This window comes from Deinococcus marmoris DSM 12784, from assembly GCF_000701405.1.
GTDB lineage: Bacteria > Deinococcota > Deinococci > Deinococcales > Deinococcaceae > Deinococcus > Deinococcus marmoris.
The window spans coordinates 1-97,442 of record NZ_JNIV01000005.1 but is presented as its reverse complement, the minus strand read 5'-3'; the positions used below and the strand labels follow the sequence as shown (position 1 = coordinate 97,442).

The 97,442-nt window shown below is 66.4% G+C and carries 95 protein-coding genes and 1 pseudogene; 48 read left to right on the top strand and 48 right to left on the bottom strand.

What is annotated here, in order from left to right; all coding sequences use genetic code 11:
* From Q319_RS27790 to Q319_RS0101840, 4 genes and pseudogenes are all read left to right on the top strand, one after another.
* Nucleotides 1-369, top strand: a pseudogene (locus Q319_RS27790) (hypothetical protein); the annotation flags it as partial.
* A 188-nt stretch (nt 370-557) separates the two neighbouring features.
* Nucleotides 558-2,762 carry an Agd3-related carbohydrate-binding protein gene (locus Q319_RS0101850; protein ID WP_029480122.1) on the top strand — a complete coding sequence of 735 codons (2,205 nt, stop codon included), beginning with the start codon at nt 558-560 and terminating at the stop codon, nt 2,760-2,762.
* A 3-nt stretch (nt 2,763-2,765) separates the two neighbouring features.
* Entirely contained in the window at nt 2,766-3,503 is a 738-nt protein-coding gene (locus Q319_RS0101845) for an endo alpha-1,4 polygalactosaminidase (RefSeq protein WP_245618899.1), read from the top strand.
* Between the two features lie 56 nt (nt 3,504-3,559).
* The gene (locus tag Q319_RS0101840; RefSeq protein ID WP_245618897.1) at nt 3,560-4,432 is read left to right on the top strand and encodes an MJ1477/TM1410 family putative glycoside hydrolase; all 873 of its coding nucleotides are present in this window, start codon (nt 3,560-3,562) and stop codon (nt 4,430-4,432) included.
* 86 nt (nt 4,433-4,518) lie between these two features.
* Here the strand turns inward: Q319_RS0101840 and Q319_RS0101835 are convergent, their stop codons facing one another.
* From Q319_RS0101835 to Q319_RS0101820, 4 genes are all read right to left on the bottom strand, one after another.
* Complete coding sequence (locus Q319_RS0101835; protein ID WP_051655012.1) at nt 4,519-5,658, bottom strand: FtsW/RodA/SpoVE family cell cycle protein; 1,140 nt, start codon at nt 5,656-5,658, stop codon at nt 4,519-4,521.
* Complete coding sequence (gene murD, locus Q319_RS0101830) at nt 5,655-6,995, bottom strand: UDP-N-acetylmuramoyl-L-alanine--D-glutamate ligase (protein ID WP_029480118.1); 1,341 nt, start codon at nt 6,993-6,995, stop codon at nt 5,655-5,657. The genes Q319_RS0101835 and murD overlap by 4 nt, the downstream gene beginning before the upstream one ends.
* Nucleotides 6,996-7,128: 133 nt before the next feature.
* Nucleotides 7,129-7,335, bottom strand: a complete 207-nt coding sequence (locus Q319_RS27785) for a hypothetical protein (protein WP_029480116.1) — start codon at nt 7,333-7,335, stop codon at nt 7,129-7,131.
* A 34-nt stretch (nt 7,336-7,369) separates the two neighbouring features.
* Entirely contained in the window at nt 7,370-7,807 is a 438-nt protein-coding gene (locus Q319_RS0101820) for a M67 family metallopeptidase (protein ID WP_034413326.1), read from the bottom strand.
* A 155-nt stretch (nt 7,808-7,962) separates the two neighbouring features.
* Here Q319_RS0101820 and Q319_RS0101815 point away from each other — a divergent pair, with 155 nt between their 5' ends.
* The 13 genes from Q319_RS0101815 to Q319_RS0101755 all read left to right on the top strand — a co-directional run bounded on the left by Q319_RS0101815 (nt 7,963) and on the right by Q319_RS0101755 (nt 22,447).
* Nucleotides 7,963-11,220 carry an FtsK/SpoIIIE family DNA translocase gene (locus Q319_RS0101815; protein ID WP_029480114.1) on the top strand — a complete coding sequence of 1,086 codons (3,258 nt, stop codon included), beginning with the start codon at nt 7,963-7,965 and terminating at the stop codon, nt 11,218-11,220.
* A gap of 311 nt (nt 11,221-11,531) precedes the next feature.
* Nucleotides 11,532-12,584: a cysteine protease StiP domain-containing protein gene (locus tag Q319_RS0101810; protein WP_034413322.1), complete on the top strand. Its 1,053-nt coding sequence runs from the start codon at nt 11,532-11,534 to the stop codon at nt 12,582-12,584.
* Nucleotides 12,581-13,537, top strand: a complete 957-nt coding sequence (locus tag Q319_RS0101805) for an HpcH/HpaI aldolase/citrate lyase family protein (RefSeq protein ID WP_029480111.1) — start codon at nt 12,581-12,583, stop codon at nt 13,535-13,537. The genes Q319_RS0101810 and Q319_RS0101805 overlap by 4 nt, the downstream gene beginning before the upstream one ends.
* Nucleotides 13,538-13,750: 213 nt before the next feature.
* Nucleotides 13,751-14,206, top strand: a complete 456-nt coding sequence (locus Q319_RS0101800) for a tellurite resistance TerB family protein (protein ID WP_029480109.1) — start codon at nt 13,751-13,753, stop codon at nt 14,204-14,206.
* A 60-nt stretch (nt 14,207-14,266) separates the two neighbouring features.
* Nucleotides 14,267-14,842, top strand: coding sequence for a TerD family protein (locus Q319_RS0101795; RefSeq protein ID WP_029480108.1), 576 nt, complete (start codon nt 14,267-14,269; stop codon nt 14,840-14,842).
* Nucleotides 14,843-14,954: 112 nt separating this feature from the next.
* Nucleotides 14,955-16,160, top strand: coding sequence for a TerD family protein (locus Q319_RS0101790; protein ID WP_029480106.1), 1,206 nt, complete (start codon nt 14,955-14,957; stop codon nt 16,158-16,160).
* Nucleotides 16,161-17,402 carry a VWA domain-containing protein gene (locus tag Q319_RS0101785; RefSeq protein WP_029480104.1) on the top strand — a complete coding sequence of 414 codons (1,242 nt, stop codon included), beginning with the start codon at nt 16,161-16,163 and terminating at the stop codon, nt 17,400-17,402.
* Between the two features lie 134 nt (nt 17,403-17,536).
* Complete coding sequence (locus tag Q319_RS0101780; RefSeq protein WP_029480102.1) at nt 17,537-18,115, top strand: TerD family protein; 579 nt, start codon at nt 17,537-17,539, stop codon at nt 18,113-18,115.
* A gap of 280 nt (nt 18,116-18,395) precedes the next feature.
* Nucleotides 18,396-18,971, top strand: a complete 576-nt coding sequence (locus tag Q319_RS0101775) for a TerD family protein (RefSeq protein ID WP_029480100.1) — start codon at nt 18,396-18,398, stop codon at nt 18,969-18,971.
* A 134-nt stretch (nt 18,972-19,105) separates the two neighbouring features.
* Entirely contained in the window at nt 19,106-20,161 is a 1,056-nt protein-coding gene (locus Q319_RS0101770) for a DUF475 domain-containing protein (RefSeq protein WP_029480098.1), read from the top strand.
* A 265-nt stretch (nt 20,162-20,426) separates the two neighbouring features.
* Nucleotides 20,427-21,023 carry a sulfite oxidase-like oxidoreductase gene (locus tag Q319_RS0101765; protein ID WP_029480096.1) on the top strand — a complete coding sequence of 199 codons (597 nt, stop codon included), beginning with the start codon at nt 20,427-20,429 and terminating at the stop codon, nt 21,021-21,023.
* Complete coding sequence (locus tag Q319_RS0101760; protein WP_029480095.1) at nt 21,023-21,574, top strand: mismatch-specific DNA-glycosylase; 552 nt, start codon at nt 21,023-21,025, stop codon at nt 21,572-21,574. The genes Q319_RS0101765 and Q319_RS0101760 overlap by 1 nt, the downstream gene beginning before the upstream one ends.
* A 57-nt stretch (nt 21,575-21,631) precedes the next feature.
* Nucleotides 21,632-22,447 (top strand): hypothetical protein, encoded by an 816-nt coding sequence (locus Q319_RS0101755; RefSeq protein WP_029480093.1) that lies wholly within the window; start codon nt 21,632-21,634, stop codon nt 22,445-22,447.
* Nucleotides 22,448-22,465: 18 nt separating this feature from the next.
* On the opposite strand, the gene Q319_RS0101750 is transcribed toward Q319_RS0101755, so the two are convergent.
* Nucleotides 22,466-23,917: an alpha/beta hydrolase gene (locus Q319_RS0101750; RefSeq protein WP_029480091.1), complete on the bottom strand. Its 1,452-nt coding sequence runs from the start codon at nt 23,915-23,917 to the stop codon at nt 22,466-22,468.
* A 132-nt stretch (nt 23,918-24,049) separates the two neighbouring features.
* Between Q319_RS0101750 and argJ the strand changes: the two genes are divergently transcribed.
* The 4 genes from argJ (at nt 24,050) to Q319_RS0101730 (ending at nt 27,430) form a co-directional block, all read left to right on the top strand.
* Entirely contained in the window at nt 24,050-25,219 is a 1,170-nt protein-coding gene (gene argJ / locus Q319_RS0101745; protein ID WP_029480088.1) for a bifunctional glutamate N-acetyltransferase/amino-acid acetyltransferase ArgJ, read from the top strand.
* Between the two features lie 150 nt (nt 25,220-25,369).
* Nucleotides 25,370-26,155 carry a hypothetical protein gene (locus Q319_RS0101740; RefSeq protein ID WP_034413319.1) on the top strand — a complete coding sequence of 262 codons (786 nt, stop codon included), beginning with the start codon at nt 25,370-25,372 and terminating at the stop codon, nt 26,153-26,155.
* Between the two features lie 66 nt (nt 26,156-26,221).
* Nucleotides 26,222-27,016: a Cof-type HAD-IIB family hydrolase gene (locus Q319_RS0101735; RefSeq protein ID WP_029480085.1), complete on the top strand. Its 795-nt coding sequence runs from the start codon at nt 26,222-26,224 to the stop codon at nt 27,014-27,016.
* A gap of 18 nt (nt 27,017-27,034) precedes the next feature.
* Nucleotides 27,035-27,430, top strand: a complete 396-nt coding sequence (locus tag Q319_RS0101730; protein WP_029480084.1) for a DUF1622 domain-containing protein — start codon at nt 27,035-27,037, stop codon at nt 27,428-27,430.
* Nucleotides 27,431-27,518: 88 nt separating this feature from the next.
* Here Q319_RS0101730 and recQ read toward each other — a convergent pair whose 3' ends face one another.
* Nucleotides 27,519-29,771, bottom strand: a complete 2,253-nt coding sequence (recQ, locus tag Q319_RS0101725) for a DNA helicase RecQ (RefSeq protein WP_029480083.1) — start codon at nt 29,769-29,771, stop codon at nt 27,519-27,521.
* Nucleotides 29,772-29,877: 106 nt separating this feature from the next.
* On the opposite strand from recQ, the gene Q319_RS0101720 reads away from it, so the two are divergent.
* Entirely contained in the window at nt 29,878-30,573 is a 696-nt protein-coding gene (locus Q319_RS0101720; RefSeq protein WP_029480082.1) for an amino acid ABC transporter permease, read from the top strand.
* 108 nt (nt 30,574-30,681) lie between these two features.
* Here Q319_RS0101720 and Q319_RS28550 read toward each other — a convergent pair whose 3' ends face one another.
* On the bottom strand, nt 30,682-31,098 hold the full coding sequence (locus Q319_RS28550; protein ID WP_245618895.1) for a TipAS antibiotic-recognition domain-containing protein: 417 nt from the start codon (nt 31,096-31,098) through the stop codon (nt 30,682-30,684).
* A 69-nt stretch (nt 31,099-31,167) separates the two neighbouring features.
* Nucleotides 31,168-31,473 (bottom strand): MerR family transcriptional regulator, encoded by a 306-nt coding sequence (locus tag Q319_RS28545; protein WP_245618893.1) that lies wholly within the window; start codon nt 31,471-31,473, stop codon nt 31,168-31,170.
* 55 nt (nt 31,474-31,528) lie between these two features.
* Here Q319_RS28545 and Q319_RS0101710 point away from each other — a divergent pair, with 55 nt between their 5' ends.
* Nucleotides 31,529-32,434 carry an MDR/zinc-dependent alcohol dehydrogenase-like family protein gene (locus Q319_RS0101710; protein WP_245618891.1) on the top strand — a complete coding sequence of 302 codons (906 nt, stop codon included), beginning with the start codon at nt 31,529-31,531 and terminating at the stop codon, nt 32,432-32,434.
* 12 nt (nt 32,435-32,446) lie between these two features.
* Here Q319_RS0101710 and Q319_RS0101705 read toward each other — a convergent pair whose 3' ends face one another.
* From Q319_RS0101705 to Q319_RS0101675, 7 genes are all read right to left on the bottom strand, one after another.
* A complete protein-coding gene (locus Q319_RS0101705) occupies nt 32,447-33,895 on the bottom strand; it encodes an alpha-amylase family glycosyl hydrolase (RefSeq protein ID WP_029480080.1) in 1,449 nt (482 codons plus the stop codon).
* A 101-nt stretch (nt 33,896-33,996) separates the two neighbouring features.
* On the bottom strand, nt 33,997-35,517 hold the full coding sequence (locus tag Q319_RS0101700; RefSeq protein WP_051655011.1) for an aldehyde dehydrogenase (NADP(+)): 1,521 nt from the start codon (nt 35,515-35,517) through the stop codon (nt 33,997-33,999).
* Complete coding sequence (locus Q319_RS0101695; protein ID WP_029480078.1) at nt 35,514-36,431, bottom strand: dihydrodipicolinate synthase family protein; 918 nt, start codon at nt 36,429-36,431, stop codon at nt 35,514-35,516. Before Q319_RS0101695 ends, Q319_RS0101700 begins: the two co-directional genes overlap by 4 nt.
* Before the next feature lie 77 nt (nt 36,432-36,508).
* A complete protein-coding gene (locus Q319_RS0101690) occupies nt 36,509-37,786 on the bottom strand; it encodes an FAD-dependent oxidoreductase (protein WP_029480077.1) in 1,278 nt (425 codons plus the stop codon).
* Nucleotides 37,776-38,045: a (2Fe-2S)-binding protein gene (locus tag Q319_RS0101685; RefSeq protein WP_029480076.1), complete on the bottom strand. Its 270-nt coding sequence runs from the start codon at nt 38,043-38,045 to the stop codon at nt 37,776-37,778. The genes Q319_RS0101690 and Q319_RS0101685 overlap by 11 nt, the downstream gene beginning before the upstream one ends.
* Nucleotides 38,038-39,147: an NAD(P)/FAD-dependent oxidoreductase gene (locus Q319_RS0101680; protein ID WP_029480075.1), complete on the bottom strand. Its 1,110-nt coding sequence runs from the start codon at nt 39,145-39,147 to the stop codon at nt 38,038-38,040. Before Q319_RS0101680 ends, Q319_RS0101685 begins: the two co-directional genes overlap by 8 nt.
* Nucleotides 39,144-40,115, bottom strand: a complete 972-nt coding sequence (locus Q319_RS0101675; RefSeq protein WP_051655009.1) for a proline racemase family protein — start codon at nt 40,113-40,115, stop codon at nt 39,144-39,146. Before Q319_RS0101675 ends, Q319_RS0101680 begins: the two co-directional genes overlap by 4 nt.
* 79 nt (nt 40,116-40,194) lie before the next feature.
* Here Q319_RS0101675 and Q319_RS0101670 point away from each other — a divergent pair, with 79 nt between their 5' ends.
* Both Q319_RS0101670 and Q319_RS0101665 read left to right on the top strand, forming a co-directional pair.
* Entirely contained in the window at nt 40,195-40,971 is a 777-nt protein-coding gene (locus Q319_RS0101670; protein WP_162178609.1) for an AraC family transcriptional regulator, read from the top strand.
* Between the two features lie 37 nt (nt 40,972-41,008).
* Nucleotides 41,009-42,013 carry a nuclease-related domain-containing protein gene (locus Q319_RS0101665; RefSeq protein WP_029480070.1) on the top strand — a complete coding sequence of 335 codons (1,005 nt, stop codon included), beginning with the start codon at nt 41,009-41,011 and terminating at the stop codon, nt 42,011-42,013.
* On the opposite strand, the gene Q319_RS0101660 is transcribed toward Q319_RS0101665, so the two are convergent.
* The 3 genes from Q319_RS0101660 to Q319_RS0101650 form a co-directional block, all read right to left on the bottom strand.
* Nucleotides 42,014-42,661 carry a DedA family protein gene (locus Q319_RS0101660; protein ID WP_051655008.1) on the bottom strand — a complete coding sequence of 216 codons (648 nt, stop codon included), beginning with the start codon at nt 42,659-42,661 and terminating at the stop codon, nt 42,014-42,016.
* A gap of 134 nt (nt 42,662-42,795) precedes the next feature.
* Nucleotides 42,796-43,344, bottom strand: coding sequence for a type I phosphoribosyltransferase (locus Q319_RS0101655; RefSeq protein ID WP_029480068.1), 549 nt, complete (start codon nt 43,342-43,344; stop codon nt 42,796-42,798).
* Between the two features lie 31 nt (nt 43,345-43,375).
* Entirely contained in the window at nt 43,376-43,912 is a 537-nt protein-coding gene (locus Q319_RS0101650) for a phosphoribosyltransferase family protein (protein ID WP_029480066.1), read from the bottom strand.
* A gap of 259 nt (nt 43,913-44,171) precedes the next feature.
* Here Q319_RS0101650 and Q319_RS0101645 point away from each other — a divergent pair, with 259 nt between their 5' ends.
* Entirely contained in the window at nt 44,172-45,617 is a 1,446-nt protein-coding gene (locus tag Q319_RS0101645) for a sensor histidine kinase (RefSeq protein ID WP_051655007.1), read from the top strand.
* Nucleotides 45,618-45,746: 129 nt separating this feature from the next.
* Here Q319_RS0101645 and Q319_RS0101640 read toward each other — a convergent pair whose 3' ends face one another.
* Nucleotides 45,747-48,806: a CheR family methyltransferase gene (locus Q319_RS0101640; RefSeq protein ID WP_081845840.1), complete on the bottom strand. Its 3,060-nt coding sequence runs from the start codon at nt 48,804-48,806 to the stop codon at nt 45,747-45,749.
* 489 nt (nt 48,807-49,295) lie between these two features.
* On the opposite strand from Q319_RS0101640, the gene Q319_RS0101635 reads away from it, so the two are divergent.
* The 5 genes from Q319_RS0101635 (at nt 49,296) to sat (ending at nt 53,863) form a co-directional block, all read left to right on the top strand.
* On the top strand, nt 49,296-49,745 hold the full coding sequence (locus tag Q319_RS0101635; protein WP_029480061.1) for a DUF4395 domain-containing protein: 450 nt from the start codon (nt 49,296-49,298) through the stop codon (nt 49,743-49,745).
* 34 nt (nt 49,746-49,779) lie between these two features.
* A complete protein-coding gene (locus Q319_RS0101630; RefSeq protein ID WP_029480059.1) occupies nt 49,780-51,357 on the top strand; it encodes a nitrite/sulfite reductase in 1,578 nt (525 codons plus the stop codon).
* On the top strand, nt 51,354-51,908 hold the full coding sequence (cysC, locus tag Q319_RS0101625; RefSeq protein ID WP_029480057.1) for an adenylyl-sulfate kinase: 555 nt from the start codon (nt 51,354-51,356) through the stop codon (nt 51,906-51,908). Before Q319_RS0101630 ends, cysC begins: the two co-directional genes overlap by 4 nt.
* Nucleotides 51,909-51,937: 29 nt before the next feature.
* Nucleotides 51,938-52,624 carry a phosphoadenylyl-sulfate reductase gene (locus Q319_RS0101620; protein WP_245618889.1) on the top strand — a complete coding sequence of 229 codons (687 nt, stop codon included), beginning with the start codon at nt 51,938-51,940 and terminating at the stop codon, nt 52,622-52,624.
* Nucleotides 52,625-52,702: 78 nt separating this feature from the next.
* The gene (gene sat, locus Q319_RS0101615) at nt 52,703-53,863 is read left to right on the top strand and encodes a sulfate adenylyltransferase (protein ID WP_029480055.1); all 1,161 of its coding nucleotides are present in this window, start codon (nt 52,703-52,705) and stop codon (nt 53,861-53,863) included.
* A gap of 28 nt (nt 53,864-53,891) precedes the next feature.
* Here sat and Q319_RS0101610 read toward each other — a convergent pair whose 3' ends face one another.
* Entirely contained in the window at nt 53,892-55,028 is a 1,137-nt protein-coding gene (locus Q319_RS0101610) for an alpha/beta hydrolase family protein (protein ID WP_029480054.1), read from the bottom strand.
* 30 nt (nt 55,029-55,058) lie between these two features.
* On the opposite strand from Q319_RS0101610, the gene Q319_RS0101605 reads away from it, so the two are divergent.
* Nucleotides 55,059-55,712 (top strand): hypothetical protein, encoded by a 654-nt coding sequence (locus tag Q319_RS0101605; protein ID WP_245618887.1) that lies wholly within the window; start codon nt 55,059-55,061, stop codon nt 55,710-55,712.
* Between the two features lie 70 nt (nt 55,713-55,782).
* Here Q319_RS0101605 and Q319_RS0101600 read toward each other — a convergent pair whose 3' ends face one another.
* From Q319_RS0101600 to hspR, 3 genes are read right to left on the bottom strand one after another with little or no spacing between them, the layout of a single operon-like run.
* Nucleotides 55,783-56,622 carry a metallophosphoesterase gene (locus Q319_RS0101600; protein WP_029480052.1) on the bottom strand — a complete coding sequence of 280 codons (840 nt, stop codon included), beginning with the start codon at nt 56,620-56,622 and terminating at the stop codon, nt 55,783-55,785.
* On the bottom strand, nt 56,619-57,044 hold the full coding sequence (locus Q319_RS0101595) for an NUDIX domain-containing protein (RefSeq protein ID WP_245618885.1): 426 nt from the start codon (nt 57,042-57,044) through the stop codon (nt 56,619-56,621). The genes Q319_RS0101600 and Q319_RS0101595 overlap by 4 nt, the downstream gene beginning before the upstream one ends.
* Nucleotides 57,045-57,048: 4 nt before the next feature.
* Nucleotides 57,049-57,756 (bottom strand): heat shock protein transcriptional repressor HspR, fused homodimer type, encoded by a 708-nt coding sequence (gene hspR / locus Q319_RS0101590; RefSeq protein ID WP_029480050.1) that lies wholly within the window; start codon nt 57,754-57,756, stop codon nt 57,049-57,051.
* Nucleotides 57,757-58,070: 314 nt separating this feature from the next.
* Here hspR and Q319_RS0101585 point away from each other — a divergent pair, with 314 nt between their 5' ends.
* From Q319_RS0101585 to purN, 3 genes are all read left to right on the top strand, one after another.
* Nucleotides 58,071-59,180: a type II asparaginase gene (locus Q319_RS0101585; protein ID WP_029480049.1), complete on the top strand. Its 1,110-nt coding sequence runs from the start codon at nt 58,071-58,073 to the stop codon at nt 59,178-59,180.
* A gap of 155 nt (nt 59,181-59,335) precedes the next feature.
* Nucleotides 59,336-60,694: a dipeptidase gene (locus Q319_RS0101580; protein WP_029480048.1), complete on the top strand. Its 1,359-nt coding sequence runs from the start codon at nt 59,336-59,338 to the stop codon at nt 60,692-60,694.
* 25 nt (nt 60,695-60,719) lie between these two features.
* The gene (gene purN / locus Q319_RS0101575) at nt 60,720-61,322 is read left to right on the top strand and encodes a phosphoribosylglycinamide formyltransferase (RefSeq protein WP_029480047.1); all 603 of its coding nucleotides are present in this window, start codon (nt 60,720-60,722) and stop codon (nt 61,320-61,322) included.
* Between the two features lie 342 nt (nt 61,323-61,664).
* Here purN and Q319_RS0101570 read toward each other — a convergent pair whose 3' ends face one another.
* From Q319_RS0101570 to Q319_RS0101555, 4 genes are all read right to left on the bottom strand, one after another.
* Complete coding sequence (locus Q319_RS0101570; protein WP_029480046.1) at nt 61,665-63,236, bottom strand: DEAD/DEAH box helicase; 1,572 nt, start codon at nt 63,234-63,236, stop codon at nt 61,665-61,667.
* A 452-nt stretch (nt 63,237-63,688) separates the two neighbouring features.
* The gene (locus Q319_RS0101565) at nt 63,689-64,270 is read right to left on the bottom strand and encodes a Jag family protein (RefSeq protein ID WP_029480045.1); all 582 of its coding nucleotides are present in this window, start codon (nt 64,268-64,270) and stop codon (nt 63,689-63,691) included.
* Between the two features lie 55 nt (nt 64,271-64,325).
* Nucleotides 64,326-64,805, bottom strand: coding sequence for a low molecular weight protein-tyrosine-phosphatase (locus Q319_RS0101560; RefSeq protein ID WP_029480044.1), 480 nt, complete (start codon nt 64,803-64,805; stop codon nt 64,326-64,328).
* Nucleotides 64,806-64,843: 38 nt separating this feature from the next.
* Entirely contained in the window at nt 64,844-65,989 is a 1,146-nt protein-coding gene (locus Q319_RS0101555; protein WP_029480043.1) for a DUF418 domain-containing protein, read from the bottom strand.
* 266 nt (nt 65,990-66,255) lie between these two features.
* Here Q319_RS0101555 and Q319_RS0101545 point away from each other — a divergent pair, with 266 nt between their 5' ends.
* Entirely contained in the window at nt 66,256-67,284 is a 1,029-nt protein-coding gene (locus Q319_RS0101545) for a glycosyltransferase family 2 protein (RefSeq protein ID WP_051655006.1), read from the top strand.
* A 200-nt stretch (nt 67,285-67,484) separates the two neighbouring features.
* On the opposite strand, the gene Q319_RS24140 is transcribed toward Q319_RS0101545, so the two are convergent.
* From Q319_RS24140 to Q319_RS0101505, 8 genes are all read right to left on the bottom strand, one after another.
* Nucleotides 67,485-68,543 (bottom strand): M28 family metallopeptidase, encoded by a 1,059-nt coding sequence (locus Q319_RS24140; protein ID WP_245618883.1) that lies wholly within the window; start codon nt 68,541-68,543, stop codon nt 67,485-67,487.
* A gap of 120 nt (nt 68,544-68,663) precedes the next feature.
* On the bottom strand, nt 68,664-68,978 hold the full coding sequence (locus tag Q319_RS24135; protein WP_034413314.1) for a hypothetical protein: 315 nt from the start codon (nt 68,976-68,978) through the stop codon (nt 68,664-68,666).
* Nucleotides 68,979-69,051: 73 nt separating this feature from the next.
* Nucleotides 69,052-70,236 carry a cytochrome P450 gene (locus Q319_RS0101530; RefSeq protein WP_245618881.1) on the bottom strand — a complete coding sequence of 395 codons (1,185 nt, stop codon included), beginning with the start codon at nt 70,234-70,236 and terminating at the stop codon, nt 69,052-69,054.
* Nucleotides 70,224-71,669, bottom strand: a complete 1,446-nt coding sequence (locus tag Q319_RS0101525) for a phytoene desaturase family protein (RefSeq protein ID WP_029480040.1) — start codon at nt 71,667-71,669, stop codon at nt 70,224-70,226. Before Q319_RS0101525 ends, Q319_RS0101530 begins: the two co-directional genes overlap by 13 nt.
* A 128-nt stretch (nt 71,670-71,797) precedes the next feature.
* Complete coding sequence (locus Q319_RS0101520; protein WP_029480039.1) at nt 71,798-72,895, bottom strand: glycosyltransferase family 2 protein; 1,098 nt, start codon at nt 72,893-72,895, stop codon at nt 71,798-71,800.
* 26 nt (nt 72,896-72,921) lie between these two features.
* Entirely contained in the window at nt 72,922-73,578 is a 657-nt protein-coding gene (locus Q319_RS0101515; protein WP_029480038.1) for a lysophospholipid acyltransferase family protein, read from the bottom strand.
* A complete protein-coding gene (locus tag Q319_RS0101510; protein ID WP_029480037.1) occupies nt 73,571-74,497 on the bottom strand; it encodes a carotenoid biosynthesis protein in 927 nt (308 codons plus the stop codon). The genes Q319_RS0101515 and Q319_RS0101510 overlap by 8 nt, the downstream gene beginning before the upstream one ends.
* 169 nt (nt 74,498-74,666) lie before the next feature.
* Entirely contained in the window at nt 74,667-76,202 is a 1,536-nt protein-coding gene (locus tag Q319_RS0101505) for a phytoene desaturase family protein (protein WP_029480035.1), read from the bottom strand.
* A 178-nt stretch (nt 76,203-76,380) separates the two neighbouring features.
* On the opposite strand from Q319_RS0101505, the gene Q319_RS0101495 reads away from it, so the two are divergent.
* Nucleotides 76,381-76,608, top strand: coding sequence for a hypothetical protein (locus tag Q319_RS0101495; protein ID WP_029480033.1), 228 nt, complete (start codon nt 76,381-76,383; stop codon nt 76,606-76,608).
* Between the two features lie 138 nt (nt 76,609-76,746).
* Here Q319_RS0101495 and Q319_RS0101490 read toward each other — a convergent pair whose 3' ends face one another.
* A complete protein-coding gene (locus Q319_RS0101490) occupies nt 76,747-77,334 on the bottom strand; it encodes a GNAT family N-acetyltransferase (RefSeq protein WP_029480031.1) in 588 nt (195 codons plus the stop codon).
* Nucleotides 77,335-77,336: 2 nt separating this feature from the next.
* Entirely contained in the window at nt 77,337-77,852 is a 516-nt protein-coding gene (locus Q319_RS0101485; protein ID WP_081845836.1) for a ketosteroid isomerase-related protein, read from the bottom strand.
* Nucleotides 77,853-78,100: 248 nt separating this feature from the next.
* Between Q319_RS0101485 and Q319_RS0101480 the strand changes: the two genes are divergently transcribed.
* From Q319_RS0101480 to Q319_RS0101465, 4 genes are all read left to right on the top strand, one after another.
* Nucleotides 78,101-79,564: a hypothetical protein gene (locus Q319_RS0101480; protein ID WP_034413310.1), complete on the top strand. Its 1,464-nt coding sequence runs from the start codon at nt 78,101-78,103 to the stop codon at nt 79,562-79,564.
* Between the two features lie 64 nt (nt 79,565-79,628).
* Complete coding sequence (gene mutY / locus Q319_RS0101475; protein WP_245618879.1) at nt 79,629-80,699, top strand: A/G-specific adenine glycosylase; 1,071 nt, start codon at nt 79,629-79,631, stop codon at nt 80,697-80,699.
* A 43-nt stretch (nt 80,700-80,742) separates the two neighbouring features.
* Nucleotides 80,743-81,573, top strand: a complete 831-nt coding sequence (locus Q319_RS0101470; RefSeq protein ID WP_029480025.1) for an isoprenyl transferase — start codon at nt 80,743-80,745, stop codon at nt 81,571-81,573.
* A 63-nt stretch (nt 81,574-81,636) separates the two neighbouring features.
* The gene (locus Q319_RS0101465; protein ID WP_029480023.1) at nt 81,637-82,185 is read left to right on the top strand and encodes a hypothetical protein; all 549 of its coding nucleotides are present in this window, start codon (nt 81,637-81,639) and stop codon (nt 82,183-82,185) included.
* Nucleotides 82,186-82,198: 13 nt separating this feature from the next.
* Here Q319_RS0101465 and phoU read toward each other — a convergent pair whose 3' ends face one another.
* From phoU to Q319_RS0101450, 3 genes are all read right to left on the bottom strand, one after another.
* Nucleotides 82,199-82,843, bottom strand: coding sequence for a phosphate signaling complex protein PhoU (gene phoU / locus Q319_RS0101460; protein ID WP_029480022.1), 645 nt, complete (start codon nt 82,841-82,843; stop codon nt 82,199-82,201).
* Between the two features lie 118 nt (nt 82,844-82,961).
* The gene (locus tag Q319_RS0101455) at nt 82,962-83,915 is read right to left on the bottom strand and encodes a sensor histidine kinase (protein WP_029480021.1); all 954 of its coding nucleotides are present in this window, start codon (nt 83,913-83,915) and stop codon (nt 82,962-82,964) included.
* Nucleotides 83,912-84,601, bottom strand: a complete 690-nt coding sequence (locus tag Q319_RS0101450; protein WP_029480020.1) for a winged helix-turn-helix domain-containing protein — start codon at nt 84,599-84,601, stop codon at nt 83,912-83,914. Before Q319_RS0101450 ends, Q319_RS0101455 begins: the two co-directional genes overlap by 4 nt.
* A 221-nt stretch (nt 84,602-84,822) precedes the next feature.
* Here Q319_RS0101450 and metK point away from each other — a divergent pair, with 221 nt between their 5' ends.
* Nucleotides 84,823-86,058 (top strand): methionine adenosyltransferase, encoded by a 1,236-nt coding sequence (gene metK / locus Q319_RS0101445; protein ID WP_029480019.1) that lies wholly within the window; start codon nt 84,823-84,825, stop codon nt 86,056-86,058.
* Between the two features lie 93 nt (nt 86,059-86,151).
* Here metK and Q319_RS0101440 read toward each other — a convergent pair whose 3' ends face one another.
* Nucleotides 86,152-87,096 carry a pseudouridine-5'-phosphate glycosidase gene (locus Q319_RS0101440; RefSeq protein WP_029480017.1) on the bottom strand — a complete coding sequence of 315 codons (945 nt, stop codon included), beginning with the start codon at nt 87,094-87,096 and terminating at the stop codon, nt 86,152-86,154.
* Entirely contained in the window at nt 87,071-88,057 is a 987-nt protein-coding gene (locus Q319_RS0101435; protein WP_051655013.1) for a carbohydrate kinase family protein, read from the bottom strand. Before Q319_RS0101435 ends, Q319_RS0101440 begins: the two co-directional genes overlap by 26 nt.
* A 94-nt stretch (nt 88,058-88,151) precedes the next feature.
* Between Q319_RS0101435 and Q319_RS0101430 the strand changes: the two genes are divergently transcribed.
* The 4 genes from Q319_RS0101430 (at nt 88,152) to minE (ending at nt 90,097) form a co-directional block, all read left to right on the top strand.
* The gene (locus Q319_RS0101430) at nt 88,152-88,400 is read left to right on the top strand and encodes a hypothetical protein (RefSeq protein WP_029480015.1); all 249 of its coding nucleotides are present in this window, start codon (nt 88,152-88,154) and stop codon (nt 88,398-88,400) included.
* Entirely contained in the window at nt 88,397-88,843 is a 447-nt protein-coding gene (locus Q319_RS0101425; RefSeq protein ID WP_051655004.1) for a type II toxin-antitoxin system VapC family toxin, read from the top strand. The genes Q319_RS0101430 and Q319_RS0101425 overlap by 4 nt, the downstream gene beginning before the upstream one ends.
* A 200-nt stretch (nt 88,844-89,043) precedes the next feature.
* The gene (minD, locus tag Q319_RS0101420) at nt 89,044-89,844 is read left to right on the top strand and encodes a septum site-determining protein MinD (RefSeq protein ID WP_029478781.1); all 801 of its coding nucleotides are present in this window, start codon (nt 89,044-89,046) and stop codon (nt 89,842-89,844) included.
* A gap of 1 nt (nt 89,845) precedes the next feature.
* Nucleotides 89,846-90,097 (top strand): cell division topological specificity factor MinE, encoded by a 252-nt coding sequence (gene minE / locus Q319_RS0101415; RefSeq protein ID WP_029478782.1) that lies wholly within the window; start codon nt 89,846-89,848, stop codon nt 90,095-90,097.
* A gap of 91 nt (nt 90,098-90,188) precedes the next feature.
* Here minE and Q319_RS26800 read toward each other — a convergent pair whose 3' ends face one another.
* The 3 genes from Q319_RS26800 to Q319_RS0101400 are packed head-to-tail and all read right to left on the bottom strand — an operon-like array spanning nt 90,189 to nt 91,452.
* The gene (locus Q319_RS26800; protein WP_156039124.1) at nt 90,189-90,362 is read right to left on the bottom strand and encodes a hypothetical protein; all 174 of its coding nucleotides are present in this window, start codon (nt 90,360-90,362) and stop codon (nt 90,189-90,191) included.
* A gap of 34 nt (nt 90,363-90,396) precedes the next feature.
* Complete coding sequence (locus tag Q319_RS0101405) at nt 90,397-90,840, bottom strand: hypothetical protein (protein WP_029480011.1); 444 nt, start codon at nt 90,838-90,840, stop codon at nt 90,397-90,399.
* 21 nt (nt 90,841-90,861) lie between these two features.
* On the bottom strand, nt 90,862-91,452 hold the full coding sequence (locus Q319_RS0101400; RefSeq protein WP_029480009.1) for a YceI family protein: 591 nt from the start codon (nt 91,450-91,452) through the stop codon (nt 90,862-90,864).
* A gap of 137 nt (nt 91,453-91,589) precedes the next feature.
* On the opposite strand from Q319_RS0101400, the gene Q319_RS0101395 reads away from it, so the two are divergent.
* Nucleotides 91,590-92,669, top strand: coding sequence for an FtsW/RodA/SpoVE family cell cycle protein (locus Q319_RS0101395; protein ID WP_051655003.1), 1,080 nt, complete (start codon nt 91,590-91,592; stop codon nt 92,667-92,669).
* Nucleotides 92,670-92,718: 49 nt separating this feature from the next.
* Nucleotides 92,719-93,945 (top strand): MFS transporter, encoded by a 1,227-nt coding sequence (locus Q319_RS0101390; RefSeq protein ID WP_029480006.1) that lies wholly within the window; start codon nt 92,719-92,721, stop codon nt 93,943-93,945.
* An 84-nt stretch (nt 93,946-94,029) separates the two neighbouring features.
* Here Q319_RS0101390 and tal read toward each other — a convergent pair whose 3' ends face one another.
* The 3 genes from tal to Q319_RS0101375 form a co-directional block, all read right to left on the bottom strand.
* Complete coding sequence (tal, locus tag Q319_RS0101385) at nt 94,030-94,995, bottom strand: transaldolase (protein ID WP_029480004.1); 966 nt, start codon at nt 94,993-94,995, stop codon at nt 94,030-94,032.
* Nucleotides 94,996-95,157: 162 nt separating this feature from the next.
* Complete coding sequence (locus Q319_RS0101380; RefSeq protein WP_029480003.1) at nt 95,158-96,936, bottom strand: SLC13 family permease; 1,779 nt, start codon at nt 96,934-96,936, stop codon at nt 95,158-95,160.
* A 183-nt stretch (nt 96,937-97,119) separates the two neighbouring features.
* Nucleotides 97,120-97,442: IS5/IS1182 family transposase (locus Q319_RS0101375; protein ID WP_029480001.1), on the bottom strand; the 323-nt coding region annotated here is incomplete at its 5' end.

Sequence of the window (97,442 nt, the reverse complement as noted above, 5' to 3'; positions counted from 1 at the left end):
GCCTTCCCGCACTACATGCACCAGCCCAACCTGCGCCAGTACGCCGCTGGCAAGAGCCTGGCCAGCGACTGGGCACGCGCCGCGCTGGTCAAGTATAGCCAGTACAGCACCCTGCCCCTGAACACCTACAAATGGGATCAACTGGGCGACTACATGAAGAGCCGTACGCTGGAGGAAAAGGCCAAGGCGGCAGGCACCCTGCGCGGCGTGTGGAACCGCAAGACCGGCGCGGTAACCCTGAGCAACCTGTCGTCCGGCACGGTCCCGGTCACCCTGACCGGCGCGAACGCGGGCAGCCTGTACGGCGCTTACAAGACCCAGGTGGTCACCCTGAGCGGCAGCAAGGCGGTGCCAGTCACGCCCCAGTAATACGGAATCCGTGTGTCACTTCCTCTCAGTCCGTTCGGATTTCCAGATGTTTTCGGCACCCTTGCACCAGGGTCCGTATCAATCCACCTGAATCCGCCTGAATCTCTATCGCCTCCCCAGCATTCCCAAGTGGTCCGCCCAGTCCTTTACCCCTTCCTTACCATTCACCGTTCCCCACAGGAGTCTCCATGACGAAGTTGAAAACGCTGTTCCCGCCCGCTCTGCTGCTGTCCGCCGCCCTGATCCTGACCGGGTGCGGAGGCGGCAGCGCCCCCGGCCCCGGTGCCCAGCCCGACGCCGGAATCGTCGGTGAAAACGGCGTCAAGCTCAGCGAGATCGAGCGTTACGGTGAGACGGTCTCGGCCTCTGAAGACGGTGACCTGAACCCGCCCGGCGCGGTGGCCGGTGACATCAGGCGGTTGCTGCCGCAGGGCTTCAGCGCGCAGCGCCTCGGCCCAGCCCGCATTCCCGCCGCCCCCGCCGGACGCCCCAGCGCCCAGAGCGTCCGCGCCCAGGGTCTGCCCGGCAACGCCCAGACCGGCAAGGTGGCCCTGAAGATCCTGGTGCTGCACGCCGGGGCCGCCGACTTCGGACTGGCCCCCGCGAAGGCGCTGCTGTCCCAGCACGGCATTGCCTACGACACGCTGGACGCCATGACCACGGACCTGAACCTGGGTACCCTGATCGGCCCCGACGGCGTGGGCAAATATTCAGGCGTGGTCCTGGCCAGCAACTCGCTGACCACCGAGAGCAGCCCCGGCATCTTTACCAGCGCCCTGAACGACGGCGAATGGGCCACGCTCTTCGAGTACGAGGCGGCCTACAAGGTGCGCCAACTGGCACTGTTCGGTTTCCCCGGCATTGCGCCGGAAGATTACGGCGTGCGGGCCGTGCCAGGGGCGGAAACAGGGAACTCCGACGCCACGGTGACGGCGGGCGGCAAAGCCGTGTTCGGTGACCTGACCGCTCAAGCGGTGCCGGTGCGGTTCTCGTTTGCCTACCCCAGCCGTCTGGAAGCGGTGCCCAATGTGAAGACCACCCCGCTGCTGACCGACGCGAACGGCAACCTGCTGGCCGTGACCAGCACCGCCGCCGACGGGCGCGAACGGCTGCTGCTGACCATGGCCCAGAACGAGTACCTGACCCACACCCAGCTCCTGGGCTACGGCATGGTGCAGTGGCTGACCCAGGGCGTTTACCTGGGCGAGTACCGCCGTTACCTGGGCGTGGACATCGACGACTGGTTCGCCACCGGAGACCGCTACGACGCCCCCACCAAAACGGTGGTCCTCAACGGGTTCCGCATGAAGGCCAGCGACGCCCTGTCGGCGCGTGACCAGCAATCGGCCATCCGCAGGGATTTCCCGGCAGCAAAAAACTTCACCTACGCCATGGTGTACAACGGCCTGGGAGCCGACATCCTGGCCCCCCGGACCTGCTCGCCGTCCGCCAAGGTCAAGGACCCCCTGAGCGCCGTGAGCAAATGCCTGGGCCGGGATTTCGACTGGGTCAACCACACCCGCGATCACCCCCTGATGGATAACCTGTCGCTCAACGAGAGCTTCAATCAGGTCTTCCAGAACACGCTGATCGGGCTGTTCATGGGCCTGAAACTGAGCGAGAAGAGTCTGGTCACGGGCGAACTCAGCGGGCTGGGCTGGAAGGCCCTTGCCGAGGGCCAGCCCAAGGTGGATTACGGGCTGAGGGCCAGCAACGTCAATTTCCTGGACGCGGCCACCCTGTCGGGCGTCAAATACGTGGCCTCCAACCGCAGCGTCGCCAGTCACTGGGACGCGTCCTGCCCCACCTGCGGCGTCTTCCACCCCTTGAAGCCCAACATCCTGCTGATTCCGCGCTGGCCCAACAACGTCTTTTACTACTCCAGCACGCCGGATGAGGCGGCCACAAGTTACAACGCAGTGTATGCCCCCGGCGGCACCGCGCCGTACTGGCCCAAGGCCCTGAGCTACGCGGAATACCTGGACAAGGAAAGCGACATCGGGGTGCAACACGTGCTGTCGGGGGCCGCCTGGCCGCACTACATGCACCAGCCCAACCTCAACCAGTACGCCCCCGGCAAGAGCGTGTCCACCGACTGGGTGCGCGCCGTGCTGGACAAGTACACCGGGGCCAGCACGTTGCCGGTCAATACCCTGGCCTGGGACGATCTGGGGGCCTACGTGGACCGCCACACCCGTGAGCAGAAAGCCAAGGCGGCGGGCACCCTGGGCGCAGTCTGGGACCGCAAGACCAACAGCGTGGCGATCACCAGCCGCGCGGGCACCCTGCCCGTCAGCCTGACCGGCGCGACTTCCGGGGCCACTTACGGCGCGGTACGCATCCTGAACCGCACGGTCGGCGGCACGGTCAACGTCGCCGTGACCCCCAGGTAGGCGTTGCTCACGGCCATCTCCGCCCTCTCGCCCCACCTGCCCCTGAGCGTCTATTACGGCCTGCCCACGCCACAGGCTTTAAAGGCGCTGGGGGGCTTCGGCACGGCGGTGGTGCAGACCACGCTGTACAAGCCGGCCCAGCTCAAGGCCCTGCGCGCGGGCGGGACGCGGGTGCTGGGCTACCTGAGCGTGGGCGAGGACCACCCCGTCGGCGACTACCGCTGTACCCCTGGCTGTCAGACGTACCATCTGGAGGTCAATCCGCAGTGGGGCAGCGTGAAGGTGGACGCCCGCAACCCCGCGTGGTGGGCCGAGTTGCTGCGGCGCGCTGACCTGGAACTTCAAAACGCCGACGGCCTGATGCTCGACACCCTGGACAGCGCCGGGGCCGAGGCCACGCTGGCGCTGGTGCAGACGCTGCGGACCGCCTTTCCCAAAGCGACGCTGCTGGCCAACCGGGGCTTTGGCCTGCTGCCGGGTCTGGCGCGGCTGGTAGACGGGGTGCTGTTCGAGGGCTTTTCCACCACCCACACCCCGGCCTACGCCGTGCTGGACAAGGGGGGCCGGACCTACACCGCCCACTGGCTCAAGGAACTGCGCGCCCAGGGCCTGAGCGTCTGCGCGCTGGACTACGCGAATACACCCGCTCTGGCCCGCGCCGCACGCGAGCGGGCCGCGCAGTACAACGTGCAGACCTTCGTGACAGACCGCGCGCTGTCCCTACCTGGAGGTTTGCCCTGAACACCGTCCTACCTTCCCGCCCACCTTTCCAGTCCCGCGCCCTGCGGTGGCCGGCTTTGCTCTCTCCCCTGCTGCTGCTCGGCCTGGGCTGGGCGGCGGCAAGCGGCCCGTCGGCTGAAACGAGGTCAGATCAACTGCGCGCCGCGCGCACCTGGGCCATTCAACTGGGCGGTCTGGGCGGTACAGACGGGCCGCGTCTGAGGCCGCTGGCCGGCGTCCCCTTTGATCTGCTGGTCATCGAGCCGAACGACGACGACGGCCAGCCCTGGAGCCGCGCCGAGGTGGGGGCCGCCGCAAACGGAAAACTGCTCGTCGCCTACCTGAGCGTGGGGGCCGCCGAGGATTACCGCCGTTACTGGCAGCCCGGCTGGAAACCCGGCCAGCCGGAGTGGATTTTAAAGGCCGATCCCGACTGGCCTGGCAATTACGACGTGGCGTACTGGAACCCGGCGTGGCAGAAACTGGCGCTGGCCGGGCTGGACACGCTGATCGACCAGGGCTTTCACGGCGTCTATCTGGACCTGATCGACGCCTACATGCGCCGCCCGGAACGCCCCAGCGCCCGCGCCGAGATGGCAGCCTGGGTCTGCCAGATCGCCCGGCACGCCCGCGCCCGTGACCCCCAGTTCCTGATCATCCCGCAGAACGCCCCCGAACTGCTCTCAGACTCTGACTACGCTGCCTGCGTGGACGCCACCGCCCAGGAGGAAACCTTCGTCTACGCCACGGATAGGGTCACCGAAGCCGAGCGGCAGACCGAACTGCTGGCCAGCTTCAAAAACTGGCGCAAGCTGGGCAAGCCGGTGCTGACGCTGGATTACGCCTCGAACCCGGTCCTGGCCCGGCAGACCTACGCCCGCGCCCGCACCGCCGGACTGGTGCCGTATGTCAGCGTGCGGAATCTGGATGTGCTGACACCGGGCCGCTGACACCACGGCGTTAAAGCGTGCGAAAAGAACGAGGCAGCGTGGGAAAGTCCCAACACGCTGCCTGTCTGCTTTTTGAGATTCCAGTTTCAGTCGCCGCTCAGGCCCATGCCCCCACTTTCGGCGACCCTGGCCTCGGCGGGCCGGGCCTCGGTTTCGGGCAGGTTACGCCGGACCTCGCGCAGGGCAGAGTGGATGATGCCCAGCGCCACGCTCATGGTCAACATGCTGGAAAAGCCGAAGCTGACCAGTGGCAGCGGCACGCCCGTGACCGGAAAGAACCCGGCGGCGACGGCCAGATTCACCATCGCCTGCCCCACGATCATGAACATCGCCCCGGTCGCCAGGATGCTGGCCCCGTGGATCTCGGGCGTCATGGGCCGGATACGCGCGGCAAGTTGCGAGGTTTGCAGGGCCACCGACACGATCAGCCAGTAGCAGAACAGCAGCGTGATCACGCCCAGCAGCCCGGTGGAAAAGCCCACCGAGGCCACCACCATGTCGGTGTGGGCGGCAAAATACTCGTAGCGCCTGCCGTCCGGCCCCTGGCCCCACCAGCCGCCCCAGGTCAGGTCGCGGTGGGCAAAACCGATCTGATCCAGGCCGATGGCCCTTTCCTCATCGCGCGACTGGTGGCCCTGCCAGCGGGCCAGGATGTACGGGTGTTTTTCCAGATACACCGAGAAGACGGGCAGGGCCATCAGCGCCAGCGCGAACAGGAAGCCGGTGATGTTGCTGATCCGCACCCCGGCGGCGTACATGAGGATGATGCCCAGCGCGAACATCAGGACGCTGCTGCCCAGGTCCGGCTCGGCAAAGACCAGCGCGGTGGTCAGCAGGATCATGACCGTGGCGCTCAGCAGTTTGTTCTGCACGCCCCGGCGTGAGAAGAACGAGGCCAGCATCATGATCAGCCCCAACTTGGCCAGTTCGGACGGCTGAAAGCGGAAGGGGCCGCCGAAATCCAGCCATCTCTTGGTGGCGGTGCTTTCGGCGGTGCCCACCCCGATCACCAGCACCAGCGCCAGCAGCACCAGCGTAAAGGCCCAGAACAGCGGTCCCAGTTTCAGGAAGGTCCGGGGCCGCAGCCGCGCCACCGCAAAGGTGATGCCCAGCGCCAGCGCCGTTTTCCAGCCGTGTTCCACAACCAGGTCCGGGCGCGCGGTGGCGATTCCCAGCAGGCCCAGGGCCATCAGCAGCACCTGCGCGATGATCAGTTGAACGCTCACGCGCTTGCCTCCGGGTCCGCCGCATCTGCCGCGTCCGCCAGGGTCAGGGCCGCCCGCCGGAAACTGTCGCCGCGCATGGCGTAGTCCCGGAACTGATCGAAACTGGTGCCGATGGGGGCCAGCAGAACGGTGCCGCTGCCCGTAAGCGCCCCAAATCCGGCCTGGGCTGCCGCGCGCATGGTGGCGTCGCCATCATTCCCAGAAACGGCCACGAAGGGCAGCCCCAGTTCACGGGCCAGTTTCTCGCCGTCCTCACCGAACGCGATCACGGTTCTGACCCGGCCCTGCGCGGCTTCCCGCAGCGGCCCCAGCTCCGCGCCCTTGTCGCGCCCGCCCACCAGCCAGGCAATCGGCGGCCTGGCCCGCTCCAGCGCAGCCTGCACGGCGATGGTGCGGGTGGCGATGCTGTCGTCGATAAAGCGCACGCCGCCCACCTGCGCCACCGTCTCGAAACGGCCCCGCTGGGGCTGGGCCGCGCGCAGGGCGGCGGCCAGCACCTCGGCCTGAACCGGGCGGCCCAGTCGCAACAGCGTGGCCTCGGCAGCCAGCAGCGCGGCGGCGGCGTTGGCCGGGTGGATGGAGTCGGGCAAGTCGGCGGCGGGCAGGACTTCCTCGCCACTTCTCAGCACCAGCCGCGCCGGGGAAAAGGCGAGAACCTCAGCGCGCGTGCTGACCTCCAGCCCTTCGGGGACGATCAGCACGTCCCCTTCCTGTTGCCCCGCCGTGATGTTCAGTTTGGCGGCGTGGTAGGCCGCCACGGTGCGGTGACGGTCCAGATGATCGACGCCCAGATTGGTGATGACCGCCACGGGCAGGCGCAGCCCCGCCGCCCGTTCCAGTTGAAAGCTGGACAGTTCGGCCACTGCCACCGCTGCCGTGTCCACCACGTCCAGCAGCGGCGGATCGATGTTGCCGCCCTCACGCGCCCGTACCCCGCAGGCCCGCAGCAAAGAGGCGATCAGCACCGTGGTTCCGCCCTTGCCCGCCGTGCCAGTCACGCCCACGATGGGCAGCGCCGGGCGCAGACGGGCGGCCAGCAGCACCTCCCCGATGACCTCCGCGCCGCGCCCACGCAGGTTTTCCAGGTCCGGGTGATCGATGGGGACGCCGGGAGCGGCCACAACAGTCGCGTAAGTGCCGCCCACATCGCCGCGCCCGTAATGCAAGCTGTCCATCAACGCCAGATCCTCTGCCGAGGGCCGGGCGTCGTGCCACTGCGCCCGCGTTCCCTCTGCGGACAGAAACCGCGCCACGCCACGTCCGCTGCGCCCCAGACCATAAATCAGCAGACTTCCGTTATTGCCGCTGCCTGCCCCCACGTCCCGTTCCCCAGTCACGCCCCCAACATAGGGGAAAACAGGGTGAGGGGCGGGCTGTTCACGCGGCCTGCGGGGCACTGCGGATGTCCTCTGGATGTCCTGCGGACGTTCTGCGGATGTCTGGCCCCGCCCCTTTCAGGGCAAGCCGGAATCAGCCCCCGTCTCCGCCGCTCCCGCAATCTCCGCCGCCGGAAGTGTGACCAGCATCCGTGAGAAGAAACGGCAGACCGCCGCTGTCCAGGTTCGCACCCGTTCTGGTCACATCTGCCTGGCGCGTCGATCTGGACAGCGCCGCTGCCACGGCCACAACCAGGCACAGCACCAGGAAGATAAGCATGAGCGCCGTCAGACCGTTCATGGGCCTATTGTCGCTGCACATTGTCTGGTCCAGGTCAGGCGAACGAGTCCTCGCCGCCTTCCACAATCAGCCGTACTGGCGTTCCCTGCGGCAGACGGTAGGCGCGCAGCACGCGGTTTTCCAGGTCCGCGATCACGTAGGGCACCGGGTACGCGGCCAGACGCAGATCGGTGGAACTGGGCCACGCCGGGCCGCGCGGGTGGCTGTGGTACAGCGCCACCAGGGCCAGACCACCCCCGCGCATGGCCTTGAGGGCACGCAACAGATGGACCGGGTCTGCCAGATACTCGCTCTCCGGCTGCGGGGAGATGTTGGGCAGGGGGTACAGCGCCACGGCGCGGGCTTCCTCACCATCCAAATCCTCCGCCGTCCGGCCCGTGCCGCCCAGCGCGCCCACACACTCGCGCGGAAACTCGCGGGCGGCGTGCGCCCACAGCGCGTCGGCCAGCACGGCAGGCAGGATCAGGGACACGCCCCCAGTATGAAGCGCGGGAGCGGCGTGCCGCGCGGCACGGTTGCGGGGCCACCTGGGCACACGCCGCCGCCCCGTTCCTCCCAGGCCCAAATGCCGTACAGGACGACTCAATTTGTAAATACCGTGGCCCGCTTTGCGTTACACTGCCCGCTATGTCGAAGGCCCGCACCAAAAGTTCTCCCCCGGTCAGCCGTTTCGACGGCGAGGCGCTGGGTCTGGTGCTGTTCGCGGTGGGCATTTTTCTGGCGGTGACGTTGCTGCTGCCCGGCGAGGACGGACTGGGGGCGGGCGGCGTGGGCACACCCGGAACGGTTACGCCAGGAACGGGCGGCACGGCGGGCTTCATGGGCGGGGCACGTTCGCTGCTGCTGGGCACGCTGGGCTGGGGCGCGTACCTGCTTCCGATCATTCCCGTGGCCTACGGCGCGCTGGTCTTCCTGGGCCGCGACCTGCGGAACCTGACCCGCCGGGTGCTGGGCGGCCTGGTGGTGGTGGCCTCGCTGCTGGCACTGCACGAGGTCTTCCAGCCGGGGGCGGCGGGTCAGGGGGCAGCGGCGGTCATGCGCCCGCTGACCACCACCCTGAGTTACGCGGCGGCGCTGCTGCCCCTGGTCACGCTGACGCTGGGGCTGGAGCTGATGCTGCGCCTGACCCCGCTGAGCATGCTCAAGGCACTTTTCCGGCGGCTCAGCATGTGGCTGGGCGGTGCGTCGGCGGGGGTGCAGGGGGCCATCGAGGCGCGGCAGGACGGCATCGAGTCGGCCCGCGCACGCGGTGGGGTGCGCGCCGGGCTGATGGCCCACGGGCGCGAGCTGGACACCCTGCGCCGCCTGTACCCCGACGCCCATGAGATCAAAACCCAGCAGGCCGAACTCAAGGCCGCCGGGCGCGAGGTGCGCGGCCAGGACGAGGCGGGCCTCAAAGGACTGGAGCGCGACCTGAAGCACTGGCAGGAAAGCACCCGCATCTTTGTCGGCAACGGTGCCCGTGACCTGCGCGAGCTGGTGGCCCGTGAAGCCCCCGACGCCGGGGCCGACGCCGAGGCCCGCGCCGCCGAGATCCGCCAGGGCCGCCACGAGCTGAGCGTGGGGCTGCCCAGCACCCAGGCGTGCGACGCGCTGGAACGTCTGCGCCGCGCGATGGTCTCCGAGATCCAGCGCCTGTCCGGGCGCGCGGGCAGGCTGGAGCGGGAGCGGGTGGCCGCCGAGAAGGCCCTGGCCAAGCCCGACAGCGCCGCGCTGGCCCGCGAGTGGCCCGCCCACCGCGAACGGCAGGTGGCGTGGCAGGAGGTCAGCCGCGATTTCACCGAGTGGCGTGCGCGGGCCGACGTGTACCCCGGCTGGCCCGATCTGGCCACTGCCTTTGACCGCGCCCCAACCGAGGTGGCCGGCGAGCTGGCAGCGGCGCTGGCCGAAGACACCGACGGCACCCTGCGCGAGCAGGACCGCTGGAGACACCGGCTCTCGCAGGCCCAGGAAGACGCCCTGCGCCGCGCCGAGGCCATCACCGGCACGGCCACCCAGGAAGTCCTGGTGTCTGCCCCGGCGGTGCCGCCCACGCTGGACTTCGACTTCGTGAACGACGAGTTCTCGGAAGGGGAGCGCGCTGCCACTGAGCAAGCCCCTGCCAGACGGCAGCCCGCCGCCATCACGGCCACAGCGGACCCGGCGGGCTGGGGAGCGCCGCCCCTGGCTGCACCCCATATGTCCTCCAGTCCGTCCCACAGCCCGGAAACAGGCGGCGTCGATCCCTTCTCCGACTGGGATGACGACGATCTGCCGTTTGGGCCTGCGCCTAGTAAGACGAGCCGGACGCTGGACGCCGTGCCCAGCGGTAAAGGCGAACCGCTACTGGGCAAGGGCGGCGTGCGTGCGGGTGCGCCTAGATCGGGCACGCCGCCTTGGGAGCAAGATGCTGGCCCACCCCGGCAGGAAAAGCGTCCCACCAACCCTGTGGGCGCAATCGCGCTGGCCCTGCCCGACAGCAAATTACTCGATCCCATTCCGGCGGCGGCCCACAACACGGCGGCGCTGGAAGTCTCGGCACGGCAGCGGGCCGGACTGATCGACGAGACGCTGCGGCACTTCGGGTTGCAGGCCAAGGTGGTGGACTACGCGCGCGGCCCCACCGTCACGCGCTACGAGATCGAACCCGCACCGGGCGAGAAGATCAGCCGGATCGCCAGCCTGAGCAACGATCTGGCCCGCGCCCTGGCGGTGGGCGGCGTGCGCGTCGAAGCCCCGGTTCCCGGCAAGAGCGTGATCGGCCTGGAGGTTCCCAACGCCGAGCGCGAACCCGTGACCTTTCATCAGGCGGCCTCTTCTCCCGGTTTCCGCAACACCCGCGCCAGACTGCCGATCATCCTGGGCAAGAGCATCGACGGCGAACTGATGGTGGGCGACCTCGCCAAGATGCCGCACCTGCTGGTGGCGGGCAGCACGGGTTCGGGCAAATCGGTGTGTGTGAACACGCTGATCACCTCGCTGCTGTTCAAGTACCTGCCGGGCGATCTGCGCTTTCTGATGATCGATCCCAAGATGGTAGAGCTGACGCCTTACGACGGCATTCCGCATCTGGTCCGCAGCGTGGTCACCAATCCAGTGGACGCGGCGGGGGTGCTGCTGGGCGCGGTGGCCCACATGGAGCGCCGTTACAAGATGATGAGCGCGGTGGGCGCGAAGAATCTGGAGCAGTACAACGCCAAGATGCGCCAGACCGGCGAGACCGAGTTGCCCCATCTGGTGATCATCATCGACGAGCTGGCGGACCTGATGATCACCAGCCCAAAAGAAGTGGAAAGCGCGATCATGCGGCTGGCACAGATGGCTCGCGCCACCGGTATGCACCTGATCCTCGCGACGCAGCGTCCCAGCGTGGACATCCTGACCAGCCTGATTAAAGTGAACGTCCCGGCGCGCATCGCCTTTGCGGTCAGCAGCAGCCACGATTCGCGCACCATTCTGGACAGCATGGGCGCGGAACGCCTGACGGGGATGGGCGACATGCTGTTCTACCAGCCGGGGCAGGTCAAGCCCGTGCGCCTCCAGGGGCCGTATATCTCCGAGGCCGAATCCGCCCGTATCAGCGACGAGCTGCGCCGGATGGTCTTCGAGGACGATTTCGTGGAGGCGTACGGCGCAGACTTCGACAGTGAGATCATGTCCAGCGGCCCCGGTGACCGCAGCGGCATGGATTTCAGCGATCCGCTGCTGCGTCAGGCCGCCCAGATCTGCATCGAGGAGGGCCAGGGCAGCGTCTCCAGGTTGCAGCGCCGCCTGAGTGTGGGCCACGCCCGCGCCGGAAAGCTGATGGACCTGCTGGAAGCAATGGGCATCGTCAGCAAGCACCAGGGCAGCAAACCCCGCGACGTGCTGGCGACAGAAGCCGATCTACCCCAATACTTCGGTTGAGGGCACGCAGAATTGCCCGCGCTTGTCAGAAATGAACCTCAATGCTGCGCGGGATCTGATCCCTCGCCCAGACCTGTAGTCCAGAATGCGCTCTCTCGCGTAACATGTTTGGACCTTCTGTCTTCCCTCTCCCCTTTCCGGGCAGACCTCCCCTCTAGGTCTATGGTTCAGGTCCATACAGTTCAGGTCCATACAGTTCAGACCCACACAGTTCAGACCCACACAGTGCCCATCAGACCCACACAGCGCCAGCACGCACCTCCCCCAGGCACATCCCAGAGGCTGTCCATTTTTATGACCCGGACCTTTCCATGACCCAGACCACCACCCTTTTCCATACCTACGATCCCGCCGACGTGACGGTGCATCTGCGCCCGGCCATGCCACGGCTGGTGGGCGTGGCCGAGAAGGAGGCGCTGCTGCGGCAGGGCGTGTCCTACGGCACGCTGCTCACGCCCGAAACGCGCCCCAGCGCCGTGCAGATGACCGCCTACCACGCGGCACTGACCCGCAACGGTCCCCGCGTGGCGGAGCTGATCGCCAGTCTGACCGCGCATCTGCTGGCCCAGGTGCCGCAGCCGGTGCTGGTCTCGCTGGCCCGCGCGGGAACGCCCGTCGGCTGCGCCATGACCCGCTTTGCGCGGCGGCGGGGGCAAGAGCTGCCCCACCACACCCTCAGCATCATTCGGGGGGGCGGCATTGACCGGGAGGCGCTGCGGCGCGTGCAGGGGGCGCATCCGGGGGGCACACTGGTCTTCGTGGACGGCTGGACGGGCAAGGGCAGCATCCGGGAAACGCTGGTGGACAGCCTGCCTGCGGGCGTGCCGCCGCTGCTGGCCGTGCTGAGCGATCCGGCAGGCGTGGCCAGTTTCGCCGCCACCCACGACGATCTGCTGCTGCCCCACGCGGCGCTGAACGCCACCATCAGCGGGTTGCTGAGCCGGACCTTCGTGGACGCCGAAGCGCAGGTTGGGCAGAAGCTGCACGGCGTCCGCACCGAGGATCATCTGCGCCCCGACGATGTAACGGGCGGGTATCTGGCCGCGCTGGACGCCTTCGACACCGGGATTGACCTTCCCATGAGTCCCGGTCTCCGCCCGGTGCGCCCCTACGATGCAGTGCTGGCGCTGGCGGCGGGGCTGGATGTGCATGACCCGCACCTCGTCAAACCCGGCGTGGGCGAGGCCACCCGCGTCTTCCTGCGCCGTCAGCCTGCCGGGCTGCTGCTGCGCGACGCCAGACACCCCGACACCCGCCACCTGAACGAACTGGCGCGGGGGGCGGACATTCCGGTGACGGTTCACCCGGAGCTGCCCTATCTGGCGGCGGCGCTGATCGGTCCCCGCGCCGGGGAGGACGCATGACCACCCCGCTCTCGCCAGCGCCGCCGCTGAATCCCTGGCGGCTGAATCCCTGGGGACTGGGGGCCAGCCTGTACACCCCGGCCACCCGGCCCGATCTGCTGGCGCTGGGGTCCGGGCGTTACCCGTCCCTGACCAGCCTGATCTACTGCACCGAGGATTCCGTGCTGGAGGCCGATCTGCCCCTGGCACTGGCGAATCTGGCGCGCACGCTGCCGCTGCTGCCCCCACCCGGAACCGGGCCACTGCGCCTGATCCGCGCCCGCAACCCTCACGTTCTGGCCCGCCTGCTGACACTGGACCTGCGCGGCATCAGCGGGTTCGTGCTACCCAAAATTCACGCGGAGAATCTGGAGGCGTACCTGGGTGTACTGGCCGCCTCGGACTGGCCGCAGATGCCCGTGCTGCTCACGCTGGAAACCCCGGAAGCCCTCAGCGAGGCGCAGATGACCCGGCTGCGCGACCTGATTCTGGACGGCGGCCACGGTCCGCGTGTGGCCGCCCTGCGGATCGGCGGCAACGACCTGATGCACGCGCTGGGGGTGCGCCGCAAGCCGGGGCGCACGCTGTACGAGGGACCGCTGGAACGCGTGATCAGCATGCTCGTCGGCGTGTTCAAGCCGCACGGTTTCGCGCTGTCCAGCCCGGTTTACGAGGTCTTCGGCGACCTGTCCACGCTGGCCCGCGAACTGGAACAGGATCTGGAGTACGGGCTGTGCGGCAAGACCATCATCCACCCGGCGCAACTGGACACCGTGCTGGACGCCTACCGCGTGTCGGAGTCCGATCTGCTGGAAGCGCAGGCCATCCTCGCGCCAGACGCGCCCGCCGTCTTCCAGATGAACGGGCGGATGTGCGAACCGGCCACGCACACGCGCTGGGCCTCGGACATCACCTGCCGCGCCCGGCTCTACGGGGTGCTGGAAACGCAGCGGCACGAGGCCCTGCACTTCTGATCAGGCATTCTGATCAGGCACGGCCCAGCACCGGCTGTCCTCCCACCGCTACGCCGACAGTCCGCCGCTTTCATGAGAACAATTTCAAGGAGTCTAAACCCCAGTCCTGATAGTTTTAGGGGTAAGGTCCGCATTTCTGTGGCCTCACGTTCACGTCTTTCAGGTAGTTTTCAACAGGCAGTCCGTTCGGCAGACAGTCAGGAGGAACACGGTATGGGTTTTCTCGACAAGCTCAAGGCAATGGGCGCGCAGGCCAGCAAGGAAGCGCAGGACGGCTGGAGCCGTTTTAACAACGGCGCATTCGCCGACGCAACGATGGCCGCCTGTGCCCTGATCGGCGCGGCAGACGGCAAGATCGACCAGACCGAACGCAGCCGCACCGCGCAGTTCATCACCACCAGCGACAAGCTCAAGGCGTTCAACGTCGCGGACATGCGCGACAAATACGACCGCTACTGCGACAAGATCACCGCCGACTTCGACTTCGGTAAGATCGAGCTGATGCAGGCCATCGGCAAGGTGGCGGGCAAGCCCGAACAGGCCCGCGCCGTGGTGCAACTCGCGGTGGTCATCGCCAACGCAGACGGTGAATTCGACGAGAAGGAAATGGGCGTGGTGCGCGAGATTGCCCAGGCCCTCAAGCTGGACCCCGCCGAATTCAACGCCTGAGTGTTTAACGTATAAGGTCCCGATTCTTCGTCAAACTTTTCCCTTCCAGGAGGCACCAACATGGCAGTATCACTGAAAAAAGGCGGCAACGTTTCCCTGAGCAAAGAGGCCCCCGGCCTGAGCGCCATCACCATCGGTCTGGGCTGGGACCCCCGTGCCACCGACGGCAAGGAATTCGATCTGGACGCGAGTGCCTTTACCCTCAAGGCCGACGGCAAGGTCCGCGCCGACGGCGATTTCATCTTCTACAACAACAAGGTGTCTTCCGACGGCAGCGTGGTCCACAACGGCGATAACCGGACCGGCGAGGGCGCAGGCGACGACGAGACCCTTGACATCGACCTGAGCAAGGTGCCCGCCGAGGTGGACAAGGTGGCGATTGCCGTGACCATCGACGAGGCCGACGCCCGTGGCCAGAGCTTTGGTCAGGTGGGCGGCGCGTTTATCCGTGTGATGAACAAGGACGGCGGCGCGGAAATTGCCCGTTACGACCTGAGCGAGGACTACAGCACTGAAACCGCCGTGATCTTCGGCGAGATCTACCGCAACGGCGCAGACTGGAAATTCCGCGCAGTGGGTCAGGGATTCGCGGGCGGTCTGGCCCCGCTGGCCCGCAACTTCGGCGTCAACGTCTGAGCCACAGTTAGCCCAGATTACAGCTCGGACGCTCGGGGGGAGGTTGGGAACGTGGTTTCCAGCCTCCCTTTTCCTCACCCCACCAGCCCTCATCCCATCACACAGGGAGAACATGCAGACCTTCACAACCGGCCAGAAGACGCAACTGAGTACCCTGACCCCGCAAACGAACCTGACTTTAACGGTGCAGGTGACCGGACCCGCCTCCGAATACGATCTGATCCTGTTCGGGCTGGACGCGGCGGGCCAACTGAGCGATGACCGTTACATGATCTTTTTCAACCAGCCGCGCAGCCCGGAAGGTGCGGTGGAGATGAAAAGCGGGGCGCGGAATGAGAAGGTCTTTACGGTGGACCTGTCGCGCCTGCCTGCCAGCGTTCGCCGCCTGAGTCTGGCGTCCACGGTGGACAGCGGCGCATTCAACGCCATCGACCACGCCGAGGTCACCCTGAGCAGTTCCGGCACCCCGCTGATGAACTACCGCGTGACCGGGCGCGATTTTCAGCAGCAGAAGGCGGTCATGCTGCTGGACCTGTATTTCAAGGACGTGTGGCGGGTGGGCGCAGTGGGCCAGGGCTTCAACGGCGGTCTGGACGCACTGGTCAGGCATTTCGGCGGCACGGTGGCCGACACGCCCGCCGCACGTCCTCCTTCGCCCCCGCCACCCACCCCAACCCCCGCCGCCCCACGTCCCGCTCCCACGCCCGCAGCAATCTCAACACCGCCCGCGCCCACCATCAATCTGGGCAAGATTACGCTGGACAAGCAGGGCCAGAGCGCCAAGATTTCCCTGAGGAAAGACGGCCAGAAAGACCCGATCAGCGTCAACCTGAACTGGGACAAGGGCGGCGGCTTCCTGCGGGCCAGTGCGGACCTGGACCTGGGCTGCATGTTCGTGATGCAGGACGGGCAGAAGGGCGTGATTCAGGCGCTGGGCAACAGCTTTGGCAGTGACCGCTTTGAACCGTTCATCCTGCTGGACAAGGATGACCGCAGCGGCGCATCCAGCGACGGCGAGAATCTGGTCATCTCGCGCCCGGACCTGATCCATACGGTGGTCATCTTCGCCTTCATCTATCAGGGAACGTCCGACTTCACCAAGGTCAACGCCCGCCTGACCATGAAGGACCCACGCGGCAACGAGATCACCGTGCAACTGAGCAACCCCGACATGCGCCGGACGTTCTGCGCCATCGCCAGCATCGAGAACGTGGGCGGCGAGGTCAAGATCACCAAGGAAGAACGCTATTTCAAAGACCACCAGGAGGCCGATCAGCACTTCGGCTTCAGCTTCCGCTGGTCGGCGGGCAGCAAGTAGATGGGTGTTCTCCAGGCCGGGCAACGTGTGCCGCTCAGCACCCTGGGCGTGGGCCAGCGCCTGAGTGTGGACATTCACTGCACGCTGGACGGCGCGGACCTCACGGCCTTCGGCTTGCAGGACGGAAAGCTGGCAGATGACCGCTACATGGTCTTCTTCAACCAGCCGCGCAGCCCGGAAGGGGCGCTGGAACTGGCCCGACAGGGGGTGGACACCAGTTTCAATGTGGACCTCGCAGCGCTCCCCACGTCCATCACCGAGATTTACTTCACCGCCACGCACGACACCCAGCCGATTGGCGGGGCGGGGGCGCTGTCCGTCAAAGTTGGGGACGCGACGTTTGATGTCAAGCCCCATCTGAAGGCGGAAAAGGCCGTGATGCTGATTCGCCTTTATCGTCACGCGGACGGCTGGCGGCTGGCGACGGTGGCGCAGGGTTTCAACGGCGGTCTGGACGCCCTGGTGCGGCATTTCGGCGGGGAAGTTGCGGAGGCTGAGGCAGCTCCAGCGCCAGCCCCCACCGTCAATCTGCACAAGGAGCGCCAGCGCGTGCTGCTGGAAAAGGCCGAGCGCGAGCAGCCGCAACTGGTCAGCCTGATCAAGACCGCCAGCGTCAGCCTGGAAAAACGCGGGCTGGCCGACGCCCGTTACCGCGTGAAACTGGTGCTGGACATCAGCGGCAGTATGCAGAACGAATACCGCAGCGGCGCGGTGCAGGCGCTGGCCGAACGCGCCCTGGCCCTGGCCGCCCGCCTGGACGACGACGGCGAGGTGGAGGTCTACCTGTTTGGTATCCAGGCACACCGCAGCGGCACCCTGTCGCTGGACAACGTGGCCGGGTTCGTGGACCGTCTGAAGGTCAAGCTGGAAGGCGGCACCCATTACAGCCCGGTCATGAAAATGGTCCGCGAGGACGCCGAGAAAGAGGGCCGCGAGCTGCCCTGTCTGGTCCTGTTCATCACCGATGGCGGCACCAGCAACCCCGCCGTCGTGGTCCGCCAGATGACCGACGCCGCCGCCGAGCCAATTTTCTGGAAGTTCATGGGCATTGAAGAGGGCCGCGTCAACTTTGACTTTCTGGAAAAGCTGGACGATCTGCCGGGCCGCGTGGTGGACAACGCCGACTTCTTCCGCGTGCCCGCCCCTATTAAAATTGGGGATGCCGAACTGTTTGACCTGCTGCTCAATGAACTGGACGGCTGGCAGCGGGACGCGAAGGCGGCGGGAATCCTCCGCGTCTAACTGGCCAACGGTCAAACCGTCTCACCACAAAAATAAGAGACGAACGCCAGAGCTTTAAGCGGTTAGACAGTTAGACCTTTAGACGGTTTGACAATCTCTAACCCCCATTCCCCCTCACACAAGGAGCAAACCCAATGCCTATTTCCCTCAAGAAAGGACAGCAGATCAGCCTCACCAAGGAAGCCCCCGGCCTCAGCAGCGTTCGCATGGGCCTGGGCTGGGACGCCATCAAGAAAAAGGGGTTCTTCGGCTTCGGTGGCGGCTCGGCAGACGTGGATCTGGACGCCAACGCGCTGATGTTTGACGCACAGGGTCAACTGGTGGACGCCGTGTGGTTCCGCCAGCTTCAGAGCAAGGACGGCGCGATCCAGCACAGCGGCGACAACCGCACGGGCGCGGGCGACGGCGACGACGAGAGCATCACCGTGAACCTGTCGCGCCTGCCCGCCAACGTCACCACCCTGATCTTCAGCGTCAACAACTACAGCGGCCAGGATTTCAGCCAGATTGAGAACGCCTACTGCCGTCTGGTCAACACCCAGGGCGAGGCCGAGATTGCCCGCTATGACCTGTCGGCGGGCGGCCAGCACAGCGCCATGATCCTGGCGAGCCTCAAGCGCCAGGGCAATGACTGGACCATGACCGCCATTGGCGCAACGTCCAGGGGGCGGACGTACCAGGACAACCTGCCGGATATCAAGGCTTACCTGTAATTGAGATTCTGGGGTGGCTATTTGCGGTTTAACCCCTCCGCCCCTCCGGGGCACCTCCCCTTAGAAGGGAGGCAAGAGTTGCGGAATTGCTCCGCCAGACGCGTTCCTTGGCTCCCTTTTGAGGGGAGCTGGCTGCGAAGCAGACTGAGGGGTCAAATCGCAAGTCGCCACCAACAAAACCCGAACCACCATCCTCCTCCCCCACCGGGAACCCCTGCCCCCCAACCCCCGTACTCCCCCCGAACTTCTGAAATCGAGGTCATCAAAAAGGACGGTCAACATGGCACTTTCACTTCAAAAAGGCGGCAACATCTCCCTGAGCAAGCAGGACGCCAACCTGCAACGCATCATCGTGGGCCTGGGCTGGGACCCGCGCCCCACCGACGGTCAGGCGTTTGACCTAGACGCCTGCGCGTTCCTGCTCAACGACGGCGGCAAGGTGCGCGGCGATCACGATTTCATCTTCTACAACCAGCTCCGCAGCACGGACGGCAGCGTGGAGCATACCGGCGACAACCGCACGGGTGACGGCGACGGTGACGACGAGGCCATCAAGATCAACCTGACGCAGGTGCCTGCCGAGATTCAGCGGATCGCCGTGAGCGTGACCATTGACGAGGCCGACGCACGCCGCCAGAACTTCGGGCAGGTGGGCGGCGCGTTTATCCGCGTGGTCAACGAGGACAACAACCAGGAACTGACCCGCTTTGATCTGGGCGAGGATTTCAGCACCGAGACCGCCGTGATCTTCGGCGAGATCTACCGCCACGGCGGCGAGTGGAAGTTCCGTGCGGTGGGCCAGGGCTATACCGGCGGCCTGGGGCCGTTGGCGCGCAACTACGGCGTCAACGTCTAAACCCAGAACCTGACACTGGCACCCGTTCTGCAGAAGGCCGGGTGCTACTTTAATGGCTTGATGGCGCAGAGCGCCGCATAATCAACCGTTTGGTCTGCCCACCACAGAGCGGGCAGCCAGCAAGGAGAACAGTAGTGATTCAAAGAGAGTTTGGTTTTGCCTTCGGCGTGACCATCATTGCCCTGGCCCTGACCTTCTGGTACGGCCTCAATACCGGCGGTCTGATCGTGGCCCTGAATTTCTTGCTCATCGCCGTGGTGCTGGGCATCATGGAAGTGTCCCTGAGCTTTGACAACGCTGTTGTTAACGCCTCGGTCCTCAAGAACATGACCGAGAAGTGGCAGCGCAGGTTCCTGATCTGGGGCATTCTGATCGCCGTCGTGGGGATGCGGTTGATCTTTCCCATCGCCATCGTCGCCATCACGGCGGGCCTGGGCTTCGGCCAGGTGGCCGATCTGGCCCTCAACGACTCCACCCGCTACGGCGAGTATCTGGAAGAGGCGGAAGTGGTCATCAGTGCCTTCGGCGGCACCTTCCTGCTGATGGTGGCCCTGAATTACCTGATGGACCCCGACAAGGACGAACACTGGCTGGCGGGTTTTGAGCGCCGTCTAGCCGGGCTGGGCAAGCTGGACACCGTGCAGGCGATTATCGCGGGCGTGGTGCTGCTGGTGATCACCCGCTATTTCGTGGTTCCCGAAGAGCAGTTCGCGGCGCTGATGGCGGGCATGGTGGGTTTGCTGATCTATCTGGTCATGAACGCCATCGGCAACCTGTTTGACCCCAACGACATGGCCGCCAAGGCCGGAGCGGCAGGCTTCACGGCCTTCATGTACCTGGAAGTGCTGGACGCCTCGTTCTCGCTGGACGGCGTGATCGGGGCCTTCGCCATCACCAAGGAAATCGTGATCATCTCGGCGGGACTGGCGATTGGCGCGGTGTTCGTGCGTTCGCTGACGCTGTTCCTGGTCCACCAGGGCACGCTGGCGCAGTACCGCTTTCTGGAACACGGCGCGCACTACGGCATCCTGGCGCTGGCGGTCATCATGCTGGCCAGCACCAACCGCAACGTGCATATTCCCGAAGTTCTCACCGGACTGATCGGGGTGGCGTTCATCGGGGCGTCCATCTGGTCCAGCGTGCGGGCCAACAAGCGCGAACTGGCTGAGGGGAAATCTCAGGCGGGCTGAAGTTCAGGCCCAGGGCTGCGGAGGAGGCGAACAGGCTTCCTCCGCAGCTTTTTTATTGGGCGTCTTTTAGAGCATTTGTCCGAATGGAAGCATCAGAAAAAAGACTTCTGATGCTTCCATTCTCCCAAATCCTCAGTAAAATTCACTCACTTCGTTCGGTCAAAAGTGAACAGCTCTTTTGACAAATGCTCTATTGGGCGTTGCTGAAGGCCAGAACGTATCGCGCCCTGTTTCGGAGGCGCGGCCAACGCGCTTAAATACGCCCATGCTTGGAAAATTCTTCAAAAAGCCAGCGGACAGCATGGGCGGACGCGTTCCCCCCGGCCAGAGCCTGACCGCCCGCTTTCCCGTCCTGACCTACGGCCCCGCGCAGCACTACGACGCCTCGGAAGTGGTCATTCGTATCAGCGGGCTGGCCGGGGAGAAAACCCTGACCTGGACCGAGTTGATGGCGCTGCCGCAGACCACGCTGACCTACGATATCCACTGCGTGACCCACTGGAGCAAGCTGGACACCGAGTGGACCGGCGTGCGCGTCACGGACCTGATGGAACACCTGAAGCTGGACCCGGCGGCCACCCACGTCATGCAGCACAGCGTCGGGGGTTACACCACCAACCTCTCGCTGGAGGACTTCACGCGCCCGGAAAACCTGCTGGCGCACACCTTTGGCGGCGAACCACTGACGGCTGAACACGGCGGACCGCTGCGGCTGGTGGTGCCACACCTGTACTTCTGGAAAAGCGCCAAGTGGCTGACCGGACTGGAATTCATGGCCGCTGACAAGCCCGGATTCTGGGAAGTCAACGGCTACCACATGCGCGGCGATCCCTTCAAGGAACAGCGCTACGACGACGATTGATGGTGGAGGATCACACGCCAACGGCTGAGGGTTACCTCGTCCCGGATGTTCTGAAACCCGGCCTCGCGCTCCTGCTTGTCGGCACCGCGCCCAGCAAAATCAGCGCCGCCAAACGGGCCTATTACGCCAATCCGGTCAACAAGTTCTGGCGCACCCTACATACGGTGGGGCTGACGCCGAGGCAACTTGCGCCGCAGGAATACCCGCAGGTGCTGGACTACGGCATCGGCCTGACGGACGTGGCGAAACGGCACAGCGGCGTGGATTCGGCGTTGCCTGGCGAGGCGTGGAAGCCTGACGAACTCATGGAAAAGATCAGGACGTACCGCCCACAGATTGTCGCCTTCACCAGCAAGCGCGGCGCGTCAGAAACGCTGGGGAAGCCGACGGGCAAGCTGCCTTACGGCCTCCAGATTGAGAAGCTAGAAGGCGCGGAGGTCTGGATTCTCCCCAGCACCAGTCCGCTGGGCCACAACTATTTCCACCTTGAGCCGTGGCAGGCGCTGGCTGAACGGGTGTCTGAGATCAGGGACAAGCTGAGCGAACGCTGAACACGGCGTCCCAGAGGGCGGGAACTTTCCTCAGCCTCGCGCCGTATTCTGCTGTGTATGGCCCCCTCTGTCACCACCATTCTGACTGTGGCCCGCACCGGCTCGCGCGTGGTGCGGTATCTGATCCGGCCCGCGCACAAGGGGCCGGGGGACGTGAACAGCTTAGGCCACGATCCCTGGCTGACTCCTCACCTGGAAAACAGTGGCTCAAACGATCTGCGGCGTCAGGCCACCCGGCTGGCCCGGCGCGGCGTGGGCCTGGGCAAACTGACCCTGCAAGGCGTGCTGGGCGCGTTCGTGATCTTTCCATTGCTGCTGATCTTCGGCGTGCTGTTCGCGCTGGGCTTTGATCCAGCGGGCTGGCTACTGGGCATCACGCTGCTGCTGGGGCTGCTGGGACTGGTCCGCACGGCGGTGCGCGCCACCCGCCTGATGAATGCGCCAGATGAAGACGCGCCCGGAACTGCACCGAATGCGGCCCTACCCGCCGATCTTCAGGCGGATGAAACCAATCTGCTGGGAACGCTACGGACACACGAGCGTGCCCTGCCCCCGGCCAGCCGCGTGGCCTTCCACGCCACCGTGATCGCCACCCGCGACGCCCTGCGCGTGTCGGCGGGTGACCCGATGCTGAACCGTGATGCCTTTGATGTGCGGCAGGCGGCCCGCGAGGACATTCCCGAGCTGCTGGAAACCTACCGCACCGTGCCGTCCACGCCCGCCAACGAGGCCGAGTTGCAGCGTCAACTGGCCCTGATTGAAGAGCGCATGTCCGCCGTCATCCGGGACCGCAATGCCCAGCAGGGCCGGGTATTACAGGCGCACGGGCGCTATCTGGAAAACAAGTATCTGGAAAAGCCAGACACTGAATAACCGGAGACCGAGTAACCCCTACTTTTTCGCCTGCACCCCAGCCATCCACTCCAGAATCCAGCGGGCCACCTGATCGCTGCGGGCCGAGATGATGTCCAGATGCGCGGCCCCACTCAAGGTACGGACCGTCATTTTTGCCCCTGTCAGCGCGGCGTACTTGCCGTACTCCCCGGCGGTGGAAACGCCCTCCCCGGCCACAATGCCCAGGGCGGGCAGATTGACCTTGTGCCACACGCGCAGGTCTTTCTCAAAGGGTGTTCCCCGGGTGCCCTGACGCACGGCAGCGAGGTCCAGCGACAGCCGATTGGGAAAGTACCACTCACTGAAATCGCTGAGGGGGGTCCAGAAGCGCCCCACGAAATCCTGCGGATTGGTGGGGGCCAGTGGGTCTGCCTGCCAGCCGACAGGCTTAGTACGGTCCTGCTGTCCGGCCACCCAGTAACTGTCCCTGCCGCCCAGCACGGCGGCGATCAGGTTGTTACCCTCTACTGCGTTGGTGGCCTGCCCAGTCTTGAGGGCCAGGAAGGGCAGCAGGGCATAACGCTGCTCAAGCTGCACCATCGCCGCCGCCAGATTGGTGGCCGGGTAGTTCACCAGACCGCCCGACGGGGCCAGGGCATTGGGCTGCGTGGCGGCCAGTCGGGCCTGCGCGGCGGCGCGGCTGGCCAGTTTGGGACCGAAGTAGATCGCGTCCACATACGGGTCTTCGGGCAGTTTGCTCAGGCCAGTCAATGGCCCCAGCACCCCAGTTACCCCGTCCGCGTAATTTTCGGGGGTCAGCGGCTGGCCACTCAGCAGGCCCGGCGCACCGTCCAGCATGACCATACCGCGCACATCGTCCGAGCCGCGTCCGGTGTTGCCGGGAGGACCATCAAAGTCGTAGGCCGCGTACAGCCCGGTCAGGCTGCCGCCCATGGAGTGGCCACCGATAAACACCTCAGAGGTCAGGGTACGGGCCTCTTTAATTGCTGTCCGCCAGTCGCGCAGGGTCACATTCAGGCCCCAGTCGCGCATGTAGGACAGGCTTTCTTTAGAGCGGGGAGGGAGGCCATCTTTCACGATCTGCGCCAACTCCGCAGGATTGGCTGCCGCGATCTGTGCCTGGGGTTCCAGCAGATTGCTGCGGCGATCTACCGTCCAGACCGCTGTGCCCGGTTGCAGGGCCACGATCTGCCGCGCCAGTCGGTCAAAACTGCCCGCACCGCCCAGAAAGCCGGGCATCAGGAGAAGGATAGTTTTGGGCTTTGTGGGGCCATAACGGATGGTGATGCTGGCATTCAGCTCGGGGGGGGTGCCCGGAACCACGAAGCTGGGGCGCACCACACGCACGGCGGGAACTCTGGCGAGTACAGCGTTACTGGGCGTGGTCACGCGGGCGGGCACAGGAGGGCGAACACTTTGCTGACTTTGCTGGGCCGGGGCACAAGCAGCCAGCACGGCAGACAGCAGAAAAAGAGGCGACAAACGCATAGGGTCATGCTGCGTCACACACGAAACGCGGAAGGTGCGGACGCTTACCTGTGCAGAGGTTGATCCGCTGGGGGCAGGCTGTCTACGACGCGCCCCCTCTCCCACGCCCCACCCCGCTCTAGACTCCAGAGCATGAGCCAACCCTCCACTCCCCTGCCGCTGCCAAAAGGCTTTCAGACCGCCGCGCTGGCCGCCGGAATCAAGCCCAGCGGCAAGACCGATCTGAGTACCGTGGTCTCCGAGACCGACTGCGTGTGGGCCTTTGCCGGAACGCGCAGCACCACTGCCGCCGCCTGCGTGACGCGCAACCGCGAGGTATACGCGGCGGGCGGCCCGGTGCGGGCGCTGGTGGTCAACGCCGGAAATGCCAACGCCGCCACTGGAAAGCGCGGCGCGCGCGACAACGCCGATCTGGCCGACGCGCTGGGCAGCGTGCTGAATGTGGAGATGGACAGCGTATTGACCGCCAGTACCGGCATCATCGGCCACCCGCTGCCGATGGACCGCGTGCTGAGCGGCGTGGAACACCTGCCTGAGGACCTGGGGACCGACGCAGCCACGTTTGCAGGCGCGATCATGACCACCGATCTGCGGCCCAAGACCGCCTCGGCAGACCTGCCCGGCGGGGCGCGAATCGTGGGCGTCGCCAAGGGCAGCGGCATGATCCACCCGGACATGGCCACCATGTTCGCCTTCGTCTTTACCGACGCGGCGGTGGACGGCCCCGGCCTGCGCGCGGCCTTTTCCGCCGTGGTGGCGCGCACCTTCAACGCGGTCACCGTGGACGGCGACACCAGCACCAACGACATGGCGATGGTGCTGGCAAACGGGCAGGCCGGAGAGGTGGCCCTGACTGATTTCCTGCCCGCACTGGAAACCGTGATGCGTGACCTGGCCCGCCAGATCGCCCGCGACGGCGAGGGGGCCACCCGCCTGCTGACCGTCCGAGTGTCCGGCGCACTCACCGAAGCCGAGGCACTGACCGCCGCCCGCACCTGCTGTGTCAGCCCGCTGCTGAAAAGTGCCGTCCACGGCAACGATCCCAACTGGGGCCGCGTGATCATGGCAGTGGGCCGCAGCGGCGCGTCCGTGAACATCGAGGGCATGACCGTGACCGTGCAGGGCAATCCGGTTTTTGCCGGAAAGCCGCTGCCCTACGACGATGCGGCAGTCAGCGCCAGCATGAAAGCCGAGGAAGTTATCTTTGAGATAGACCTCGGCGTGGGCGGCGCGTCCGGCGAGGCATGGGGCTGTGATCTGAGTGCCGAGTACGTGAGCATCAACGCGGATTACACGACTTAAGACACAGTCGGTGGCCCCCTTTTTCCTCTGGGAGAGGGCCAGAAGGGGAGCCGCCGCGTCAATCAGAACTCCAGCAAATCACCAGATTTTAGCCACTTGAGCCAACCTTCAGAACCGGGCTTCAGGCGCACAGGCGGGCTACGCTAAGGCATGATCCCGCAAACCCCGAACAAAGCTCCTGCCCCACAGCCTGCGCTGGCCCGGCCCCTGGATTTCTCGTTCTCGTCCAACCGGATCGCGGCGGCGGGGGCAGTGGGCGCGGTGCTGCTGGGGCGCGTGGTGCGCGGCAACTGGTGGCAGGCGCTGGGCGTGGGCGGCGCGGCCTTCAGCGCCTGGGCGATTGCGCGGGAGCTGGACCCGGATTCACCGCAGACCGCCAACGTGGCGTTGCCCGTGGCCGCCGCCGCCGCGCTGCTGGGCGGGCCGGGCAACCCACTGGCCGCCTTCGCCGCCCTGAGTGGCCTGCGCCTGATCGCCGGAACCACCGGAGAGGACGCCACTCCCCTTGATCACCAGGGTCTGCTGGTGCAATCGGCATTGGCGGCGGCCACAGGCAACCGTTCGGCGGCGCTCCTCGCCTCGGCAGCGCCGCTCCTGACTCCCGGTTCCCACTCGTGGCTGCCCGCGCTGGGCGTGCTGATGCCCCGGTTGTGGCGGGACCACGCTTCGGGCATGACTACTCTGCCTGCCGCCCTGCTGGGACTGGGAGCTGTGGCCCTGACACCCGTGTTCACGGCCCCCGAACCGATCAGTAGCCCATGTGACCGCGCCCCCCGGACAGTGAAAGCCCAGGAAGTTCAGCGTGCCCGGCAGGCCGCCGTGATCTCGCTGGCACTGGGGCTGGGTGGCGGGGGCGTGCGCGGGCTGGTGCCGCTGGCCGCCGCCGTGGTCACGGTGGGGTTACGCCGTATGCAGCGGCGAACCGCCAGACCCTGATCTTCTCTTTCCCGCCGTCTATCTCGCGCCACGCCCCCTGCACCCTCAGCCCCTAGACTTCGGCCCATGCTGGGACTGATTTGTGTAGATGTGGACGGAACCCTGATCGGCACGGACAACACCGTGCGGGAAGATGTCTGGGCGGCGCTGGCGGATGCCAGGGCAAAGGGTGTGCGGATCGCGCTGTGCAGCGGGCGGCCCGCCATCGGCAACGCGCTGGGCTACGCGCGGCGGATGGACGCGGACGGCTGGCATGTCTTTCAGAACGGGGCCAGCGTGGTCCGGGTGGACTCCGGGGAAAGCCTTTCCGAAGCCCTGCCAGACGACGCACTGCCCATGCTGATGGCACGCGCCCACGCCGAGGACCGCTTGCTGGAGGTCTACACCGACACCGAATTCGGCGTGACCAAGCCCTGCTCTCTGGCCGAGCGCCATGCTGCGCTGCTGGGCGTGCCCTATGACCCGCGCACCCCCGAATCGCTGGTGGGAACGCGCGTTCGGGCGCAGTGGGTGGTGCCGCGCGAACAGGAAACAGCCGTGACGGCGGAACCTCATCCGGGACTGGACCTGCACCCGGCGGGCAGCCCGGCCATGCCCGACACCATGTTCATCAGCATCACCCGCGCGGGCGTCAGCAAGGGCAGCGCGGTGCGGCGAATCGCGGCGGAATACGGCCTGGGCATGGACCGCGTGATGATGGTTGGCGACGGCGAGAACGACGTGAGCGCCATGCGCGTGGTGGGCCATCCGGTGGCGATGGGCAACGCGGACCCGCCCGCCCTGGCTGCGGCGCGTTACACGGTGGGCCATGTGGATGCTGGTGGGTTGATTGAAGCCGTGGGGTTGGCGCTGACGCTATAGGCGCTAAAATCCGGGACCATGCTGGAGAACGCCGAGAATCTGGTGCAGTTGGGCGCGCGGACCATCGCCTCACTGGCCGAGTTCTCGGCGGCCCTGGTGATTGCCGCCGCGATTGTGCAGGCGCTGTGGCGTTCGGTAATGGCGCTGTTTCTGCCCCGCGACGCCGCCGCCAACGACGCGGCCAAGCAGAACCTGCGCCTTCAGCTTGGGCGCTGGCTTGCCATTGCGCTGGAATTTCTGCTGGCCGCCGACATCCTGCTGACTGCCATCGCCCCCACCTGGGAAGACATCGGCAAGCTGGGGGCAATTGCGCTGATCCGCACGGCGCTCAATTACTTCCTGGAGCGGGAAATTGACGCGAATAACCGGGAGAAAGGGAAGTTGAAGCTGGGCGGGACTGTGGAGGGCGATTGAATTCGAGGTGAAGGGTTGGGTCCCAACTTAACCCCTCAGTCCGCTACGCGGCCAGCTCCCCTCAGAAGGGAGCCAGGGAGACTACCCATTACCCGTCCAGCACCGTCCGTATCGCGTCCACAATCCGTTCGCCGTAGTTCTCGATGCGCTTTGGTCCCATGCCGGGCAGGCCCTGAAGTTCTTCCACCGTGCGTGGGCAGGCAGCGGCCAGAGCTTCCAGCGTGGCATTCGGGAAAATTACGAAGGCGCTGTGGCTGGTTTCGCGGGTCAACTCGCGGCGCAGTTCGCGCAGGGCCTCGGCGATTTCGGTGTGGACGGGGGATGGCGGGGCTTCCGGCTCAGATGACGAGACGGAGAGCAGCGGCTGAGACGTCCTTGGCTGGACAGGCTCACGCATGGGTTGAAACGATGTTCTTTCTTCCGCGCCTCGCAACAGCCCCAGCACGGCGCTGTTTTCCCGCACTCCACGCTCAGCGGCTGAAGCAGGCCGCGCCCGCTCACTCCCGGAATGTTCACGCACAATCTCCAGCACATCCTCGCCGTAATCGGCCAGTTTGCGCTGTCCCACGCCGCTGACCGTTCCCAGCATGGCCGCGCTGCCGGGGCGCAGTTCGCAGATGGCCTTGAGGGTGGCGTCGCTGAAAATGGCGTAAGGCGGCACCGCTTTCTGCCGGGCCAGTTGCAGCCTCCAGGCACGCAGAGCCTCGAACAGCGGGGCGTCCTGTGAATCCACCGGGGCGCGGCCACTACGAGAAGCGTCGCGGTCCCGCTTGCGAACCTTTTCGCGGGGAATCAGGCTGTCCTCACGCAGCATCAGCGTCGTCTCGCCCTTGAGCAGCGGACGGGATTTGCCAGTGGCGCTCAGGCCGTAGTGTTCGCCTGCCGCCAGATGCCCCAGGCTGACCAGTTGACGGATCAGCCCCCGCCACATCTTGTCATCGTGGCCCTTGCCGACGCCAAAAGTAGGCAGCAGGTGGTGGCCCATTGCCACAACTTTCTCGGTGGGCTGGCCCAGCAGAATGTCGGTCAGGTGGGCCGCGCCAAAGCGGTTGCCGGTGCGAATGGCGGCGCTCAGGGCCATCTGCGCCTCGCGGGTGGCGTCGCGCACTTTGGGCGGGTTGAGGCAGATGTCGCAGTTGCCGCAGGGTTCGTTCCTTTCCTCGCCAAAGTAAGACAGCAGGAGCTGGCGGCGGCAGGTGGCGGCCTCGCAGTACGTCAAAAGCGCGTCCAGTTTGGCGGCCTCCACGCGCTTCACGTCGTCGGGCGCGTCGCTCTGCGAGAGCATCCGCTTGACGTTCACCACGTCGGCCAGGCCGTAGACCATCCAGGCGGTGCTGGGCAGGCCGTCGCGCCCGGCGCGGCCCGTTTCCTGGTAATAGCCCTCCATGCTCTTGGGCAGGTCCAAGTGGGCCACGAAGCGCACGTTGGGCTTGTCGATGCCCATGCCAAAGGCCACGGTGGCCACCACCACCACGCCCTCGTCGTTCAGAAAGCGTTCCTGCGCGTGGTTGCGCTCACGCGGCGAGAGGCCCGCGTGATACGGCACGGCGTCCACCCTCTGCGTCACCAGCCACTGCGCGGTCTGTTCCACCGATTTGCGCGACAGGCAGTACACGATGCCCGCGTCGCCCCGGTGTTCGGCGTGGATGAAGTCCAGCAACTGGGTCTTGGGGCCTTCCTTGTTCGCCACGCGGTACTGGATGTTGGGGCGGTCAAAGCTGGAGATGAACTGCGCCGCGCCGCGCAACTCCAGCACGTTCAGGATGTCGGCACGGGTGCGGTCATCGGCGGTGGCGGTCAGGGCCACGCGGGGAATGTCGGGGAAGCGCTGGGGCAGTACGCCCAGTTGCCCGTATTCCGGCCTGAAATCGTGGCCCCACTGCGAAACACAGTGCGCCTCGTCGATGGCAAACAGGGCCACCGGGGCGCGTTCCAGCAGGTCCAGCGTGCGCGGCAGCAGCAGGCGTTCGGGGGCCACGTAGAGCATGTCCAGTTCCCCGGCCAGCAGCGCGGATTCCACCTCGCGCACGCTCTGCATATCCAGGCTGGAATTAAGAAAGGCGGCCCGCACGCCAAACTGCCGCAGCGCGTCCACCTGATCCTTCATCAGCGCGATCAGGGGCGAGACCACGATGCCAACGCCGGGTCGCAGCAGGCTGGGCACCTGATAGCACAGGCTCTTGCCGCCGCCCGTGGGCATCAGCACCAGCGCATTGTTGCCCTCCACCACCGTCCGCACGATGTCGGCCTGCACGTCCCGAAACTGCCCGTAGCCCCACACCCGGCCCAGAACTTCCAGAGCGCGGGCATCGGTGTCGGCGGGGGACTGAACAGAAGGCATCGGGTACAGGATAGCGCGTTACGTGCAGGGCGTAATGGAATAGGACGGTGACTTCTGGACTCTGCGGTCTGTCGGGGCTGGTCCCACGGTTTACACTGTCCCCCGCATGGCCGATCTAGCCGAGGGATTCCGCACCATTCTTTCAGGCGACTACCCGCGCCTGCTGCTGTCGGGGCTGGGCTTCACGCTGGCGGTCAGTCTGTGTGCGCTGGGTGTTTCGGTGATGCTGGGAACGCTGCTGGGCATCGTGCGGGTCTTCCGGGTGCCGCTGCTGGGGCCGCTGGGCAACGCCTACGTGGAGGTGGTGCGCGGCATTCCCCTGATCGTTCTCCTGAGCGTGGTGTATTACGGCCTGCCCGCGCTGGGCCTCACGCTGGACGGCTTTCCGGCGGCGGTGTTGGCCCTGGGATTGTACTCGGCGGCGTACACCTCCGAGATCGTGCGCGGGGGGCTAAACAGCGTGCCCGTGGGTCAAATAGAGGCAGGCCGCAGCCTGGGCCTGAGCCGCGCCCAGGCGGTGCGTTTCGTGGTGCTACCGCAGGCGTGGCGGGTGGCGCTGCCCGCGCTGGGCAACGAATTTATTTCCCTGATCCTGGGCAGCAGCCTAGCGAGCGCCGTGACCTTGCAGGAACTGTTCGCGCAGGGCAAGTACATCACGGGCGTCACCTACCGCCAGTTTGAGGTGTATGCCGTGCTGGCACTGGTCTACTTCCTGCTGACCTTCACCCTGACCCGTGTGGTGCGGGCGCTGGAGCGTCGGCTGGGGCGCGGGCGGGCGGGGGTGGAGCGGCGGGTGATTTGAAGCCCCCTCACCCGCCGCTACGCGGCACCCTCTCCCCTACGGAGAGGGTCATTTTCACCCCTCTACCACGGGGAGAGGGGCCTTGCGAAGCAAGGGGGTGAGGGGTCTTTACTGCTCCTCCGCCCACGCCAGCACCGCCGCGCTGGAATACGCCGCCAGTCCCTCTCCAGCCCTATCAATGTTGCGGGTGAAGCGTTCGTCGGCCATCCACATCTGCGCCAGACCGCGCATCATTTCGGGTGATGCAACGTAATAGCGGGCCGAAATGTGGGCACGGTGATCGGCAGCCACGGCTTGGGCCTCAGCGGAATCGGGGGGCGTTCCAGCAGCCATCAGGGACACATAACGGGCGTAGATGGCGTTCATCTCAGCCTTGACCGCTTCCCAGTCGGCTTTCGTGTAACGCCCCGTGCGAGCAGTGCTCTGCCTGTAGGCATCGGTCTCACCCCAGCGTTCGCGGGCCTCGGCCTCGTGTTCGGCGGGATCGAAGCCATCGAAGATGTCTTTCAATTCTGTGTTTGTCATGTTTGGAACTCCCTCGCCGCGTTCGGCGGCATTCAGGTAGGCCAGGGCGGCGTCCAGGGTGGATTGGGTTCAGCGCTGTTTTTCTCGCAGCAACGCAACCTGGGTTCGCAGTGCTGCCACCTCATCACCGGGCGGAGCGTCCAGCACGCGGGCGATTTCGGCCAGCGGGAAACCCAGTTCGCGGTAGCTCAGCACGCGCCACAGCCGCGCCAGATCAGCGGGGGTGTATAGCCGATAGCCCGCCTCCGTCCGTGCGCCCGGCCTGAGCAGCCCGATGTCGTCGTAGTGGTGCAGCGTGCGAATGCTCAGGCGGGTCAGCAGCGCCACCTCGCCCACGGTCCAGATCTGTTCTGTTTTCTCGTTCCTGGCCTCCATGCACAGCAGCGTAAGGGCTGACGTGGCGTGAGGGTCAAGGGGTCAGAATTGGGGAATGCAACATGGCATGGCGCAACGCCGACTGACCGTTACCGCCCCCGACGAATTCCGGTGGGAGACGGTTGCCTTGCCGCCGCCCGGCCCCGGCGAGGTCCGTGTGCGAACGTGCCTGAGCGCCATCAGCATTTCCTCGGAACTGAGCATGGTGCGGAATGGAGAGACCCACTGGCGGCTGGGCTACCAAACGCTGGGCGTGGTGGAGGCGCTGGGCGCGGGCGTCGCTCTGGAAGTGGGCGTGCGGGTCATCACGACGCTGGGCCACGCCAGCGCAGGAATCCACCGGATTGAGCGGGTCCATGCCGTCCCAGACTACATTCCAGACCGTCAGGCGCTGGCCGTCATTCTGGGCGAGGAAACGCACAAGGGCATCCGCAAAATCGCGCCCCAGTCACAGGAGGGCGTGCTGGTGGCCGGAGCGGGCTTGCTGGGCTTGCTAACAGTGTTCAATCTGACCCGGCGTGGAATCAAAGACGTGACGGTGCTGGAACCGGACCCGACGCGCCGCGAACTGGCCCTGGCTTTCGGCGCAGCCTCAGCCCATGCGCCCGGCAGCCTCCCGCACGACGCCTACGCTGTGGGCCTGGAATGCAGCGGGTCCCCGGACGGTTTCGCGGAAGTGCTGTCACATCTGCGGCCCAATGGGCGCTGCTGCGTTCTCAGTGACGGGAACTGGGGGGCGCTGACCCTGCCGCCCGCTTTCCACACCCGCGAACTGAGCGTGGCAGCCTCCAGCGACGGCGAGGACTATGGGGCCTATGCCCGCTGGCTCTGGCAAAACGCCGATCCCATGCTGGAACGGCTCTTCACGGAAACTACCAAGCCCGACGACTTGCCTGCCACCTTCGCCCGGCTGCGGGAGTGGCCGCGTCCGGTGTCCGTGGTGGTGGACTGGACCGCGTAAACGCCCAGGCACTCAGTTCAGCTTGAACGCCGCCGCATCCTCCGGGGGCACGCTAAGGTGCAAGAAGCCCTTGCTGACGCGAATTTTGGCGTTCTGCCCGGCAAACAGCGTCTGGATCACGGGCAGGTCCCCGCTGCTCAGGCCCAGGCTGCTCAGCCTGACCGAGTAGCTCTGCCGCGCCTTGCTGCCGTGCCAGACGGCCAGAACCCGTTGCCCCTCCTGCTCGCGGGTGAACAGCAGCAATCGGTCTGCCAGGCTGGGCGGCGTTTTTAAGAGCGTCAGGGTGCCCCGGCTCAGGGCCGGACTGGCCTGACGGACCGATATAGCGTTGCGGGCCACCTCGAACACGCCTTTTTCCTGGGGCGTCCATTTGTCCTCAAAACGCATGTCCCGCCGGTTGTCGGGGTCCGCGCCGCCGCGCATGGCGATCTCGGTGCCCTGCCAGATCACGGGCACGCCGCGCAGGGTCATCAGGGCACGCAGCCCGTATTTGGTGCGGGCCTGCCCCACATCCTCGAACAGCGAACCCTGCGCGAAACGCGGCACGTCGTGGTTGTCCAGAAACAGCGCCACCTCGCCGGGGCGGGTCAGCTCCTTCTGGCGCGACAGCACGGCGGCCACCGCGTCAAGCCCCTGTCCGGCCATGATGCTGCCCTTCATAGCGGCCTGGAGGCTGAACAGAAACAGACTGTCGAAGCCCCGGCGCTGCCAGTCGGCCACCGTGCCCGTGTCGGCGTTGTACCACTCGCCCAGCGTCCAGATTCCAGCGGCGCGGTCATCCGCCAGCAGATCGCCCAGAAACGGCCCGTCCACATTCTTGATGGCGTCGTAGCGGAACGCAGAGACACCCTGATCGCGCCAGAACCCGGCGTTGCCCAGCAGCAGATCTCGCACCTGTGGGCTGCTCTGGTTCAGGTCCGGCAGCCCCGCCAGCGGGCAGTCGGCGTCCTTGTCGCGCGAGGCGTCACACGCGGCCTGGCTGTTAAACCACGCCGGATGTTCCGCCACGGCGGGGGCCAGATAGCCGTAGTGGTTGATGACCTGATCGAGGACCACCCGCATCCCGCCCGTCTGCGTCGCACCGATAAACGCCGAGAAGTCGGCCAGCGTTCCGAAATGCGGGTCCACCTTGCGGAAATCGGCAGGCCAGTAGCCGTGGTACGGCGCGGTGTCAAAGGAATTGAGCTTCTGCTGCTGATAAATGGGCGTCAGCCAGACGGCGGTGGCCCCCAGCTTCTGGATGTACGGCAGCTTCGCGGTCAGACCCGCCAGATCGCCGCCGTGCCACGCCCGCAGGTCACCCTTGTTGACGCCCGCGTTGTTGGCCGCGTTGCCGTCGAAGAAGCGGTCCGGCATGACCTGATAGACCACCTGCCCCTCGAAGGACGACAGCGGCATCCCGCCCTGAGCCGACGCGTCTGCCAGCCCGAGAAGAAGGCCGAGGAGAACAGTTTTTCGCATGCAGCATCTTAGCCCCGCGTGGCTGCCGTGTGGGAAAGACAAAACGGGCGCGTTGGGGGAGGTATCCCCCCCACCACGCGCCCTGTTTTAGATGCAGCGCCTCAGCGTGTGCGCTCGCCGTCCACCAGACGCCAGATGCCGCAGGGGTTGGCATCCTGCAATTCGGGGGGCAGGGCGCGGTCCGGGAAGTCCTGATACGCGCGCAGCCGGGCAAAGCGCTCAATGGCGAGGCTGCCCACGCTGGTGCTGCGCCCGCCGTCGCTGGTGGCCGGGAACGGCCCGCCGTGGACTATCGCGTCGCCCACCTCCACCCCAGTCGGGAAACCGTTCAGCACCAGTCGCCCGGCCCGCTGGCCCATGACGTGCAGCAGGTCCGCGAGGCCGTCCAGCTCGGCGTCGGTGGCATGCAGGGTGGCGGTCAACTGGCCTTCCAGCCCGGCCAGAATGGGCGTAACCTCTTCCAGACGGTCATAGCGCACCGCCACGCTGAGGGGGCCGAAGACCTCGTCGGCCAGATCGGAAGTGAATTTAGCGATGGGCACGCTGAGAAGCTGGGGCTGTGCGCCGCTCTCCGGGGCCGAAGCCTGGGTCAGAGGCTGCACGCCCGCCGCCTTCAGATGCCCCGCCGCCCCCTTCTGGAAAGCGTTCAGGATGCCGCCCGTGAGGAGGGTACAGGCCGGAGTCGCGTCCAGCTTGGCGGCCACGTCGTTTAGGAAGGCGTCGCCCGCCTCGCCCACGGGCACGAACAGCAGGCCCGGCTGGGTGCAGAGCTGGCCCCCGGAGCCGCTGATGCTGGCGGCCAGCCCTTTCGCCAGTGCCGCGCCGTTCGCTTCCAGCGCCGCTGCCGTGAACACGCTGGGATTGACACTGCTCATCTCGGCGTAGACGGGAATCGGAACTTTACGGGCCTGGGCCACCGCCACCAGTGCCAGCCCACCCGCGCGCGAGCCGGTGAAGCCGACGGCGTGGATGTTGGGATGCCCCACCAGTTGCACGCCCAGCTCGTAGCTGTCCTCGTAGACGATGCCGAAGACGCCTGCGGGCAGACCCACCTGCGCCGCCGCCTCGCTGATCGCTTCTGCCGCCAGCTTGGAAGTCGCTGGATGCGCCGGATGCGCCTTGACCACCACGGGGCAGCCCGCCGCCAGAGCGGAAGCGGTATCGCCCCCCGCCACGCTGAAGGCCAGCGGAAAGTTGCTGGCCCCGAACACCGCCACCGGCCCCAGCGGAACGCGCACGCTGCGGACATCGGGTTTGGAGGGCTTGCGGGCCGGGTCACCGTGGTCAATGCGGGCGTCCACCCACGAGCCGTCCGCCGCCACCCGCGCGAACAGGCGCAACTGATTGGCGGTGCGGCCCACCTCACCGCGCAGACGGGGTTCGGGCAGCCCAGCCTCCGCCATCGCAGCTTCCACGAAGGCGTCGGCCCGCGCTTCAATTCCAGCGGCGGCAGCGTTCAGGAAGTCGGCGCGCTGCTGCGGAGAACTGGCGGCAAACCCGCGCGCCGCGTCCTTCGCTGCCGCCACCAGCGTTTCCAGTTGCTGCGGTGTGGTGACCTCAAACGCTGGAGCCAGAGGCTGCCCCGTCGCCGGATTCGTCGCCTGAAAGGTGCGGGCGGTCATACGCCCATTCCCGCAGGAACGCGCCCGGAGGCGGCCTCAATGACGGCGCGGGCCTCGGCTTTCTCGGCGTCGGTCAGCTCCAGGCGCGGGGCGCGGACGCGGGCGCTGCCATGCCCGGTTTCTTCCTGCACGAATTTAATGAGTTGCACGAACTTGTTGACCACGTCCAGCCTCAGCAGCGGCAAAAACCAGCGGTACAGTTCGGCAGCCTCTTTCGTCTTGCCGTCGCGCGCCAGTTCAAACAGGCGCACGCTCTCGGCGGGATAGGCGTTGATCAGGCCCGCGATCCAGCCGGTTGCCCCTGCCGCCACGCCCTCCACGATGGCGTCGTCCAGACCCACCAGAATGTCCACCGATTCGGGCAGCACGGCGCGCAGGGCGGTCACGCGGCGCACGTCTCCGCTGGATTCCTTGACGCCGCGCAGGTTGGCGTGTTCCCCGGCCAGTTCGGCAATCTGCGGGGCCAGGAAATCGGTGCGGTACGCGCCGGGGTTGTTGTAGAGGATCACGGGCAACTCGGTGGCCGCCACCAGGGCCGCCATGTGCGCCTTCATCTCGCGCCAGTCGCTGGTGTAGACGTAGGGCGGCAGGGCCATCAGGCCGCCGCAGCCCACGTCACGCGCCGCCTGGGCCAGCCGCACCCCGCCCGCCGTGCTGAGGCTGGCAATGCCGGGAATGACAGGCTTGCCGTCCAGCGCGTCCACCAGCGTTTCCAGCACGGCCATTTTCTCGTCCATTTCCAGCGTGTTGGTCTCGCCCAGCGAACCCAGCGGAATCATGCCGTCGCACCCGGCGGCCATCATCCAGCGGGCATGTTCGCGCAGAAAGCCGTGATCCACGCTGCCATCGGTATTGAAGGGGGTGGTGATGGCGGGGAAAACGCCGCGAAAAGGGTGGGAGGAAGAAAAGGTCATGGGTGGCTCCTTTGGGTGAGAGGGCTGAAGGTCTAAGAGTCTAGAGGTCTGAGGGTCCAAGGGTTTTTTATCGGCGTTTAAGGTGGTCCCAGCACAGTCGGTTGCGCCAGCAGTTGTGACAGCGGCAAAGGCGCGAGCGGGGCGCGCACACCAGTAAAACGCCAGCCATACAGCGTTTCGGTAGTGGGACCACACACCCGGCCCTGGCACGCGCCCATGCCGCAGCGGGTCTGGAGCTTGGCGGCGGTCCAGTTCGTGAAGCCCTGCAACTGACCGTGGCGAACGTCCTCGCAGCGGCAGACGATGGTTGCGGGCGAGGGCGTGGGAAGGCGGTCCGGGCGAAGCGCGAACGAGCGTTCCAGCACGCTCTGAAACTGCCGCTGAATCTCGGCGCGGCGGGGGGCATCGCGCAAACGCTCAATCTGACCGCTGGCGGCGCACCCGGCCACGAAGCCTTCCAGCAAAGCACCGTCCACGCCGCCAATGCCGCAGACTTCCCCGGCAGCGTAGATTCCCGAAACGCTCGTCGCCTGCCAGACATTGACCTCAACCGCGCCCTGAGCATCAAGAGAGCAGCCCAGCAGCGCGGCCACGCGGGTTTCCGGCATCAGGCCGAAGCCCACGGCCAGATAGTCGCAAGCCAGCGTAACTTCACGCCGTCCGCGCCGCAGGGTGACACTCTGGAGCTGGTCCTGCCCGCTGGCCCGCACCACGGCGCAGTCGGCCCAGTACGGCACGCCTCGCAATCCGGCGGCGAGTTCCAGCGCCTCAGTCGCCTTGCCGGGAAGCCGAGCCGCCGCCACGCCGAACGCGGCCACGCCCGGCAAACCCGCCTGCTCCGCCACCGCCAGCACCCGCGCGCCTTTCTGCCGCAAACCCGCCGCCACCGCCAGCAGCAATGGCCCGGACCCGGCCACCACCACGCGTTTGCCGCGCACGTCCAATCCGCCCTTGCTCATGGCCTGCAAGCCGCCCGCGCCGACAACTCCGGGCAGCGTCCAGCCGTCAAAAGGAAGAAACCGTTCAGTGGCTCCGGTGGCAAGGATGACGCGGGCAGCGTGAATGTGGGTCAGACCTGCTGAAGAGGTGACGGTCAGAATGTGGGACTTTCCGGCCTCAGCCGCAACAACCTCCGCGCCGCTCAGCACGGTGATTCCAGGGTGAGAGGCCACATCTCGCAGCAAGTCGCCCGCCGCGCCGCGCTGACCTGCCGCCGCACCGCGCCAGATTTGCCCGCCCGGCGTGGGCTGGGCGTCCAGCAGCAGCACCCGCAAACCGCCCTGAGCAGCCGTCAGCGCGGCCATCAGTCCGGCGGGGCCAGCGCCGACGACGATAGCGTCCCACTCAGGATTCACGATTCACCTCCATCAAACGCCGCACATTCTGACCGTCACGCACGGGGGTCAGGCAGGTTCGCACTGTCTGACTGTCCACCACCGCGCGGCATTCGGAGCAACTGCCCATGCCGCACAGCGCACCGCGCGCCTCGCCGCTCAGGCTGCGGCGCAGCGGTGACAGTCCGGCGTTTTGCAGGGCCGCCAGCACGGTGGTCCCAGCCGGAACCGTGACCCGCACGCCTTCCAGCGTCAGCACAGCCAGCGTCTGCTCAGGCATGGGCTACTTCCGGCAGGCGGTCAAAGCGGGCGGGGGTGAAGTCGTGTTTCAGCAATTCGGACGGCGTTCCGAACACCTGCGCCGCCAGCAGTTCCGCCGTCCCCAGCGCCGTGGTGATGCCTAGCCCCTCATGCCCGGTGGCAAGGAAAACGCCGTCCAGATGCGGATGCGGCCCAACCAGCGGCAGGTGATCCGGGGAGGCACAACGCTGCCCGGTCCAAATTCTCAGAGCGGAGATGTTTTCCAGAGCGGGCAGAAACTCGGCGGCGCGGCGCAGCATTCGCCGCAGCAGGGGCCAGTCTATTTCGCGGTCCGGCTGTTCAAACTGGCGGCTGGAACCGATCAGCAGTTGCCCGGTGGGGCGCGGCTGGACATTGAAGGCCACGCTGTCCTCGTCGTTTCCGTGGGCACTTTTCAGGTAGCCCAGTTCCACCAGTTGATGGTGGACATGCACAGGGCCGCGTTCGGTGATCAGCAGGTGGCCCTTGCGCTGACGCAGCGGCAAGCCGGGCAAGAGCGACACTGCCCCGATGCCGTTTGCCACCATCACGACATCGGCCCGTAGCATTTCGCCACTTTCCAGCCGCACGCCGCCGTCTATCAGCTCCGATACTGCCTCGCGCCGCACGGTGGCCCCCGCACGCTCCAGCAGAAACTGGGCCACCGCCGGGGCGTACACGACGCTGTCGCCGGGAACACGCAAGGCTCCGGCCAGTCCGGGGCGCAGGTTCGGTTCGGCGCGGGCCAGTTCAGCAGCGTCCAGCAGGGTGGCCTCGCGGCCCGCCGCCAGATACGCCTGACGTTTGGGTTCCACCGCCGCCAGTTCCTCCTCGTCACTTGCCACCCACAGCGTGCCGCAGCCGTGGTAATCAGCCTGCTTAGGTAACGCCGGGGCCAGCGCCTCCCACAGTTCCAGGCTGCGGGCGGTCAGGGCCAGTTGCGCGGGGCTGTCGTCCATGACCACCAGATGGCCCATGCCCGCCGCCGTCGCGCCGCCCCCCACTGGTCCCGGCTCCAGCACCGTCACCCGCGCGCCGCGCTGCGCCAGAGCGTCCGCACAGGCCGCGCCCACCAGACCGCCGCCGATCACGATGGCGTTCACCCCGCGTCCACGCCGATGCCCCAGGCAAAGGGATCGCCACTTTGCACGATCAGTTCGCCCTGCATGGTGATGAACGCCTGCCCGGTGATCACAGGATGCACCTGCCCGTCCCGCAAGGAATACTGCCCTTCAAACACGCTGCCGATCACACTTTCCTGCCGCCAGACCTGCCCCGGCTGCAACTGGCCGTCCGCCGCCAGACAGGCCAGTTTGGCGCTGGTTCCGGTGCCGCAGGGGCTGCGGTCATACGCGCCGCCCGGACACATCACAAAGTTACGGTTGACGCCATTCGCATGACTGAACAGTTCAATGTGGTCAATTTCCGCGCCGCCTGCACCAGTGATGCCCGCCTCTTCCAATGCGCGGCGGATTCGCAAGGTTTCGTCGCTCAGCTCTGAAACATCGTCCAACTTGAGAACCCGCTCCCCCACATCCACCAGGAAAAACCAGTTGCCGCCCCAGGCCACATCGCCGCGCACCTCTCCCAGCCCAGGCACCGTCACGCGGACATCTTTGAGATGACGGGAAGCGGGCACGTTCGCCACGCTGACGCGGCCATCGTCGTGCAATGTCGCCGTAACCACGCCCACAGGGGTATCGATGCGGTGATCGCCGGGGCCGATGCGCCCCAGGTAGGCCAGGGTGGACACCAGCCCCATCGTGCCGTGGCCGCACATGCCCAGCGGCCCGGCGTTGTTGAAGTAGATGACGCCTGCCACACAGTCCGGCGCTTTCGGCGGCAGCAGCAAGGCACTGACCAGCACGTCGTTGCCGCGCGGCTCCAGATTAACCAGCGTGCGCCAGCGGTCAAAATCGTTCTTCAATGCTTCCCGCTGCTGCGCCAGCGTTTCACCCGGCAATTCGGGAAAGCCGTCCAGCACCACGCGCGTCGGCTCGCCCGCCGAGTGGGAATCCACAAAGGAGAGGCGGTGCGTGACCCTGGGGGTGGGCGGGGCAGCGGGGGACATGCCTCACGTTACGCCAGATCGGGGCAGATTGTCTTGGACATCCTGGGCAAAAGACCTGCCGAATCCTGCACAATGGGCCGTGTCTCCCCTATCGCTACACCCCACAGTCCAGGATCCGGTTCGGAACATACCAGAGGTCATTCGGCGGCTGGGTCTGGCCGCCATGCTGGACGTGCTGGACTATCTGCCGGACACCGTGGCCTTCGTGAAAGATGCACAGGGGCGTTACCTGTACGCCAACCGCACGCTGCTGGAGCGGCTGGGGCGTTCGAGTGTGGCGGGCTTGCAGGCCAGCGAGGTCTTTCCGCCGACGCTGGGGGCCGCCTACACCCGGCAGGACGCGGCGGTGCTGGCGGGCAAGAACCTGACCGAGCATCTGGAACTGCACCTGTATTCCGGCGGCGCGGCGGGCTGGTGCCTGACCACCAAACGGCGGCTGGGTCAGGGAGTGGCCCCCGCCGGGCTGCTGGGCCTGTCGCGTGACCTGCACCTGCCCCGCCAGCAGAACTCTGCCTCCAACACCACTGGGCTGGCCGCCGCCACCGCCCGGATAGAAACCGAGTACGCCGCGCCCCCCACCGTGCCGGAACTGGCCCGCAGCGCCCGCCTGAGCGTGACCACCTTTGAACGGCAGATCCGGCGCGTGTACGGCCTGACCCCCACGCAACTGCTGACCCGCACGCGCATCGAGGCCGCCACCCGCCTGCTGTCCCAGACCGAACTCTCGGTGGCGCAGATCGCCGTGGACTGCGGGTATTTTGACCACAGCGCCTTTGCCCGCGCCTTCAAAGGGGCGGTGGGATTGACGCCCAGCGGGTACCGGGCCTTTGCCGGGGGTGAGGCAGCGAAGCGGTGAGAGCCGTGTCAGACGCCGGTTCCTAAACTCTGGAATCATGATCATCAAAGAGCTGGAAGCGCAGACCCAAACTGATCCGCTGCGCCGCGCCGGGTACGAGGCCGAGCGGCAGATGGCCCACTACCTGAAACGGGCTTTTGGCGAGAAACCGGAGATCAAGCTTCTACATAACCTACGAATAGAACGGCAGGGCGAGGTGGCGCAGATTGATCATCTGGTCTTGCACAGACACGGAATCATCGTCATCGAGAGCAAGTCGGTCACTGGGCAGGTCAGCGTCAACGAGCGCGGCGACTGGGCGCGGCATTGGAAGGGGAACGCGCGCGGCATGGCGTCGCCCGTCCTCCAGGGACAACGGCAGGGCGAACTGCTGCACAGATTGCTGGACGATCACGATGAGCAGTTGCTGGGCAAACTACTTCTAGGCAAGCTCCAGAAAAGATTTGGGACCATGCACATCGACATTCTGGTGGCCGTATCGGATAGCGGAATCATCCAGGGCGGCAAATACGTCCCCACAGAGGTTCTCAAGGCGGATCAGGTGCCGGACAGGGTGACCGAACTGACCCAGCATTACCGCAAGGCCAACGGCGTGTTCTCGCTGAACTTCAAAGATGCGGGCTACGAGGCCACCCCCGCCGAACTGAGCGGTATCGCAGCCTTCCTGAATGCCCGTCATCAACCGCTGGGCAGAATAGAGGCAGTTCCAATGACCTCCCAGAAGACAGTCTCCGCCCCCAGACCATCGGCATCCAGAGGACTGACCGGCGTGGTCTCCCCTCCTCACAGCCTGCCCGTGGCCGCGCCTGCCCAGACTGAATCAGCACAGATTCCCAACTGCCGCCAGTGCCAGTCCAGTAAATTATCCATCCAGTACGGCAAATACGGCTATTACCTCAAATGTGCCGCCTGCGATGCCAACACCCCGGCCAAACCCATCTGCCCCACCTGCCAGCAGCCTGCCCGCCTGAGCAAGAGCGGTCCGCAGTTCACGGCCTCTTGTGCGGGCGGGCACCAGTGGCGCTACTGGACGAACGGCTGATTACCCTTCTTTCAGGGACGCGTGACGCTCCGGCTGCGCGGCGCTGCGGGCCGCCGCCTGCCTGCGCCGCACGAACCACACGGCGGCGGCGATCAGCAGCGCTGCCAGGATGATCTTGGAGGCCGGGGCCATGTACTCGCCCACCTTCTCGTAGTGGTCTCCCAGCAGGTAGCCCGCGCCGGTCAGCAGCGTGGCCCACAGCGCCGAGCCGATGGCGCTGTACAGCACGAAGGTCCGCAGCGGCATCTCGCTCATGCCCGCCGGGAGGCTCAGCAAGCTGCGGACGCCGGGGACCATACGCCCGAACAGCACCGCCTTCGGGCCGTGCCTGTCGAACCACGCGTCGGCCTTGCGGACATCTTTGCCGCGCAGGCCCAGCCATCTGCCGTGCTGGTCGGCCCAAGCCACCAGCCGTTCCTCACTGAAGACCCGCCCGATGTAGTACAGCGGCAGGGTGCCCAGGACGCTGCCCAGCGTTCCTGCCAGCACCACGCCCACCAAGCTGAGGTCCCCGCGCGAGGCCGCGAAGCCCGCCGAGGGCAGGATCAGCTCGCTGGGAATCGGCGGAAACACGTTCTCCAGCACCATCAGCAGCACGATGCCCAGGTAGCCCAGGCTGTCCATCAAATTCTGAATCCAGTCGACCATCAGAGGGTTACCCTACTGACCAGAAGTCAACGGAACGTCAATCAAAAGTTGGGGTGCGCGGAAAAGGGCGTATGGACGCCAGAAAACGCTGTCCCTTAACTTTTGCTTAGGCTCTGAAGCCTGGAGTCTGGCCCTCAGATATGGGCGGGCAGCTTTTCCAGGTACTTGAAAGGCAGGCTCAGCGCGCTCTCGCCCTGCCGGAAGGCGGCCAGATAACCGCTGACGGTGCCGCCCGAGCGTTCGACGATGCGGGCCAGCGTCTGCGCGGTGCCGCCGCTGGAAATCACGTCCTGCACGATGGCCACCCGTTTGCCCTTCAGGCGGGCGGCGTGGGGGCTGTCCAGCCAGAAGGTCTCGGCCACGCCCAGGGTCATGCTAGGGGCGTCCTGAATGATGGGGTCCTGCATGTACGGGCGGCGCTTTTTACGGACGCACTCGTAGGGCAGGCCGCTCAGGTGGCTCAGCTCGTGGGCCAGCGGCAGGGCGTTGGTCACCACGGTGAGCAGCACCTCGGTGCCAGGGGGGATCATGACCACCATCTCTGTGGCCACCGCCTTGGTAAATTCGCTGTCGCCGATAAATTCCACCAGCGGCACGCGGCCCATGCTGCCCGCCCGCGCGCTGGGCAGGGTGCGGCTCACGCCGCCGATCTCCACCGTGATGTCCTGTCTGGCCTGGGTCATGGCTCCAGCTTAGCCCGCCGGCCCCCGCCCGTCACTCGGATGGAAACAGTGGCAGGTGGCCCAGCGCCGTCACTTCCGCACGCTCCTCGCCCTCGGTGAAGACGGCCAGCACGGCGGCCACCTCGCCGCCCACCTCGTCGATGATCTGGCGCAGCGAGTGCAGGGTGCCGCCGCTGGAGACCACGTCGTCCACGATGGCCACCTTGCGGCCCCGGACCTTGGGCACGTCGAAGCCGTCCAGCACCAGCAGTTGCGGAATGCCGGTGGTGATGCTGACCACCTCGCGCGCCACCGGGTCCACCATGTAGGGCTTCTGGGTCTTGCGGATCACGATGTAGGGCTTGCCCGTCTCGCGGCTGATGACGTGCGCCAGCGACAGGGCCTTGACCTCTGGCGTGACCAGCACGTCGATGTCTGCGGGCAGCAGTTTCGCCAGTTCGATTCCGGCAGCTTCCGTGACCTCGGTGTCGCCCAGCATGTTGAACAGGGCCACGTTGACGCCGGGAGCGACCTCCACGATGGGCAGTTCACGGGTCACGTCCCCGACCTGTACGGTGTGCGTTTTCACGGCTCAGAGTGTAGTGCCCCGGCCTGCCCGGTGGGCCGGGCCGAACCTGATGAGACAACCGAAACCGTTCTTACTCAGCACTGCATCCTGAATTGCTATCCTGCATGGACCGCTCCTCTGGCTGTCCTGGCTGTCCTGGCTGTCCTGGCTGTGACCGTGTAAGGCGTGGCCCTCCACTCCCCTCCCGAAGTCCTGTCACACGCCCATCTCCATGATCCCGGCCCGGTTGACACCCCCACAGCGCAACAGGAGATTTCCCATGCCTTTCGACAAAGGCCAGCCCGGAGCGCCTGAATCCACGCCGTCAGAAGCCACGACGTCAGAAGCCACGCCCGCCACCCTCAGAACGCAGGCCGAGGGGCGGGTGGCCGATTATTTCGCCAACCGCACGCCCCCGCCGGACCCGGAAACGCTGAGCCGCGACTTTCAGCTTCAGCAGCACGAGTTGCAGGTCCATCAGATCGAGCTGTCCCTGCAAATGGAGGAGTTGCAGCGCAGCAATGCTGAGCTAGGGCGGATGCGCGACACCTACCGCGATCTGTACGACCTGACCCCGGTGGGCTATTTCACCCTCAGCAAGGACGGGCGGATTCTGGAGGTCAACCGCGCCGGATGCCAGCTTATGGGGGCCGAGCGCGGCAAGCTGATCCGCCAGCGCTTCTCGGGATACCTGACCGAAGACAGCGGCGTGCCCTTCGCCCTGCTGCTACGCCGGGCTTTCGCTGGCGGTCAATCCGGCGGCCAACCCGGCACTCAGGCCAGCGCTCAGACCGTCCGCGCCGAGTTGACGCTGGCGCTGCCCGGCGGCGGGGAAACCCACATTCAGCTCGACGCGCAGGCCGAGGCAGGCAGCCATCCCCCGTACCTGCGCGCCGCCGTGACCGACATCTCGGCCCTCAAGCGGGCGCAGCAGGACGTGATCATGCTGAATGCAACCCTGGAACAACGCGTCCAGGACCGTACTGCCCGCATCCGTGAGCTGAGCGATGAGCTTGAAACCTTCGTGCAGGCCGTGACGCACAATCTCCAGACCCCGCTGCGGCAGTTCACCGCCCTGGCCGAGTTGCTGCGCCGCCGACTGCCAGACGGCGAGCATCTGCCCCAGCAGGACCATGCTTTGCAGGGCGACGATTCACAAACCTGGCATTACGTTCGGCAGATGCTGGGCAGCGTGGACCGCCTGAACGTACTGGTGAGTGCCCTGGCCGACTATTTCCGCACCGGACAGCAGAGTTCCATCAGCATGAGCGTGAGCCTGGAGCGCGTGCTGGAAGACGTCGAACGGGACCTGCGCCCCCAGCTCCAGGGCCGCGAGGTGGTGTGGCACAAAGACCCGCTGCCCACCGTGACCGGCGATCCCCAGAACCTCAAGGACATCTTTACCGCCCTGCTGGACAATGCCCTGAAATTCAGTGCAGGCCAGGAGAAGAGCGAGATCAGCATTCTGGTCCGTGAGAACGGCAGCGAGTACCTGATCGGCGTGCGCGACAACGGCGTGGGCTTTAGCGCGGCGCAGCAGGGCCGCCTGTTCGGCGTCTTTCAGCGCCTGCACAGCGAGCGCGACTTTTCGGGCCTGGGCATCGGTCTGGCCCGCGTGCGCCGCGCCGCCCTGCGCCAGGGAGGCCGGGTCTGGGCCGAGGGCCAGGAAGGCCAGGGCAGTTGCTTCTGGGTGGCGCTGCCCAGGGACGGACTGCCCGCGCCCTGAGCAGACGGCGGGCGAAGAAGGACGAGGCAAATCCTGAATTGGGGTTGTCTCGTTCAGTCTGTTCTGGGGCCAGGGAGCAGGAGTCTCTCGACTTGATTCAGCCCCCCCTGACCACGGGCCTCGCAGTGCCTACCCGCCGAAGTCCTCGCCCTCTGTGGCGGCGCGGTGCAGCACTTCGGTCACGTCCTCCATCTTGAACAGCGTCAGGGCGTACTGGCCGTCGTGACCGGAGACCGGGTTGGCCTCGGTCTTCATCCTGCGCGCGCCGTGCTGCGGCACGTTCAGATCGATCACGAAGTTGCTCAGGGGCTGCCCGCTGGCGATGACCTCGCCCAGGCGGGCGCGCAGTTCGGGCTGATCGAAGACGCCGTGGGCCAGCGCGTACAGGTCCGCCCCGTTCACCTGCTGGGCACCCATCTGGAGCAGATGGTGCAGGGCGCGGTTGGCCGACACCACCCGTGCGCCCGCGTCCAGCACCAGCAGCGGGTCCTGCATGCTGTTCAGCACGCCCTCGGCGTAGGCCAGCGCGTCCCGCATCTGCCGCTCCATGCCCTTGATCACGTCCACGTTGGTAAAGGCCACCACCACTCCGTCGATGAAGTTGTCAGCGGTGCGGTACGGGCTGATCCTCATCAGATACCACTGGCCGCCGTGGGTCTGCACCTGAATCTCCAGCGTTTCCAGCGTTTCCAGCACCCGGCTGATGTCACGGGTCAGGTTTTCGTAACGCAGATTGGCGCTGATGTCGGTGATGGGACGCCCCAGGTCCACCGTCATCAGGTTGATCACCCGCGTGATGCGCGGCGTGAAGCGCTTGATGGTCAGGTCGTTGCCCAGAAACACGGTGGCGATGCCCGCGCTGTCCAGCAGGTTTTTCATGTCGTTGTTGGCCTGCGCCAGCTCGTAGATCACGCGCTGGTGTTCGGCGTTGATGGTGATCAGTTCCTCGTTCAGCGACTGCAACTCTTCTTTAGAGGTGGTCAGTTCCTCATTGCTGCTCTGCAATTCCTCGTTGCTGGTCTGGAGTTCCTCGTTGGTACTCCTGAGTTCCTCGACGGACACCGCCATGTCCTCGATGTTGGCCTGCAAACTCTCGCGGCTGCGCTGGAGTTCGCGCTCCATCAGGCGCACCTGATCGGTCCTCTCGGGCGGCGGTCCCTCGCTCTCGCCGCCGTGTTCGCGGAACAGCACCAGCAGGTGCGGCTGCGCTCCTGGCAACGGGCGCACGATCAGGTCGATCACCCGCGTCCGGGGGCCAGTCTCCACCCGCAGGTTCGGGCGCACCACCTCGCCGCCCTCGGTCAGCGCCTGCTGCACGGCGGCGGGCAACTCGTAGCGCAGACCGTCGCGCACCATCTCGAAGGCGTTGGTCAGGGTCTTGCCCAGCGGCAGTTCCAGATAATGCCCGGTGGGGCCGTTGACCAGCAGAATCTCGCCGTCCGGGTTGATCACCACCGACGGCGGCGCGTAGTGCGCCAGCAGCGTGGTCTGCGCCTGCTGCATCAGCGCGCCCGGATGGGAAGACTGCTGGGCCGGAAGACGGCTCCAGCCCGTTTCCCGGCGCAGACCGGCCCCGGCCCCGGCCACCGAATGCTCCAGCGTCAGCGGGGCGGGCGGGCCGTCACCGCGCGCGTAGATTTTCCAGCGGGCGTCCAGCGCGTGAAAGGCGTCGCGCTCGGTTCCGGCAGTTTCACTGGCCCCCAGGAACAGCAACCCGCCGGGCCGCAGGGCGTACTGGAACACCGACATGATCTGGGCCTGCAACTCGGCGCTCAGGTAGATCAGCATGTTCCGGCAGCACAGCAGGTCCAGCCGGGTAAACGGCGGATCGCCGTAGGTGTTGTGCTGGGCAAAGACCACCATGTTGCGAATCTCCGGGCGCACCTGATAGCCGCCCTCGTGAAGCTGGAAATAGCGTTCCAGCCGGGCCGGGGACACCACGTAGGAGATGTCGCGCGGGTACAGGCCGTAGCGCGCCCGGTCCAGCGCCTCCTTGTCGATGTCGGTGGCAAAGAGCTGCACCTTGAAGGCCCGCTCACCCGCCAGTTCCTCGCCCAGTTCGTGCAGCACCATCGCCACCGAGTAGGCTTCCTCGCCGGTAGAGCAGCCCGCCACCCACACCCGCATGTTTTCCAGGTCCTGCTTGTGAGTCAGGATGGTGCGCCGCAGTTGCGCCTTCAGCTCATCGAAGGCGTCCACGTCCCGGAAGAAACTGGTCACGTTGATGGTGAAATCGCTGAACAGCCCGTCCACCTCGTCCTTGCTGTCCTGCAAGAGGCGCAGGTAATCCGAGATGTCCTCGGTGCGGTGCGCCTTCATGCGGCGGTCGATGCGCCGGACCAGCGTGCTGCGCTTGTAGCGCGTGAAATCATGCCCGGTCCGCACCCGCACCAGTCGCAGAATCTTTTGCAGCGGGGCGCTGGGCCGCCCGTCCTCGTCCATGAAGTCCTGCGCGTGCAGGCTGCGGCTGCGGGTCACGAAACTGTACAGGCGCGGCGCGAGGTCCTCGGCAGGCAGCACGTCATTGGCCAGCCCCGTGGCCGCCGCGCTGCGGGGCATCGACGGGTACTCGGCAGAGGCCGGGTCCTGCACCAGCGCCAGCCCAAAGCTCTCCTTGATGGCCTGGATGCCGCGCGTGCCGTCGCTGCCCATGCCCGACAGGATCACGCCCACCGCGTTCTCGCCCTGATCACGCGCCAGCGACTCGAAGAAGCTGTCGATCACGCGGCCCTGCGCCAGTTCCAGGTCCTCCAGCAGCAGAGTGCCGTTCATGATCGACAGGCTGTGGCCCGGCGGAATCACGTAGACATGGTCCGGCTGCACGCGCACGCCGTCGCCCACCTGCGCCACCGGCATACTGGTGCAGCGTTGCAGGATCTCGGGCATCAGGCCCCGGTGGCGGGGGTCCAGATGCGGCACCACCACAAAGGCCATGCCGCTGTCCACCGGCAGGCTCAGGAAAAAGCGCTCGTAGCCGTCCAGCGCCCCGGCAGACCCACCGATGCCCACCACCACCAGCGGGCGACCCTGCGGCGCAGCACCTTGCAACAGCGCCCCCAACTGGCGGCTGGCAGGCTGGGCGGAAGGCTGATTTTCGGTGGCCTGCCCGGCACTCTGTTGATTGGCGCTCTGTTGATCGGCGGTCTGTTCATCGTCGGTCTGTGCTTCAGTACTCTGGGAATCGTCCATCACAGGGGTTCTCCGCATACGGAAGGAGGAAGGGAGCAAGGAAGGTGGACCCGGCATGCAGCGGGCAGACCACCTGTCCAGACGAGTCTAGCGCCCTCTGCCTGCCGCACACCGTGCGTCTGGACGGAAACCCCAGGGCTGCTACTCCAGGGCTGCTGGAGGTGGGCATCATCAGCGGGGCGAGGCGGCAATCACCACCCACAAGCTGCCCGCCGCCCGCAGGACCACGAGCGCGAGTCACCGATGAGCCGCCGTCCCAGGGGCGAGGAAACGGCACAGCTTAAGAATTGATCTGGGTTGGGCCTCCGGGGCAGACGACGGCGCAGCGCCCGCCGCAGCTCAGGAGATTGTGCAGCGGGCCAGGGCGACTGTGCAGCGTGCGGGTCCCTGCTGCCCCCGCGCCCACCCAGGCCCATAGGCCTACCCATCTAGTCCACACACCAATAGTTGACTTGTTTTATCATCAATAAAGGTTTACCTTTCTGGTCGATGATTGCCCTCGCCCCTGCCGCCCCTGCCCAAACGGACCTGAGCGCCCTGAAGTTCAACCAGTACGCGGTGATCGGCGTGACGCTGCTAACCCTGATTTCCGGCCTGAGCGCCCTGACGCTGCTGCTGGGCGCGGCCATGTTGCTGGGGGCCGTGCGCCCGGACCTCTCGCCGCTGCGGGCGGCCTACCGAATGTTCGGGCGGCGGCTGGGTTTACAACCCGAAGTCGTCGATGAAGACCCCCGCGCCCACCACTTCGCGCAGGGCGTGGGCGGCGTGTTTCTGCTGGCCTCTGCCCTGGCCATGCTGGCCGGGTGGCCGCTGCTGGGCCTGGGCCTGGGCGTGATGGTCATCGCCCTGGCAGGGCTGAACCTGAGCCAGAAGATCTGTGTGGGCTGCCTGATGTATTTCCAGTACCGCCGCCTGCGCTACGCCGTCCTCAGCCGCTGAATCCCCAATCTTCTCTACCCACCGAGGTCTCCCCATGTCCGACATCGAAACCCTGAAAAAAGAGCTGCCGCCCTTCCAGATCTTCGACCTGATCCCGCAGTACGCCGCCGCCGGAGCGATTGACCCGGAAAAGATCGATCTGCTGAAGTGGGCCGGAGTGTATCCCCAGCGCCCCATCGAGGACGGCTTTCTGATGATGCGCGTCAAGGTGCCCACCGCCGAGCTGAGTGCGGGCGCTCTGCGCGTGGTGGCGGGCATTGCCGAGGACTACGGGCGCGGACTGCTTGACGTGACGGACCGTCAGGCGTTCCAGTTTCACTGGCTGCGGATTCAGGACATTCCGGCGATTCTGGACCGGCTGGATACCGTGGGCCTGCACACGCGCGGAGCCTGCGGCGACACCGTGCGCGCCGTGATCGCCTCGCCGCTGGCCGGGCTGGACGCCCGCGAACGAATTGACGTGCGCCCGCTGGCCCTGGCGATGGAAGGCAGCCTGAGCGGCAACCTCGACTTTGAAGACCTGCCCCGCAAATTCAAGATCAGCATTACCGCCACCCCCGAACTGGAAGGCATCCACCTGATCAACGACATCGGCTTTCTGGCCCATGAGTTTGAGGGCGAGATCGGGTTTGACGTGTGGGTGGGCGGCGGCCTGGGCGCGGTGGCCCACCTTTCAAAGCGCCTGGGCGTGTTCATCCGCCCCGATGAAGTGGTGGAGGTGGGCCGCGCGATTGCCGGGGCCTACCGCGATCACGGCTACCGCCTGAACCGCAAGAAGGCCCGCCTGAAGTACCTGATCAAGGACCTGGGTGTGGAAAAGTTCCGCGAGATCGTGGAAAGCGAGTACCTGGGCCGCCCATTGCGCGACGGCCCCTCTGCCCCGGTGGCCCGCTTCGGCGGCAGCGACGTGCTGGGCGTCAACCCGCAGCACGATGGCCTGAATTACGTGGTGCTGACCACCACCGTCGGGCGCATCAACCCAGAAAAAGCGCTGGCGCTGGCCGATCTGAGTGAACGCTACGGCAAAGGCGTGGTCCGCACCAGCGCCTTCCAGAACATGATGATTCCGCATGTCAAAACCGAGGATGTGGACGCATTGGTGGCCGAGTTGGAGAGGCTGGACCTCGCGCCCAGAGCCACATTGCGCGGGACCACGATTGCCTGCACGGGCACGCAGTTCTGCCGTCTGGCCCACACCGAGACCAAGGCGCGCGTGGCAGGCATGATCGACACGCTGGAGCCGCTGCACAGCGACCTGGACGTGCCATTCGTGATCAACCTGACCGGCTGCTCCAATGCCTGCACGCGCTATCAGGTGGCCGATCTTGGGTTCATGGGAGCGTTGAGAGGTGAAGAAGAGGTTTACAACGTTCACCTCGCGGGCAGCATCGGGCAGGCGCAGCGGACGGGAGCCAAGCTCAAGGGGATCGTTCCCGCCGTCCGTCTGACCGAGTACACCGATAAGGTGTTGACTGATTTCAAGGCCAACAAGTCCGAGGGCGAGAGCTTCGTGGAGTATGCAGACCGCCGGGGCAACGAACACTTCCTGCCGGATACCGTATTGGCCGAACAGAACGCCGGATTGAATGAGCGCGAACTGGTGGGCGCATGACCGCCACGCTGGAGCGCACGCTCTACGCTGAAGAAGTGAAGACGGGGCGCGTGGTCTGGTTCACTGGCCTCAGCGGGGCGGGAAAAAGTACGCTGGCCGCCGCGCTGCACGCCGAACTGGAGGCACGCGGGGTGGCGGTGGAACTGCTAGACGGCGACGCCGTGCGCGAAAACCTGAGCAAGGGCCTGGGCTTCTCGCGCCAGGACCGCGATACCAATGTTCGGCGCATCGCGTTCGTGGCGGGCCTGCTGGCAAAACACGGCGTGACCGTGCTGGTCAGCGCCATCAGCCCCTACGCCGACACCCGCCGCGAGGTGCTGGCCGAGTTGCCCAACACGCTGGAAGTCTTCGTGGACGCGCCGCTGGAAGTGGTCACGGCGCGGGATGTAAAGGGGCTGTACCTGAAAGCCATCGCGGGCGAGATTCAGCACTTCACCGGGGTCAGCGATCCCTACGAAGCCCCGCAGACGCCAGATTTGCACCTGAAAACCGATGAGATCAGCGTGGATGAAGGGCTGCGGAGGCTGTTGCAGGCGTTGGGGGAAGGATGACAGCGGGGGTGAGCAGGTTCGCAGCCGCATTGCCCCTTCTGCCAGACTCTCCCACAAGTGGGAAGACGTCAGAAACCCTCGCCCTGATCGACTGGGCCATCACCAGCCACCCCGACGTGCTGATGCCCAGCGCCTTTAATCTGAATGGCGTGGTGCTGATTGATCTGGCGGTGCGGGCGGGTTACCGGGGGCAGGTGGTGTTCGTGGACACGGGCTACCACTTTCCCGAAACGCTCCAGACCCGTGACCGACTGGCGGCGCGGTACTCCGAACTGGAATTTGTGACGCTGAACGCGGGCGCATCCCCGCAAGACGGACGCACGCCGCCAGAACTGTACGCGGCCAACCCCGACGCCTGCTGCGCGGCCCGCAAGGTTGCGCCGCTTCAGGAGTATCTGCGCCGCCGCAACCCCTCCGCCCTGCTGAATGCCCGCAGCCGCGATCAGGCCGCCACCCGCGCCGACATTCCGTTTGTGGAGACAGGCGGCGCAAGAATCAAGATCAACCCGCTGGCCGAATGGACCCGCGCTGATCTGGAAGCCTATGCCGCCGAACACGATCTTCCTGTCAACCCGCTGTACGCCGACGGTTTCCTCTCGGTGGGCTGCTGGCCCTGCACCCGCGCCGTGCGCCCCGGCGAGGACGCCCGCGCTGGACGCTGGGCCGGGCAAGGCAAGACCGAATGCGGGCTGTGGACTGGCGACGGCAAGCTCTGATCTCTTTTTTTCGGCCAATAGTTGACTCTTTTCATCCACTGCTGCCATCCATTTCACGATCTACCCAGGAGAAACCCCATGCCCACCCTGCCCCATCCCGTTACTGGTCTGCCCACGCCGCTGGGCGGTACGCTGGTCCATCAGGTGAACCGCGTATCCGAGGCTGAACTCAGGGGCCTGCCCCGTCTGGAACTGTCCGAGCGCAGCGCCGCCGATCTGGAATTGCTGGCGACGGGCGCGTACTCGCCGCTGACGGGCTTTCTAGGCGAGGCCGATTATCTGAACGTGGTGGAGCATCTGCGTTTGGCAGACGGCACGCCCTGGAGCCTGCCCATCACGCTGCCTGTCTCACGGCTGGAAGCCCGTGACCTGCGGGGCCGCGTGGTCCTGACCCGTGGCGGGACGGCGGTGGGCCTGATCGACGTGCAGGAGCAGTTCGAGGCCCGCAAGCAGTGGGAGGCCCGCGAGGTCTACCGCACCGAGGAGGCCGCCCATCCCGGCGTGGCGGCGCTGTACGCGCAGGGCGAGATCAATCTGGCCGGACCCGTCACGCTGTTTGAAGTGCCGCGCGGCGCGTTTCCCCAGCACCACCGCACGCCTGCCGAGGTCCGCGAGGTTATTGAGGCGCGGGGCTGGCGTACCACGGTGGCTTTCCAGACCCGCAACCCCATTCACCGGGCGCACGAATACCTGCATAAGGTGGCGCTGGAACTGGTGGACGGCCTGCTGCTGCACCCGCTGGTGGGCACCACCAAGAACGACGACGTGCCCGCCGACGTGCGCGTGGAAGCTTACGAGGTCCTGCTGGACCGCTACTACCCGCAGGCCCGCACCCTGCTGAGCGTTTATCCCGCCGCCATGCGTTACGCCGGGCCGCGTGAGGCGATTGTTCACGCGCTCTCGAGGCGCAACTACGGGGCCACCCATTTCATCGTGGGCCGCGATCACGCAGGGGTGGGCAGTTACTACGGTACCTACGACGCGCAGGACATCTTCAGCGCCTATTCCGCCGAGGAACTGGGTATCCGCATCCTGAAGTTTGAACACACCTTCTATTGCCAGTCCTGCGCCCAACTGGTCAGCCCCCGCACCTGCCCACATGATGCCGCGCATCACCTCGTTTTAAGTGGCACGAAGGTCCGCGAGAAGCTGCGTGCGGGCGAGAACCTGCCGCCCGAATTCACCCGCCCGGAAGTGGCGGAAGTGTTGCGGCGGGCGTATCAGGGGTCCGGGGACTGAACCATTCACCGGAATCCGTATGAACTGCTCAGCGTGCCCTTGCCCGCAGCCACGCCGCCATGTCGTTCATCGGCCCGCGCGCCATCGGGGCAAAGTTGTCCAGCGTGAGGTCCTTCGCCGGACCGAGGCTGTGGCCCAGGCCGGGATACAGCTTGAGGGTGTGGTCGGCGTTGCCAGCGGCGGTTAGGGCCGTATGCAACTGGCTCGCGTCGGCTGGATCGATGTTGCCGTCGTTCTCGCCCTGCAAGATCAGCACCGGCAGTTTGAGCCTGGGGGCCAGTTCGCCCAGCGTGGGCAACGTCGTGGCGGGCGCATATAGCGGCGACTGGGCTACGCTCTGGGCATAGAACGCCCGGACCATCGGCAACGCTTCGGCACGCAGATCGATCCTGCCGTCGCCGTTGGTGTCCAGCACGGCGGCAAGTTTAGGCACATCCGGGGCGCTGTCGCGGGCCAGCAGGAATTGCCCCTGCGTTCTCGCCAGGGCCGAGCCGGGGCCGTAGAGCGAGGCCACCACACCCTTCAGATCGATCTTGCCATCCGGGGCATAGGGTTTCAGGTAGGCCAGTCCCACCCGCTCGAACTGGTGGGTAAAGGCATCGGCGAAGGAATTTACCACCGGCCCCTGCACGATCAGGCCCTGCGCGCCCACCGCCTGCGCCAGCGACGCCGCCACCACACTGCCCTCGCTCCAGCCGTAGATGAAGACCTGTTTCGCGTCAATGCCCGGCTGCTTTTTCGCCGTCTCCAGCGCCGTCCCCGCGTCGGCCAGCAGGTCTTTCATGGTCAGTTTCGCGTAACTTTCCTGCGCGGCCTGTGCGGTGGCAGGATCGAAGGTGGCCGCCGCGTAACGTTTATCGAACCGCATCACCGCGAAGCCCTGCCGGGCCAGCGTCTGCGCCAGCGTCCCCAGCGATCCCTGAACCCGACCACCATAAGTCTGGAAGCTGCCGTTCAGGTCCTCGGGGCCAGTGCCCTGCACGAGCAGCATCAGCGGAGCAGGCCTGCCGTCAGCGGGCCGCAGCAACTCGGCGTGGGTGGCCTGACCCCCAAAGTCGAGGGTCAACGCCTGGGTGACCGGGCCGGGTTCGTTTCCCCCAGCAAGAGCGGAACCCGGCATGACGGCAGGGAGGCTCAGGACAGCCAGCAGCAGCAGACGTTTCATGCCTCCAGGCTAGGAGCTAGGCTGCTTGCCATGAAAGCCTCTGGGGGAAGCAGCCCGCCGTACACCCTGATCACGGAGCGGCGGCAGGCAGAGGTGGTCACCAGCCGCGACGAGTTGCGCCGCCTCGCACCGTTCATGGGCCACGAAGCGTGCGTGTCGGAAGCCGCGCGTAGGCTGGGCCTGGGAATCACGGCCACCTACAAGCTCGTCGCGCGCTTCGTGGCGCTGGGCCTCCTGGAAGAAACCCGGCAGCAGCGGCGGGCGGGCCGGGCAATCCGGTATTACCGCGCCCCCGCGACATTCTTCGTGCCGTTCCATGTGCTGGGACTGGAGGAGATCGGTGAGCGCAACCGCCTGACGCAACTGCACCGTTTCGAGCGCAGCTTCGCGGCCTCGGTGCGGCACGGCTTCGCCCCGGACTGGGGGGCACTCACCGGAGCGCTGCCCTCGGGTGAGACGTACTACGAGATCGCCTCGCCGGACGGGCAGATCTGGGACCCGCTGGCAGACGACGCCACGCTGATCCTCTCCGGCTGGAACCTGATCCGCGCCACGCCGCAGGAGGCGCGCACCCTCCAGCGCGGCCTGATGGCCCTGATCACGCCGTACCTGAACCGGGAAGGCGGCGAACAGTATCTGCTGGGGACTTTCCTGTGCCGCGATCATGCGGACCACCAGACGTAGAGGCCCCATCCTCTGCTCAGCAGTCGGCCCGGACAGTCCGGCCTGCACCGGAGTCCGCTCCAGTACGGCCTCAGTACGGCGGGTTCCCACCCGGGTTCGAGATCACCTCGGCGATTCCCCCATCGTCCAGCCGGGCGATGAATCCGGCGTCGTCGCGGTAGGCCATGCCGCTGTCCATCGCCACACACAACTTGCCCGCGTAGGGAATAGGCGCACCTGCCCCCAGCGTCGGGCCGTGCAGGTACTCGTCGAGCAGCACGTAAACCGGGGTATGACCATGCGCCAGATGGTCCCCGCCGAAGGTTTTCAGCATCCGGCGGGCCGCCTTCTCGCCGCCGCCCAGCGCGAAGGCGAAACGGTCTGCAAAGGTATTCAGAAACGCGCCCCAGGCGTCGGTGTCACGCCCCAGCAGCAGCGCGCGGACATGATCGTTGACAGCCCCGACGCTCTCGCCCAGGCGCAGGTACATCGGGCTGTCGGCGTGGACCAGCAGCCAGGAATCGATCCGGGCCACCGCAGGCCGGGCCTCCAGCCACGCCAGATCGCCGGGGTCCAGCAGCGTCAGGTCGCGCTCCTGACCGCCGTTGTTCTGCCAGTACTCGTGGAAACCCAGCGCGTCTTTGGGATCGCTGCGGCGAAACAGCAGCGCCGCCATGAACATGACCTCGTGGTTGCCCAGCAGCGCCGTCACCGCGCCCCCGAATTCGGCGGCCTGCACTTCCAGGCTGCGGATCAGGCGGATGACCTCGATGCCCTTTGGCCCCCGGTCCACGTAATCCCCAAGGAAGACCAGATGCGCGTCCCCCGCCGTCCAGCCGCCATCGAAGTCGATCAGTCCCGCGCGCAGCAGCATGGCCCGCAACTTGCCATATGCGCCGTGAACGTCCCCGATGACCCACAGTTCCCTCAAGGCGTGGCCCCAGGGCGGGCGCGCAGGGCGGCAAAATACGCGGCGGTGGCGGAGGAAACGTCTGTCGGCAATCCAGCCAGCGGCCACCAGCGCGCCTCTGCGGCGTCGTCTCCTGGCGTGAGAGTCCCGGTGAAATCGCGGGCAAGATAAACCGCTGTCACCCAATCCACCACGTTGCCGTCTGGGTAGGTGTGCCGGTGAGCTGAACCGCTGAACACATCTAGGAGTGTAACGTCTGGGGCTTCCAATCCCGTCTCTTCTTTCAATTCCCGCCGCGCCGCGTCACCCACGCTCTCGCCCACCTCCACAGCGCCGCCGGGGATGTCCCACAGGCCATTGTCGTGGCGGCGAATCAGCAGCACCTGAGTGCCCCGAACGACGGCGATGCCCGCCCCCTTATTCTGAAGCGGAGCCGTGGACACGCGCCTACTGGCCTTCGTCTGCCCCATCCTCCGGCGAGGGCAGGGTCCGCAGCTTGGTCATGCGCTCGCTCAGATCGTCCTGGATGCGGCGCACGTTGCCCTCCAGATTCGAGCGTGCGCCGTCCAGTTCGTGGCGCAGGCGCATGATTTCCTCGACGCCAGCCAGGTTGACGCCCAGTTCCTGCGTCAGCCGCCGGATCTCGCGCAGATGTTCGATGTCGCGCTCGGAGTACAGGCGCGTTTTGCCACTGCTGCGGCCTGGGCTGATCAGTTGCTTGCGCTCGTACAGGCGCAGGGTTTGCGGGTGCATGTCCACCAGTTCGGCAGCGATGGAGATGACATACACCGGGCGGTCCCGGGGATCGGTGCGCCCCCCCTCGCTGCTGGGCAGGGCGAGGGCACGGTCCCGCAACTCGTCCTCGATGCGCGTGATCTCGGCCTCGAACTCGCCCTGAAGATCATCCAGCTCATGCTGAAGGCGCATCACTTCCTCGACACCCGCCAGATTGACGCCCAGTTCCTGCGTCAGCCGCCGGATCTCGCGCAGATGCTCGATGTCGCGCTCGGAATACAGGCGGGTTTTTCCAGTGCTGCGGCCCGGACGGATCAGGCCCTTGCGCTCATACAGGCGCAGCGTCTGCGGGTGCATGTCCACCAGTTCCGCCGCCACCGAGATCACATACACCGGGCGATGTTTAGAGTCTGAGGCCATAACGTAGCCTGAGTATACCCGAAGCAACCTTGATGAGAATGCAGTGCAGGGCGGAGCGCGAGGGCGCTGCCCCGGCATCCGCGCCGTTGCACAGCCTGTATAGGTTTCCTGGCCTCGAGTCCATAGGCTCTCGAATTGATCGGCTATGATTTCTCCAGTTCTGCATTTTGTAAAATTTTCTTTTAACAAAATGTAGAAAGAAGTCTTCTTTCAGTTTTTGAATGAGGAACTATCAGCAATCTGTTTTATTATTTCTTTCCGTCCACCTTTACCCTCATCAGTTCCACCTCATCGCCACCACTTCAAGGAGTGCCATGACCCGTTCCAGCCACACCCTGCTCTGTACCGCCGCCCTGCTGCTGACCGCTCCCTTCTCGGCGCTGGCGCAGACGGCACCCGCGACGCCAGCGGCCCCGACTGCCGCGCCCGCACCCAAGCCGAATCTGCCCAATGTCGTGATTCTGGCGACGGGGGGCACCATCGCGTCCTCGGCGGCTTCTAACACGCAGGTGGTCAACTACTCGCTGAGCCAGACCGTCAACAACCTGATCAACGCCGTGCCAGCGGTCAACTACGTGGCGAACGTGACGGGCGAGCAGATCGCCAATACCGGCAGCCAGGACATGAACCCGGAGATTTTGCTGACGCTGGCCAAACGCATCAACGTGCTGCTGGCCTCGCCGGACGTCAGCGGCGTGATCGTGACCCACGGGACCGACACCATGGAGGAAACCGCCTATTTCCTGAATCTGGTGGTCAGGAGCGACAAGCCGGTGGTCGTCGTGGGCGCGATGCGTCCGTCCTCGGCCCTCAGCGCCGACGGCCCGTTCAACCTCTACGAGTCGGTGCAACTGGCCGCCGATCCCAACGCCAGGGGCAAGGGCGTGATGATGCTGCTCAATGACCGCATCGGCGCGGCGCGCTTCATCACCAAGACCAACACCACCGTGCTGGACGCCTTCAAGTCGGCAGAGCAGGGGTATCTGGGGGCCTTTGTCGGGGGCAAGGCGTATTTCTACAACCAGCCCGCCCGCGTGCATACCAAGGATTCCGAGTTCGACGTGACCAACCTGACCAGCCTGCCCCCGGTGGAAATCGTGTACGGCTACCAGAGCAACGGCGGCACGATGTACGACGCCGCTGTTGCTGCTGGGGCCAAGGGAATCGTCGTGGCCGCGACGGGCAACGGCACCATCACGACAGCTTCCAAGGCCAGCGTCGCCAGCGCTGTCGCCAAGGGCGTGGTCATCGCGCGTTCCACCCGGACGGGCAGCGGAACAGTGACCCCAAAACCGGATGACGTCAAGGAGGGATATGTGTCCGCCGATTCGCTGAACCCGCAGAAAGCCAGAATCCTGCTGATGCTGGCGCTGACCAAGACGTCGGACCTGAACAAGATTCAGGACTACTTCAACCGCTACTGAGCGGCGGCGGCTGAGCGGCGAACACGTTTGTAGTCAGCCCACCTTTATCCCAGTTTTATTCCAGGCTCTCCAGCGCTGCCTTCACTGGCACTGGAGAGCTTTGCGCGGGCGCGGCCCCATTCACCCCACACACCCTCAGCCTCTATCATCCCCCCATGACCCAAACGGACCTCGCAAACGCCCTGAACCGTGAAAACGCCAACGCCGAACTGTTTGAGCTGCTGCGGATTCCCAGCGTCAGCGCAGACCCCAGCCACAAAGCGGACATGACCAGGGCCGCCGAATTTCTGCGCGCCAAACTGGAATCGCTGGGCTTCACGGCGCGGGTGGACGAGACGGGCGGGCATCCCGCCGTGTACGCCGAACACCTGAAAGCTCAAGGTCAGCCCACGGTGCTGCTGTACGGCCACTATGACGTGCAGCCCGAAGCCCCGATTGAGGAGTGGACGACGCCCCCCTTTGAACCCACCGTGCGCGACGGGCGCATCTACGCGCGGGGCAGCACCGACGACAAGGGCCAGATGTACGCCCACATTCGCGGCGTGGAACTGCTGCTGTCTCAGGGCGAGTTGCCCATCAACGTCAAGTTCTTCATCGAGGGGGAGGAGGAGATCGGCAGCCCCAGCATCGTGCCGTACCTGAAGGCGCACGCGGACGAGCTGAAAAGCGATGTCATCGTCATCAGCGACGGCAGCCGCTTTGCCCCCGACGTGCCCACCATCACCTACGGCGTGCGCGGCCTGAGCTACGTGGAAATCCACGTTCAGGGCGCAAACCGGGACCTGCACAGCGGCAGCTACGGCGGGGCCGCCCCCAACCCGATCAACGCCCTCTGCGAGATCATCGCCAAGCTGAAGGATGACAAGGGCCGCGTGACCATTCCCGGTTTCTACGACAACATTGACCCCCTGACCGACGAGGAACGCGAGATGTGGGCCTCTCTGCCGCAGGACGACGGCGAATTTGCCAACAGCATCGGCGTGTCCGCGCTGCCCGGCGAGGAAGGCTTCAGCGTGCTGGAACGCCTGTGGGGCCGCCCGACGCTGGATGTGAACGGCATCTGGGGCGGCTATCAGGGCGAGGGCAGCAAAACCGTGATCGCGGCGAAGGCCGGGGCGAAGGTTTCCATGCGTCTGGTGCCCGGTCAAGACCCGGTTCGCATCACCAAGCTGATTCAGGACTACGTGCCGCAGATTGCCCCGGAAGGCGTGACCGTGAAGGTGATTGACCATCACGGCGGCCAGCCCATCAAGTTTGATACCTCCAGCGACTATGTGAAGGCGGCAGACCGCGCCCTCCAGCGCGTGTACGGCAAGCCCGCCGTGTTTGCCCGCACCGGGGGCAGCATTCCCATCGTGGCCTACTTCGCCGAGATTCTGAAAAGCCCGGTGCTGTTCGTGGACATGGGCCTGAACGAGGACGCCCCCCACAGCCCCAACGAGAGCTTTGCCGTGCAGGATTACCACAACGGCATTCTGACCAGCGCCTATCTGATTCAGGAACTGGGCAAGTGAGCGGAAGGCGGGAAGCAGGTTGCCCATGAAGCTCGCCTTTCTCGCCTCCCACGGCGGCAGCGCGGCACGGCACCTGACGACAGCGTGCCGGGATGGGGGACTGGACGCCACGCCCGTCGCCCTGATCAGCAACAACAGCCGTTCTCCCGCGCTGGAGTGGGCGCGGGAGGAAGGGTTGAAGACGGCCCACCTGAGCGGTGCGAAATACCCGGACCCGGATGAACTGGACGCCGCCATCCTCAAAGTTCTGCGGGAATCGGGAGCCGACCTGCTGATCCTCAGCGGCTACATGCGCGAGCTGGGGCCGCGCGTGCTGAACGCTTACGCCGGGCGCGTGCTGAACATCCATCCCAGCCTGCTGCCCCGGCACGGCGGGCGCGGCATGTACGGGGACCGGGTGCATCTGGCCGTGCTGGAAGCGGGCGACACCCGGTCCGGCGCGACGGTGCATCTGGTCACGGCAGGCATCGACGAGGGGCCGCGTCTGGCACAGCAGGAAGTGCCCGTGCGTCCCGGCGACACCCTGGAAAAATTAAAGGCCCGCGTACAGGCCATCGAAAGCGAGCTGATGCTGCGGGCCGTACGGGAACTGGTGGCGGAGCTGAAGCCGAAGGAGGCGAGAACGTAGAGCCAGCCAACTCCGATTGAGCAGGGCACCAGCCACCAGAAAAACCCCACCGAAACAGCAACCGAAGGCCGTCGGGCGCGTAGCGCACGGGCCGCATTCAGCGTGACGGAGCCGGGCATCAGACCCGGATACCGCCGCTTTCTCCCGCCCACAAAATCCGAGAACTCGTGCCTAGCGCAGCGCTGCTCCCCCTGCCCCCCTGGGGTAGGGGGCTGGGGGGTGGGGCTGCCCGAATAACGTTGCGGACCAAAACCCCCCACGATCCAGAAGGCCACCCGACAGGCCACCGCCAAAGAAGAAGGACGGGCCAACCCTCACGCCCGTCCTTCTTCTCTTTGCTGGTTAGCTCCGCCCGCGTCCGCCCCGGCCCCGCGCAGGCTGCGGCCCCACACGTCCCGCACCCGTGCCAGCGCCGCCAGATTCCGAGCGCCGCTGGCCCGAAGGCTGGGCGGCACGTCCACCGCTGCTCTGGCCCCGGTCCGAATGGCCAGTCTGTCCACGGCCCTGGGACTGGCCACGAGGCTGGCCGCCGCCCTGACCGCCCCGGCCCTGACCGCCACCCTGACCCTGGCTTCGGCCACGTCCGCCGCCGCTCTCACCGGGCATCAGGCCGTTGCCGGAGCCGCGCCCCTGCTTTTCCTGAATGTTGCGGTCCACCTGAGATTCCTGATTGGTCAACGGCGGGTGCAGCGCGGGCGGCAGGTTGCGGCGCACGGTCTGCCACAGGCCACGCTGTTCGGGAATCAGCAGCACCAGATTGACGCCGGGACGGCCCGCGCGGGCGGTCCGGCCCGAACGGTGAACGTGGTCCTCGGCGGTCTGGGCCACGTCCATGTGGATCACCAGACGCACCTCGGGCAGATCGATGCCGCGCCCGGCGATGTCGGTGGCCACCAGCACGCGGGATTTGCCCTCGCGCAGCAGGTCCATCGTGCGTTCGCGCTTCTTCTGGTCCATGTTGCCCTGGAGCGGGCTGACGATCTCGCCGGGCATCATCTGTTCCAGGCGTTCGGCACGGCGTTTGACCAGGGATTTGGTGCGGCTGAAGATGACCACGCAGCCGCCCGGCTCCCGCAGCGCCTCGCGGGCCTGCTCAGCGGCCACGTCCATCACGTCGTCGCGGGTGGTGTGGACCAGCAGGTGGGTGGCCCCCGTCGCGCCGCCCAGGATGTCGTCTTGGTTGGAGTTCTCGGCGCGGGCAGCGGGGGCGATGTCGATACGCTCCGGGTTGACCATGAACTGCTGCGCCACGCCCCGGATCTCGGCGGGGAAGGTGGCCGAGGCCATCGCGATCTGGATCTTCTGCCCGGTCTGCGCCTGACTCTGGGTCTGCGCCGAACGCAGGATCTCGCCCACGTCCTTCAGAAAGCCCAGCGACAGCAACTCGTCGGCCTCGTCCAGCACCACGTAACGCAGGCCAGCAAGGTTCAGTTCGCGGCGGCTGATCAGATCTTTCAGGCGGCCCGGCGTGCCGGAGATCAGGCCCTTGCCCGTGGCTTCGCTGCGGGTCTGCCCCGGCGTGATGCCCCCGGTGATGCGCCCGGCAGTCATGCCCAGCTCACGGGCCACATCGCGGATCTGCACGGCCAGCTCACGCGTGGGCGTGACCACCAGCACTTCCGGGCGCATCCCACGCACAGGGTTCATGCCGATACCGCGCGCGGCAGCAGGGATCAGAAAGGCCAGCGTCTTGCCGCTGCCGGTTCTGGCCGTGGTGATCACGTCGCGTCCGCTCAGCAGCGCGGGAATGGCCCCGGCCTGCACCGGGGTGGGCGTGTCATGGCTCAGCATCTTGCGCCAGTCGGCGGTCTGCGCGGCAGCTTGTGGCTGGTTCTGGTTGTACTGAGGCTGATTGTGCTGGGTCTGGGCGTCGTTTTGCGGGCGGGGACGGTCTACTGTGCGGGTTCGGGTCATGGGTGTCCTATGGATGCGTCCACAAGGGAGCGCGCCGGAAGTCGGCTGAAGAGAAACGTCAGAGAAATAAAGCTGAAGGGCCGCGTCAGACTGCGGGAAACCGGGTCACGGCAAACAGTCCGGGCACCTGGGGCAGAGGCACCTGCGGGGGCTTTGAATGGTTCCGGGCCGCCCGCGTTCACCCCCACTATGCCGCATTGGCGTGAGGACAACACGAACCCAACTCACGGGTCGCCGCGACAGCAGTGTCACGGAGGTGGGGACGGATCGCCAATCAATCTCGTCTCCAGCCGTCTTCAGCAGGGGTCAGAGGGCACAACGGACCGTCCCCGCCAGCCGCCACCCTTTCTTTCAAGGGGAGATGACCACAGGGACGGACTTGCAAAGCTGCGAATCAGGAACAGGGCGAACTGGCCTGGTCTGCCCAGAAGACAGGCTTCCCGCTGCCCCCGCTAGCTGTGCCGGGGCTTGATCACCAGTCGGCGGGACGCGCCCTCGCCCACGCTCTCGCTCATCACGTCGGGGTGTTCCTTGAGGGCAATGTGGATCACGCGGCGTTCGGCGGCGGGCATGGGCTGAAGCTCGTGGGGTTCGCCGCTCTTGGCAACGCCGATGGCGAGGCGCTCGGCCAGCTTGGACAGAGTATCGGCCTGCCGTTTGCGAAAGCCCCCGATGTCCACGCGCACGCGGGTGTCTCCCCGGCCCTCCTGCTTGGACAGCACCGTGTAGGCGATGACCTCGATGGCCCCCAGCGTGCGCCCGTCACGTCCGGCCAGACGGGCTGCATTCTCACCGCTGATCTCGGCCTCCAGGGCGTCGTCGACCTCACGCACGGTCACGCTCAGCTCGGGATCGATACGCGCGATCAATCCGCGCAAGAAGCGTTCCAGCACGTCTCTGGCGTCGGTAGAGGCGGCCTCCAGGGCGGGCGCGGAATCAGAGGCATCGGGCATGGGCGGCGGCGTGACGCTCTCGTCCGCCTCGCTGATGCCCAGCTCCGCGAGGTAATCGTCGAGATTCGTGCGGTTGTCCATGCCCCGCAGTCTACCCTGCGCCTCTCACCGGTTTCCCACATGGCCCCGGAAGGCTTCACTCCACCTGTTTCTGCTCTGTCGCAAAGGCCCTCGCGCTGCGTTCCAGCATGATGTACACGTTCTCAAAGCCGTCCTGGCCGCCGTAATACGGATCGGGAACATCTGCGCCGGGGGCGTGAGAATCCCACTCGCGCATCAGGTGGAGTTTGGCCCGTGCGTCTGCCGGGGCCAGTTGCCGGGCGTCGCTCAGGTTCTGGGCGTCCATCGCCACGATCACATCGAAGTCGCTGAAATCCTGCGTGGTCAGTTGACGGGCGCGGCCATCGAGCTTCAGCCCATGCGCGCGGGCCACTTCAATGCTGCGGGGATCGGCGGGGCGACCCACATGCCAGTCCCCGGTTCCGGCGCTGTCCACCGTGGCCTGCACCCCGGCGGCCTCCAGTTCACGGCCCAGCAACGCCTCGGCCAGTGGGCTGCGGCAGATGTTGCCCAGACACAGCGCCAGCACGCGCAGGGGTTGATCGGGGGAGGTCATATGGGGATTGTGGCATGGGCAAGCGGTCTGAGCGCGCGTTATTTCCAGTACACCGCCCGCCGCACCAGCCATTCCAGCGGCCCGGTGCCAAAGCGGCGCAGCCACCACGCGCTGATCGGCAGTTGGATCAGACCCAGAACCAGGGCCAGCCCCACCGACAGCGCCGCGCCCCACTGTCCGAACTGCGCGCCCGCGTAGGGATAGAAAACAGCGGTCATGATCAGGCTCTGGGAGATGTAGTTGCTCATGGCGACGCGCCCGCCTGCCGCGAACACCCGCAGCGGCCCCAGACGGTCACGCACGGTCAGCAGACCGATCAGGCCCACGTAACCCAGCGCCGAGGCCAGCCCACCGCCCATACGGACAGGAATGGCCAGCAGGCCACTGGCGTAGTCGCCCCGCGTGTTCAGCCACGCCAGCACAACGCCCAGCGGCAACCCGATCAGCAGGCCCCACAGCGACAGCCCGCGCAGCAGCCGGGGATGTTCGTGCGGGCGCAGCAGCACTCCCGCGCGCCCCGCCGCCGCCCCCAGGCAGAACAGTGCCAGCAGCCACGCGCCGTTGTACAGCGCGCCTCCCAGCAGCACGCCCAGAAACTCGGCGGCGCGCCCAGAAACCACCTCCGGGTAGGATTGCCCGGCCAACAGACTGGGCAGGCCCGAGAATCGGCCCGCCTCCAGTCCCTGCGCCAGCGCGGCGAAGCCTTCCAGCAGCCCCAGCCCCAGCCACCACGCCCCCAGCACCGCCGAGAGCGTCAGCAGGCCGCGCACCGTCAGCCGGGCCGTCATCAGCAGCGCAAAGGCCAGCACCGCATACAGCGAGATGATGTCGCCGTGCCACACCAGCAGGGAATGCAGAGATCCCACCGCCAGCAGCACGAGATGACGGCGCAGGAAGATGCCTGACCCCTGCTTTTGCAGCAGCCCCGCCGCCCCCCAGCCGAACAGCATGGCGAAGATGCTGATGAACCGGCCATTGGCAAACACGTCGGTCAGCACCTGCACGGCGCGGTCCAGTCCAGTCTGGGTCCATTCGCGGAAGCCCGCGAAATCCTGCGCGTTGACCAGCAGGATGCCCAACAGGGCCAGCCCCCGCAGCACGTCCGGCAGCGGGGCGCGCTCGCGCACAGGGCCATGCACTATGGGGACAGGCGGCGCGGCGTCCGGCGGCAGCGGGGCGGTCATGGCGGGCAGGCTAGCGCGCCGGGTGGCGGGGACCATGATGGACCAGACATTCGCGGGGCAGGGGGCCGCCGGGGAGTGCCCCCGCATCCCCCACGTCCCCACCGGAACATGAAAGATCGGGAAGCACCCTTGCCCCCGCCCCGGTCAGAGCTATGCTCAACTTGAACTTGAATATTCAGGGTCCATGCCCCTCATGTGAGGCACCTCGCGTGGGTTCTATCGACTTCCAGCACCGAATCGTCCATTCCCACTCTCCAGAGGTCTCCATGCCCGACAGTTCACTGCCGACTCCTTCCCAGCCGCTGATCAGCGTCGTCATCCCGACGTTCAAGCGCCCTGACCTGCTGCTGGAGCGGGGTCTGGCGAGCGCGCTGGCCCAGAACTATCCCCATCTGGAGGTGCTGGTGGTCATGGATGGCCCGGACCCCCTGACGGCGGCGGCACTGGCCGGGGTGGACGACGCCCGCCTGCGCCCGCTGACGCTGCCCAGCAACCAGGGGCCGTCTGCGGCGCGCAATTACGGCGTGCAGCACGCACGCGGCGAGTGGGTGGCCTTTCTGGACGACGACGACCTGTGGCGGCCCGAGAAGCTGGCCCGGCAGATGGAACTGGCGCAGCGCTCCGCCTGGCCGCTGCCCGTGGTGCTGAGCGGCTACATCACACGCACGCCCTACGGCGACACGCTGTGCCCGCCGCGCCAGAAGACCGACGAGGAGACCCTGGGCGATTACATGCTGGTGCGCGGTTCGGTCACGGGCAAGCTGTGTACGCTGGTCTGCACCCTATTGATGGTTCCACGCTCCCTGGCCCTGAGCCTGCCCTTTCGCACCGAACTGCGAAACAGCGAGGACGTGGACTGGATGCTGCGCGCCGAGGAAGTGGCGGGTGTGGGGTTCGAGCAACTGTCGCCGCAGGATGCCGACGCCCTGGCGATCTACCACGTCGGTGAGGACCGGCCCACCGGCAGCGGGGACTCGATCTGGCATCCCATGCTGAACTGGGCGCAGGAACACCGGGGGGCCGGGCGGCTCTCGGACCGGGCCTTTGCCGGATTCCTGCTGGCGCAACTGGTGCCGCGCGCCGTTCAGCGCGGCGATTACCACGGCCTGCCGATCCTGGGCCGGGCGCTGCTCTCCACCCGCCCCGGCCCCGGCGAACTCGCCACCTTTGCCAAGCACTGGGCGCTGCCCGCCACGCTGCGGCGCAGGCTGAGGGTCTGGCTGAACACCCGCCGCGCGCCCGTGCGCCTGGGCAACGATGAACCGGAGGCTCCTAGGCCGTCTGGACGGGAATAAGCTGGGACGACTCCGCTTCCCGAACTCCACGCCCGGAACCCGTTTTCCTCACTTCCCTGGAATTTTCAGATACTTCAAACACCTTTCCATCGGAGGCCGTATTACCTGGCCGGGGCCGTATTCAGCACCTCGTTTGCGATCTTGAAAGCCGCCTCTGCCGTCTGGTCCACCAGTGCCGGGTCCAGCAGCGTGTCGCCGGGCTAGTGGTAATTGCTGTCCAGGCCCCGGTGGAAAAACAGCGTGGGCACCCCGGCCTGCCGGAACGGCACCTGATCGCTGCTGCCGGGGGTGCCCACGCTGGCCTCCACGCCCGCGCGCCGCGCCGCTTCCACCAGTGGGGCCTCGCCGCTGACGCTCAGGGGCATGACGTTCACGCCCACCATGTCCAGATTGAGCATGGCCTTCAGCCCCTTGACCACTTCAGGGTTGTCCTTCACGAAGGCGCGCGAACCCAGCAGGCCGTCTTCCTCGCCGTCAAAGAGCATGAAGAAACTGCGGGCCAACAGCGGTGTACTAGCTGCCCGCCGCGCGAGGTCCAGCACCGCCAGACTGCCCGAGAGGTTGTCGTTGGCCCCCGGCGCGCCCGTCACCGAGTCCAGATGCGCGCCGAACAGCACGTCCGGCCTGTCCACGCCTGCCTTAAAGGCGATCAGGTTGACGGCCTGCACGTTGCCCTCGCGCACGCGGACGCGCAGGGTCACGGGCTGGCCGTCTTGCAGGGCCGCGCCCACCGTGGGGGACACGCCCAGCACGGGCACGTCCACCCGCTCGCCCAGCGTTCCCCGGAAGTCCCCGGCGCTGTTGTTGACGATCACCACGCCAAGCGCGCCTGCCGCCAGGGCTGCGCGGGTCTTCTCGATAAAGGGAATCTGGCCGCGCGACACCACCGCCACCCGTCCGCGCACGTCCACGCGGGCAAAGTCCGCAGGCGTGCCCACCCCCGGCACCCGAACTGCGGCAGCGCTGACCTCTCCCCCCGCAGAGTCCTGGAGGGCATTGCCGGTCAGAAGCTGCTGGCCCACCCGCACGTCCGAACCCAGATCGTCGAAGCGCGGGTAGCTGAACGTTTCGCGGCGCGTCTGGTAGCCTAGCGCCCGGAACTGCGCTTCCAGATAGATGCGGGCCTGTTCGTTGCCCGCGCTGCCCGTCACGCGGGGGCCGAACTCGAGAATCGCCTGGGCATGGTCCTGGGTGCTGACGCCCAGGCTGAGGCTGGAGAGGGTCAGCGCCAGCAGCGCGGGCCACAGCAGAAGTTTCATGGGGGCAATAGACCACGGCCAGGGGGGCGTGACGGTGGCCTCTGCCGCCTTTTTCGGAGGCTGGGAATAGACATGGAAAAACCCGCCGACTGGGGCGGGTCTGGGGGATGAACGGACGGCTCAGCCGCAGCGTTTGACAGCGTACAACTGGTTTAACTTGGCAATGCGTTCGTCGGCGGCCTTCTGCACCTGATCGTTGGTGTACTCGTTGGCGACGATCCCCGGAATGAAGAAAATAGCCCAGGCGACATTCTGGCCGCTGAGGCCCCGGTTGCTGGTGGCCTCGGCGCGGGCCGACTGGGCGCGGTTGATCTCGCTGCGGACCTCTGTGCAGGACAGGTCCACGTCGGGCTTCTGCGCATTGGGGTTGTAGCGCGGGGCGCAGGACGACAGGGCCAGGGCAGCAACGGCAGACAGCAGCAATGCTTTTTTCATGGGTCATTGTCAGCCGGAAATGAACCGATGGGGCCAGATGGATATTTACGTAACGTTGATCACAATACCCGAATCATGACACCCGCCGCACCACCAGCGGCCCCTTCGGCCCCAGCGTGATCCCTGGCACCGGGGAATCGTCGCCGCGCACCGCCCGCAACGGGGGCAGCGCCGCCAGCACGTCCAGAATCAGCATCTGCGCCAGGTGCATCCCCAGGCACAGGCGTTCGCCGCCGCCAAAGGGCAGGTACGCCCACGCAGGCGGTTTGGCTTCCCAGCGTTCAGGCCGGAATTCCCCCGGCGCGTCCCACAGCCCTGGATCACGGGCCGACAGGTACGGGGCGTACAGCGCCAGAGTGCCGCGCGGCAGCTTCACACCGTTCCAGTCCAGCTCTTGGTTCAGGCGGCGGCTGCCCATCCAACCGGGCGGGTGCAAGCGCAGCGTTTCCTTCAGCACGGCAGCGTGGTGCTGGGGCGCGTGCCACTGCGGATGCTGGGCCAGATGCCACACCGCGTAGGCCAGCGCGTGCGTGGTGGTGTCGTGGGCGGCGGCCAAGCTGACGCGCGCCTCCTCCAGTCCACCAGGAACGGGGGCGAGAACGGCCAGCAGATCATCCCCGCCTTCCGTGAGCCTGAGCGTGGCAAGGCGGCGCAACTCGGCGTCCACACGCAGGAACAGCAGCGGGCGGGGCAGGGCCGGGATTGGGAAGGGTTGTCTGAGTGGGGCCAGGAAGGAGTGCAGCAGGTGCGAGTCAAACTCGCCGCCAAAATACGCCGCGTTCAGCAGGCGCAGCACCGCACCATCGGCCCAGGCCAATGCATCAAATTCACCGTCCGGGATGGGCGGTAGCGCCGCCTGCGTCCGCCCGCGCAACGTTTCCAGGTGTTTTTTCCCAAAGCCCGGATTGATGGTCTGCCGCCGCCGCCGATGCATCGGCGCGTCGGTGAGGATCACGCCCCCGGCCAGATACGGCACCACCGCCGAGAAGCCGCCCGCACTGCGGAAGGTGTCCAGATCGCTCAGAAGCCGCTTGTTCCACGCCGGACTGAAACCGACGATGGAGGGAATGCCGAGCCTCAATCGGAACAGGTCCGTTCCTGCCGCCCGCGCCCGCCGTGCGCCCTCCTCGATCAGCGGCAGCGGCTGTAAAGCCCAGTCCTGAAGGTGGCCGTTGCCGGGGCGGGTGGGGGGCTGGGGCAGGGTGTTGAGGGTTGGTGGTTGGCGGTTGACGCAGGAGGGCCGGATTAAAACTCCCACGTCTCCCCCACTCCTGGCACGTCCAGCCCGCCCAGCGCGTCGTAGCGCAGCCCCAGCAGCCCTCCCGCGCCGTTCCAGCCGCTCAACAGGCTCAGCGGAACACCGCCGCCCGGATGCACCGTGCCGCCCACCTGCGCCAGATTACGAATCTGGGGCACGGTCCAGCCGGGGCGCAGGCTGCCGGTCAGGCCGTGTGGGGCGCGTCCGTACAGTGCGCCGCCCTGCGAGACGCGGGCGTAGTCGGCGGGGCCGAGGGGCAACCAGTCCTCAATCTCAAGGGGCTGCAAGTCCGGCGGCAGGCGTTCCTGCAAAAGCTTGAGCAGCAGCAGCCCGTAGGTGCGCGAATCGTCCTCCAGCTCCGGTCTGGGCGGCGCGTTGACCAGCAAAAAGGCGCGGTTGCCGTCCAGATGCAGGTACAGCGTGGGATCGCGCGGCAGGCGTCCGGCGCGGATATCCTGCCATTCGCGGGCATACTGCGCGGGCCAGAAGATGTGGTGGGCACGGCCCATGTCTCTTTTTAGATGCAGTTGCAGCGCGAAGCCGCTAACGCCGCGCGGGGTGGGTTTTTCCTGCACGCCCAGCCACCCCAGCGTCAGGGCGCGGTCCGCCGCACTGACCCAGGCGTCGGCGGCGATGGCCCCCCGGTCCGTGTGCGCCCCCAGCACGCGCCCGCCGTGGACCATCAGATGCCGCACGCGCGTGCCGTATTCAAAGCGCACGCCCAGCTCTGTGGCCTTGTCGTGCAGCCGCTCGGCCAGCGCCAGCAGCCCCCCCTGCATGTGCCACACGCCGTAGCCCAGTTCCACCCAGGCGATGTTGTGCAGCACGGCGGGGGCGCGGTAGGGATCGGCCCCCAGATACGTGGCGAAGCGCAGCCAGAACGGCGACATGAACGGCCCCGAGCGCGTATACCGGGCCAGCGTCGTTCCCGGCGCGGCGCGCAGCCCACGCGTCAGGGCGTAGCGGGCCAGCCGCGCGCGGTTAGGCGGCGGCGCGAACAGGAAGGTGGGCGCGGCGTCCAGGTACATACGGCGCGCAGAGGCCAGCAACTCCGTGTAGCGCCTGCCCTCTGTCTTTGACAACTGCGCCAGCGTCGGCTCCAGGCTGCCGGCCACATGCAGCGCTTCGGGGGCAAAGATGCGGCCCTCGCCGGGTTTAGAGGCGTGCGCGTGATAGGTGGTGGTGGGGCGGGCGGCTTCCAGTTGGGGGGCGGGCAAATCCAGCCGCTCGTGCAGCGCACGGAAAATCTGGGGCATGGTGACCACCGTGGGGCCGCTGGAGAAATCCTCGTAACCCAGCGCGGCCTTGCCACCGGGCCGCTCCAGGGCGTCCAGCACGGTCACCTGCGCCCCAGCCTGGGCCAGCCGCAGCGCCGCCGCCAGCCCCGCGAAGCCCGCGCCGATCACCGCGACGTGTCTGGGAGCGTTCCTCAAGCCCGCGTTTTCCTGTTGGTCCTGCCATTCATGCCCTGAAGATAGTGCGGACTGTGGGGCAGGGCAGTCACTTTTGCACGCTGATGGAGATGGCAGCCGTGCTGCTGGAGTAGGCAGCCTGCCGAGGGTTAATCCTCTCCTCCTTCACCTTGCCTATACTCCCGCCCCTTCCAGACCACCCGACGCCGCGCCGCCCGCAGGTACACCGGCAGCGCCAGCAGCGGCGTGACTGGCCCCAGCAGCCCCTCCAGCACGTCGGCGGGGGTGCGGCGGCCCGCGATCAGGGCGACGGCGGTTCGTTCCAGCAGGCCCAGCACGCGCAAAGCCCGCGCCCCCGGCACAGACCACCCCAACACAGGCAGCAGCCACGGCAGCGTGTACACCGCCAGATGGGCCGCCGCGCTCAGCAGCAGCAGCGGGCGCGAGTGCAGGTGGATGGGCAGCACGTTCTTGGAAAACCCCCGTACCGATTCGGGATACGAGCGGTACATCCGCACGCCGATGGCATTCCGGCCCAGCGCCGAGGCGACCCGGCCCCCACGGGCCTTCAAGCGGCGGGCGAGCTGGGTGTCTTCCAGCAATTCCCGGCGCACCAGTGCGTAGCCCCCGGCGCGTTCCAGCGCGCTTTTGTGAAAGGCCATCACCTGCCCGTTGGCAATGGTGGCGGCGGCCTGCGGCAACGTGATCACCGGGTATGGGAAGTACGACAGCACGGCGGCGTCCACCAGCGGGGTCAGCAGCCGCTCGCCGGGGGTGCGGTTGTTCTGCCGGGGCTGCACGCTCAGCAAGTCGGCGTCGCTGGCCTCCAGCTCGTGCAGCACGGCCCCCAGCGCCCCGGCGTGCCACGTCACGTCCGCGTCGGTGAAGATGAGGATATCGCCCGATGCCAGCACGGAAAGTTGCTGACAGGCCCAGGGCTTGCCGTACCAGCCGGGCGGCAGCGGCTGGCCCCGTACCACCCGCGCGCCCAGCTCAGCGGCAATATTAGCCGTGCCGTCGCGGCTGCCGTCGTCCAGCACGATCACCTCGGCGGCCCCCTGCGCCAGCACGCCGGGCAGGGTGTGCGGCAGGTTGGCGGCCTCATCGCGGGCCGGAATCAGGATGGACACGCGCGGGCCGCCTTCCGGCGTGGGCCGGGGGCGCAGGCGTGGAAAATGCACGGCGTTGATCAGCAGCACCGCCGCCTTGCCCGCCAGCCACGCGAAGGCGAGGGTGTGATAGGCCATCTTGAGAGAGGCGCGAGCGGCGGGCTTCACCGATCCCCCGTGATCAGCGTGAGCAACCGGGAAGGCCAGTCCACCTCATCGCTGTCGCCAGACCGCCCGGTCATCACGCGCAGGTAGCCCGCCAGCGGTTGCTCCGGGTCACTGGAGGCGAGTTCGCTGTCCAGCACGCTCAGCTCGTGGGCCAGCGCCCCGGCCAAGTCGGTGGTGGCCGCCCCAATTCGCAGATAGGCCTCCGGCCACTGTCCGCCGCGCAGGACCACACGCAGGGCCACCGGAACCAGGGGCACGCCCGCCGTTCTGGCGATCCAGGCCGCGCCGGGGTAAAGCATGTTCAATGGGCCGGGAGGCTGCACCGCGCCTTCGGGAAAGACCGTGACCCATGCGCCGCTGCGCGCCATTCGCGCCGCCTCCCGCACCCGGCCCGGCTCCAGCGCGCCCATGCGCCGCAGAAAGGGAAAGCGTTCCAGTTGCCGCGCCACCGCCAGAATGCAGAAGTCCGCGCCCGCGAACCATGCCAGTTCACGCATCACGTAGCCGTCCCACCACGAGTTGTGGTTGGGGGCCAGCACCGCGCCGCCTGTGGGCAGCGAACCGCGCACCCACACGCCGCCCAGCCCGGTTCGCAGGCTGCGGCGAATGCTGTGCTTGAGAACCGGGGTGGCCCAGGGGGCGCGGTCAGGCACGCTTTCCCCTCACCACACGCGCCAGCCCCAGTCCCAGTCCCATCGCCAGCAGGGTGACAGCGGCCTCGGGATAGCGGCCCACCAGCACCAGACCGCCGGGGAGGAAGAAGGCTTCAATAGGGTAGGCGACGGCAAAGTTGATCTGGGCGTCTCCCTTGCGCCCCCGCAACACCTCCGGGCCGATGCGCGTGATGACCCACGAAATTCCGCTGCCCACCACCCACCAGCCCAGAAAATTCTGTAACGGTGCGCCCGCCCAGATGGGATTCGGGTCACTCCACAGCCAGTAACGCTGGGCGGTCATCAGCGGTTCCAGGCCCACGTCCCACAGCGCCAGCAATAGCCCGGCCAGCCACGCCCGCCCGCCAGACAGCAGCAGGCCCGCCAGCGTCAGGGCGAACCAGCCCAGCGGCACCATCAGCGGCACACCCAGGATCAAAGGCTCGGGGGCGGTGGCGTAGGAATAAATGCCGAAGGGAAAGCCAGTGCGGGTGCCGATCACTTCCGCGCTCAGGCCCAGGCCGCAGGCCAGAAACGCCATCAGCCACGAGCGGCCCCAGCCCACGCGCTCGGCGGCGTACAGGAGCGCGCCCACAAACAGCGCTGCCGTACTCGCCAGTCCCAGCACGCCGAAGCCTTCCGGCCACAGCGGCACGGGCACGTGCAGAACGGCGTACAGGGCGATCAGCCACATCCACGGGCGTGTTTCGGAGATCAAAGTTCGCGTTCGCTGTTGGAGAACTCTGGAGAATTCTGGACCCAAAGCGTCACCCGCCAGTGCCAGCACCCCGGAAAGCGGCACGCCGACGGCGATCAGCGCCCAGCCTGCACTCCGATCCGTCAGGACCAGCAGCGCACCCGCAAAAGCAATGCCCAGCGCGGCGAAGGCGAGGCCAGTGCGGAGAATGGTGGGGGTCATGGGTGGGTGGGTGGGTGATAGTTGATGGTTGATGGAAAGGGCCTGGGCATCTTGCTGGCGGCTGGGGCCTGCCCGGTGGCCCCCCCTCCCAGCCTCCCCCACGAGGGGGGAGGAGCTAAAAACCCTGGACTCTCAGACCCTTTGACCCTTGGACCGCGCGCCACCCGCCTCACTTCCAGCCCCGCCGCGTCAGATCTTTGACCAGCACCTGCGCGGCGTTGCGCCCACTCGCGCCCATGATGCCGCCGCCGGGGTGGGTACTCGCTCCGGTCAGGTACATGCCTTTCAGGCCCGGCCACTTGTACTGACTGGCCCGCATCCACGGGCGGAAGGAGAACATCTGGTCAAAGCTCATTTCCAGGTGCATGACGTTGCCCCGATGCAAGCCCAGGTTGGTTTCCAGCCACTGCGGTGTCTGCACCAGCTCGCCCACAATCGTGTCGCGCGTGCCGGGGGCGTAATGCTCAAAGGCGTTGAGGATATTCTCGCGCGCCTCAGCGGTACGGGTTTCCCAGCTTCCACTGCTCAGCTCATACGGGTAATACTGCGCCCACAGCCACAGGGCCTCGCCGCCGGGGGGGGCCAGCGAGTCGTCCACGGCGGAAAAACTCATGGCGATCAGGGGCGGGTCTTTCGTCGGCTCTCCGGCCAGATATTGCCCGTAACCCGTCATCAGTTGCTGCTCGTTCTTGATCAGCAGGCCCAGGCCCACGCGGCTGCCGGGTTCGGAGTGGTGGCGGTACTTGACCTGCTCGGACAGCGCGAGACGAAGCACCATGCCGAAGCCGTTGCCCACGCGCACATTTTTGGCGGACTCAGGCACAAATTCGTCTGGCATCGCCCCAGCGGTGGTCAGAATATGCGTCCCGGACACCACGGCGCGGGCGGTGTAGGTGTCGCCATTCTCCAGCCGGATACCCTGCGCTTTTCCATCTTTAACCAAGATGTCCTTGACGGGCGCGTTGATGAAGACCTCGCCGCCATCGGCCTCAATCGCACGTTTCAACGCCTGGGTCAGTCCGCCGCTGCCGCCCTTGGGCCGGGCCACCCCGCCCTCGTGGTACAGCGGGTGCCACAGCAGGAAGGGGGCGCTCAGAGGGTCTGTTGGTGGCGGCCCACTCTGTGCGGCCATCCACGTCAGCGGCGCACGCACGCGCTCGTCGGTGAAGTATTCCTTCGCCACCTCGCCGTAGGGCTTGAGGATGCGCGGCAACTGCTCCATCCAGTCGCGGCCCTTGCCCGAGCTGACCATCATCTTGCCCATGTCCAGCGGGCCGGGCGCGGAGTTAAACAGATCGGCCACGCTGCGCGCAAACGGCGTCCAGTCGTCCAGAAAACGGGTGTACGCCTCGCCCTGACCGGGGAACAGGGCTTCCAGTTCGCGGGCTGTTCGCTGGGCGTCGCGGTGAATAAACCACGGGGTTTCGCCGTCGTAGGCGTGGAACATCGGGTCCACTTCCAGGTAGTGCAGGCCGTGGCGGGTCAGCTCCAGCTCGCGCACCACCGGGGTCATGCGGATCAGGATGTGGGCGCTGCCGCCGTAGTCGAAGCGGTAACCGGGGACCAGCTCCTCGGTACTCACGGCCCCACCGACGATGTGCCGCCGCTCAAACACGCCTACCTTGAGTCCAGCCTTGGCCGCGTAGGCCGCCGTTACCAGCGCGTTGTGGCCCGCGCCCATCACGATCACGTCAAAATCTGGCATTGAGGCAAGTGTGCCATGAAGAGCGTGGGACAGAGGGCCGGAAATATGCCAATGGGCCGGGTGCATGCGGTTTCCCCAAACCTTCACACTGGAGGCGCTGCTTCTGCTGCCTGCTGCCTACCTCACCTGGACCGAGCCTGAAATAAGCGAGTAAGACTCCGGGGACTATCCTGGCCCCATGTTTGGCAACCGCCGCGTTCCCCCCCACATCGTCCTGATCTTCAGCGTGCTGCTGGGAGTCCTGTGCGCGGTGGGGGCCTTCTTCGTCGCCCGTTCGGAAAGCTGGCTGTGGGCCGGAATAGCAGGCGTGCTGGCCGTGTGGTTTATCGTGGACGCTGTGCGCTCCTACGGCTGGAACGAGAACAAGAAGCGGCTGGCCGCCGAGAAACAGGCCGCCGCCCGCTGATACGGATCCCGTCTGTTTCGTTAGCAAACTGGGAAAGCGCCAGTTTGCCAACTCCACGCCCGGAACCCGTTCTTCTCATCCTCGCGTCCGCTCGGATTTCCATCGTTCTGCAAACGATTCAATCGGAGTCCTTACGATTCAACCTTTCTCGCGCCTGAGCCAGAACCGCATCGGCTTAGGCGTCTCTGTTGTCTGGCCCACGTCCTGCCAGCTCATCGTCGTCTGTAAATCAGGCCGTTCGACATAGCCCCGCGCCGCCCAGAAGGCGTTCAGGGGGCGGTAATCCGCAGGCCGGGCCGGGTGGTCTTCTGGCCTCTGCACGGCGCAGAAGGCAGTCACGCCCAGCCCCAGTCGCCTCGCATGGGCCTCGCGCCCGTCGAAAAACGCGTGACCCAGGCCGCGCCCCCGGTATTCGGGCAGCAGCACGCTCTCTCCCAGATACAGCACGTCGGACACGTCAAATTCAGGGGGTTCAAACGGTGCCCGGACCTCCGGTGTCTCATGGATCAGCGGCACGGCGGTACTCGCGCCGACGACCTCCCCGCCGTCGCGGGCCAGGATGATCACGGCGTCACGGGCGGCCAGATAGGTTCGCAGGTATGCCTCCTCGTATTCGGGAGTGCCGCCGTACAGGTAGGGAAACGCACGGAAAACCTGCGTTCGCAGCCGCACCAGATCAGGGATGAAGGGGCGCAGGTCCGGGCCGCTCAGCGCCGTGACGTCCATGTTCAGCCGCCCACCTGCCGGGTCCAGTCCTGAAGGTTGTAGTAGTTGGTCACGCGGGTGATCAGGCCGCCGTGAACCTCGAAGAACGCGCCCACCGGTAGCGCATACTCCTGGCTCTTCGCGGGGGGCAGCCCCTCGTCAGTCTTCAGATACTCACCGTGGATGACGAATTCGGCGGCGGCGCGCAGGCCGTCGGAGCTGGCCATCACAGTCAGGTCACGGGCCTGTTCGCGGTAATGGGTGTCCATGTGGGCCAGAAAGGCGCGGAAGGCGTCCTTGCCCATCTCGCTGCCGCCCTGGTTGATGTCGTGCTGCACGTCGTCGCTCAGCACTTCCAGCATGCCCGCCGGATCACTTGCATTGAAGGCGGCGTAATAGCGGGAGATCAGGTCATGCGTCCTGGCCTGTGGGTTGGAAACTGTAGGGCTGGGAATTGCCGGGCTGGAAGCCGTTGTGCTGGGGCCTGGAGCGGAGGCCGGATCGGGGGCAGAGGCGGGGGTGGAGCCAGACAGATTCATGCTTGCCAGAATAAAGGTGAAGGGTGAAAAGAGGACCCCCGAGCTGTGCTGAGCAGGCCGCCAGGGGCTTGCGTCTCGCCTCATCTTTCCCATCTCTGGTCATCCTGGGGGCACGTTGGGGGCAGGAGGGTGGTCAACGCCCCGTAGACCGCCGCATTCTGCTACTTTAGAGACAATTCAGACCCGTTCCATCACGCGCCGTTGGCCTGCCAGGTCAGGTGCGTGCGTTTCAACTGGAGGTTTCCCGCATGAAATCAATGCGTTACATCGTGACCCGGCCCTGTCTGCAAGAAGGCAGCCTCAGCATCCTGAAATACCTGCAACCCACTTTCAACCAGAGCGGCCCCGCCGTCTTCGTGGACGACAAGGGCGATGAACACAACGTGCAGGTCGATACCGAGCGCGCCCGCATCTGGGGCCTGGGCGGGCTGTACCACGCGCAGCATCTGGGCGTGAACGACGTGTTGACCATTACCAATCTGGCCCCGGCGCGCTATCAGGTGGAGGCCATCGTCAAGCCCTACGCGCCGCCCGTCTCGCCCCGCCGCGAACCCAACAAGGCCCCGGAAACGCGCCGCGTGGTGGTGTCCTCCACCCCCCACGTGCGCGAGGTGCGGATGCAGGAAGTGCCCCAGGCCCAGTCAGCACAGATTCAGTCGGCACAGGCCCAACCCGCAGAAACCCGTTCAGCCGGGCTTGCCGAGGCATCCGAAACTGGCGTGGGCGACGTCCGGGTGACCGAGGTGCGGGCCAGTGCGGCGGAAGCGGCAGCCCAGACGCAGGTGGGCCGCGTCCAGGCCGACCGTGTTCAGGGCAGACCGCCCGCCGAGCGGACCCAGGCCGAGTGGGGCGGCGTTCCCGTTCCCAGCCAGCTCACTTCCAGCCAGCCTGTGCCCAGTGTTTCTACATCCAGTGCATCTGCGCCTGCCGGGTCAGCCGCCACTGCTCAGGCCGTGGCCGCAGGGCCGTCCGCCCCGACGCCGCGCGCCGCCCCCGAAATCCGGCAGGGCGAGGACGCCCGGCAGCCAGCAGCACACCTGGCCGAACTGGCCCACCTGACCGGCTACCGTCTGGACGATCTGGGCGGCGGCGTGCTGAGACTGAAGGCCGAGCTGGGCGCACACGGTTACGCCGTGCTGGTGGCGCTGGACGAGCAGGCCCGGACCTCGCCCGCCTGGAACGAGGAACCCGGCTACCGCGTCATGCTGTGCAATGAGGGTGAAGACCCGCAGGGCGTGTCCCGCCTGACCCACGAGGCGCTGGCCGCCCTAATCGAACATGCGCGGCTCTCCCCGCTGTCCCCGGTGGACCTGCGCGGGTACTGGAAGGCCGGGCATGTGGACATGGAATCGGCGGCCAGCGTCGCGGAACTGGTCAGCGCGTATCTGGCGCAGCGCGGCGTCTTCAGCTTCGTGCTGCTGACGCTGGCCCAGCAGCCCGCCCACAGCGTGATCAGCGTGCCGCGTCTGGCCGAGAAGCTGGGCAGCGGCGTCAACTACGCCGAACTGGGCAGCATCCTCGAAACCCTGACCCGCGCGCCCTTCCTGGCCCTGACCCCGCTGCCCGGCGGCCAGTTTCTGCTGCGCGTGGGCGTGGCGGACCTCCTGACCGATCTGGCCGAGTATGCCGACGGCGTGCGCCGCCGCGTCCGCACCCCAGCGGGCAGCAGGCCGGAAGCCGCCCAGCGCGAGGGCCTGGGTCTGCGGGCCTAGAGCAGTTCTCCCGCCCCTGACAAAACGCACTGTTTTCCCAGCACCGCGCCTCTACACTGGCGCGGTGATTGCTGTTCCAGACTCCGTTTCCACAGCCATCCCCGAGATTCGCACGGAGCTGCTGGCGTGGTTTGATGCATCGGGCCGTGAGTTGCCGTGGAGGCTGGGCACAGAGGGCGCGCGTGACCCCTACCGCGTGTGGGTGGCCGAGATTCTGCTCCAGCAGACGCAGGTGGCACGCGGCCTGCACTACTATGACCGCTTTCTGGAGGCGTTTCCCAGCGTCCAGGCACTGGCCGAAGCGCCCATAGAGGCCGTGCTGAAAGCCTGGGAAGGCTGCGGCTACTACGCCCGCGCCCGCAATCTGCACCGCGCGGCAAAGGTCATCGTTCAGAACGGTTTTCCCGCCGATTACAGCGGCTGGCTGGCGCTGCCAGGGGTGGGGCCTTACACTGCCGCCGCCGTGGCGAGTCTGGCGTTCGGTGAAGCCCGCGCGGTCAACGACGGCAACGTGCGCCGGGTGCTGGCGCGGCTCTACGGCGAGGCGAGACCGACAGACGCCTGGATTCAGGCGCGGGCCGACGCCCTGCTGTGCCCCGCCCGCCCCGGCGCGTGGAACGAGGCGGTCATGGACCTGGGCGCAACGGTCTGCACGCCCAAGGCCCCGCGCTGCGCCGAATGTCCGCTGTCTGCCCACTGCGCGGCGTTTAAGCGCGGCACACCCACCGCCTTTCCCGCGCCCAAAGTCCGGGCGGCGGCGCGGATGGTGCAGGCGGTGGCCGTGCTGATCGGAGATGAGCGGGAGGCCGTGCTGGAGAGGCGCGAGGGTGGCCTGCTGGGCGGGCTGATGGGCCTGCCGATGCTCGAGTTTGGCCCGCAGCAAACCGAGGTAACAGTGTTGGAAGAACTTTGCGCCCGTCTCGGTGCGCGTCCAGGCGAGTTGCTGGGGCAGGTCCAGCACAGCATGACGCACCGGCAGATCACCCTGCATGTGTACGCGGCGGCCTCTGCACTGCCCCGGCAGACGGTGGCAGACGCGGCGCTGTCCCGGCTGGACCACAAGGCGCTGGAGCTGCTGCGGACACGGCAGGAAAGCCTCTTTGCCGCCCCGCTCATGGACGGTTCATCCGTTTGAAGGACGCCCCGATGTTTTCTGGCGCGCTAAACTACCCCGGTCTATGAAGTCCAAGCCCGCTGCCGCCGCCGTCCGCACGCTTCAGAAAACGCGCAGTGCGGCGCGTGGGGCGCTGCTGTGGGGTTATGAACAAAGGCTGGCCCGCGAGGTGGCGACGGGCGGCAAACTGCCGCGTCACCTGGGCCTGATCCTGGACGGCAACCGCCGCTACGCGCGGGCCGGGGGCATGGGGCTTGAAATGGGACATTCCTTCGGCGCAGACAAGGCGCACGAGGTCTTGCAGTGGTGCCTGGAACTGGGCATTCCCGCCGTGACCATCTGGGTGCTGTCCACCGACAACAACAACCGCGATCCGCAGGAGATCGCGCACATCCTGCGCCTGCTGGAGCGCGAGGCACTGAATCTGGCAGGCGATCCACGCATCCACGCCAATCGGGTCAAGGTCCGGGCCATCGGGCAGCACAGCAACTTTCCGGGGCATGTACTGGACGCGCTGCGTGAACTGGAGGAAAAGACCGCCCACTACGACGGCATGCGCCTGAACATCGCCGTGGGCTACGGCGGGCGCGAGGAAATCGTGGACGCGGTCAAGATTCACCTGTCGGCCCAGGCCGCCGCCGGAATGTCGCTGCAACAGGCCGCCGCCGAACTGGCCCCGGACCACATCAGCGCCCACCTGTACACCGCCGATACCCCGGACCCCGATTTCATCATTCGCACCAGCGGCGAGATCCGGCTGTCGGGCTTCATGCTGTGGCAGAGCGTGTATTCCGAGTACTACTTCTGCGACGTGTACTGGCCGGGTTTCCGGCGGGTGGACTTCCTGCGTGCCTTGCGGGATTTTCAGGGCCGGGACCGACGGTTCGGGAAATAACCCCCGCCGGGGGAAGGGCCATTTTCGTTCTCACAGCGCAGAGAATCCTCTACACTTTTTTCTGTGAAATCCGTTCTGCTGAAACCTACCCTGCTGTCTCTCGCCGTCCTGACCACCGCCGTCTCGCTGGGGTCCTGTGCGCCCGCCACGAGCGATTTTGGCGTCAAGATTCCAGCCCCCAGCACTTCTGTGACGGGCAGTCTGGCCACTGGCGACTCCAGCGCCAAGAAACCCGAGTCCAGGTCCCCTCGCTATCCCATCAAAGCAGAGTCTATCTGGACCATCAGCGGCCTGGATCAGAACAACAATGCCCTGAGAAGCAAGATCACCCTGACGGCTGCGCCACCCAGATACCGTAGCGGTGGAGACTGGTACTACGACGGCGACAACGGCTACATCAACCTGTACGAGGTGCAGCAGGGGACGCGTTTTCAGGTCTGGGACATTTCCAATCCAGAGCGGCTGGTGGTCTGTTTCATCCGCCAGTCCTATGACAACGCCCAGACCAGTTACGAGGGCGTGGGGCTGTCCGGCTCACAGGAGGAGATCGACGGCCTGTTCGCTAAGCTCAGCACGGTGTACGGCGGTGATTGCCGCGTGACCCGGAGCTGAGGCAGGTCCTCCGTTACGCCTCGCGCACGCCCGTGACCCAGTAGCGCACGCGTTCGGCGACGTTTTCCATATGGTCGCCGACACGTTCCAGGCTGCGCCCCACCCGCATCAGCATCAGCGCCTTGCTGATGTTGCGCGGGTCTTCAAGCATGTACGTGACCAGTTCGCGCTGAATCTGCTCGTACAGGTCATCGACCTCGTCGTCCATGACGATGGTGGTCTCGGCGCGGGCCACGTCGCGGTCCGCGATGGCCGTCCGCAGGTTCTGGCTCATCTCGCCCAGGCGGGCCAGCATCCGCGCCAGATTGACGTATTTCTTGAGGGCCGGGGCCTGGGCCAGTTCCGCACCGTCTTCGGCCACATGGACCACGTAATCGCCCATGCGCTCGATGTCCGACAGACTTTTCAGGATCAGCGCCACCAGCCGCAGGTCCCGGGCCACCGGCTGATGACGGGCGATGATCCGCAGGCATTCGGCCTCGATCCGGGCCTCCTGGGCGTCGACCTCCAGGTCCAGGGCACGCACTTCTTGCAGCCGCTCAGTCTGTTCGTGCAGCAGCACATCGGCGGCCACCGGCAGCATCTGCTCGACGGTGCCCAGCATGTTCAGCGCGCCGTTCAGGACGCTTCTCAGATCATTTTCAAGCACTTCACGCATGGGAACTCCTGGGGGCGGTCATCACGGGGCAACGTAGCACCCGGCACGTCAGGGGAGGGTCAGGGAGAGGTTGGACGATCTCTGACAGACAGGTGGACAATCTCTGGCAGGCACCTTCCTAGCCCATTCCCCCAACCCCCGGCAGCGTGAAGCAGAAGGCGTTGCGCCCATCCACGCGCGTCGCCCACGCCTGACCGCCCCAGCCGTGGACGACGCTGCGGACGATGTACAGGCCCATGCCGCTGCCCTGGCCGCTGGCCCCCTCTCCGCGCGTGTGGGCCTGGAACAGGCTGTCAGTGTCGGGGATGGGCGGGCCGTGGTCCAGCACGCAGACCTCGGCCCAGGTGCCGCGCCCGGCAGTCTGGACTTCGATGTCCTGGCCCGGTGGACCGTATTTCAGGGCGTTCTCGATCAGGTTGAGCAGCACCTGAAGCAATTTATCGGGATCGGCGCGCACCAGATGATCGGGGCCGAAGCTCAGGCGCGAACCACGCGCGGTCAGTTCGCTGTCCAGCAGACGTTCTGCGCGGGCAAACGCCTCGGCCAGCGGCAGGGTGCGGGCGCGGGTGGGACGGAAGCCCACGGCCAGATCCTCTACCAGCCGGGCCAGCCGCCCGGTTTCCTGCAAACCCTGACGCACGAAATTCTGCGACAGCTCGCGCGGCATGTCGTATTCCAGCGCCTCCAGCACGCCGCGCAGGGCCGTGACCGGGGTGCGGAACTCGTGCGAGAGGACGGCAGTGGCCTCGCGCAGTTCGGCCTCGCGGCGGTGGTGTTCGGTGATGTCCTCGACGATCAGGGCCGAGACCTCGCCGTCGCGGGTGGCCGTGCAGCGCAGGGTGCGCCCGCCCACCTCCAGTTCCAGCTCGCCGCCGCGCTCGATCAGGGCTTCGAGGGTATGCCGCCGCACCACCTCCAGCACCGGACGACCCGCTGCCCGCGCCCCCGTGACGCCCCACAGCCGCGAGGCCGCCGCGTTGATGCGGACCACGGAACCATTCCGCGTCAGCAGCACCGCCTGCGGCAGCGCGTCGATCCAGAAGTCCGGGACCGTTCCGGGGGTTGCCGTCATTTCGCCCCGGCCCACGGGCGCATGCGGTAGCCCTTGCCGCGCACGGTTTCCAGAAAGGCGGGCTGGCCCACCGTCTCGCCCAGGTGAGCGCGCAGTTGCGTGACGTGCTGGTCCACCGTGCGCTCGCCGCCCAGAAAATCCGCGCCCCACACCCGGTCCAGCAACTCCGTGCGCGAGTAGACCCGCCCGGTGTGCTGGGTCAGGAAGGCCAGCAGGTCAAACTCACGGCGGGTCAGGTTCAGTTTCTGCCCGGCCACGCGGGCCTCTGCGCCGCCCATGTCGATGGCCAGCGGGCCGTTGGTCAGGGTCTCGGGCGTATCCGGCTGGGTGCGCCGCAGCAGGGCGCGCACGCGGGCCACCAGTTCGGCGGCGGAAAAGGGTTTGGTCAGGTAATCGTCCGCCCCGGTTTCCAGGCCCTCCACGCGCTCGGCCTCGGCAGCGCGGGCGGTCAGCATCAGCACCGGCAGGCGGCGCAGCTCGGGAGCGTCGCGCAGGCGGCGCAGGAAACTCAGGCCACTCTCGCCGGGCAGCATCCAGTCCAGCACCAGGGCGTCGGCCCCCTCCAGCGCGTCCAGCGCTCCCGCCGTGGAGGCCAACGCCGTGACCCGCAGTCCGGCGCGCTCCAGGTGAAACCGCAGCACATCCCGTACGGTTTCCTCGTCCTCGATGACAACGACGTGGCTCATTGCCCTTCATTCTGACCGCTCAGGTCAGGGGGATGTCAGGCGTGGGCAGCAGGGCGGCGAATGAATCGGGCCATCCCTTCCTTTTTTGCCCCCTCCCCTGTGCGTTACCCTGCATGGGCCGCGCTCCGGGCATGGAGCGAGAAGGCCGTGACCGGGCACACAGCGCCATCCCTCTCCAGGCCGTTCTGTGAGACGCCGCCCGGCACGCAAGGAGCCTAGACATGCAAAAGTTTTATACCTCTGAATCGGTCTCGGAAGGCCACCCGGATAAACTTGCAGACTTCATCTCAGACAGCATTCTCGATGAATTTCTGCGCCAGGAGCCGGGCAGCCGGGTGGCGGTGGAAACACTCCTGACCACTGGCATGGCCGTGGTGGCGGGCGAGGTCCGCGCCGAGACCGCCCATGTAGACATCCAGAAAACCGTGCGCGAGGCCGTCAAGACCGTGGGCTACACCCGCGCCGACTACGGCTTCGATGCCGAGTACAGCGCCGTGCTGGTGGCCATCCACGAGCAGTCGCCGGAAATCGGGGCAGGCGTGGACACCTCCGAGGAATGGCGTGAGATGACGCCGGGGGAGCAGGCCGATCCTAAGAACGCCCACAGCCGCATCGGCGCGGGCGATCAGGGCCTGATGTTCGGCTACGCCACCGACGAGACGCCGGAGCTGATGCCGCTGCCGATCAGTCTGGCGCACGCGCTGACGCGCCGCATTGCCGAACTCCGCAAGGACGGCACGCTGCCCTACCTGCGGCCCGACGCCAAGGCGCAGGTCACCGTGGTGCGCGACGGCGAACCGCATGAAGGCGGCGCGGTCAGCGTGGATACCGTGGTCATCAGCACCCAGCACGACGAGGACGCCACCCAGGCGCGGATCAGGGCCGACATGCTGGAACATGTGATTAAAGCCGTGATTCCCACCGAACTGCTCACGGCGGAAACCAAATACTTCATCAATCCCAGCGGACGTTTCGTGATCGGCGGGCCACACGGCGACACGGGCCTGACCGGGCGCAAGATCATCGTGGACACCTACGGCGGGGCCGTGCCACACGGCGGCGGGGCATTCTCGGGCAAGGATCCCACCAAGGTGGACCGCTCGGCGGCGTATTACGCCCGTTACATCGCCAAGAATCTGGTGGCCGCCGGTCTGGCCCGCCGCGCGCTGGTAGAGGTGGCCTACGCCATTGGCCGCGCCCACCCGGTCAGCCTGCGGGTGGACACCTACGGCACGGGGACGCTGAGCGACGAACATCTGGCCGAACTGGTCAGCGCCCACTTCGACGCCCGCCCACAGGCGATCATCGCGCAACTGGACTTGCAGCGCCCGATCTACGCCCAGACCGCCGCCTATGGTCACTTCGGACGCCCGGAATTTCCCTGGGAGCAGACCGACAGGGCCGGGGGACTGCGGCTGGCAGCACAGGGACCAGAGGCACAGCCCGCCGGGGTCTAAAGACTTTTCGCCCAGTCATCTCCAGCCCTCTCCACTGCGGGGGGGCTTTTTCAGGTTCTGGTTTGAATGGCAATGGATGGGGCGGAGAACCGGTTACTGCCTCAGTTTCGCGTACTCCACGGCCACCCGCGCGGCCACCGCCGCGTTGTGCCGCACGAGGGCGATATTCGTTTCCAGACTGCGCCCGCCCGTGATTTCCACGATGCGGCCCAGCAGGTACGGCGTGGTGTCCTTGCCCGTCAATCCCAGCGCGTTCATATCCGACAGCGCCTGTTCGATCTGCCCGGCCATCTCCTCGGCAGGAATCTCGGCTTCTTCGGGAATGGGGTTGGCGAGCATCACGCCGCCGCCGATGCCCAGGCTCCATTTGGCGTGCAGCACGCGGGCGGCCTCGGCCTCGTTCACCACGCTCAGGGGCGAGGCAAAACCGCTGCGGCGCGAATAAAAGGCAGGGAATTCATCGCTGCCCAGCGTAATGGCCGGGATGCCCTGGGTTTCCAGCACTTCCAGCGTCAGGCCGATGTCCAGAATGCTCTTGACACCCGCGCTGACCACACAGACATCGGTACGGGCCAGTTCCAGCAGGTCAGCACTGATGTCCATCGTGTCGCCTGCGCCCCGGTGGACACCCCCCGTGCCGCCCGTAGCAAATATGCGAATGCCCGCCAGCGACGCGATCCGCATGGTGGAGGCCACCGTCGTCGCGCCGTTCTGTCCCAGGGCCACCGTCACGGGCAGGTCACGGGTGCTGATCTTCTGCACGGATTTGTCGGTGGCCAATTTTTCCAGCTCGTCGGGCGTCAGGCCCACTTTCAGGCGTCCGCCCAGCACGGCAATCGTGGCGGGCGTCGCGCCGTTGTCGCGCACGATCTGTTCCACGCCGCGCGCCATTTCCACGTTCTGCGGGTAGGGCATCCCGTGGCTGATGATGGTGCTTTCCAGCGCCACCACGGGCCTGCCCGCCTTCAGGGCGGCGGCGACTTCGGGGGTCAGATCCATCAGGGCGGCGACTTCAGGGGGAATGGGGTGGAGTTTCATGCCCCACAGGGTACGCGAGGCCAGTCGACAGCCGCTGCCGCACCGCCGCCCGCGTCAGGTCCGGTACCACCGTCTGCGCGCTTTCCACCGTCAGGGCCGCCGCCGCGTGGCCCTCGCGCGCCGCGTCCAGCAGGGTTTCCCCGGCCAGCAGCGCGGCCAGAAATGCAGCTAGCATGGCATCCCCGGCCCCGGTCACGTCCTGCACATCGGCAGACAGAGCAGGCAATTCATCAGTTCCGCCTGCGGTGGACAGCAGACTTCCGCGCACGCCGCGCCGCACCCAGACCACTTCCACGCCGCGCCCGTGCAGGTTCAGTGCTGCCTCGCCAATGGCTGCCGCTTCGTCCGGTACTTCGGTCCCCACCAGGGCTGAGAGTTCGGCCAGATTGGGTGTGACAGCCCAGGGTGCGAATCCGGCGTCCAGAACGGGCAGCAACCGCACCGCCTTGGGGACGCTGACCGGCTCGAAGATCACCCGCGCACCGCCCGCCCGCGCCAGCAGATGCTCCAGCGTGTCGGGGGGCAGATTGCCGTCCGCGACGATGTAGGCCGCGCCGCACAACATGCTTTCCCGCCCAATCAAAACCGATGGGATCAGAGCGTCCATGATTTCCATCGCCGCCACCGCGATCAGCAATTCGCCGCCGCTGTCCAGCACCGCCGTGTATGTTCCCGTGGCGTGTTCCAGCACGCGCAGGACAGGCGACACGTCCACGCCCGCCTCCGCCGCCTGCCGCAGCAGGCCGTCGCCCAGCGGGTCCGTTCCCACCGCCGAGAGCAGGGCCACGCACACGCCCAGGCGGGCCAGATTCTCGGCCACGTTGCGGGCCACGCCGCCGGGAGTCTGCGCGGCGCGGCCCGGATTGCTGGTGCCGGGCACGGCGGGGGCCAGCGTCTGCACCTTGAGGTCCATATTCGCGCCGCCGACGGCGATGACCTGGGGGGAAACAATGGAAGGCATCTGCCCGGTATGGTAGCGGGGAGGGGACGAACGCGCGGCCAGCAGACCCAGGAGATATTCAATCTCACGGTAAATCATGAGCCATACTGGAGTCATGACCAAGACCTGGACCCTGGAAGAGGCGAAGGCGCATTTCCAGCAGCTTGTCGAGGCGGCGCAGGACGAGCCACAGCTCATCATGCAGGGCGATGTTCCCCTGGTCACGGTGCAGCGTGTACGGCCCGCCCAGCCCAGTGCCAGCAGCGCCCTGGAAACCATCGTCGGTGATTTCGACTGGAGTGACCTGCCAGACGAGAAGCTGTTCGAGCGTCATCCCAGCCCCGGACGCCCCACCGATCAGTGAGTGTTCCGCTGCGGCGCGTCCTGCTGGACACCAATGTGATCAGCGAACCCACCCGGCCACGCCCCAGTCCGTCGGTGCTGGCATATCTTGCCGCCCTTGCGCCCAATGAGGTCTTTCTCAGCCTGCTGACGCTGGGTGAACTCGAAACCGGCATTCTGCTGGCCCAGGACCCACGCCGCGCCGTTAAATTGCGCCGCTGGCTGGACCATCAGATCAAACCCGCCTATAGCGAACGCCTCCTGACGCCTGATGACGCTGTAGTCCGCCGCTGGGGAGAGTTCATGGCCCTGCCTGCTGTGCGGGCACGGCAAAGCGTCGCTGTAGACGCGCTCATTGCAGCGACAGCTTCGGTTCACCGACTCAATGTCGTGACCCGCAATCAGGGTGACTTCAGTGTTTTTCCGGTGGACAGTTACGATCCCTGGACATATGCCACGGACTGACCCCGTGGCTGTCCTGATGGTACTTCGGCGCTCATCAGATACGATGCAATTTCTAGAAGAGTCGCGGGTACGGACTTTGAGGGAAGGGACGCAAGTCGTGTGGCCGGGGGTCTGGCTGACAAAATTCGTTGACCCCTCATCCACCCCCTCCCCAGCCCACCGCCCACGCCAAAGCGTCACACGCGCTACACTGCCGGGCAATGGATGCCAAGGTAATTGTGGTCACGTCGGGCAAGGGTGGCGTGGGAAAAACCACGACCACCGCGAACATCGGAGCGGCTCTCGCCAAGCTGGGAGAGAAGGTCGTGGTGATCGACGTGGACGTGGGTCTGCGAAATCTGGATGTGGTGATGGGGCTGGAATCGCGGGTGGTCTTTGACCTGATTGACGTGCTGGAGGGCAAGTGCCGCATGAGTCAGGCGCTGATCCGCGACAAGCGCGTCGAAAACCTGCATCTGCTGCCCGCCAGCCAGACCCGCGACAAGGATGCCCTGGACCCCGAAGTGTTCAAGGAAGTGGTGCGCGGCCTGATCGAGACCGAGGGCTTTGACCGCGTGCTGATCGACTCGCCTGCCGGGATCGAGTCGGGGTTCCGCACGGCTGCGGCCCCGGCCACGGGCGCGCTGGTGGTCGTCAATCCCGAGGTTTCCAGCGTGCGCGACGCGGACCGCATTATCGGCCTGCTGGAAGCGCAGCAGATCAACGAAATCCGGCTGGTCATCAACCGCCTGCGGCCCAAGATGGTTGCCAGCGGCAACATGCTGTCTGAGGCCGATATTCTGGACATCCTGGGGGTCAAGCCGATTGGCGTGGTGCCCGAGGACGAGGGCATCATCGTGTCCACCAACATCGGCGAACCCGCCGTGCTCGGCAAGACCCGCGCGGGCGAGGCGTTCATGGCCACCGCCCGCCGCCTGAAAGGTGAAGACGTGCCGTATCCCAAATTCGATGTGGAGGGCGGATTCATGGCCGCCCTGCGCCGCCTGTTCGGGGGGGCCTGACATGTTTTCCTGGCTCAAGCGCGGGCGCACCAAAGAAACCCTGAAAGACCGCCTGGAACTGGTGCTGGCCTATGACCGCGCCCAGATTCCCCCCGGTAAGGTGGAAGCCCTGAGAAACGATCTGCTGGAAGTGGTCCGCAAGTACTTCCCCACGGGCCAGAGCAGCATCGAGATCGAGCAGCGCGGCGACATGGTGGTGCTGCTGGCGAACATTCCCATCGACGAGAACGCGCAGGGCCGCAGCAAGCCTTAAACGCCCTGATGACCGCTCAAGGAGAGCCGCCAGACGACTGAGGTCTGGCGGCTCTCTTCTGATTTTTGGAGAGGGTGAGCGCGGGGCCAACCTACTTGTCCGGCAGACCCCGGCTCCAGAACACGCCCAGACCCACGCCCAGCGCTATGCCAATGGCCGCACCCACGGCCAATCCCAGATCGGTGGCCGCGCCCAGCAGCATACCCAGGCCAACGCCCATCACCAGCCCAGACACCCACGCCTCCCGTCTGTTCTTAAACTTCATGCCTCCCACTATGCTCTTGCAGGTACGGTAAACGTCAGACCGTTTCACGCGGAGGCGGCTCGGCGCGCAGGGCCACTCTGCGGCTCCAGCGCCCGCCCCCCCACAGGGCCGCCGCCAGGGCCAGCAGCCCCAGCACCGTCAGGATGCTCAGCAGCCGCACGGTCTTGAGTTGCAGCGGGTACAGGCCCAGCTCGGTCAGCATCGGCTCGTCCACGTACCGCAGACCGTCCGCACCGGTTTCGGGCAGAAAGACGGACGCGTTGCGGATGATCAGGTCCTGTGGGCTGCCGATGCGGGTGCCGCTCGGCCCCTGTGCCCCGGCCTCATCCCCAAAAAGACCGGCCTGTGCGGCAGGGGCCGGGCGCAGCAGTTGCACCGACTGGGCCTGCGCGCCCAGCCACAGCCCGATGACCAGGGCCACGGCGGCCAGACCGACACAGACGGCGGCCAGCCTGTTTAGGACGGTGGTTCTGTTCATGCAGCCCTCCTATATACCGGCTCAGGGCTGGGAGGCGATGAACTTGAGGCTGATCGGCAGGGTATTCCCCACGCGTCCCGCCTTGATCGCCGGGTGCTGCACGCCGTAATCGCTGAGCAACACATTCATCTTGAGCGAAACGGCCAGCGCGTCGCCGGGAATCTTCATGCCCTTGGTCACGTCGTTGGCGGGGGTCAGCTTGACGCGGGCGGTGGTGCTGACCGGTTTGGTCACGCCGTTCATGGTCAGGGTGCCGCTGACCTTGTAGTTGTCGCCGCTGACCCAGGACACCTGGGTGGTCTTGAAGCGGATGGTGGGGTTGGCGGCGAAGTTGAACCAGTCCTTGCTGACCATGTGGCCGTCGCGCGCGGCCACGCCAGTCTTGATCGATGCCCCGTCCACTGTCAGATCGGCGCTGCCCATTTTGGCCGCCGCATCGAAGGTCACGGTGCCGCTGATCTTGTTGGTAATCGCCGTGAAGTTCTCGATGTCGGTCTCGTTCTCGGCGGTCATCACGTTCACGTTGTCCAGATCGGTCACGGCGTATTTGACGGGGGCGGCGAGGGCGGCGCTGGCGAGCAGCAGGGCGGGCAGAATAAACAGATGACGCATGGTTCTCTCCTTTGAATAGGGGACGGATGGCGGGGGCGTATCTGCTTTACGGGGCTGGAAACACAAAGGTTCAATGGCACGTTTGGGCCTCGCGCCGTTCCCACCACCCCCGCCCCCGCGTGCCGTAGCCTGAATGCGTGAGGGAAGCATTCAAGTACGATCTGCGTTTTCCGCTGGTGATCCTGGCCCTGCTGCTCGTGGGCCTGATGACCGTCAGCACCGCCGCCCTGTCGCCGCGTGCCGCACCGGGGATTTTTAGCAAGCAACTGATCGGGGTAGGGCTGGCCGCCGTGCCGCTGGCGCTGCTGTGGTGGGCGGGGAGAGACCGCATTTACCGCGCCGCGCCGTGGGTCTACGGGGCCGCCCTCGCCTTGCAGGCCAGCACGTTTGTCATTGGCCGCGAGGTTAACGGTCAGCGCAACTGGATCGAGATCGGCCCGCTGCAATTCCAGCCGCTGGAAATCCTGAAGTTCGCGCTGATCCTGATGCTGGCGGTGGCCCTGCGCGCCGGGTACAGGGGGCTGAAAACCTATCTGCGGGCCTTCACGGTCTTCCTGCCCGCCGTGGGGCTGGTGGCCGTATCGGACATCGGCGGGGCGCTGGTCCTGAGCGTGATCTTCGGGGTGATGCTGCTGGCCGCCCGCATTCCGTGGTGGCACGCGCTGCTGGCGGCGATGCTGGTGGGCGCTGCCGTGCCCACGGTGCTGTACCCACGTCTGGAGCCGTACCAGCAAAAGCGGCTGACCATCTTCCTGGACCCCTACCAGGACCCGCGCGGGGCGGGGTATCAGGTGATTCAAAGTACGATTGCTGTCGGTTCGGGCGGGATACAGGGCAAGGGCTACAAGCAGGGCAGCCAGTCGCACAACGGCTTCTTGCCGGAAGCGCACACCGATTTCGCCTTCAGCACCTGGGCCGAGGAACAGGGGCTGGTGGGGGGAGTCGCGGTGCTGGCACTGTACGGTCTGCTGTTCTGGGGGCTGGCCGGGATGGCGCACGCCTCGCCCCGCTTGCAGGACCAGATTCTGTTCGCAGGCGTGCTGGGGCAGATTGGTTTTCAGGCCCTGGAAAACATCGGCGCGGCGCTGGGCGTGCTGCCGCTGACCGGGATCACGCTGCCGCTGATCAGCTACGGCCTGAGCAGTCTGGTCAGCACGCTGGCGACGCTGGGCCTGGTCTACGTGATCTACCGGGACCGCTTCGAGGGATCGATCTGAACGCCACAGGACAGGCCGGGCCGGACGGCAAAAGACGGGGCAGGCCAGCGTGACCGTCACGCCTGTCTCTCCCCCATCTTCCCCGCTGCGCTTATCGGGGGCGCAACTGGGATTGATCGCCTCCAACTTTCTGATGTGGGGCGGGTTCTTCGCCGTGATTCCCCTGATCACAGTGCATTTCGCCGGGTCTGTGGAATCCGGCGGCCTGGGCTGGGCGGCGGCCAGCGTGGGGCTGGTGCTGGGGCTGCGGCAACTGACGCAGCAGGGATTGACCGTGCTGGGCGGGGCCTGGGCAGACCGCGTGGGTCCCAAGCCGCTGATCCTGGCCGGATGCGTGCTGCGCTCGCTGGGCTTTGCGTGGATGGCCTTCAGCGGCACGCTGCCGGTCCTGCTGGCCTCGGCACTGCTGGCGGGGATCGGGGGCGGGTTGTTCGACGCGCCCAAGAACGCCGCGATTACCGCCGTGACCCAGCCGGAACACCGCACGCAAATGTTCAGTCTGGCCAGTGTCTCCGGCAATCTGGGGATGGTGACCGGCCCGCTGATCGGGGCGGCGCTCTTGGGGCTGGGCTTTCAGGTGGCGGCGCTGGCCTCGGCGTGCGTGTACCTGCTGGCCGCCGCCGTGATGGGCCTGACCCTGCCGCATGTGCGCCCACCCAGCCGCCCGGCGGGCAGCGGCATGGCCGGACTGCGCGCCGCCGCTGCCAACGCCCCGTTTCGCCGCTTTACCCTGGTGCTGATCGGCTACTTTCTGCTGAGTACACAGATCAACGTGGCGGTGACCCTCAAGGCGATTGCGCTGGCGGGACCGCAGGCCACCGGGCCGCTGTACGCGGTGTCGGCGGGGCTGGCGGTGGCGCTGCAATACCCGCTGCTGCGGCTGGCCGAGCGCTACCTGCGCGTCCGCACGGTGCTGACGCTGGCGGTGGGCGCGGTGGGCGTGGCGCTGGGGCTGATGGCGCTGGCCGACAGCTTCGGGGCGCTGCTGCTGTGCGTGGGGCTGTACAGCCTGGGCACCATGCTGGTCTACCCCACCCAGCAGACCCTGACCGCCCGTTTCGCCCCCGCCGGGCAGGTGGGCAGCTACTTCGGTTTCAGCGCCATCAGTCTGGGCGTGGGCGGGGCGCTGGGCAGCGTGCTGGGCGGCTGGCTGGTGGACACGGGCGCGAGCATAGGTGTGCCTGCCCTGCCCTGGGTTCTCCTGGCGGCCACAGGACTGGTCACGGCCTGGGGCCTGCGCTGGGCACTGCGCGATCTGGCCCCGGCTGTGCGCTGAAGCACCCGGCAATTCCGTACCACATAGAGAAACCGCCTGACACCCTCAATTTTGGGGCGATCAGACGGTCTATTTATCAGACGCTCAGTTCTGCTTGACTTCCGCCAGCAGCTTGCCCAGTTTCTCGGTGTCGGCGGCAAAGCCCCGGATGCCCTCATAGAGCTTCTCGCCGGCCATCGCGTTGCTGGCGAGGCTGTAGCGGAACTGGGCCTCGGTGATCTTCTCTTCCTTCTCGGACCCCAGTCCCTCATTCAGCTTGACTTCCAGTTTGCCGTTGTCGGCGGCCAGTTCGCCCAGCAGTTGCGGGCTGATGGTCAGGCGGTCACACCCGGCCAGGGCCTCGACCTGCGCCGCACTGCGGAAGGACGCGCCCATGATGATGGTCTTGTAGCCGTGCGATTTGAAGTGGTGGTAGATCTCGCGCACCGACTGCACGCCGGGGTCTTCATCCACCGCGTAATCCTGGGTGCCGGTGGACTTCTTGTACCAGTCGGTGATGCGGCCCACGAAGGGCGAGATCAGGTAGGCCCCGGCCTGGGCGCTGGCAATCGCCTGCTCCAGATTGAACAGCAGGGTGATGTTGCAGCGGATGCCCTCACCTTCCAGAATCCGCGCGGCCTCAATGCCTTCCCAGGTGGCCGCCAGCTTGATCAGAATGCGGTCCTTGCCCACCCCGTTTTCCTCGTACAGCGCGATCAGGTGGCGGGCGCGGGCCAGCAGCGCGTCCTGATCAAAGGACAGCCGGGCATCCACCTCGGTAGACACGTTGCCGGGCACGATTTTGGTCAGCTCTGTGCCGACGCGGACGGTCAGCTTGTCGATCACGTCGTCCACGCTCTCGCCGGACTTCAGCCAGCCGCGCGCCTCGTCCATCAAGCCGCTGTAGCCCTCGAGCTGGGCAGCCTTGAGGATCAGCGACGGGTTGGTGGTGCAGTCCTGCGGCTCATATTTCTTGATGGCCTCGATGTCGCCAGTATCGGCAACAACGACGGTCACGGCTTTAAGCTGTTCGAGTTTATCGGTGGCAACTGCGGTTTGACTGGGGTTCATGGTGAAGCCTCCTGTGGGAGTGGGCGAATCGGGTTGGGCCTGACGCGCACATCGGTTCGCGCCTTCAGGTCAGCACCCTTCAATATGGAACCTGGCCTGCCCCACAGTATGAATCACGGCGGCGACAGTCCTTCATTCAGGAGCTTTGATTCAGGGATTGCGTCACAGCCCCCATACCAGCGCGATCACTGGCGCGCCCACCGCCACCACGATCACTTCCAGCGGCAGACCCACCTTCCAGTAGTCGCTGAATTTATAGCCCCCTGGCCCCATGACCAGCGTGTTGCTCTGGTGGCCGATGGGGGTCAGGAAGGCGCTGCTCGCGGCCAGCGTCACGGCCATTAAAAAGGCGTCGGGGTTCGCCCCCAGCCCCTGCGCGATGGTCACGGCGATGGGGGCGGTGATCAGCGCGGCGGCGGCGTTGTTGATCACGTCGGACAGGGTCATGGTCAGCACCATCACCAGGATCAGCACAGCCATGGGCGGCCAGTCGGCGGCCACGCCCAGCACGCCCTCGGCGATCAGCTTCGCGCCCCCGGTGCTGGACAGCGCCGTGCCCACCGGAATCAGGGTGGCCAGCAGCACCAGAATGGGCCACTCGATGCTCTCGTACACGTCGCGCAGGTTGATCAGGCGCAGCAGCAGCATCAGGGTGGCGGCGGCGGTAAAGGACACCGCCACAGGCAATAGGTTGAGGGTGGCAGCGATGATGGCCACCAGAAAAATGCCGCCGGTCAGCAGCATTTTGCGCCCCTGCCCGGCGGGGACCATGTCCAGCGGGCGCTCGCGCAGCGGCAGGCAGCCCAGGGTGTTCAGGGCTTCCTCGATGGAATTGCGCGGCCCGTGCATCAGCAGCACGTCCCCGGCCTTAAATTTGGCATTGACCAGCCGCTCGCGCAGGCGCTGGCCCTGGCGCGACACCGCGATCAGGTTGATATTGAAACGCTGGCGCAGCCGCAGGCTCACGGCACTCTGGCCCACGATGGGCGACAGCGCCGTGACCACCACCTCCGCCAGCGTCACGTCGTCGGAGGCCAGTTGCTCGGGGGTGATCGTCTCGTTGCCCACCAGGGTGAGTTGGCCGTCTTCCACCAGCTCGGTCAGGCGGGCGGCGTTGGCTTCCACGATCAGCACGTCGTCCGGTTGCAAGACCGTGAACGGCGTGGGAAAGGGCCGCTGCGACTCGCCGCGCACCAGCGAGACCACCTGCACGCCCTGCACCTTGCCCAGGTCCATGACGCGCTGCCCGGCCAGGGCGCTTTCCGGCGGCAGGCGCACCTCGGTCATGTAGTCGGCCATGCGGTACAGGTCCGCGCGGTTCTCGCCGGACACCCGCTGGGGCAGCAGCCGCCAGCCGAAGAGGGCCAGATAGGCGATGCCCGCCACCGCCACCGCCCCGCCCACCGCCGTGAAGCTGAACATGTTGTAAGCCTCGCCCAGCAGCTCCCGGCGCAGGTTGGAGATGATCAGGTTGGGCGGCGTACCGATCAATGTGGTCATGCCGCCCAGCAACGAGGCGAAGGCCAGCGGCATCAGCAGCGAACTGGCCGAGCGGCCCGCACGGTTGGCCAGCGTGATCGCCACCGGCAACATGATCGCCAGCGCGCCCACATTGTTCATGAACGAGCTGAGAACGGCCACCACGACGCACATCACCAGAATCTGCGTGGTCATGCCGTTGCCCACCCGGCCCAGGTTGCGGACCAGGATATTGACCAGCCCGGTCTTTTGCAGCGCCTGACTGATCACCAGCACGGCGGCCACCGTGATCACGGCGGGTTCGGAAAAGCCCTTGAAGGCGTCGTTGCCCTTGACCACGCCGGTCAATGTGAGGGCCAGCAGCGCCAGCATCCCCACCACGTCGTAGCGCCATTTGCCCCACACGAACAGCACCAGCGCGCCGATCAGGGTGGCGAAGACGAGAAGTTGGGGGGTGGTCATGGATGAATCCTGACAACTTGGTAAGAAGGGGAAAGTGGCATGAAGTGCGCGCATTTTAGAGGCGGGGGCGCGGGCAGGGTGTTTGGGTGGTGTTTATGGAGAGACTTTGGAGCCAGGGGTTTTGGGGTAGCTCCCACGGTTTAACCCCTCCGGCGCTACGCGCCACCTCCCCTGAGAGCGTGTTTATAAAGGTTCGACGGATGGGTCGAGGCGACGGAGCATCAGGCGAATGTTGGCGAGATAGCACCAGGAAGCGGAGGTATGGCAGCGGCCTTCGTAGTCCCGGCTCAGCCGACGTGAGCGCGTCAACCACGCCAATGAGCGTTCCACCACCCAGCGACGGGGCAGCACCTGAAACCCTGTGGCCCTGTCACTGCGTTTGATGATTTCCAGTGTCCAGCCCAGTGTTTCCAGCGTCCAAGTGACCAGCTTGCCCAGATAACCACCATCGGCCCAGACATGACGGAGGCGCACAAAGCGCCTCCGTGCGTACCACAGCGTCATTT

Coding starts and splice junctions, on each gene's coding strand:
- Q319_RS0101585 (WP_029480049.1), top strand. CDS start 58,071: ATGACCCGTTCCAGCCACACCCTGCTCTGTACCGCCGCCCTGCTGCTG.
- Q319_RS0101440 (WP_029480017.1), bottom strand. CDS start 87,096: ATGAAACTCCACCCCATTCCCCCTGAAGTCGCCGCCCTGATGGATCTG.
- Q319_RS0101430 (WP_029480015.1), top strand. CDS start 88,152: ATGACCAAGACCTGGACCCTGGAAGAGGCGAAGGCGCATTTCCAGCAG.
- Q319_RS0101800 (WP_029480109.1), top strand. CDS start 13,751: ATGGGTTTTCTCGACAAGCTCAAGGCAATGGGCGCGCAGGCCAGCAAG.
- phoU (WP_029480022.1), bottom strand. CDS start 82,843: ATGCGTGAAGTGCTTGAAAATGATCTGAGAAGCGTCCTGAACGGCGCG.
- Q319_RS0101485 (WP_081845836.1), bottom strand. CDS start 77,852: ATGAATCTGTCTGGCTCCACCCCCGCCTCTGCCCCCGATCCGGCCTCC.
- Q319_RS0101555 (WP_029480043.1), bottom strand. CDS start 65,989: ATGACCGCCCCGCTGCCGCCGGACGCCGCGCCGCCTGTCCCCATAGTG.
- Q319_RS26800 (WP_156039124.1), bottom strand. CDS start 90,362: ATGAAGTTTAAGAACAGACGGGAGGCGTGGGTGTCTGGGCTGGTGATG.
- Q319_RS0101490 (WP_029480031.1), bottom strand. CDS start 77,334: ATGGACGTCACGGCGCTGAGCGGCCCGGACCTGCGCCCCTTCATCCCT.
- Q319_RS0101805 (WP_029480111.1), top strand. CDS start 12,581: ATGACCACCCCGCTCTCGCCAGCGCCGCCGCTGAATCCCTGGCGGCTG.
- Q319_RS0101560 (WP_029480044.1), bottom strand. CDS start 64,805: ATGACCTCCCCCGATCAACCCCTGCGCGTGCTGGCGCTGTGTCTGGGC.
- Q319_RS0101565 (WP_029480045.1), bottom strand. CDS start 64,270: ATGGACAACCGCACGAATCTCGACGATTACCTCGCGGAGCTGGGCATC.
- Q319_RS0101435 (WP_051655013.1), bottom strand. CDS start 88,057: ATGCCTTCCATTGTTTCCCCCCAGGTCATCGCCGTCGGCGGCGCGAAT.
- Q319_RS0101380 (WP_029480003.1), bottom strand. CDS start 96,936: ATGACCACCCCCCAACTTCTCGTCTTCGCCACCCTGATCGGCGCGCTG.
- Q319_RS0101750 (WP_029480091.1), bottom strand. CDS start 23,917: ATGCGTTTGTCGCCTCTTTTTCTGCTGTCTGCCGTGCTGGCTGCTTGT.
- Q319_RS0101850 (WP_029480122.1), top strand. CDS start 558: ATGACGAAGTTGAAAACGCTGTTCCCGCCCGCTCTGCTGCTGTCCGCC.
- Q319_RS28545 (WP_245618893.1), bottom strand. CDS start 31,473: ATGGAGGCCAGGAACGAGAAAACAGAACAGATCTGGACCGTGGGCGAG.
- Q319_RS0101480 (WP_034413310.1), top strand. CDS start 78,101: ATGAAATCAATGCGTTACATCGTGACCCGGCCCTGTCTGCAAGAAGGC.
- argJ (WP_029480088.1), top strand. CDS start 24,050: ATGAGCCAACCCTCCACTCCCCTGCCGCTGCCAAAAGGCTTTCAGACC.
- cysC (WP_029480057.1), top strand. CDS start 51,354: ATGACCGCCACGCTGGAGCGCACGCTCTACGCTGAAGAAGTGAAGACG.
- tal (WP_029480004.1), bottom strand. CDS start 94,995: ATGAACCCCAGTCAAACCGCAGTTGCCACCGATAAACTCGAACAGCTT.
- Q319_RS0101785 (WP_029480104.1), top strand. CDS start 16,161: ATGGGTGTTCTCCAGGCCGGGCAACGTGTGCCGCTCAGCACCCTGGGC.
- Q319_RS0101545 (WP_051655006.1), top strand. CDS start 66,256: ATGCCCGACAGTTCACTGCCGACTCCTTCCCAGCCGCTGATCAGCGTC.
- Q319_RS0101495 (WP_029480033.1), top strand. CDS start 76,381: ATGTTTGGCAACCGCCGCGTTCCCCCCCACATCGTCCTGATCTTCAGC.
- Q319_RS0101775 (WP_029480100.1), top strand. CDS start 18,396: ATGGCACTTTCACTTCAAAAAGGCGGCAACATCTCCCTGAGCAAGCAG.
- Q319_RS0101705 (WP_029480080.1), bottom strand. CDS start 33,895: ATGCGAAAAACTGTTCTCCTCGGCCTTCTTCTCGGGCTGGCAGACGCG.
- Q319_RS0101470 (WP_029480025.1), top strand. CDS start 80,743: ATGAAGTCCAAGCCCGCTGCCGCCGCCGTCCGCACGCTTCAGAAAACG.
- Q319_RS0101405 (WP_029480011.1), bottom strand. CDS start 90,840: ATGAACAGAACCACCGTCCTAAACAGGCTGGCCGCCGTCTGTGTCGGT.
- Q319_RS0101510 (WP_029480037.1), bottom strand. CDS start 74,497: ATGACCCCCACCATTCTCCGCACTGGCCTCGCCTTCGCCGCGCTGGGC.
- Q319_RS0101640 (WP_081845840.1), bottom strand. CDS start 48,806: ATGGACGATTCCCAGAGTACTGAAGCACAGACCGACGATGAACAGACC.
- Q319_RS27785 (WP_029480116.1), bottom strand. CDS start 7,335: ATGAACGGTCTGACGGCGCTCATGCTTATCTTCCTGGTGCTGTGCCTG.
- hspR (WP_029480050.1), bottom strand. CDS start 57,756: ATGGCCTCAGACTCTAAACATCGCCCGGTGTATGTGATCTCGGTGGCG.
- Q319_RS0101610 (WP_029480054.1), bottom strand. CDS start 55,028: ATGAAACGTCTGCTGCTGCTGGCTGTCCTGAGCCTCCCTGCCGTCATG.
- Q319_RS0101400 (WP_029480009.1), bottom strand. CDS start 91,452: ATGCGTCATCTGTTTATTCTGCCCGCCCTGCTGCTCGCCAGCGCCGCC.
- Q319_RS0101665 (WP_029480070.1), top strand. CDS start 41,009: ATGATCATCAAAGAGCTGGAAGCGCAGACCCAAACTGATCCGCTGCGC.
- Q319_RS0101700 (WP_051655011.1), bottom strand. CDS start 35,517: ATGACCGCCCGCACCTTTCAGGCGACGAATCCGGCGACGGGGCAGCCT.
- Q319_RS0101780 (WP_029480102.1), top strand. CDS start 17,537: ATGCCTATTTCCCTCAAGAAAGGACAGCAGATCAGCCTCACCAAGGAA.
- Q319_RS0101630 (WP_029480059.1), top strand. CDS start 49,780: ATGTCCGACATCGAAACCCTGAAAAAAGAGCTGCCGCCCTTCCAGATC.
- Q319_RS0101710 (WP_245618891.1), top strand. CDS start 31,529: ATGCAACATGGCATGGCGCAACGCCGACTGACCGTTACCGCCCCCGAC.
- Q319_RS0101790 (WP_029480106.1), top strand. CDS start 14,955: ATGCAGACCTTCACAACCGGCCAGAAGACGCAACTGAGTACCCTGACC.
- Q319_RS0101635 (WP_029480061.1), top strand. CDS start 49,296: ATGATTGCCCTCGCCCCTGCCGCCCCTGCCCAAACGGACCTGAGCGCC.
- minD (WP_029478781.1), top strand. CDS start 89,044: ATGGATGCCAAGGTAATTGTGGTCACGTCGGGCAAGGGTGGCGTGGGA.
- Q319_RS28550 (WP_245618895.1), bottom strand. CDS start 31,098: ATGACAAACACAGAATTGAAAGACATCTTCGATGGCTTCGATCCCGCC.
- Q319_RS24140 (WP_245618883.1), bottom strand. CDS start 68,543: ATGAAACTTCTGCTGTGGCCCGCGCTGCTGGCGCTGACCCTCTCCAGC.
- Q319_RS0101570 (WP_029480046.1), bottom strand. CDS start 63,236: ATGACCCGAACCCGCACAGTAGACCGTCCCCGCCCGCAAAACGACGCC.
- Q319_RS0101720 (WP_029480082.1), top strand. CDS start 29,878: ATGGCCGATCTAGCCGAGGGATTCCGCACCATTCTTTCAGGCGACTAC.
- recQ (WP_029480083.1), bottom strand. CDS start 29,771: ATGCCTTCTGTTCAGTCCCCCGCCGACACCGATGCCCGCGCTCTGGAA.
- Q319_RS0101740 (WP_034413319.1), top strand. CDS start 25,370: ATGATCCCGCAAACCCCGAACAAAGCTCCTGCCCCACAGCCTGCGCTG.
- Q319_RS0101645 (WP_051655007.1), top strand. CDS start 44,172: ATGCCTTTCGACAAAGGCCAGCCCGGAGCGCCTGAATCCACGCCGTCA.
- sat (WP_029480055.1), top strand. CDS start 52,703: ATGCCCACCCTGCCCCATCCCGTTACTGGTCTGCCCACGCCGCTGGGC.
- Q319_RS0101520 (WP_029480039.1), bottom strand. CDS start 72,895: ATGGCCTATCACACCCTCGCCTTCGCGTGGCTGGCGGGCAAGGCGGCG.
- Q319_RS0101730 (WP_029480084.1), top strand. CDS start 27,035: ATGCTGGAGAACGCCGAGAATCTGGTGCAGTTGGGCGCGCGGACCATC.
- Q319_RS24135 (WP_034413314.1), bottom strand. CDS start 68,978: ATGAAAAAAGCATTGCTGCTGTCTGCCGTTGCTGCCCTGGCCCTGTCG.
- minE (WP_029478782.1), top strand. CDS start 89,846: ATGTTTTCCTGGCTCAAGCGCGGGCGCACCAAAGAAACCCTGAAAGAC.
- Q319_RS0101695 (WP_029480078.1), bottom strand. CDS start 36,431: ATGACCTTTTCTTCCTCCCACCCTTTTCGCGGCGTTTTCCCCGCCATC.
- Q319_RS0101605 (WP_245618887.1), top strand. CDS start 55,059: ATGAAAGCCTCTGGGGGAAGCAGCCCGCCGTACACCCTGATCACGGAG.
- Q319_RS0101795 (WP_029480108.1), top strand. CDS start 14,267: ATGGCAGTATCACTGAAAAAAGGCGGCAACGTTTCCCTGAGCAAAGAG.
- metK (WP_029480019.1), top strand. CDS start 84,823: ATGCAAAAGTTTTATACCTCTGAATCGGTCTCGGAAGGCCACCCGGAT.
- Q319_RS0101655 (WP_029480068.1), bottom strand. CDS start 43,344: ATGACCCAGGCCAGACAGGACATCACGGTGGAGATCGGCGGCGTGAGC.
- Q319_RS0101760 (WP_029480095.1), top strand. CDS start 21,023: ATGGTGGAGGATCACACGCCAACGGCTGAGGGTTACCTCGTCCCGGAT.
- Q319_RS0101810 (WP_034413322.1), top strand. CDS start 11,532: ATGACCCAGACCACCACCCTTTTCCATACCTACGATCCCGCCGACGTG.
- Q319_RS0101450 (WP_029480020.1), bottom strand. CDS start 84,601: ATGAGCCACGTCGTTGTCATCGAGGACGAGGAAACCGTACGGGATGTG.
- Q319_RS0101675 (WP_051655009.1), bottom strand. CDS start 40,115: ATGTCCCCCGCTGCCCCGCCCACCCCCAGGGTCACGCACCGCCTCTCC.
- Q319_RS0101580 (WP_029480048.1), top strand. CDS start 59,336: ATGACCCAAACGGACCTCGCAAACGCCCTGAACCGTGAAAACGCCAAC.
- purN (WP_029480047.1), top strand. CDS start 60,720: ATGAAGCTCGCCTTTCTCGCCTCCCACGGCGGCAGCGCGGCACGGCAC.
- Q319_RS0101755 (WP_029480093.1), top strand. CDS start 21,632: ATGGCCCCCTCTGTCACCACCATTCTGACTGTGGCCCGCACCGGCTCG.
- Q319_RS0101815 (WP_029480114.1), top strand. CDS start 7,963: ATGTCGAAGGCCCGCACCAAAAGTTCTCCCCCGGTCAGCCGTTTCGAC.
- Q319_RS0101505 (WP_029480035.1), bottom strand. CDS start 76,202: ATGCCAGATTTTGACGTGATCGTGATGGGCGCGGGCCACAACGCGCTG.
- Q319_RS0101765 (WP_029480096.1), top strand. CDS start 20,427: ATGCTTGGAAAATTCTTCAAAAAGCCAGCGGACAGCATGGGCGGACGC.
- Q319_RS0101735 (WP_029480085.1), top strand. CDS start 26,222: ATGCTGGGACTGATTTGTGTAGATGTGGACGGAACCCTGATCGGCACG.
- Q319_RS0101660 (WP_051655008.1), bottom strand. CDS start 42,661: ATGGTCGACTGGATTCAGAATTTGATGGACAGCCTGGGCTACCTGGGC.
- Q319_RS0101685 (WP_029480076.1), bottom strand. CDS start 38,045: ATGCCTGAGCAGACGCTGGCTGTGCTGACGCTGGAAGGCGTGCGGGTC.
- Q319_RS0101455 (WP_029480021.1), bottom strand. CDS start 83,915: ATGACGGCAACCCCCGGAACGGTCCCGGACTTCTGGATCGACGCGCTG.